Source organism: Gardnerella sp. Marseille-Q9185 (assembly GCF_046508745.1).
In the GTDB taxonomy this organism is placed as follows: domain Bacteria; phylum Actinomycetota; class Actinomycetes; order Actinomycetales; family Bifidobacteriaceae; genus Bifidobacterium; species Bifidobacterium greenwoodii.
In genome coordinates this window covers 288,358-403,700 of the sequence record NZ_JBKFWK010000001.1, presented here as the reverse complement: position 1 = coordinate 403,700, position 115,343 = coordinate 288,358, and the positions used below count along the sequence as shown (strand labels likewise).

Genomic DNA, 115,343 nt, shown 5'->3' with positions numbered 1-115,343 from the left:
ACAGCTTAACGCCTGAGTCAATAAAATCTGCGCTAACTAATGCTTCTCCTACGGCGTTTAAAGAAAACAAAGATTTTGCTGCTTTTAAGCTCAATATTGATTCGGTTAGCAATTTTACTTTGCCGCACACAGGCGAGTGGAATTGGAACTTGCAGCTGGGTGCTATAGCTGCCTTAATGGTGAGCGTGCTTGCCGCAGGATTTGTGGCAAGTCAAAGTGACTCATACAGAAAACTATTTTACGAAAGGCGGCGATGCTAATGTGAAAGCTGCCTACGTAATCGAAGAACAAAACAAAACATAAAATAAACGCACAAACAAGTGCCGAATGGGTACACAAACAAGTGCTTAGCAAGCACAAACAAGGCTCAATCGGTACGCAAACACACAGTAACAAAAACACAGTAACAAAACATAAAACACAAAAACAAAACAACTTATTCAAACTGCTCTTAGGAGCATCGAGTAAAGGAGAAAAGATGAATAAATTGACAAACAAGTGCGTGGCGGCGATTGCGTCGCTCGCGATGGCTGGCACGCTGTGCGTTGCTGGCGCCGTAACCATGTCCAGCGTTGCGTGGGGTGTGCCTCGTCCTCCTGTGCATCAAAATCCTATTGCGTCTAAGGCTCCGTGGGATAAGGAGAATAATACACAAACTGGTACCATCACTATTTTCAAGTGTGACGCTGCTGAAAGCAATTATGCGCCAACTGACGCTAATTCCCCTTCGTGCCCTGCGAAGCACAAGCCTCTTAAAGCAACATTTAAGGTAACAAAGGTTGAAAAAGTTAACGGTGAGACTCTTAACTACAAGTCTGAGAAAGATTGGGCTAAGTTAGCTGATGTTGTTAATGATTTGAATCGTAACGACGAGACCAAGATCGAGCTTGGAACTGGCGACGATAATGTGAAGACTCAAGAAACTGATGAAACTACCGGCCAAACAAAGTTCGATAATCTTTCTCTTGGCTTGTACAAAGTTGAAGAAACTAAGGCTCCAGCTGGCTACGGCGCAAATGATATGAGCGTGTTCTATATTACTTTGCCTTTGATTAAGCAGGGTAAGGATGGCAAGGCTGAGTACGATTACAAGCCAGTTGTGCATCCAAAGAATAAGAATCTTACTAGCACTCTTAAGAAGGTTTTAAGCACTGATAAGGGTGATAACTTTGTTGACGTTAAGGACGACATTGTTTACGAGATTAGTGCTGGCGTGAATCATCCTACTGGTACTTTGAATGCAGACAGTATTAAGGATTTTGCCGTTTTCGATGACGCTCCAACAGACGCATTTGACTTTACTGGTAATGATTTCGTTAAGTCCGTGACTGTTGGTGAGGGAGAAAAAGCTGTAGACCTTACTAATAAGACAGGTGAAACTGAAAACTATAGCGTTGTAATCGAATCCAATACTACTGATAATGCCTTTGACAATACGTATTCAAATGCTGATAAGCATGGTATTGCTGCTAAGCATACTCGTATTTTGGTTAAGTTCAGTCCTGCTGGCTTAGGCAAGATTGCCGATGCATTGAACAAGGCTAAAGGTGGCAACGAGCCTCAGGTTCATGTTAAGTTCAAGTTCAAGTTAAACGATACCTATAAGAGCGGTCAGGCTCCGACTACTGAAGGAACGCAAGAAACTAACGGTCATAACAAGATTGTGAATAAGTCTGGTTTCTTCAAGGCTCATTCCGATAACGCTGGTAAGGATCCAGATCCAGTTATTTCTGGTGATAGTGATGAGGGTACTAGAACTAGCACGTTTGGTTACCTTCAGGTAAACAAGCATGACAAGAAGACTGGCGATGGACTTACTGGTGCTGAGTTTAAGCTGTTTAACTCTAAAGATAAGGCAGATGCTTGCAACGCTGCTTTGTTGAAGAAAGAAACAGAGCAAAAAGCTGCAGGTACACAGCCTGCAGGTGAGGCAAGTGCTACTTCTGCTAATCCTTGCACAGATGGAGCATCCGCGAATTTCAATGGTAAAACTGTTGAGGGCGGTAAGTTCCAGGATGCTTTTAAGGCTCTTGCTGGTCAAGATATCTACCTTGTTGAGATGAAGGCTCCGAGTGGTTATATGCGTTACCCTGGTGCCGTTGCTGTAAAACTTGAGGAAGGTAAGACTAAAACTGTTGATTTCCCGAACAGTAAGATTGAGGATACAGGAATCAACACTCCATGGTTCAACCTTCCTGCAACTGGTGCTGCTGGCGTGATTATTTTCGCTGTTGCTGGCATGGGCTTGATTGCAGCAAGCGTGTTCCTCTACATGCGCAATCGCAAGGAAGAAGAACAGCAGCAGAATGCCTGATCTGCTTTCTAAAGCTGGTCTTGTAGTCTAATGGCAAGTGTGAGTCTAGGGTTTACTTAACTAAATCCTAGACTCATATTTGTGTGGTGAGATTTGAGATTTTTCGCACTGAGCGAGGCGAACGTCAGAGCCGAAGGCTGCTGATTCGTCGAGCGAAGAAGAAAAATCGAAAAATCTCTGCTATTAGCACGGTTATTAACGAATTAGCACGCAGAGTTTGGGGGATTTCTTTACGAGCACTAAAAGAGGACTGAGAAGCTACATTCTTTAAGAAAGGCGAACACACTAAACGTCTTTAACAGCCAGAGCGCCCGAAGGACGGGACGTGCGAGGAAAGAAATCCCCACAAACTCGCGCAACAGCAAACACGAGCGTAGCGCTGCGAGATAAGTAATTCCTATCTCCCACAGCCACATTAAATATAAACATAGAACCGAGGAAGCATGAAATTAAACAGCGCTGTTACGAAAGTATATGCTTTCTTCAAGCACCCCACGTCACAACAATCACCACAACAATCACCACAACAATCACCAAAACCCGCACCAAAAAAGCCTAAGTCGCATTTGCGCCGCATTTTAGAACCAATCGCGCTGGCAGTCGCCGCAATCCTATGCTTCACGTACCCAGTGGCGTCTACGCTGTGGAATAACAACGCTTCGAAGCAGCTTTCTGCCGCTTACGACAAGCTTAGCCGCGAGCAGCCTAAAGATGCGCGTGCAATTAGCTTAGATAAGGCGCGCGAGTATAACGCGCATCGTAGCGCTATTTTTACGGCGGATCCTTATAATGGCACGGAAGATTTTAAGAAAACGCCTGAGTATAAGGATTATGAAAAGCAGCTTGATGAGCCGATGGGAATTATGGGAATCGTAAAAATCCCTAAAATCGGCGTAAAGCTGCCGATTTATCACGGCAGTTCTCAGGATGTTTTAGCGTATGGCGCGGGTCACCTGTATGGCACGGATTTGCCGGTTGGCGGCAAAAATAGGCATGCTGTTATTACGGCGCATACGGGTTTGCCGCATGCAACTATGTTTGACGACTTAATCTACCTTAAAAAAGGCGATTTCTTCTATTTTGATGTGCAAGGTAAAACCTTAAGATATAGGGTGTTCCGCATTAGCGTTGTTGACCCGAATGATATTAGGCTTATTCAGCGCGAGAAGGGCCGCGATTTGGCTACGCTGCTTACTTGCACGCCGTACGGTGTGAACTCGCAGAGGCTGCTTGTAACTGGCTACCGTGTGCTGCCGGATCCTGTTAAGCCGCCTGACGATCATTTGCAGTGGCCGCTTTGGATGACGCTGTTTGTTATTGCGCTTGTTGGTTGTGCTGTGATTTTAACTACTATGATTGTTGCAACAATTTCCGCGCGCAAAAATAAGAGGAATATTCGCGGCAGGCATCTGCCTAATGCGTCTAATACGGAGCGTTTGTTAGCGCGCTACTTATCTTCATTGCGGCAGTTTTTGCACAAGCCAAAAACTTCCAGCGTGTGATCAACAACCGTGTATCCGTGGGATTCAGCTACGTTATGAATCCATCCTTCGTCATCGGGTGGCTCAATATCAACTGTTTTTCCGCAGCGTTCGCACACTAAATGATGGTGGTGTGTGTTTTCGTCGCAAATACGGAATAATTGCTGTCCGTTAAAGCGCACAGTGTCTACTTCGCCGCTTTGAGTTAATGCGTTAAGTTGACGATACACTGTTGCTAATCCGATTATTTCTCCGTCTTTGGCGAGTATTCGGTGCAAGTCTTGTGCAGAAACAAAATTGCGAGATTCGCGCAAATAGGAGAGTACGATTTCTTTTTGTCGAGTGTGACGACGTACAGGTTCGCTGGTCATCTCGAATCCTTTCGTTGTTCATCACAGTATTCAAGTTCGTCATCCCAGCAGCCGGTTGAATCTAATGCTGCCGCGGCTTCAACTGGGTCGTCGCTTAGCACTGTAATATGACCCATTTTGCGGTTCTTTCTAACTTCTGCTTTGCCGTAGTCGTGCACATGCCATTCTGGGTGCTCTAAAATAAGCGAGCGCACAGGAGCTACATGCTGTCCGAGCACGTTTACCATAACGGCAGGGGAAAGCAGCTTAGGCTTTTTTAAAGGCCATCCAACAATTCCGCGAATATGAGCTTCGAACTGATCCATATCGCAAGCTTCAATCGTATAATGCCCGGAATTGTGTGGACGTGGAGCAAGCTCGTTTACTACTACTTGATTATCTTTAGTAATAAAAAGCTCAATTCCTAATGTTCCTGCGAGCTCAAATCCGCGGGCTAATCTTAAAGCTAATTCGTGTGCTGCACGCTCAACTTGTGGATCAACTACTGCCGGTGCCAAAGTCATGTGCAAAATACTATTGTGATGCACGTTTTTTACAAGCGGATACGTTACAAAGTCTTTGCCGTTTCCGGAAACAAGAATAGAAGCTTCAAAAGCAAAATCAACGAAACCTTCCAGAATTGAAGGCGGGAATTTGCCGCCGCGGTCTGCGCGATGGTGAATATTTGCAACGTCTTCTTCTGTGCGCAAAACATCCTGACCGTGACCGTCGTAGCCGCCTCGACGAGTTTTCAAAATCGCCGGCAATCCTATTTCGTCAATAGCGGTATCTAAATCGTCAAGATTATTTACTTCGCGCCACGGTGCAGTTTTTGTGCCGTGCTTGTTAATAAACTCTTTTTCAAATACGCGATCTTGGGTTATGCGAAGTAGGTCGGTTCCTTGCGGAATGGCGGTTAAATGGCGGACTTTATCTAATGCGTCTGCGCTAACGTTTTCAAACTCGTATGTTAGTACGTCGCAACGTTCGGCAAGTTCGCGCAAGCCTTCTGGGTCGTCGTAATTAGCTTCAACCTGCAAATCTGCTACTTGGAACACTGGGCAGTCAAGAGTTGGGTCAAGAACGCCAATTCTAAAGCCCATGTGGCGTGCTGCAATAGCCATCATGCGTCCTAACTGGCCGCCGCCAATAATTCCAATCGTGGCTCCTGGCATTAAGCGTTCAACAGCGCCGTTAGTTACTTCAGATAAGGTTGGCATTTGATTCCTCAACTTTCGCTTTGAGTTCTTCGCGATACGCTGCAAGCTCGTTAGCAAGACGCTCGTCGGTTGTGCTTAGAATACTTACGGCAAGCAAGCCTGCGTTTGTTGCTCCAGAATTTCCAACTGCAGTTGTTGCAACAGGAATACCTCCTGGCATTTGCACAATAGAAAGCAAAGAATCCCAGCCCGAAAGTGCGTGAGACTTTACTGGCACGCCTATAACAGGAAGCGTGGTTTGTGCTGCAATCATTCCAGGCAAGTGAGCTGCTCCACCTGCTCCGGCAATAATAATATGGAATCCTTCTTTACGAGCATTGTGCGCGAAGTCTGCCATAAGTTCTGGCGTACGATGTGCAGAAATAACTCTTTTCATGTAAGGAACTTGGAATTTATCTAGGATTTCACAAGCGTGACGCATAGTTTCCCAATCACTTGAAGATCCCATGACGACAGCAACGGTTGGCTTTATTTCTAACACGATGAACCTCCCTGACGTGCAATTGCTACTTTACGCAACACTAGGGAGAACTCGCCGAAGTTTTATGCAAAACTTAACAAATTATTTGTTAAGTTCACTTGTTTTTGGTCGTAATGATTTAGCCATTTCCAAGATTTGTTTTGCACTAGCTTCAGGTAAGTAAGCGTGTGTTACAGCTAAAGATATTTGCGCAAGTTTTGCAGAATCCAAATAGCATACGTAAACTGAGCTCGCTTCCGGCTGGAACTTCTTTTTGAAGAAGTAAAGCGATTTGAATCCGTAGGCAGGTTCCAAAATATCGGACATCATTTCCAGCGCGTGGTTAATAACATTTGAAGATTGTTGAGAATCTGCAATTGTTGCATTTTCGCTGTCTGCGTTTTCAGCGTCGTCGTTTTCACTGTCTGCATTTTTGATTTCTGCGTTTTTGTTCGCTTCGTTTTCACCAATTCCTGCCAAAGGAGCTGCAGATAAGCTCATAAATTCCACAGCAGATTCAGGATTTTCTAATCCTTCGTCGCGCAAGCGTTCTGCCATTCTTGCAATCAGCAATTCCATAATTCCGTTTGGACTATCTGTGCGATGTCGCATAAAATCAAGCGTCCAGCCAATAATTTTATGATCCCTATAAGTAGGCATCCAGCTTGTTACGCCAAGTACGCGCCCATTTTCGTCGATTGCGTACAGTATTTTTACGCGCTCGTCTTGAAGCTCATCCAAGCCACCCAAAGTAAATTTCATTTCTGGAAGAGCTTTAAGCTCAGCCCACTCTTCCGAAATTTCAACAATTTGCTGCTGAACGTCAAAAGAAGCATGTTTATAGGTTGTTAAAATATCGCTTATTCCATCTCGTTTTGCTTTATTTATAGCTGTACGAATATCTTGCCATTTTTTGCCGCGAGTCTGCCACTTGCTTGGGTCTACAAGCATGTCTGTTCCAACTTTAATAGACGTAAAACCAAGCTTTTCTAACTCTTGGCGCACATTCTCATGAACTGCGTAGAATGCTGGAGACCACGAATTTTTTTCGCATAAGCTAATAAATCCACGAAGATCTTGCTTATATTCTTTAGAATCTCCAAAGGGCCCTGTAAGAGTAAGCGCAATATCGTAGCTTAAGCGGTATGCGATTGCGGATTTTCCGCTTGGGGAGAACCAATAATGGTTATTTGGCCAAGTGGTCATGAAGCTCATAGTGTTTCCGCCAAGTTCCACAAGGGAGCTTGCTTTTTCTCTATCTTTTTCGTTGGTTGAAATTTTGCTTCTAAACCATGTAAAGCAAACTATAAAAAGAACAGCCCAAAATATTACGCCAACAGATTGCGCTAATATGGAAGATAGTGGTGTTTCTGTGCGAAGCATTGCGTTAGAACGGTTTCCAAAGCCCATAGGCATCCATCGTCCAGGTAAATCTCGCAAAAGATGATGAATATTTGCAATAGGCTTAAAGTTGTCTGCTATCATAAGGCCAAAAGTTACGTAGCCTACAGCTGTAATCCACAGCGTTACAATAATTGCGATTAACCCTACGCGAACTTGAAAACGACCTGTAGTAATCGAAAAATGCTTAAGATTAATAGCAAGAAGAATAGTCATAAGCAGAGGCGGAAGAGCGGTAAGCATAAACGCAACAGCAACAGCATTATGCTGGTGTATTGAAATATGCTGATTTGTTGCAATAAGCGGCAAAATTGTGAAGTACATTCCAGCATAAAGCACAGTAATTGCGTTAATAACAATGGAAGTCCATGCTGCAAGCTTACGTCCGCGTAACATTCCCCACGCAACAATCAGCATAGTTACAATTGGCAGAAGAATACGAATCCACACTCCGCCAATAGTCGCGTGATGCAATCCAGAATGAAGCAAGCAACTATTGGCACTGTAATTACTAATGCAGCGAGTAACCCACGGCTTTGAGCCCATTTGCGGAGACATAAACAGTCCAAGAGTTGTAAGAATACCGGCGTGGGAGCGTGAAGATAATGCTAATAATGGTCCAAGAGCAATAATTCCTTGAGCGTATGCAAAAAGCTTTCGAATCTCGTAATCTGTGCCTTCCCACCAGTTTACGTTATGCTTTATTCCCTTTGGTTTGCACACAATATTGCCAATAATATGTCCTGTAAAAGCAGCAATAATAGTGCAATAGTCGCCAGGGTTTCCACTATAAAGCATCATTGCAGAAGTAACAGCGTAACCGATTACAAGCATTCGCCTATGCCACAAAATCGATTCGTTTGCCGAAGATGCCATAAAAGCGCCAATAAACAGCGTAAATGGAGACAATCTTATAGGGATTCTAGTAATCCAGTGCATGTTGCTAATAAGCATAGAAAGATTGCCAATAATCGTCAGTCCAACAACTATTCCAATTAGCGTACTAGATACAGCAATAGAAACAATACGAAGTCTGCTTATGCGAGTTTCTGCAACGCCTATAAGAATAATAACGAGGAAACAGTTAACTAAAAGTGAAGGCATGCTGTTTACAAAAACAAGCGAGTGGCAGATTTTTATTAGCAGCTCCGACATGTTTGCATGCCCGAAGAAGAAGCTAGATCCTTTTGCAGGATGGTGTCGCATAAAAAGTTGCGCAAGAGTTGCGTTTGTGCCGTAAGTGTATAAGTGCATTAATGTTCTTGCAAACCAATGTAGGCAATTTATAACAATAAAAATGCATGTGATTGTAAGAGCAAAAACGCGCTGGCGAAGCCAGGAAATAAAGTCGTGCAGAAAAACTCTAATATGGCTAGATGTTTGATTGCTGCTATGGTCTAGGCTTTTTTGTTGACCATCCTCCTGGCTTCTGAGCTTATGCTTATTGAAAAAAGACAGTGCCATATTAGTCTCGATTCACTTTTTTATGAACAAGAATTTTTACATTCGGATACGTGTTTAGATTTGGAACAGTTTTTGAAATGCCTGCTTGTTTGCAGAAAAGATCAAGAACTACTTTCAATCCTGCTTTTACGGTATGCCAATCGTGTCCAGAATTTTTAGCAAGCATTGTTAAAACGTTAATACCTGCGCTGTGTGCGCTTAAAGCAATAGTTGCCTGATTTGCTTGAGATTTAGGATCCCAATAGCCGGCAATAGCATAATAGTTTTGTTTTAGCGGAGCGTTTTTTCGCATTATTTTACTAGGAACGTGACGCTCGTATGCTGAAGTATTTCCGTTAAAGTAGCGTTTAATTGTTTCTTGACGGTTTTGATACGTTGGTTCTAGTTCGCCGCCGGCAGAATACATGCTTCTAAAAATATTCGGATGCGCTGGAACTAATTGAGTAGCGCAAGTTCCGCCTTGAGAAAAGCCTCCCATAAGCCACATGCTTGGGTCTTTGCTTACTGGAAGATTTTTGCGAATCCAGTTAGGCACGTCGCGAATTAAATACGTTTCTGCTTTGCCGTAAACTCCAGTATCTGCACAAAGTGAGTTATGTGTCGCTTCACCGTTTTGATCTGGGGCTACAACAATAGGAGCTAAGCCTTTATGAGATTTTGCGTAATCGTCTAAAGTTTCAGCAATGTCGCTGGCTGCAAAGAAGTGATTTGGGCTACCGGGCTGTCCTGCTAGCATAACCATAACTGGAAGCTTTGGTGGATGCTTTACAAGCGCTGCAGGAGGCAAATAAACGTTTGCTGTGCGAGCTTTGAACTTTGAGTATGTGTTAGGAATGTGTGCTGAGCGAAGAATACCTTTTTTAGGCATTTTTGGAAGCTTATTTTGTTTTGCTAAACTGTACCATTCTTCAATGCTTGCAGTAGCAGATTTTTCCTTATTAACCTCAAGCTTTGGGAAATTACCCATTCCAAAAATTGATCCAAGTGTTGTATATTCGCCGTAAACCATATCAACTCTTAAAGCTGTGCTAATAAGAGTTAAAACAATAGCAATAACAGCAATTAGTCGTTTCCAACCTTTAGTGAACACGAATGCTGTGCCGGCAAAGCCAACAAGAGCAAATCCTATTGCAACGCAAATAATAACAAGCCAACCAAGGCTTACTCCGAACACAAGGAATACGTCTGAAATTAGCCAAGCAATTAATCCGCCAACTATGAAAAATATGCTTGCAACACCTAGCTGTATAAGCAGGTTTATTATGCTAAATAAGTGTTTTGAGCGTTTTGATTTAGTGAAAATCAGCACGAATAAAGTTAAGCCGGTTAAACTAAATAAGCTTGTTGGTAACCAGCCTTGCAAAAGACTTATTTTTGCCAATTGCAGCATGCTTGAATCCTACACTTTCTTGCTTAACTACGTGCAAACAACTTTTAAAGTGAACGATACTCGCAATATTTCACCCAACTGAAATATAGTTTATGTATCTTAATTTTTTCTTAATATTTGCTTTAGTTTTTATAGTTTTTGCTGTTCTATTTTTATAGTTTTTACTGTTCTAATCGTAGTTGCCGAAACATATATTGTAATCCACCGGAAGTATGAAAAATATCAGCATGTCGAGCTACTTGTACTAATAAATATGCAAGTATGACGATAGCAATAACTACAATAATCAATTATTGTGCATGTATAAGGATTCGTTTAGCTAGGAACGATTGGAATTATTATGGATGAAATTGCGCTGGAGTCTTCAAAAAGCGAGAAGGAAGAGGGTGACTATAAGGGGGAAGACTCTAAAGAGCAGAGTAATTCCAAAAATTTCTTTTCATCTTTGCTAAAGATATTAAATAAGCATCAAATAGCTATTCCGCGCTGGCTTTATATAGTATTTTTCGTTCTAAATAGCGTTGGAATGATGGTTATTTTTCAGATGGGCGTGCAAACAGGCTCTCGCAGCCAGGTTTTGAATGGTCTGATTGAAAATATTACGCGAATGTTCAGCAACATTTGGGAAAATTTAAACTTCATATTTGTGCTTAATTTGCTTATTTTTGCGGTTATTTATGGATTAATTATTATTCTTACTAACCGTTTTTGGCTTACTTCAATGGTTTTGCTGTCTCTTTGCATAATTATTTCGATTATTGAGTACATGAAGATTTTTGTGCGAAATGAGGCAATTCTTCCTGCTGACCTGAATTTTTTGCAAAGCGATACTGGTAATATTTCAACATTTTTGCCGCCTAATGCTGGTCGCGTTACTTTATACGCAATAATTTGCGTGATTATTTTCGTTGTAGTTTTTATGACGATTCATTTATTAGATAAGAATCGTGGAAAAGTAGTTTGGTTTGAAGACAAGCGTTTGCGCTACGGCTTTAGAGCTGGAATTTTTGTGCTGATTTTCGCATCTTTCTCCTGGTATGTTGCTTCTGTTGGCACTGTTGGTTCTGTTGCTAATTCTTTTAACCAATTTATGGGCGACCATCCTGCAATGTGGGATTCTGCTTACGATGCGCAACTTAACGGACCAATAGTTGCTTTTACTAGGCAGGTTAATCCAAAAATTATGTCGAAGCCTGCAAACTATAGCGAAGAAACCATGAAACAAGTGGTAGCTCGCTACGAGAAAGTAGCTAAAAAACTTAACGCTTCTCGTAAGAATAAAATAAATAACAGTACTCTTATTGTTATTCTTTCTGAATCTTTTGCAGATCCTTCACGCGTTCCTGGAATTTCTTTTAATAAGGCGATTATTCCTTTTATTGACAGTGTGAAAAAGAATACGGATAGCGGTCTTATGCTTTCTTCCGGCTACGGTGGAGGAACGGCAAATCTTGAATACATGACTATGACCGGTTTAAGCATGGTTAATTTTGATCCTTCGCTTACAAGCCCGTATCAGCAGCTAGTTCCTAAAAAGTCGTGGACTCCAACAATAAACCGTTATTGGAACGATGGTAAAAGCTCTTTGGCTTTCCACCCGTTTGAGCCTTCCATGTATTTGCGCGCTAAGAATTATAAGAAGTTCGGTTTTACTAAGTTCTATTCTTTGCGCAAGCCGGATGTTATTAAGTATCAGAAGCGTATTGATTTAGCGCCGTACGTGTCGGATGATTCCGCATATTCCAGCGTTTTAAAATCTATTTCGCGCAAGTCTTCTCCTGATTTTATTCAGCTTGTTACAATGCAAAATCATATGCCTTATAACGATTGGTATAAGAATAATGATTTTAAGGTGTCTTCTACTGATTCAAGCAAGCCTTTGGGTGAGGAAGAGGCTTCTATTATTCAAACATACGCTAAAGGCGCAAATTATACGGATAAAGCAACTTCTAAGTTCCTTAATAATCTGAACAAACTCAATAAGCCTGTAACCGTGTTGTTCTATGGTGATCATCTTCCTGGAGCATACTCTACAGCTAGTGCGGATAAAAATAATTCTCTTATTTTGCATTTAACAGATTACTTTATTTGGTCAAATAAGGCTGCTAAAGAAAATCTTAAATCTTCTAAGAAGATTCACGCAAAAACAGAATCTTATTCTTCTCCAAACTTCTTTATTTCCCAGGTTGCGCGTCATATGAACGCCAAGGTTTCGCCGTATGTTGCTTTCCTAACAAAGCTTCATAAGCATATTAGTGCAATGGAGCCGCCTGTTGTTAATACAATTCAAGGTTGGGATAGAATCCCTGAGGGTCAACCAATTTACCTTGATCACGACGGTAGGCCAATGGTTTACTCAGCAATGGATGAGCAAACTAAGCAGCTTTTGGACGACTATAAGCTTATACAGTACGATGTTACAGCCGGAAAGAACTACACTCGCAACACTAACTTCTTTAAGATGCCTTAAATAAGCGCTTTTGAAGCTATGTCGTGCCTAAAGAACATGTGTGGAAGATTAAGCTTATCTAGTATGCTGTAGACGTTCTTTTGCGCATCTTCTACGTCTTTTCCGTGCACTTGTACAAGAGCAACTCTACCGGAAGATGTTACAAGATTTCCGGTTTCTTCCTGGCTTTTTACTCCTGCATAATACACGTGTTGACCTTGATTTTCGTCAACAGGAATTTGGGGAAGTGGAGTTCCAGTAACTAAAGTTCCAGGATAGCCTTCGCTTGCAATTATTACGCCGAGCGTAACACCGTTATTTTGCCACGTAAAAGTTGGTGTTTTATGCTGCAAAATATTCCATATTGCATCCCCAAAATCTGAAGTAAGGCGAGGAAGCACAACCTCAGTTTCTGGGTCTCCAAAGCGAGCGTTAAACTCAATAACTTTAGGACCTGTTGCTGTATCAATCAAACCTGCATAAAGTATGCCTGTAAAAGGCGTTCCTTCTTTAGCTAAGCCTTCAACAGTTGGTCGTACAATCTCGTTAATAGCGCGCTCAACTGTTTCGTTACTGATTTGCGGAACTGGGCTGTATGCTCCCATTCCGCCTGTGTTTGGTCCTTTATCTCCGTCGTAAGCGCGCTTATGATCTTGTGAAATTGGCATAACCCAAAAATCAGTGCCGCTTACAAAACTCATAAGCGAAAACTCTTGACCTTGCAAAAATTCTTCAATAACAACTTTTGCTCCGGCAGATCCAAAACGATGATCAACAAAAATATCTTCCAAAGCATCAACTGCTGTTTGCTCATCCATAGCAACAGTTACGCCTTTTCCTGCGGCTAAACCGTCTGCTTTAATAACAATTGGAGCACCATGCTCAAGCACGTATGCGCGTGCTGGTTCCAAAGCGTCAAAAGTTTGGTAGGCTGCTGTTGGAACGTTGTGGCGATGCATAAGCTTTTTTGCAAAGTCCTTAGAGCCTTCAATTTGAGCCGCAGCCTTGTTTGGCCCAAAAGCTGGAATGTTATTGGCTTCAAAATCGTCCACGATTCCGTTCATAAGCGGCACTTCTGGGCCAATAAACGCAAAGTCGTAGTTGTGCTCTTTAACGAAGTTAATAAGAGCTTCGTGATCTGATTGGCTTATGTTTACGGTTTTAATTCCATCGGCTGCAATACCCGGGTTTCCTGGCGCAACCGTTACTTCTTCAACGCTTTCGCCTTTAAGAAGCGCGTGTGCAATAGCGTGTTCTCTAGCGCCGGAACCAACAACTAAAACTTTCATTTTTTGTCCTTTATAGTTTTATTGCAACTCAACTGCAGCGTTTTCGCGCTCAATCATTTTGCCAATAACATAAGCTGTTTCATTATTTTCGCTTAGTGTGTTCAGTGCTTCTTCGGCCTTGCTTTCATCAACCGCCAAAACCATGCCGATTCCCATGTTAAAAACATTGAACATTTCGTCATGAGCAACTTTGCCAGCTTTTTCAATAACGTCAAAAATAGGCGGAACATTCCAGCTTGACGTATCGATTTTTGCGGCCAAATCATCCGAGTACATGCGTGGAATATTCTCAATAAATCCGCCGCCTGTAATGTGAGCTACTCCCTTAATAAGATGCTTCGCAAAAAGTGGTTTCAAAGCTTTTACATAAATTCGCGTAGGTTCGAGCAGAACTTCGCCAAGCGTTTTTCCGTCAAGCTCTTCAAGTTTGGTGTTTACGTCGTAGCCTGCTTCTTCAAACAAAGCTTTACGCACAAGCGAGAATCCGTTCGAGTGAACTCCAGAAGAAGGCAAGCCTATGAGAACGTCGCCAGTGGTAATTGCCGATCCGTCAACAATATTTGAGCGTTCTGCAACGCCAACTGCAAAACCTGCAAGATCGTACTCGTCTTCTGCGTACATTCCAGGCATTTCAGCAGTTTCTCCGCCAATTAAGCCTGCTTCTGATTGAACGCAACCGTCTGCAACTCCTGCAACAACCTGCTCAAGTAGTGCAGGATTATTTTTTCCGCAAGCAATGTAGTCAAGGAAGAACAGTGGTTCAGCGCCTTGCGCTGCAATATCGTTTACGCACATAGCAACGCAATCAATGCCGATTGTATCGTGCTTATTCATCATTTTGGCAACCATAAGCTTGGTTCCAACGCCATCCGTGCCAGAAATCAGCACTGGCTCCTTGTAACCGAGGGACGCCAAGTCGAATAATCCACCGAATCCGCCGATGCCACCTACAACGCCTGGACGCTTCGTGCGATTTACATGCGATTTAATACGACGTACTACTTCGTATCCTGCTTCTACGCTTACGCCAGCTTCATCATATGCGTGTGGCATGTTGATTCCTTTCCTAAGTTGTTATAAGTATTTTCTTAAATTTTGTTAATCAATTGCCGTAAATCAGTAAAATATTAAGTTATATAAGGTTTTCGTGTGAATATTTACTGTGCTTCCTTACTTCCTGCAAATGCTCGCGTTCTTCAGGAGTAAGTGAAGCCAAGAATTCTTCGCCGTAATCATCCAGTGCAGTAGGGTAGTCGCCATTAAAGTATGCAACGCACAATCCGCCATAAGGAGCAGGCTTATTTAACCCAATTGACTCAACAAGTCCGTCCAAAGACAGGAACGCAAGAGAATCAGCATCAATATACTCGCGAATTTCTTCAACTGAATGTTTTGCTGCAATAAGTTCTTTAGTTGTTTGAATATCAATACCGTAGAAGCAAGGATATTTAAGAGGTGGGGAAGAAATACGCATATGCACTTCTTTAGCGCCAGCTTCTCGAAGCAATTGCACAATGCGCTTAGAAGTTGTGCCGCGCACGATTGAATCGTCAATAACAATAACGCGTTTTCCTTCAACAACACTGCGCACAGCAGAAAGTTTCATGCGCACACCCTGCTCACGCAATTCTTGAGTTGGCTGAATAAAAGTGCGAGCCACATACTGGTTTTTTATTAATCCCATTTCGTTAGGAAGGCCACTTGCTTCTGCGTATCCTGCGGCTGCAGAAAGAGAAGAGTTAGGAACTCCAATAACCATGTCTGCTTCAACAGGGGATTCTTGAGCTAAACGAGATCCCATGCGCTTTCTTGCAGCATGCACGTTAATTCCGTAAATATTAGAATCTGGGCGAGCAAAGTAAATAAACTCCATTGAGCACACTGCATGCTGCACGTTATCCGTGTAGCGCTCAATCTTGTAACCTTCGTCGTTAATAACGATTATTTCTCCAGGCTCAATATCTCGAATAAATTCGGCGCGAACAATATCAAAAGCGCAAGTTTCAGAAGAAAGAACATAGGCTCCGTTTTGCATGCGACCAAGAGAAAGCGGGCGGAATCCGTTTGGATCCGTAGCACCAATTAAAGAATCTTCTGTAAGAAGCAGGTAAGCAAATCCGCCGTGAACAGTTAGTAATGCTTCTTTAAGACGTTCCATAAAAGTTGGTTTACTGGAGCGGCGAATCAAATGCATCAATATTTCAGTGTCGGAATTTGAGTGGAGAATAGCGCCATTGTCTTCTAAAGAATTGCGTAAGCTTGTGCAATTCGTTAAATTTCCGTTATGAGCTAAAGCTACATCTCCATCGTGGAAGCGGAATAAGAAAGGTTGAATGTTATCAACACTTCCAGATCCTGCAGTAGCGTAACGCACATGGCCAATAGCACGATTTCCCGTTAAACGTTCCATAACCTGCTCGTTGCTAAAAACCTGCGTAAGTAGGCCTAGTCCGCGATATCCGTGAAGAGTGCCGTTATCGTTAGATACTATTCCAGCTCCCTCTTGGCCGCGATGCTGAAGCGCATGCAAACCAAAATAAGTGAGCCTTGAAGCATCTTTGTGACCCCAAACACCAAACACTCCGCACTCTTCGTGAATGTCTTCAAGCTCTGCAGACATATTTAACCCCCTTGTAGTCGCTTACTTTAATTCGCGAAACTATACTCATTGTTGCACACGCTTCTAATAAGATAATGTTACGTTTCATGCTTTGCTCATACTCACGCCGTGAAGTACTGAACTCCAGCATCAAACAGTGGCTGTTCGTGGAAATCAGGAATGTTCACGTACAAGCCTTCGCCTGCTCGTTCGCAATGACCCATCTTTCCAAAAACTCGGCCATCTGGGCTGGTAATTCCTTCAACGGACATAATCGATCCGTTTGGATTCACGTTCAAACTCATGCTTGGAACGCCGTTACTGTCAACGTATTGCGTAGCTACTTGGCCGTTAGCAATAAGCTTTTCCATAACTTCTGGCGTTGCAATAAAACGACCTTCGCCGTGAGAAATAGCAACAGTGTGAATATCGCCAACTTTAGTATTTTTAAGCCATGGAGACATGTTTGAAGCAACGCGCGTGCGCACAATTCTGCTTTGATGCCTGCCAATCGTGTTATAAGTAAGCGTTGGGCAGTTAGAATCCATAGGAACAATATCGCCAAAAGGCACCAAACCAAGCTTAATAAGCGCTTGGAAACCGTTGCAAATGCCCAGCATAAGTCCGTCTCGATTCTTAAGCAAATCGCGCACAGCGTCAGTCACTTCCGGATTTCTAAAGAAGGATGCAATAAACTTTGCTGAACCGTCCGGCTCGTCGCCGCCGGAGAAGCCGCCAGGAATCATAACAATCTGGCTCTTATTAATCTCCTCAACAAGTTTCTTTGCAGACTCGGCAATATCTTTAGCGCTCAAGTTGTTAATAATAAGCGTATGAGCGTCGGCACCTGCACGCTCGAAAGCAGCTTGAGTATCGTACTCGCAATTATTTCCAGGGAAGACTGGAATAATAACGCGCGGGTGAGAAAGCGGCTTTGGCTTTCCTGTGTGCGCGTGGTTTGTAGTAGAAGCATTATTTTCGTTACTAATAGTTTCTACAATCTCACCAGGCTTTTTATATGGGAAGATTGAGGAAAGTTCGCTTTCCCAAATCTTTTGCAAATCGCTTAAATCAACTTCTTCGCCATTTGCGGAAATAATTGCGTAATTCTCAGTCGTTTCGCCAATAATCGAAATATCAACCAAGCTTGTGTTATCTGAAGATGGAACCTCAGCGTTTTCTTTAAGCTCAACGTAGAAGCTTCCGTATGCTGGCTTAAATAAATCATCGTTGCTTAAATTGTTGAATAATTTAAGACCAATATGATTTCCAAGCGTCATCTTGAATAAGATTTCCGCGCTCGCACCGTAGCCAGGAGTTGCAACAGCAAGAGCTTGCTTGTTCTTCGTAATATTTTCGATTAATTCAAGAGTTTTAAGGAAACTTTCCTTTTCTGGAGTAATTCCGTCGGATTTATATTGTGGAGCAATTCGCAAAACCTTATGATTTACGCCCTTAAATTCTGGCGAAACAGTTAAACGCGCATCTCCAGTAGAAACAGCAAAGGAAATTAAAGTTGGTGGAACATCCAAATTCTCAAAACTGCCGCTCATAGAATCTTTGCCGCCAATAGCGCCAACACCAAAATCAAGCTGAGCGCTTAAAGCGCCAAGAACTGCTGCAGCTGGCTTTCCCCAACGTTCTGGAACATCGTGAGGCTTGCCAAAATACTCTTGCAAACTCAAGTAAGCACGTTCTCGCGTGAAACCGCTTGCTGCAAGCTTTGCCAAAGACTCAACAACCGCAACATAAGCTCCAGTAAACTGATTCTTTTCCATCAAATACGGATTAAAGCCCCAAGCCATTGCGGAAGCAGTGTTTGTTTCGCCAAATACTGGGAATTTAGCAACCATAGCTTGAGCTGGAGTAAGCTGACGACGACCGCCAAAAGGCATAAGCACAGTTGCTGCACCAATTGTAGAATCGAAACGTTCTGCCAAACCCTTGTTTGAAGCAATATTAATGTTTGAAACAAGTAAGCGTATACGCTCAGTGAGAGTCAAATTAGACTGATCCTGCCATGGGTTCGTATAAGATTTTCCACTTTCAATATGAAGAACCTGCTGTTTTGGAGCACCGTTAGAAGCCAAGAATGCGCGGCTTAAGTCCACAATGGTTTTTCCGCGCCAAGTCATGCGCATACGGGCTTCTTTGGTAACAGTCGCAATGATTTCTGCTTCCAAATTTTCTTCACGAGCGTACTTTAAGAATTCTTCAGCATCACTTGAAGCAACGTCAACAGCCATGCGCTCCTGGGATTCAGAAATAGAAAGCTCAGTGCCGTCAAGACCCTCGTACTTTTTAGAAACCTTGTCGAGATTGATAGTTAAGCCGTCTGCAATTTCGCCAGTTGCAACAGAAACGCCGCCCGCACCAAAATCATTACAACGCTTAATAAGCTGGCAAGCATCCTTGCGGCGGAAAAGTCGCTGCAATTTGCGTTCAATAGGAGCGTTACCTTTTTGAACTTCTGCTCCACATTCTTCAATACTTTCAACATCCTGCGCTTTAGAAGCGCCGGTAGCTCCGCCAATTCCGTCGCGTCCAGTGCGTCCGCCAAGAAGAATAATCACGTCTCCTGGAGCAGGAGTTTCCCTGCGCACATGGTCGGCTGGGGTAGCGGCAACAACCGCACCAACTTCCATACGCTTAGCAACATAGCCCGGGTGGTATAACTCGTGCACTTCGCCAGTAGCTAAACCAATCTGATTTCCATAAGAAGAGTAGCCTGCTGCAGCAGAAGTTACAATCTTTCGTTGTGGAAGCTTACCGTTTAAAGTTTCACTAATAGGAGTACGCGGATCTGCAGCGCCGGTTACGCGCATAGCTTGGTAAACGTAGGAACGTCCAGAAAGAGGGTCTCGAATGCAGCCACCAATGCAAGTTGCAGCGCCACCAAAAGGCTCAATTTCAGTAGGATGATTATGCGTTTCGTTCTTAAACAGGAACAGCCAATCCTCATCGTGGCCGTTTACATCAACCTTAACTTTTACAGTGCAAGCGTTGATTTCTTCCGACTCATCCAAATTTTTAAGCTCGCCAGTATGCTTCAAATATTTAGCACCAATAGTTGCCATATCCATTAAGCAAACAGGTTTATTTTCGCGATTTAACTTTTTTCGCAAATCAAGATAACGATTAAACGCTTCTTGAACTGTGCTATCGTCAATCGTAATATTTGTAAGCTCAGTGCCAAAAGTAGTATGACGGCAGTGGTCGGACCAGTACGTATCAATAACGCGAATCTCTGTAATAGTAGGATTGCGATTTTCTTCCCTAAAGTATTGCTGGCAGAACTTTGCGTCAGCCAAATCCATAGCCAAACCGCGATCCTCAATAAACTTTTGCAATCCAGCTTCGTCTAAACTGTTAAAAGTATCAATTACTTCAACGTCTGCAGGAACTACTGTTTCTCGCTGCAAGCTTTTTACTTCGTCAAGACTTGCCTCTCGAGCCTCAACAGGATTGATAACGTAATGCTTAATAGCATCCATGGCTTCTTCGTCAAGATTGCCTTTTAGCGCAATTACTTTAGCAGTGCGCACAGTTGGGCGCTCGCCTTGACTAATAAGCTGAATACACTCGCTTGCGGATTGCGCGCGCTGGTCGAACTGACCAGGCAAAAATTCAACAGCAAACACGTGCTCGTTTGTTTCAATAGGCAAATAGTCGTAGGTGTTATCAACCGGCGGCTCGCTTAATACAGTTCGCACAGCAGTATTGAACAAATCTCCATCAATACCTTCTAAATCGTATCTGTTGATAATTCGTGCGGAAGTAATCGCGCTTATGCCAAGAATTTCCTTAAGCTCATGTAAAAGCTGCTGAGCTTGAACGTCAAAACCATTGCGTTTTTCCACATATACGCGAAATACCACGAGAAACCTACCTTGTTGAAAGTGCGGTATAGCAGTGTTTGTTATGGGCTTTTAAGTTATAAATTGTGGGTTAAGTTATGTGTTAAGTTGTGGTTTTAAATTATTGGTTAAATTATTGGTTAAATTATGTAAGAATGCGTGTGGCTCGCACCCCTAAAGGCACGAGCCACAACGAAATCTTATCGGTTCACACAATCATCTGGTTTACGCACGCAAAAGTCTAAACCTTCGCTTTTTGCTAAGTTTTCCAGCCTGATGTGAATTTCTTCATAAGCTGGGATTATGTCTCCCAAATCGCGTCGGAATAAGTCTTTATCCAAATGGCTTACGCCGTTTTCACCAGCATTGCCGCCAGCATTGCGCTTATCCCAAAGTCTGCAAGTATCAGGCGTAATTTCGTCTGCAAGAAGAATATTTCCTTGCGCGTCTACGCCCTCTTCAATCTTGAAGTCAACAAGCTGAACATCAATCTTGGAGAAAATATCAAGCAAAGCATTGTTTACAGCGTGAGCTTGGCGAGTAATTTCCGCCATCTCTTCGTCTGTAGCTAAACCTAAAGCCACAACGCCTTCTGGGTTAATAAATGGATCGCCAAGTTCGTCGGACTTCACGCAGAACTCCAACAATGGCTTCTTTAATGGTGTTCCTTCTTTAACGTTATAACGTTTTGCGAAAGAACCGGCAGCAGTATTGCGCATAATAATTTCCAGCGGAAACATGCGCATACGCTTTACGAGTTGTTCGGTATCGGAAATACGTCCGAGGAAGTGGCTTTTTACGCCGCGCGCCTCAAGTAAATGGAATAGTAAAGAAGTAATCCGGTTGTTTAAACTGCCTTTACCGGCGATCTGAGCTTTCTTCAGACCGTTACCAGCGGTTGCCTGGTTCATATATTCGACCCAGAGCACATTGGTGTCATCGGTAGCGTACAGTTTTTTGGCTTTGCCTTCATACAACTTGTCAAGTTTTTCCATGATATGCCCTCTCTTACGTGCATTCATAGTTGTAGGCGCAAACCAACAGTATTTGTAGGTTTACCTGACCTTGGCCAGCACGATTAGCGTAACAATTGTTACCTACAAAATTTCCGGCAAATATTGCATAGATGCAATATAAATTATTGTTTAATACCTTTATTTTCAAAGTATTTCAGCATTTGAGCTATCCGTCTGCAATGCTCTTACAATGCGTGTCGCATTTTTTCTTGCATCCTCTTGATTAGATCCCGTAGCAAGAGCCACTGCCATACGTCTGCGGCCGTGAACTGCAGGCTTAGCAAAAATACGCAAGCCGCTTCGATAATTTTCGTCCGCTTGTAAAGCTTTGGAAATATTAGTAAAGCCAACTTCTCCTTCGCCTTTAACAACAATTGCATGACTTGCTGCAACCTCGTTATCTTTTAACGAAAGCGAAGTGTAGTTTGCTGTAACAGGCACACCTAAAATAGCGAGCGCATGAAGCGCAAACTCGCTGTAATGCTGTGAAATCATAGTTACCATGCCAGTATCGTGTGGGCGAGGAGAAAGCTCGTTAAAAAGCAACGAGCCATCTTTTAACACAAATAACTCAACGCCGTAAACGCCCCAACCGGTTTCGTTTGCATCATGCGCAATATTAGTTAAACCTTCTACAGCGCGCTTCGCAATATTTTTTGCATTATTTCGTATTTCTTCAGGAATATTCGCAGGCTGCCAAGATTCTCTATAGTCTCCGTCTTGCTGACGCTGAGCAATCGGTTCGCAAGTAGTAATTCCTGCGCAAGAGCTTACTGTTAAAACTGTAAGCTCGTAGTCAAGCGGAGCTAAAGCTTCAACAATAACGCGAGAACACTCGTTTTCGTGACCAGCTGCCGCGCGCCTTCCATGCTGAGCTTCATCCCACGCAGCTTTAAGCGCTTCCGGGCTTTTAACTATAGACTGGCCGTGTCCGGAAGAGCTCATAACAGGCTTAACAACGCAAGGGTAGCCAACGATTTTTGCGCCGTCGTCTAATTCCTCGTAAGAGGACGCAAAACGGTATGGGGTAGTAGGCAAACCTAAATCTTCGTGAGCAATCCTACGCAAGCGCTCGCGATCCATTGCAATTGCTGCAATATCTGTGCTAGGAACAACCTGGATTTTATTATTCGCTGCATTTTTCAAAACTTTAGTTGCGATTGCTTCAACTTCCGGAATAATAATATTCGGATGCACTTCGTCAATAAGATTTTGAAGAGAAGCAGCATCAGACATATCTAACACTCTGTATTCGTGAGCTATTTGCATGGCAGGAGCGTTCTTATAGCTGTCTGCAGCGCAAACGCGCACGCCTAATCGCATAAGCTCAATAGCAATTTCCTTGCCAAGCTCACCTGAGCCAAGAAGAAGTGCTGTCAGGTTGTTACTGTTTTCAGTTACGCCAAATATGCGCTGATTTTGCTCAGAAAAACTCATATGTCTATTGTTGCATTTGCTATTGTCGAATAATTTATGTTGTTACTACGACGCGCCGAGGTGTGTTGCGCTGGCGTAAATCAAGAAAATCGTGTATAGTATTCCTCTGTTGTGTGATTCGATTCGTTTATTTGTTTATTCGTTTCATTTGTTTCACGCGCATGGTGGCTATAGCTCAGTCGGTAGAGCATCTGATTGTGGTTCAGAAGGTCGCGCGTTCAAGCCGCGTTAGCCACCCCACTTAAACGGCGGGTATTTACCTGCCGTTTTTTGTTTTAGACGCACTTTTTTGCCGCTTACCATATTTTTTAAATAACCTCAGCCTATGGAGTAGACTGGTATGGTTACACATATGTATGTTGTTGTTGGATAACTTTCGTACTAATAGCACATGGTGCAGAAGGAGTCTTGTATGGCTGGTAAGGCAGCGCCTAAGGAACCATGGTGGCAGACAATGCTTCTGTTTGTGCCAAGACTTTTAGGCAAAGCAGTTCGCTCACTTTTTGGGGTAGGTGAATACGATGAAGCTTACCGCAGAGATGGCTTATGCTTTGTTATGCTAATTCTTGCCGTACTATTCTGCGCTTCTGAATGGTTTCATGTAAGTGGTTTTATTGGCGTTGGGCTGCATATTTTAGCTTCGGGTGCTCTCGGCGTTATGAGCGTTGTGCTTCCTGTGTGGCTAAGTATTATTGCTTTTCGCTTAATGCGAAATAGTGGCGCAAAATCTGGGAATCATCGAGTTGTTTTTGGTTTTATTATTCTTCTGTGCTCTATATGCTCGATTCTCGATATTTCTCTTGCGTCTAAAAGTCACGCTTTTGATTTTGAATCAGTTAGAAAAGCGGGTGGATTGCTAGGTTTTGCTTTAGGCTCTCCACTGTCTTGGGGTTTTTCTCGCATATTTGCTCTCATAATTTTTGTAATCATCTCTATTTTTGCAGTTTTAATGATTGCTCGTCTTCACGTAAGCGATATTGCAAATTGTGTTGCGTCAATCTTCTCAAAGAAAAACAAGAAAAACGCGCAGGATGAGGATTCTTTAGACGAGTCAGACGAGTCAGACGAATCAGACGATGCGAATGAATCAATTAAATCAGGTAAAACTAAAGATTCATATGAAGATAAGCCTTTGGAATTTGCTGAAGGTGTGCCAACTCACGACGGAAAATCTTCTAAAAAAGAAAGCGCTAATTTAGGCGCAGCTTACTTGCTTAAATTGTGGAAATCACTATTTAATCGCAAAAATAAAGAAAAAGACAATACTTTGCTCGACGAATATGCTGGAGATGACGCATTTTTGCATGCTGCAGCTGTTAATGCAGAAACAAGTGAAAATCTTGAGCGTGTTAAACCTCAGCGCGTTAGAACAGTAAGCAATCTTGAAGGCTACAGCGAGAATTATATTCCTGTAGATGCTAAAGATTCTTCAGATTCTTCGCAATCAAACAATAATGAATCGGGCCATAATCCTAGAAGCGCTTCTTCTTCGCCAATACTAACTTCTGCAGAAACCTTGCCTAAAGCTCCTATGAGCGCTTCTGTTGATTCTGCTAAGGATCCGTGGTCTAGTATTCCGGCGGAGCAAATGGATCAATATAGAAAAGATCAAGAAAACGAAGATAATTTAGCCGACGAAAGCGCTAAAAATAATCTAAACTCCTCGGAAGATTCCGCTTTACAACCGTACAGGCTTCCTGATTTGAACATTCTTGCTCATGGAAAGCCTCATGCTGCTAGAACCCAAGCAAACGACAATGTTATTCGCGCTCTAACTTCCACTTTTGAACAGTTTGACGTCGATGCTCGCGTAATCGGTTTTCTTAGAGGACCTTCTGTTACGCAGTACGAGGTTGAGCTTGGTCCTGGCGTTAAGGTTGAAAAAGTTACGAATTTGCAAAAAAATATTGCATACGCTGTAGCTAGTACGGATGTGCGTATTTTGTCTCCAATTCCAGGAAAGTCTGCTATTGGTATTGAAATTCCAAACGTAGACCGCGAAATTGTGCATTTGGGAGATGTTTTGCGCTCGCAAAAAGCCATGAATGACCCTAATCCTATGCTTACAGGCGTTGGAAAAGATGTTGAAGGTCATTTCGTAACGGCAGCTCTAGATAAAATGCCACATTTGCTTGTTGCTGGTGCTACTGGTTCTGGTAAGTCGAGTTTTATTAACTCAATGCTTACTTCGATTATTATGAGGGCCACTCCTGAGCAAGTTCGCATGATTATGGTTGATCCTAAGCGAGTGGAGCTTTCCGCGTACGCTGGCATTCCGCATTTGCTTACGCCGATTATTACGGATCCTAAGAAGGCAGCTCAAGCTCTTGAGTGGGTTGTTAAAGAGATGGATGCTCGCTACGACGACTTGCAATTCTTCGGTTTCCGCCATGTTAAAGATTTCAACAAGGCTGTTCGTGAAGGCAAAGTTCATGCACCGGCTGGATCTGAGCGAAAAGTTGCTCCATACCCGTATTTGCTTGTGGTTGTGGACGAGATGGCTGATTTAATGATGGTTGCTAAGAACGATGTTGAAAGTTCTATTCAGCGCATTACTCAGCTTGCTCGAGCTGCAGGCGTGCATTTGGTTCTTGCTACTCAGCGTCCGTCCGTTGACGTTGTAACCGGCTTAATTAAGGCGAATATTCCTTCCCGCTTAGCTTTTGCTACTTCGTCTGCCACTGATTCCAGGGTTATTCTCGATACTGTTGGTGCGGAAACTTTGATTGGTCAAGGTGACGCTTTGTTCCTTCCAATGGGTGCTGCAAAACCTCAGCGTGTGCAGGGTTCATGGGTGAGTGAGTCGGAGATTCGTAAAGCTGTGGAATACGTGCGCACTCAGCGCAAGCCAAAGTATCGTGAAGATATTGAGCAAATGGCTCAAAAAGCGGATGCTCAAGCTCAAAACAAGCTTAAAACAAGCGATATTGGAGACGATATGGACGAGTTGCTTCAGGCTGCTGAGCTTGTTGTTGGTTCTCAGTTTGGCTCTACTTCAATGCTTCAGCGTAAGCTGCGTGTTGGTTTTGCTAAGGCTGGGCGACTTATGGATTTGCTGGAATCTCGCGGCGTTGTGGGGCCTTCTGAAGGTTCTAAAGCTCGCGAAGTTTTGGTTCAGCCGGAAGATTTGCCAAAAGTTTTGGCATTTATTCGTGGCGAGTCTGACTCGTTGTAAAATAGTGTTATTGTGTTGCACAACTATGTTGGGTGGCGCGCTAGAAGTTTTTAGTTTGCGATAAGATAAAGGTATGCGTATGAAGAAGAATGCTAAGTCTTCGTTTTTTGAAGGCTGGAATTGTGCTCCAAATATCGTAACTTATGTGCGTATTGCGTTGGCAATTGTTTTTATTGTTTTATATTTGCTCGCAGGTGAGTGGGGTCATAACTCCGTGCCAATGCGTTGGGCGGCGTTTGCTGTGTTTGTTATTGCGGCGGTTACGGATAAGCTTGATGGTTGGTTAGCTCGTAAATATAATCAGGTTACCAAATTAGGTAAGTTGCTTGATCCAATTGCAGACAAAGTGTTAATTTTGGCAGCTCTTGTGATTGCTTCCGTTTTTGAAGAAGTTATTTGGTGGATCACAATCCTGTTCTTAATTCGTGAAATCAGCATAACAATTGTTCGTTTCTGCGTTATTGGCCGAAACGGTAGGGTTATTGCCGCTTCTTCTGCAGGAAAGTACAAGACTTTAACTCAGGTTATTGGCCTTGCAATGATTATTGCTCCTATGGCCGCTATTTTTAATACTCAAGTTACGCCTCCATGGTGGCTTACACTTTACTATTCTGTAGCTTTTGCTTTGCTCGGTATTTCTTTGGGCTTTGCTTTCTACTCTGCAGTGCTGTACGTGTACAGTGCTTTCTTTGAGAAGGATTCTGTTGATGATTCTCAAGCAGATAAGCAAGTTAATGAAGCTCCATTGCCACCGTTGCAATGAATAATTCTTCTCCTGTGTCTCTCAAAAACCTAGCTGAGCGTATATTATCTAATAGCGTTCAGCTAGGTTTTCATATTGCTGCTGCAGAATCTTTAACAGGCGGTTTACTTGCAGACGCTTTTGTTTCGGTTCCGGGAGCTTCTCGAGTATTTTGCGGCTCTGCTGTGACCTACGATATTCACGCTAAAGCTAAAATTTTAGGCGTTGACGCTCATCTTTTGCAAACCGAAGGTGCGGTTTTTAAGGATGTTGCTATGCAGATGGCAGTGGGGGCGTCTTTAATATATCGCGGTAGTGGCTGGAAGTATGAAGAGGATTCTTCAAAAGAATCTTCAAAAGAATCTTCAAAAGAATCTTCAAAAGAATCTTCAAAAGAATCTTCGGAAGAATCTAACTTCCCAATAATTGGGCTTTCAACAACCGGAGTTGCAGGTCCTGGTCCGGACGGCAATAAGCCTGCTGGATTGGTTTATGTTGGCGTTTTGCTTCCAGAATCTTTTAATTTGCGAGATTTGATTTTGCAAAAAGCTAGTGAGCTTCTTGATTTGGATTGTGTTAGCAATATGTGGGATTACACTTCTAAAAAAGATGTTGTTCTTGTTTTTGAACTTAATTTAGAAGGTAGTCGTGAGCAAGTGCGTAAATCTACGGTACATAATTTGCTTAAAATCTTAGATTATTTACTTTCTGTATTCGAGTAATATTTGAACTTTTGGCTGATTTACAAGCAAGACACGCAGTATCGAACAAATGTTCGTATTTGTAGTATACTTGAGATTGTTGAGATGATTGCAGCGCGCTCAAGCGTCATGGTGAATATTTAGCTTTAGCTTTTATCCACATTGCTCAAAAGCGCTTGCAGTGGCATCGCGTGTCGAACTAATGTCGTTCGATACATAACGGCATGCGAAAGGAGTAGCAAACATGGCGCAAACAGCAAAAGGTAAAAGCACTGTTGATCGTCTTATTGATGCAGATAAGGCAGATCCTCGTCGTCAAGCCGCGCTGGAAACTGCATTAGCTAATGTTGAAAGGCAATACGGAAAAGGTTCTGCAATGCGCTTAGGTGACAGGCCTATGCAAGATGTAGAAGTGATCCCTACAGGTTCAATCGCTTTGGATACCGCTTTGGGTATTGGCGGTGTTCCTCGTGGACGTATTGTTGAAGTTTACGGTCCAGAATCCTCTGGTAAAACAACTCTTGCATTGCATATTGTTGCTAATGCTCAAAAAAACGGTGGCGTAGCGGCATTTATTGATGCAGAGCACGCTTTGGATCCTGTGTACGCTAGAAAACTCGGTGTAGACACTGATGCGCTTATTGTTTCTCAGCCAGACAACGGTGAGCAGGCGTTGGAAATTGCGGATATGCTTATTCGTTCTGGTGCTTTGGATGTGATTGTTGTTGATTCTGTGGCAGCTTTAGTTCCTAAGGCTGAAATTGATGGAGATATGGGAGATAGTCACGTTGGTTTGCAGGCTCGCTTAATGAGCCAGGCTCTTCGTAAAATGACTGGTGCTCTTTCTCAAGCTGGAACTACCGCTATTTTTATTAATCAGCTTCGTGAAAAAATTGGCGTATTCTTCGGTAATCCTGAAACAACTACTGGTGGTAAGGCTTTGAAATTCTACGCGTCTGTGCGTATGGATATTCGTAGAGTTTCCACTATTAAAGAGGGCGAAGAAGCTATTGGTAATCGCACCAAAGTTAAGATTGTTAAAAATAAGATGGCTCCGCCATTTAAAACTGCTGAGTTTGATGTTTTATACGGTGAAGGTATTTCCACAGAAGGTTCTGTTATTGACATGGGCTTGCAGGCTGATGTTATTAAGAAATCCGGTTCGTGGTTTACTTACGAAGGTGAGCAACTCGGTCAGGGTCGCGAAAACGTTCGTAAATTCCTGAAAGATAATCCAGCTATTACTGAAGAAATTAGCGAAAAGATTAAAGCAGCATTAGGTTTAATGCATCCAGACGATCAATTTGCTGAGGATTCAGAATTGGATCGTGCAGATGAAGCTTCTAATGCTAAAAGTTCTACTGCAAAATCTTCAGCAGAAAAGTAATAGAAGATTAGCGTATAAAGCGAATTGATATGGTGATTAGTGTAGCGAGTTTTCTTCGCAATCATCCAGTAACGCTTACTAAAGAAGACGACGAAAGCAATGACGTCACTCTTAATACTCGTAGGCGCACATCGCGTAAATCATCACGTTTAAGCGCAAAAACTAATACAAACAACATGCCGTATGTAAAATGCGCTAACAAGTGTGATTTAAACGATGAATCTTTCGCAAGTGACGAGCTTCGCGTGAGTAACAAGCCTTGTGAAGGTGATGAAGATGATTGTAGGGAAGCAGCTTTAAGACTTTTAGATTATGCTCCTCGCTCTGTAGCAGATATGCGTCAGCGTCTTAAAGAAAAAGGCTACTGTGAAGTTGTTGTTGATTCGGTTATTGATCGTTTAATTGAATTGCATCTTCTTGATGACAATCAATACGCTCAAATGGTAATTCGCTCTTGCGTAGCGCGGCTTCTTGGTGCTAGAGCTACACGCATGGAATTGCATCGTAAGAATGTTGATCCTGATGCTATTTCGAAATGCGTGGAGTTAGCTCAAAATTCGGGAGTATTTACTGAAGCAGCTTGGGAGCTTGGCCGAAAAACTGCTCAGCGTACGAAAAATCTTGAGCCTTTAGTTAGGAGGCGCAGATTTTTTGCAGCTGCCGCTAGAAAAGGGCATGATTTAAGCGTTATTAACGAAGTATATGCCGCTTTGTTTGTAAGTGATAACGAGTAATAAAAGAGGCTGGTTTCTAATAAGCCAGCCTCTTTTTATTTACTTTTTACTCTTTTTACTTTTTACTCTTTACTGTTTTATTTTTTCTTTGCCTAAATAACGTTCATTTAGCGAAATTATTCGCCTGAGTTTGAACATAGCTAGGCATTTGTGAAATATCAATAACATCAGTAAAACGTGGAGTCTTATTTTCAAGTTCTCTAAGCATGCTTGGAGCTTTCGTTCCTGTTGCTTCGCTAAGAGCATCCATGCATTGGAAATCATCCATATTTTGCACATTCTTAAGCCCTAAAGCTTCAGCCACTACGCGCGGGAACTTATAAGGGCTTGCAGTGCTTAAAAGCACGCGCGGAACGCTTTCGTCATGCGGAATATGCTGCATAACAAAGTATCCGCAAGCAGTATGCGGGTCAATAACATACTTGTACTTGTTCCAGCAGTCAGAAATAGCTTCGCGAATCTGATCCTCATTGGCCCAGCCGCAGCCAAAAATAGCTCGTATTTTTGCAAGCACGTTTTCTGGAATCTCAAAAGCGCCCCACTGAGCTAAATCATTCATAAGCATTTGTATTAAACGCGTGTCTTTATTGCACATGTAATAAAGCATGCGTTCCAAATTAGAGGAAACCAAAATATCCATTGAAGGAGCAACAGTGTGATGGAATGGGCGCTGACGGTTATAAGTGCCGCTTACCAAAAAATCAAACAAAACATTATTACTATTGCTTGCAACAATAAGATGTTTTACAGGAAGACCAAGCATTTTTGCGTAATATCCAGCAAGAATATCGCCAAAATTGCCGGTTGGTACGCAAAACTCAACTTCGTCGCCAAGTTTTATAACTTCGCGCTCAACAAGTTGCTTATAAGCCGCAAAATAGTACACGACTTGCGGCACGAGTCGTCCAACATTTATTGAATTAGCAGAAGACAATTCAGTATTCGCATCTTCTTCAATATTTTTATTAAGCTCACTATTGGTGAAAATCTGTTTTACGCCAGTTTGAGCATCGTCAAAATTGCCTCGAACTGCGCAAACTCGCACGTTTTTACCAGCTTGAGTTGTCATTTGCAATTCTTGAACGCGGCTCACTTTTCCTTCTGGGTAAAAAGTGACCATAGAAGTGCCTGGAACATCAGCAAAACCAGCCAAAGCTGCTTTTCCAGTATCTCCAGAAGTTGCGGTCAAAATCATAACATTCTTATTATTGTTTGATTCAGATTTTTCTGTTTTGTTTTGGCTGCGGCTCATAAGCTGTGGAAGCATTTGTAAAGCCACGTCTTTAAAAGCGCAAGTAGGGCCGTGGAAAAGTTCCATAACAAAATCGCTAGTATTTCCAAGCTGACGAATTGGCGTAATGTCGCAATTAGACCATTGCTCTGCGTATGCAAGCTTTACGCAATCAGAAAGCTCTTCTTGAGAATAATCAGGAAGCAAAATTTGCAAAATATCTTGAGCTATTTCCTGGTAGGATTTTCCTTGCAATTTAGAAATATCATAACGCGTGCTGCCAAGAGTGTCGGCTACAAATAATCCGCCGTCTTCGGCAATACCTTTTCGTATCGCCTGCTTAGCCGTGCAAGTTGGAGTAGTTGCGCGCGTGCTATGAAAAATAGCTGTATCTTCTGCCATAATGTCTCCGTAACCGAATAATCATATGGAATATTTGTGCAAATTATGCATCATCTTATAAAAATATGCTACCTGAAGCGCTGGGCGAACGGGCGTGTGCTAATCTCATATTTATGACAACTCTTGATTCTAAACAGGAAAATAAAGCCAATAATCTACAAGGGGGAACGTTGAGCGTTGACGATTTAGTTAATGGGCGCGCAGATTTAGCAAGACTTGCTTGGCGAGATTTTTCCAAAACGGATACTAGAACAAAAAATGAGCTTCTTGAAAAAATGGCGGACGCTTTGGATTTAGCAGCTTTAAATATTGCCTCCGCTAATGAAAAAGATCTTAAAGAAGCCGAAGCTAAAGGAATGGATGCTGGAAAGCTAGACAGGCTTAAATTTGACGAAGAGCGTGTGAAAAATTCTGCTCAAAGCGTAAGAAAAATTGCGCAATTGCAAGATCCTGTAGGAGAGGTTGTTCGCGGATACACTCTTCCTAATGGTATTAAACTTTCGCAAGTTCGCGTGCCGATTGGTGTTATGGGAATGATTTATGAGGCTCGCCCAAACGTCACTATTGACGTTGCAGCTTTGTGCTTAAAGTCTGGCAATGCTGCAATTTTGCGAGGTGGAAGTGCGGCTCAAAATACGAATCAAAAAAGCATTGAGATTATTGGAAATGTGCTTAAAAAAGCCGGTTTTAGTGCAGATTTAATTCAGTCGGTTGACGATTTAGGTAGGTCTGGGGCTACGGCAATGATGCATGCGCACGGTCATATTGATGTTCTAGTTCCGCGCGGTAGTGCGAATCTTATTGCTACGGTTGTTAAAGAGTCTACAGTTCCGGTTATTGAAACTGGTGCTGGCAACGTGCATATTTACATAGATAAAAGCGCTGATATTAAAAAAGCTATACCGATTGTTATTAACGCAAAAACTCAGCGCGTAGGCGTGTGTAATGCGGCAGAAAAATTATTGGTAAATCGCAATATTGCGCAGGAATTTTTACCGCAAGTTGGCGCTGCTTTAGCTGAGCATAATGTTATTTTGCATGCTGACGATAAATCTTACGAAATTCTGCAGAATGCTAATATTGCTGGTTTACAGATTGAGCACGCAACTTGCGAAGATTGGAAGCGCGAGTATTTGTCTCTAAATATGGGCGTAAAAATTGTGGACGATGCTTTTGACGCTGCAAATCATATAGCGAAGTATTCTACGGGGCATACGGAAACAATTATTGCTGAAGATTACGAAACTATTCAAAGTTTTATTGCGAATGTTGATTCTGCAGTGGTGATGGTGAATGCTTCAACGCGCTTTACGGATGGCGGAGAGTTTGGTTTTGGAGCTGAACTTGGAATATCGACGCAAAAATTGCACGCAAGAGGCCCTATGGGATTGCGCGAGATGACAACAACCAAGTGGATTGGCTACGGCAGCGGTCAGATACGCGAGTAGTACTGGCTTTAATAGTTACGTGGCGGTAAGGTAAGAGTATGCCTAATGATATGCCTAAGAATGATGTGAATATGACTCCGGCTGAAGCGCTTAATATTGCGGCTGAGCGTTTGTCAATTGTGCGCTATGTGTTTTTGGTGCAAATTGAGGATGGTATTGCCTCCGCGCAACAGCGTTCCTCGCTTGAATATGCGGATGCTGTGCTTATGGGATGGCCGGATGCTGACGCAAATGACGTAACACTTCCTGAAGATGATGCGTTTTCTAGCGTTCTTGAGCATATGGGTCGAATGGAAAAGAACATTCGTGAATTTAGTGCTTTAGAGCGCAATAATGATGTGGATGCAATGACATCAATGCTTGTTAAAATCACTGAATCTGTGGCAAAAATTCGCGGCACGTATCAGCCTGATTTCCCTCTTCCAACTTTTGCTGAAATTCAGCGCGTTGTTAAGGACGAGTGGGATGAGGAGATGGGAAATATTAACCCAGATAGTGCTAATGATGCTTCTGGTGTAGTTAGCGAAACTGAGGCTGAAGATAAGGAATCTGAAGCGAATGAGTCCTGAAAATAACACAGATGCGCAGCGGCGAATGTCTGACCTGTTTCAAGGTTCGTTTACCGGCAAAGAAGCAGCTCCTCCTGCGGTAGCAACTTCTATGCGAAAGCGCACTTCTGCACGCGGTAACGTTCATGAGCGTCAGCGTATTGGCATTATGGGTGGAACTTTTGATCCTATTCATAACGGCCACTTGGTTGCGGCTTCTGAAGTTGCGTGGGTTTATGATTTGGACGAGGTTATTTTCGTGCCAACTGGTAGGCCTGTTTTTAAGCTTGATAAAAAAGTTACGAATGCTGAGGACCGTTATTTAATGACGGTTATTGCAACAGCTTCTAATCCTAAGTTTACTGTTTCCAGAGTCGATATTGACCGTCCGGGAGTTACTTACACTATTGATACTTTGAAAGATATTCACGCGCAGCATCCGGATGCGGAGCTTTTCTTCATTACTGGAGCGGACGCTGTGGCGGAAATTATGCAGTGGAAGAATGCGCGCGAAATGTGGAATTTGGCGCGATTCGTGGCTGTTACTCGCCCGGGGTATTCTAGGCCGGAAAAGTTGGAGTCTAATCTGCCGTTTATTACTAGGCAGCTGAATGTGAACAGTGCTGGAAATGTTGCAAATTATGACGATATTGTTCACTGTGATTCTGAACATTTGCCGGTTGATATTTTGGAAATTCCAGCATTGTCGATTTCTTCTACGGATGTTCGCCGTCGCGCTGAGCATGGTGAGCCAGTATGGTATTTGGTTCCGGATGGAGTAGTGCAGTACATTGTTAAGCACGGCTTGTATAGGTCGTGACTATTTATTTTTTTCGGCTTGTCGCTGCAAGTCTGCGCAAAAAGTTAGTATTGATTATGTTCATTTCGCGAACTAAAGCGAACTAACGTTTGGAGATATGGTGAGCATCGTCCTTGAAGGAAAGCCAGATAAAAACCTCGTTCTTGTTACCGGTCGCGCCCATCCAAAGCTTGCGCGTGATGTAGCAGATCAGCTTGGCATTGATGTACTTGAAACAACGGCTTACGATTTTGCTAATGGCGAAATGTATGTTCGTTACACGCAGTCGGTGCGCGGTACGGATGTGTTCGTATTGCAAAGTCACAGCGACCCTGTCAACAAGTCCATTATGGAACAGTTGATTATGATTGACGCTTTGAAGCGCGCTTCTGCTCGTTCGATTACTGCAGTTTGCCCACTTCTTGGCTATTCTCGTCAGGATAAGAAGCATCGCGGTCGTGAGCCTATTTCTTGCCGCTTGATGTTTGATTTGCTTAAAACTGCTGGCGCTGACCGCATTATGAGCGTCGATTTGCACGCGGCTCAGTCTCAGGGATTCTTCGACGGTCCTGTTGACCACTTGATTGCTATGCCTGTTTTGGTTGATTATGTGCGTGATCGTTTCCGTGAAGATCTTGCAAACGTAACTGTTGTGTCTCCGGATGCTGGCCGTATTCGCGTGGCTGAACAGTGGGCGCAGCGTTTAGGCGGCGGTCCTTTGGCTTTTGTGCATAAGACTCGCGATATTACATGCCCGAATAAGGCTGTTGCAAACCGCGTTGTTGGTGACGTTGCTGGTCGCGATTGCGTTATGGTTGACGACTTGATTGATACTGCTGGCACTATTGCTGGCGCTTGCAACGTGTTGAAGGAAGCTGGAGCTAAGTCTGTTACAGTTGTTGCAACTCACGGCGTGCTTTCTGGCCCTGCGGTTGAACGTTTGAAGGCTTGTGGCGCTCGCGAAGTTGTGTTGACGGATACTGTGCCTATTCCGGAAGAAAAACGTTGGGATGGTTTGACTGTTCTTTCTATTGCTCCTCTTCTTGCAAGCGCAATTAAAGCAGTATTTGAAGATGGTTCGGTTGCGAAGCTTTTCGACACTTACCCGGAACATCACGGTCAAGGCTTCCTATTTGCGTAAACGCTGATTTTATTTTGCGCCACGCCAAATTTGACGAAGTCAATTCGTGTGGCATAATAGTGACTTGGCGGTTTTTCCGCCGTTCCCTCATGGTGTAATGGCAGCACACGGGTCTTTGGAACCCTTTGTCTTGGTTCGAATCCAGGTGAGGGAGCTTATACAGGCGCTACTTGTTTTGCAAGTAGCGTTTTTGTTTTGGATAGGCGTTAAGACGTAATAGAATTAAATAAGTAAGAATATTATTTAATACAACATAAGGAGCATGCGTGGAAAAGCATGATGTTGCCGCGGCAATTATTTTAGCGGCGGGTGAAGGTACGCGTATGCGTTCAGCAACTCCGAAAGTACTTCATAACTTTGCTGGAAAAACATTCCTAAATCGTGTTATGAGCGCAATTGCTGGCGTAAATCCAAATAAGCTGGCTGTAGTAGTGCATGCTCAGGCTGATTTAGTAACTGAAGCTGCTCTTAGCTATAACAGCAATGCTTTAATCGTAAATCAAGACGAAAAGCCTGGAACTGGAAGAGCTGTTCAATGCGCTATTCGAGATCTTAATAACGTTTCAAAACGCGAAAATGGCGAAACGTTAAAAGGCGCTGTGCTAATCGCAGCAAGTGACATGCCTCTTTTGGACACTCAAACTCTTCAATCTTTAGTAGATTTTCACAATAATCATGGCAATGTTGCAACTGTTCTTACAGCAGTATTAGACGATGCTACTGGCTACGGCCGTATTGTGCGCGAAGCAAACGGCGATGTTTTGCGAATTGTAGAGCATAAGGATGCTAATGCTGGAGAGCTTGAAATTAAAGAAGTGAACACTTCCGTCTATGTGTTTGATGCAGATGTGCTAAGTGATGCAATCGCAAACTTAAATTCTCAGAATGCTCAAGGCGAGTTTTATTTGACGGATGCTTTGGAACATGCTCGAAAGTTTGGTCATGTGGGAGCAATGTCTGCTCCTGACCCTCTTAGCGTAGAGGGTGTTAATACTCGCGTGCAGTTGTCGGCGCTCGCAAAAGCTTATAATAAGCGTGTTTGTGAGCATTGGATGCTTGAAGGCGTAACTATTCTTGATCCGGATACTACTTGGATTGAAGATGATGTGACTCTTGCTCAAGATGTTACGGTTCTTCCTGGCTGCTTCCTTCAAGGTCATACTACTGTTTTAAGTGGTGCTGTTGTTGGTCCTTACACAACTCTTATTGACGCGCAAGTTGACGAGGATGCTGTAGTTGAGCGTTCGCGCGTGCAAGAATCGCATATTTGCAGGGCTGCTAACATTGGTCCGTGGACGTATTTGCGCGCAGGAAATGTGCTTGGTGAAGAAAGTAAGGCTGGCGCTTTCGTGGAAATGAAGAAGGCGCATATTGGTAACGGCACTAAGGTTCCGCATTTAAGCTATATTGGCGATGCTAACTTGGGTGAGCATACGAATATTGGTGGCGGAACTATTACTGCAAACTATGATGGCGTGCATAAGAATCATACGAGTATCGGTTCTGGCGTTCATGTTGGTGCAGGTAATCTTTTTGTGGCTCCAGTTAATGTGGCGGATGGCGTGACTACGGGTGCTGGTTCTGTTGTGCGTCACGATGTTCCGGCTGATTCTATGGTGTATTCGGAAAATACGCAGCACGTAATTGAAGGCTGGAAGCCTGCTTGGGAGCGATAAATTATTTATAAAACGGCTTTAAAGGCGGTAGGTTATGGTTGATTTTGTTGAAAACGCAACTAAGTCTCACAATGTGAATGTAAATAGTAATCATGAAGGACTTGCGCGCTCTGTTATGCTTGTTCGTCACGGCCAGACGCCTTATAATGCGCAGTTTCGACTTCAAGGCATGATTGATATTGCTTTGGATGAGTCGGGAATGGATCAGGTGACTCGCTCTGGCAAGGCTTTGCGCGTGCTTTTTGGCGCTTCTGATTTGGAAGATCCAAAAGATCCGAACAGTGCTGAGCATGTACGTATTACTCCGGAAGAAGCCGACGCGAGTTTTGTGGCGATTGTTTCTCCGCTTATTCGCGCGCAGCAAACAGCTCACGCTTTTGCGGATAAGCTTGGGCTTCATGTGCACGTTGAAAATGGCGTGCGCGAGCGCTTCTTTGGCGAGTGGGAGGGCTTGAACCGTCAGCAGATTAGCGAAAAATGGCCGGAAGATTTTAACGCTTGGGTAAAAGGCGAAGGCGGCGAGCTAAAGCACGGTGCAGAAACTAAGCAGGAAGTTGGCGAGCGCGCTGCTGCAACTGTTGAACAGTGGGCGCGCAAAACCGGTTCCGACCGCGATTTGCTAGTGTTTTCTCACGGCTCTTGCCTTTCTCAAACTGTTCATAAGCTTCTTGGATTAGACAAGGTGGATCCTTCTTATAAGACGATTGGTGGAATGGGAAACGGACGCTGGGCGCGTTTAATTCCAAGTCTTAACGAGGATGGTTCGATTCGTTGGCGTCTGGATGCTTACGATCAAGGTCCTGCAGCTGATCCTACGAGCCAGCGTCTTATTCGCATTTGGGGAGCAGCTTAAGTGGCATAATCTCTCCTTTTTACCGCTTATATTTCGAAAACTACCGTTTAGCGATTTTGTAAAGACAGACTATTTACAGTGCCGTATAGTCAAAATTACAAAACAAAAAGCTAGAAATGCTAAGAAAAGTTAGAAAAAGCTAGCAAACGCTAACGGTAGTATACGGAAGGGAGGCTTTATGAAAGTAACAATTGCTATTGTGCCGCCAGAAGAAGAGCAGCACGCTCAATTGTCAATTCACAATATTGACGATAATCTTAAACGCATTATAGCCAATTTGCAAAGCGTTGATTCTAAAAATGCAGAAGCAAGTAACGCCGAAAATAATACTGATAATGCCGAAAATAATACTGCGAATGCGGCAAATAGCAACAATAATTCATTTATATACGGTTATATTAACGATTCGATTATTGTTATGCACGAGCCAGATGTGATTATGATTTGCGTAGAAAATTCGCGCGTAATCATTCACAGTGATAAAGGCGAATGCGTGTCTTACAAGCGCCTAATGGATTTCGACAATCCTCAATTCGCGTCGTTTGTGCGCATATCTAAATCCGCAATCGTGAACTTGAATCGCATTGTTCGAGTCGATCCAGGATTCGGCGGAAGTATGAGCGTAAAAATGGACGACGGAAGCGTTGAGTGGATTAGTCGCCGCTGCTTAGCTGGTTTCAAAAAGCGCTTAGGAATGTAGTTTTAAGCGTATTTTTAATACTAATTTTTGATACTAATTTTTTAATACTTAAAAAGGAAACGATTATTATGGAAAAGCAAGTTACAACTTTTGGTAAAACAATGGTAAAAAACATTGTTAATGGCATTGGCATAGCGTGCACTATTTTTACTGCAATCAGTTTTGTATCTAGCCTGTTAGCGCATAGCGCGGTTGGAAACAGAATTGCATCTTATGCTGTGGCGTCGTTTGTTATTGGCATAGGCTATGGAGTGTTCGCTATTTTCTGGTCGAATGAGCGTATGTCAAATCTTGCAAAGTTTGTTTTTGCACTAGTTCCACCAATTGCTATTCAATTTATTGTGTCTGTGATTGTTGGATGGATTTCATTCAAAGATGAGCCAGCTGTGATTTGCGGATGGATTGCGTTCACTGTTATTTTCCCGATTGCTATTGCTGGAATAATCTATTACTTCGAGAAGAAGAAAGCGGAAGAAATGAACTCTAGATTGCGCGAATTGCGTAAAGAAAGCAAGTAAATTAGCAACAACTAAATAATCAAATAAAAATAATCAAATAAAAAATTGAGTGGTGTTCATCTTCGCCTTTGAGGACGAACGCCACTCGATATTGTATGCCGCTTGCTTGAAACGTACTAATTCGGCGTTTTGCGCAAGCTATAAATTAATCTTTTGCAATTGTTTTGCCGGCAGTAGCGCCAGAAGTCAAATCCTGAATCTCAGTGATTTCCATAACTGGAACTGCAGCCGGCTTCTTTGTGCCTTTTTCTTCGGCCACGCGCACTTGCTCTTCGTAAATCGCATCATCCGTGTGAAGAGTTACGGTTCCGCGGAAGCGATAACCCTTCTTTTCTGCCAAATTAGCAAAAGCAACTACTAGCTGGCTGCCGTCTTGCAAGTTCTTAAAATGCTGGCCTGCAGTGCGCTCGTGGTATGCAAGGTGATTGTCGTCAAGAACAAACATAGACATTTTTGGTCCTAAATCAAGCTCGCCATCTTTGCTTACAGTTGCAATCCAAGCCAAATTATTCGCAATAAATTCCTTCATATCGGCGTTAAGAGTTGACATAATATTTCCTTTCGCTATTGATAAAATTGCGCGCGTCTGTGGTGTGCAATTAAACAAGTCATTACTTTTACATTACGCTGTTTTAGAAGAGTATACGAGTGTGTGCTGCAAAAAATTACGCAGTTGTGATATAAATCACCGAATTTTATAAAAGTTACTTAAGCGAAAGATATAAAGCAAAATAGTTAAGTATGCCGGTTTTATGAAGTGCATATCGGAAATTTTCCGAAAGAACGCCGAAAAGTTGTACTTTTCACGATTTTATGGCTAATCTGTGTATTTTATAAACTAAATTCACTAAATAAAAGAAAATTTTAAGGAAGCGACTTTAAGGAAGTAACTTTTATGAAGCGGCTTTAAGAAAGCGACTTTTATTAGTGGATCAACTTTTATAGTTGAAGGGGAGGCGTTATGAAAGCTAATGGTGAAGCAGCTAAAACAATAGTTGATAAATCTGGCATGCCTAAAGGGAAGAGTGTTCATATTTCTCAACTAATGTTGTTGGTTTGCGCTGCTATTTGGGGTGGCAGCTATGTTTCTTCAAAGTATGCTCTTGAAGTTTTTCCGGTTCAATGGCTTATGGGAGTGCGCATGGTTGGTGCGTGCGCGATTATGTTTGTAATTTTTTTCGGCACTCTTCGTAAAACTTTTACAAAAAAATTGATTATTCCTTCGCTAATAACCGGAGTTACGTACTACGCAACTTTAGTTTTGCAAACTGAAGGATTGCAAACAATTGATCCGGGTCGTAGCGCTTTTCTTACTGCAGCCTACTGCGTGATTACACCATTTTCAGCTTGGCTAATTGTTAAGAAAAAGCCTACGATACTAGGTTTGATTGCTGCAGTAGTTTGCGTTGCTGGCGTTGGTTTTGTGGCTTTAAAGCCAGGAATGTTCGCTCTTACGCTTTCTTATGGCGATATTCTGACTCTTGTATGCGCTGCAGTTTTTGCTTTTAATCTTACGTTCCTTGCGTATTATTCAAGAAAATACAATCCTGTAACCTTAACTTTTGGCCAATTTGTTGTTTCAGGAGTTCTGTTCTTAGCTGGAGCGCTAATTTATGAGCCTTTGCCTAATTTCAACGGTGCGGATCATCTTTCTATTTTTGCAAACATGTTCTACTTAACTGTTGTGGTAACTGTTGTGGCACAAATTATGCAAAACTATAGTTTGGTTAATCTTTCTACAGCAAACGCATCGGTTATTATGTGCACTGAAAGCTTATTTACTCTGCTATTTTCTACGCTGCTTTACCATGAGTATGTGTCAAATATGGCATTTGTGGGATTTGCCTTAATATTTGCAGCCATTATTATTGCAAGCTTGGGCGAACATTATGGCAGCAAAGAAAGAACTAAGTAGATTCATAAAAATAGCTATCCAACTCATGCCTTGAGTGATACCATCGTTGTGAATGGTAATTTGTAATTTGTAGTAAGTTTATACATATTGCATTTATGTTTCGCAATACATTGTTAGGTAGTTAAGGTAAACACGTGAAGAATTTCTTCAAAGGCATATCATTTACGCAGGTTTTAGCGGGTTCGCTGGCAGCAGTGACCTCGTTTTTGCTTGCTTCTAAAATTGGTATTGCCGGTTCGGTTATTGGTGTGGCTATTGGTTCGATTGTGTCGGCTGTGGCTTCTCAGCTGTATCAGAATGTTATTCACGCTTCTTCTCGCAAGTTAGCTGAAGCAAATCCTAAGAATCTTAATAATTCTGATTCTGCTGGTTATGCTAATGATTCGAAGCAATATAAAGATAATGTTCAAACTCTTAACATGCATCCTGTCTACAATGTTGAAGTAAGAAATGCTGGATATAAAGTCGCGGGAGATGATGCTCGTATGGCGTATTCTAGGCAAAATAGTGAAGTTAATTCTGGGCGAACTATAAGCTCTGAAGCTAAAGATCCAGAATTAGAAAATACGCGACTTTTAGAGCTTTCTGCTTTACGCGAGCAGCGCGAAGAAGATATGGAGTTGTCGGAAGGCGAGTTGAGTCAGCCTGTGCCGTTATCTAAAGCTATTCGCGATTCTAATTATGCTAACGAAAGTAATTTAAATCGACCTAAGAATAGTTATGCTGCAACTATTGCTATAGCTGTAATAAGCGCTTTGGTTGCTGTTGTTGTTACTGCAGGAATTGTTTTGCTTTTTACGCAAGGCAAGGGAACGGACAATATTCAGCCTCAGCAGATTCAGCAGAAGCCTAAAAATCAGGTAAATCCTCAACAAAATAGCAATAATGGCGTTGAGCATAAGAAGCCGTCTGATAGTGATTCAGAAAATCAGGATTCAGAAAAAGAGGATGAAAACAATGGTTTACATTCCCGCGATGACTCGGATTCTAATTTAGGAAATTCTACAGATGGTGAGCCTGGTGGTGATAATTCTTCAACAAGTGGCGGATCGCATTCTGGAGAATCAACTTCTGGAAATAACAGCGGGGAGTCTTCCTCGTCAACTGCTCCTGGTGGTGCTTCAGGTAGTTCTTCTAACGGTGGCTCAGGATCTTCTTCAGGGGGAGCTTCAGGCGGAGCGTCTACTTCTGGAAATGCAGAAAATTCCGGTAGTTCAAGCGGTAATTAAGTAGCGATATTTTTAGTAATATTTAAGCTGATTCGACACGCCGCATTTGGATAGAGCGCTAATTTGTTGTATCCTATCAAAGGTTCGCTTGAACAGCATAACTAAAAACGGGGCTATGGCGCAGCTGGTAGCGCATCTCCATGGCATGGAGGGGGTCGGGGGTTCGAATCCCCCTAGCTCCACGATTTATCTCGGCAGGTTACATAATTTGCCGAGATTTTTTTTTATTCTCTTTCCGCCACGCCGCAATTCTGTGTGTTTGTCGCTAAGTCGTACTAATAATGAACACCATCGACCAGAGGTTGCGCTCAACAAGAGTAGTAAGTATGAGCTCGGAAAAGCGTTGATTACTTACAAAAGGGGAGAGCGCCGAAGTTTACTACTGATTTCCAAAGGTAGTGAGCTGGGACTTGGTTTAATAAACCAAGTACTGTCGCAGCGATTCGGCATTCGCTGCGGAGCGCTATCGACACGCACGCTGTTGCTTGTTTTGCCTCTGATGCGACATAAAAGGAGGAAAAATGAGTAATAGTTCATTACCATCTACTGCTGAACAAACTTCTCAGCAGAATCACGATGTTCATCGTGCTTTGAAAACACGTCATATTTCCATGATTGCTTTAGGCGGCAGCATTGGTACCGGCTTATTTGTTGCCAGTGGTGCAACAATTCACATGGCTGGTCCTGGCGGCGCTTTGCTTGCGTACGGCGCAATCGGCATTATGGTTTACTTCCTTATGACTTCTCTTGGCGAAATGGCAACGTTTATGCCTATTAGTGGCTCGTTTGCTTCGTACTCCGGACGCTTTGTTGATCCTGCTTTAGGTTTTGCAATGGGCTGGAACTATTGGTTTAACTGGGCTATTACGGTGGCTGTGGACGTTAGTACTGCAGCAATTGTTTTGCAATACTGGTTCCCGAAAGTGCCAATATGGATTTTCTCGCTTTCGGTTCTTATGCTTATTTTGCTGATTAACGTTCTTACAGTTAAGTGCTTCGGAGAAACAGAATACTGGCTTTCTATTGTGAAAGTTGTTGCGGTTATTGTGTTTCTCGTTGTTGGCATGCTTACAATTGTTGGCATTATTGGTGGAAAAGCTCCATTCTTGCAAAACTTTACGCATAAGGATGCTCCGTTTGCCGGTGGTGTTCCTGCAGTGTTGTGTGCGTTTGCTATTGCTGGCTTCTCGTTCCAAGGAACTGAGCTTATTGGTATCACAGCAGGCGAGTCTGCAACTCCAGAAAAGAGTATTCCAAAGGCTGTAAAGCAAGTGTTCTGGCGTATTCTTCTTTTCTACATCCTCGCAATTTTCGTTATTGCATGCATTATTCCTTACACCGATAAGAATTTGCTTGGATCCGAAGTAACTGATATTGCTATAAGCCCATTCACACTCGTGTTCCAGCGTGCAGGTCTTGCAGCCGCTGCAGCAGTTATGAATGCCGTTATTTTAACTTCTGTTATTTCTGCAGCAAATTCTGGAATGTACGCTTCTACTAGAATGCTTTATGCTCTTGCAAAAGATGGTAATGCTCCGAAAGTTTTCGGCAAAGTAAGCTTCCGTGGTATTCCAGTTCCAGCTTTGATTGCAACATTTGTGGTGGCTTTGTTCACGTTCTTCATGAGTATTTTTGGCTCGCAAATATACATGTTCTTGGTTGCTGCAAGTGGTTTAACAGGCTTTATTGCTTGGGCGGGTATTGCTTTAGCGCATTACCGCTTTAGAAAAGCGTATGTGGCTCAGGGGCATTCTTTGGACGATTTAGTGTACCGAGCAAAGTGGTATCCTTTTGGTCCGATTGTTGCGTTCCTTCTGTGCGTTCTTGTTATTATTGGCCAGGATTTGCACTCATTTGCAACTCTTAACTGGCAGGCCATTGGCATTACATACATGTCTGTGCCACTGTTCTTGATTTTGTACGTTGGATACAAGATTAAGAATCATACTAAGGTTATTCCGCTTGAAGAAGTTGATTTAGCTGGTATTAAAGCTGCTAATCAGGCAAGAGCTTAAAAACTATTTAAAGGCACAAATAAAGCTCCCAACGAATCCGTTGGGAGCTTTATTTTATGTTAATTCTATTTTATTGATGTGCTGTTGGTGGAGTTGGTGGGGTTGGTGGAGTTGGTGGGGTTGGTGGAGTTGGTGGAGTTGGTGGAGTTGGTGGAGTTGGTGGATCGGTTGGCTTTACTATCTTGCAGACATTGCCTTCGCACTCGCAGTCTTTGTCGCCTTTCTTGCATTCTGGCTTTTTAGGATCCTTCTTAGGGTCCTTCTTAGGGTCCTTCTTAGGGTCCTTCTTAGGCGCTGGCTTCGTCTTTTGAGGAATAACGTTCGCACGCCTAATCACATTGCTGGTTGTTCGCTGTATTTCCTTCTTCTCTTCCTTCTTTTCTTCCTTCTTATCTTTGTCGTCAGATTTTGTGTCAACGCTATTTAGTAATTCAACAGCTAAAGATCTAATTTCTTTTGCTTTAACTGCATACCATTCAGAAGCTGCCAAAGCCTCAGCGCTTTGGCTTCCAAGCTCTTCTGGAGAGTTTGCTGTGCAGCTTACAGCGTCAGGAGTTTTCTCTTTTATTATTTTCGCAAGCTTTTTGCCATTTTCAGACTTATCTTCTGAAAGCTTAATAAGAATCCTGTTTTCAACTAAAGTGTCCCACGTCTTCTTAGCTTTCATAACTTGGGCAACTTTAACTTCGCACTGTTTACGTGCAGCCTTTGTGCGCTCACTTTGCTTTACGTACCAAAATGCGCCAAGTGCGCTAAGAGCTAATGCAAGTACAACAATACCTACAATAAGGATGATTAGCTTCTTCTGTTTGCCTTTATCGGCACTTTCGGAGGTGTGTTGAATCATTTTTTTCCTCTGTTTGTTAATGATTGCCCAATGAGTATCTTTTGATGCCACATTTCTATCTATTTTACGACAAAGCTTTTAAGTTAGCCACTTTGTTAGCTACATATTGTGTTGATATTTGATGGTTTTGCCTTAAAACTAATTAGCAAGCAGCGAGGTATGCTCGTGTTTTAAAAAACAAAAAAGCCACTGGATTTCCAGTGGCTTAATGGCTCCTGCGGCTGGGCTTGAACCAGCGACCATTCGATTAACAGTCGAACGCTCTGCCAACTGAGCTACGCAGGAATATTTTGTGCAGGCTTACTGCCGCGCACAAGACATTTATATTACACGGAATTTTTGAAGATGCAAATATGGCGTGTTTTGGCGTGTCGAAATAGTGATTATAAGCATATGTTTTATCCACAATGCGCTAAAAGCTTATGATTTTGGTAAATTAGCTGCAAAACTTTTATAAAAGCCGCTTTATAAATATTGATGGGGGATATATGTGTATTCGCAAAAATTATGAATTATATTGCCGAATAGCTGCCTGCTTGGGAATTTTTATAATCTCAGTTATTCTATTAGATGCGCTGTTTTCGCAATACGAAATGCAGCAAAATAATCCTGCTAAATACTACGCTTCTAAATCTTTAGGCGCATGCTGTAAAATCTGCGCTCTTGCTAAAAGTTCTTATAGTGAAGAAACGTGTAAATCTGCTATGAAGTGGCCGGTAAAGCCTCCTCGTATTGTAAAAGCCTTTAATCCACCGCCTAAGCCTTGGATGGCTGGGCATCGCGGTGTGGATTTAGCAGCCTCAAAAGGAACTCCTCTTTATGCTCCTGCAGATGGTGTTATTAGTTTTGTTGGTAAAGTTGCTAGAAAGTCTGTTGTAACAATTAGGCATGGTGAGCTTACTTCTACTTTTGAGCCTGCAGTAACAAATCTCACTGTTGGAGTGTTTGTAAAGCAGGGGCAAAAATTTGCTCATGTTGAAGGCGGGTCGGATCATTGCGCAAATCGCTGCGTGCAATGGGGTCTAAAACGAAAGAATCGCACTTACGTAAACCCTGCAAGTATGACTGCTCGCAAAAAAATCGTTCTTAAACCAGTCGCCTAAATAGCATAATAAATATTCATATTTGTAGAAAACTGAACAAAATCTGCATCAATATTGTAGATATTGCCATAGTTTGAGGGTGTGAACAGCGTATAGTAAAGATTAACATCGATTATGCAACACAGGAGCGCATATGCAAGAATATTCTCGTCCACTTGATGAAGCTATTGATACAGATGTTAATATTTTTTCTCTGCTAGAAGATCGAGTTTCTCGCTGCGCTAATGATTCGTTAATTGAGTATGTTGATTCTTTAGGCTCGTGGAAGTCTTATTCTGCTAAAGAATTTCGAGATATGGTAGTTGCTGTTGCTAAAGGTTTTATTGCTCGCGGAGTTATGCCGGGGGATTCTATTTCGATTATTGCGCATACTTCATGGCAGTGGACTGTTCTTGACATGGCTATTATGTCTATTGGCGCTTTAACTGTGCCAATTTACGAAACTAGCTCATCTATTCAAATACAGCATATTGTTGAGGATTCTAAAGTTTGCTCAATATTCGTTGAGTCTGCCGATATGCTTCCAAAAATAGAAGCTGTTAAGGATGATTGTCCTACTCTTCACGACGTTTATGTTATAAACCGTGGAGCGCTTGATGCTTTTATTGAGTACGGTAAAACTGTAACTGATTCGGAGTTTTACGAGCGAGTCCATGCTGTTTGCGGAAGTGATTTAGCAACAATTGTTTACACTTCCGGTTCAACAGGCGAGCCTAAAGGCATTGAGCTTACGCATAGTAATTTTGCTTTTATTGCAAAGTCAGGCGTTATTTCTATGCCAGATATTGCTTTAAAAGGTAATCCTCGCTTAATGCTGTTTTTGCCTCTTGCTCACGTGTTTGCAAGATTTATGCAATTCTTCTGCTTTGCTGGAAACGTTACGCTTGGTTTAACGAGCAATTTGAAAACAGTTTTGAGTGATTTTCAAACGTTTAAGCCGACTTTTATTCTTGGCGTTCCTCGTATTTTTGAAAAAATCTATAACGCTGCTTCGCAAAAAGCTGGCAGGGGAGTTAAAGGTTTTATTTTTGCTTATGCGGCAAAAGTTGCGCGTCAATGGTCTTATTCTCAGCAGTCTAACGCAATGGTTCCGCCAATGCTCGCTCTTAGTCGCGCTATTTGCAAAAAATTAGTATACGATCCTCTTTTGCAAGTTTTCGGCGGTTCTGTTTCGTACGCTATTTCTGGCGGCGCTCCTTTAGATATGTCGATTGCGCACTTCTTTAACGGCATCGGTTTGCCTTTGCTTGAAGGCTACGGAATGACTGAAACTTGTGCTCCGGCTATGGTGAATCCTACAACCGGATACCGTATTGGAACTGTTGGTTTGCCGGTAAAAGGCGTGTCTGTTGCAATTGCGGACGATGGCGAGCTGTGTATTAAAAGTCCAGCAGTATGCAAGGGGTATCATAATAATCCGGAACTTACTCGTCAGCAGATTGTAAACGGATGGTTGCATACGGGTGACTTTGGTTCTTTAGATGATGACGGTTTTGTGCATATTACCGGCAGAAAGAAAGATCTTATTATTACAGCAGGCGGAAAGAATTTATCTCCAAACGCGTTAGAAGCTTCGTTAATGTCTTCTCCAATTGTTTCTCAAGCTGTTGTTATTGGAGATAGAAAGCCATTCGTTGCGGCGATTATTGCGCTTGATTTGGCGGAAGTAAATTCTTGGCTTGCATCCAGAGGAGCGTGCAAAGTGCGCTCGCTTAAAGAAGCGTCCGTAAACGGAATTGTGCGTGCAGAAGTTGAGCGCGCTGTTACTAAAGCTAATTTGCTTGTTTCTAGAGCGGAGTCTATTCGCAAGTTTGAAATAGTGCCGGATGCTTTTACGCAAGATAACGGCCTGCTTACGCCAAGCTTAAAAGCTAAACGTCAGGCAGTTGTTGAGCGCTACCACGAGCTTATTGAGCGCGTTATTTACGCTCCTCGAAAGCGCTAGGCAACTTTTACAATCCTGCATCAGCTAGAGAAATGTAGCCCGGGTCTATTAGGCGAGCTTTCAAATTCGTTGCACTAACTGCTAACAGTTGTTCGTAAACGGTTGGAACAGTAATTCCAGGCTCAATTGTCGATTGCTTTGTTGCAATCTTCTTAGAAAGATTTCCGGTTCTATTTAACGAATCGCACATTTCTGTAATATCTTTACTAATCTGTGCCTGATGCTCAATAGTTGTCATCCACTGCTTACCGCTTACAATATTTGGCATAATATTCTTGTATGCTCCGTAACCGGTTATTGCAGGCCATTTTTTAGCGTGAGCAGCATCGTTAGCGTCGTCGGACTGTTCCTTGCTAATTTGTGCGTCTTTTGCGTGCTTATTGGAGCTGTTTTTAGGAGATGGAACAGGGCGTTTAATAAGATTTCTTTTACCAATGAAGTTTCCAATAACATCCGGCAAAGTAAACGAAGGATTTATGTCTGCAGCGCTTCCTTCGTAGCCTAAATCGCTTAAAGTTTGCGAAGCTTGTAAAGCAACTTGATCGTCAAGAGCAATAATTCCGTCAACATGCATTAGCGAAGGTGTTAGAAGATTATTGTGCTTAGTAATACGATTCTTCAACTCAGTTTTTACAGCATCCGAATCGTCGGCGTCAAAAGCAACGTTAATCCAGTCTTTTTCACTACTATTTGCGTGCAATTTTCCGGAAGTGCTAAGCAGAGTGCCAGAAGCAAAATATGGTCTAAGTACTTTCCACATTCCAGCAAAAGCTTCTTTTGCAAACTCGTCTTCTAACTGTGTTGAGGAGCTGGTATCTGCATTATCTGAACTATTTTCGTCACTATTTTGAGATTCTTGATTATTATTTGAGGAAGAGTTTTGGTTTTCACTATTAGAATCTGCATTATTTGAGTCAGAAGCGTTTGAATTGTTTGAATCGTTTGAGTTTTGACCGTTTGTGCCACTGGTAGTTTTTGCGTGCAAATTTATATTTTTCTGATTATGGCATGGCAAAAGAACTTCAATATAGCGCGGATTTTCGCGAGTAGCGCGGTCGAGAGCAAGTTTTTGAACTAATGTTGCTGCTTGAGTTTCGCCAATGCTACTAGCGTCAGAAAGGTGGAAAAGAACATCTGGCTTAAATCCTGGAATTGAGCGCGAAAGCATAACTACGTGCATTCCAGACTTTTGAGCAAGTCGAAGAGATGATGCTAAACGTTTTTGAGAAAGAAGAATATTTTTGTCTGTGTCTTCAGAATCATTTTTGCTTGTCAAAAGACCATGCTTGCTTTTTGTATTTTCTGTTTTGTTTGCTGTAGGTAAGGTTGCGTAATCACCATAATTATTATTGCCATTCTTATTAGTCCATGGAGCAATAACAATAGTGGTTTTACTCAGCTTCTTCTTAATTTTTTCGGTTGAATTGCCAGTATTTTGCTTATTTTTATTGTTATGATTTCCCGAATGCAACGGTGTTAGCAAATTCACAACATAATCCTGCACATCTTGACTCTGCTGTGAAAAACTAGAAGAAGTTTTTGTAGTAATAGAATCGTCGCTAAAACCCTTATTTTTTAAGTCTTTAACTATTTCTGGAACAAGATGATCCCATGTGCTTAGTGGCTTGTGTCTTGTTAAAGCTAAACCGTCTGAAGGTGTAAAAATAACAACATTTCCGCTATGCGTTTGCTGCACGTTTTTAGGACTGGAAGAAGTTTTAGGGGTAGTGCCGCATGCACTAACAACAAATAGTGTTGAAACTAGTGTTGTTAGCACAACTATAATTCTTTTCCAAGTGCTTACACGCAAACGGATCATACTAATGGCCTTTCGTAATTTTTACGATTAAGTCTTTAAATGTTTTATTTGTTTACTGCTGAAAATCAGCTATTTAATAATCTTCTGCACATTTCTCGATACTCGCTTACGTATCCGCCTCCAAAGAATACGCAGTGGCCTGCAATAGGGTAGAGCTGCCAAATAATCATACGCTGCTCAAAGCCTGCTTTAAGTGGGTGAACAGACTGGTATCCGTCCAAAATCTGCTTAAAATAGCTGATTCCAAACAGGTGAAGCATAGCTAAATCTTCTTCGCGGTGTCCTCCGTGGGCTGCAGGATCAATCAGCACAGCCTCCGTATGCTCTCCATCCTCGCTTTTAGTCCACAAAACGTTTCCACTCCACAAGTCTCCGTGAACGCGCGCAGGCTTATCTTCCGCAGTCTTTCCTAATAAATCAGGCATCGCATCAATAACTTCGTTCGTAAGAGCCAAATCGTTTTTAGTGAGCTCGCCGCGCGAAATTCCAAGATTAACCATAGGGCGCAAACGGCCATCCGCAAGGTAGTCAATAACGTTATTCCACTCGCCAGTTGGCATATTAACAGGGTCGCTTAAAGGCCCAAAATAGCATGTTCCATCATAATCTGCAGGAGCTTGACCAAAATATTTCGCGCCATAGTCGTGCATGTGTGCAAGAGCTGCACCGAACTCAAAAGCAGCTAAAGGAGTTGGGGAAGCAGTGTCAATTTGCTCAATATTAAGGTAATCGTTTCCCCAATCAAACACTTTTGCAACTCTAGGGCCGCCAAACTTGTGGGCTTCTTGCAACCATTGCAAACCCTTGCCTTCGCATTCAAAAAAACGCTCAGGTGCGTATAATCTGCTCTTTTTATACACATTATTGTTCATAGCAGCCTTCTTAACGTAGTAGCATATACGGCTTATGCATATGCGGCTTATCGTCACACACTTAGTAAATATTTGCCGAATAAACTAAATTATTCCCAATCTCACTATTTTACTGAAGTATTAGCACAATCAGACAAGCTGTGTTTAAGCGCAGGGCAGAATGTTTTTGCAAACTGGTAACCAAAAAGTAATCCTGCTAAAAATAGGGCTGCGCCCAAACCTGTGTAAAACACTGCAATAAACTGTTCGGGAGCTACGTTGGTTGCGCGCAAAACAATTCCGCCAGTCATCATAAAAGCCATAATTATAAAGGATTTTACGTCAAAGAATTTGAGGAAAAATTGTTTTTCTTTGTATGCGAGGATTCTTTGAGTATGTTTTTTAACGAGTTTTCCAAAAATAAGGAATTGGAATATTGCAAAAACAACTAGCGACAAAACGTAATTTAGTGGCTGCAAATAATTCTGGTAAGCCAACAAGCCAATCTTAAGAATATTAAAACCAGCAGCGCCCCAAACTAAGCAAGCAATAAGTAGTAACGTATTTTTTTGTACTTTCAATTCACAACCTCTTTAATATTTATAGTTTTATTGAATTTTACCTAATTTTATAATCTTTATTTGCTTAAAAACTTTATTTACTATTGTAATGATTTATTTTGCGAAATAAGCATAAAAGCTTAATTTTGTGAGCGTATTAGGAAAAATTACGTTAAAACTAAATATTTTCTCAATAAATATCAATAAAACTTGTAAAAAGTGTTGCATAATGACTGCATAAGACGCTATAGTCCTAGGGTATGAGCGACAACGATCAACAGTATGCAACAGCTGACAATAAAGCTACTATTGCTGAGCCAGCTTTTCGTTACAATGCGCAGCTCGCACAAGATATTGAGCAGCGCTGGCAAAAAACCTGGGATGAACAAGGCACGTTCTGGGCTGCTAATGTTAAGGGCGATTTGAAGGATGGCGAAGGAAAGCTTGCGGATGGCCGCCCGTCTTTCTTTGCAATGGACATGTTCCCGTATCCTTCCGGTAAAGGCTTGCACGTTGGGCATCCTCTTGGATACTTGGCAACGGATGTTGTAAGCCGCTACCATCGCATGAAGGGCGAAAACGTTCTTCACGCAATGGGTTACGACGCTTTTGGTTTGCCGGCTGAACAGTACGCTGTGCAAACTGGTCAGCACCCGCGCATTACTACCGAAGCGAATATTGCAAATATGCGCAGGCAGCTGCATCGCATGGGCTTGAGCTTTGATGATCGTAGGTCTTTTGCAACTATTGATACGAATTATGTGCGTTGGACGCAGTGGATTTTCTCCAAGCTTTATGACGCTTGGTACAACCCTGATTTTGTGCGCAAAGACGGCGGAAAAGGTTCTGCTCGACCAATTGCTGAGCTTGTTGATGAGTTTAAGAGTGGCAAGCGCGAAATCCCAGGATTTGCAGGCAAAAAGTGGGAAGAGCTTAACAAGGTAGAACAGGCGGATGTATTAAACGACTTCCGTATTGCCTACATTTCTAAGTCTCCTGTAAATTGGTGCCCAGGTTTAGGTACTGTGCTTGCAAACGAGGAAGTTACTGCAGAAGGAAAATCTGAGCGTGGAAACTTCCCAGTATTCCAGCGCAACCTTCGCCAATGGTCCATGCGAATTACCGCTTACGGACACCGCTTGGTTGAAGATTTGAACACTATTGATTGGCCAGAAAAAGTTAAGCTTATGCAGCGCAACTGGATTGGTGAATCTCACGGTGCATCCGTGCATTTTGAAGTGCCATGTGCAGACGGCGAAACACGCGATTTGGAAGTGTACACTACTCGTCCAGACACGCTTTTTGGTACTACTTTTGCTGTTGTTTCCGTAGACCACCCAATTCTTGAGCATGTTCCAGAAGCGTGGAGTGCGGACGTTCCAGAAAGCTGGAAGGGCGGCTACGCAAGTCTTAAAGAAGGCTTGGCAGAGTATCAAGCTCAAGCTCGTGCGAAGACCGCTAAAGATCGCACGGAAGACGCGGGAGCAAAAACCGGCCTGTTTACTGGTCTTTACGCAATCAATCCTGTAACTGGAGCAAAACTTCCACTCTTTACTGCTGACTACGTGCTTATGGATTACGGCACGGGCGCAATTATGGCAGTTCCAGGCGGCGACCAGCGAGACTACGATTTTGCAAAAGCTTTCGGTTTGCCAGTAATCTACACGGTTGAACCTTTGCCTGAGTCTGGCGAAAAGTTGGCAGATTACGAAGGTAATGCTCCGTTTGTTTCTCACGACGGAATTGTTATCAACTCTTCTGTAGAGCATACGCACAAGCTCGGTGACGAATTGTCTATTAACGGTTTGCGCGTGGACGAAGCTATTAAAAAGGTGACGACTTGGCTTGAAGCTGCAGGCGTAGGAAAAGGTAGGGTTTCTTACCGACTTCGCGACTGGCTGTTTTCTCGCCAGCGCTACTGGGGCGAGCCGTTCCCAATCGTTTACGACGAGGACGGTGTTGCACACCTGGTTCCAGATAGTGAGCTTCCAATTGCTTTGCCGGATGTTCCAGACTATCAGCCAAAAACTTACGCTCCAGACGACGCAAATTCTGAGCCTGAAGCGCCATTGAGTCGAAACGAGGATTGGGTAAAAGTTCAGCTCGACCTTGGTGACGGCGTAAAAACCTACTATCGCGACACCAACACCATGCCAAACTGGGCTGGTTCCTGCTGGTACTACATGCGCTACTTGGATCCAAACGACGCTGAGCACGTGGTTGACAGCGACGAATACAACTACTGGATGGGCACGAACCGTCCAGGCAAAGAGCATGTTTCTGGCGGCGTTGACCTTTACGTTGGTGGCGTAGAACATGCAGTTTTGCACTTGCTTTACTCAAGGTTCTGGCATAAGGCACTTTACGACTTGGGTTACGTGGATTCCGCTGAACCATTCCACCGCCTGTTTAACCAGGGCATGATTCAAGCTTACGCATATACGGATGAGCGCGGACAGTACGTGCCGGCCGACGAGGTTGAAGAAGGCGCTTCAAACGGCGCTGGTGAACCAACCTTTACGTGGCACGGCGAGAGCGTGAACCGCGAGTTCGGCAAAATGGGCAAGAGCTTAAAGAATATTGTGACCCCAGACTACATGTACGAAAACTACGGTGCAGACACGTTCCGCTTGTACGAAATGAGCATGGGTCCGCTTTCTGAATCTCGTCCGTGGAATACGCGCAACGTTGTTGGCGGCATGCGATTCTTGCAGCGCTTGTGGCGTAACGTTGTTAACGAAGAAACCGGCGCTTGCGTGGTTACAGACGACGCTTTGGATGAGAAGACGTTAAAGATTCTTAACAACACAATTTCCGAAGTGACTGTGGAAATGGAAGCAATGCGACCAAACACTGCAATCGCTAAGCTGATTGTGCTGAACAACCACTTGACTTCTCTTCCTCACGTGCCTCGCGCAGCAGTTGAGCCGTTGATTCTTATGCTGGCTCCAATTGCTCCGCATATTTGCGAAGAAATGTGGAGCAAGCTTGGACACACAAAGTCTATTGCTCACGCCGATTGGCCTGTTGCGGATTCTCGCTACGTTGGTGAGGACACTGTAACAGCTGTTGTGCAAATCAAGGGCAAGGTTCGAGCAAAGCTTGAAGTTGATCCAAATATTGACGCTTCTGAGCTTGAAAAGCTCGCTTTGGAAGCTGTAGCTGATCGCTTGGGTGGTAAGGCTCCGCGCAAGGTGATTGTTAAGGCTCCGAAGATTGTGTCTATTGTGCCTGACGAGAGGTAAGATTCGGCTTAATTAATGCTGTATTGCGCGACGGCCTGCTTTCGCGCTTTACAGCATTTTTTGTTATTCTTGGGTTTCGTCTATGAGTTTTGTAACTGATTTAGTTTTTTAGTTTTGACGAGGCTGGAAAATTTGTGTTTGCGTGCGTCCCGTCCTTCGGGCGCTCTGGTTGCTAAAGACGCTTATTGTGTTCGCCTATATTTAAAGAATGTAGCTTCTCAGTCCTCTTTTAGCACTGAACACAATTTTTCCAGCCTCTCAACACATTAAACCGCAACACAAAACTCATAGACTAGTTAAGTTTGTTACGCAAGTGCGTGGTTTACTAAGTGCAACTAAAGTCACACAATTAAGCTGCGGGGTAGTTTGTGGTTTTTGTGTTTAGTGTGGTGTCAGCAGAGCTTTAATTTTAGTGTTCTTTGAACAGTAGAGAATGTTAAAGGTTTTAACCACAGGCGCGCATTTTTGTTGCAAAGTGTTATAAGTTTCCCAATAGTTAAGTTAAGAACTTTAAGATTTGGGGGATTTATGGAAGACTTTGGGCAAAATTTTGGGCAACATTATTCGAATAATTTGCCTCTTAATAGGCCGGGTGCTGACCTGCCTAGGCGTCGTATTGCGTCTTCTTTAGAAGAATTTTCTAAGCGAAGTTTTGACGACGCTTTTAGCGAAAATAATATTGAAAATAACTTTAATTCTTTCGACGAAACTATTAGAAACATAAAATCTTCTCCGCGCTTTCATATGAAACCTGTTCATACTTTGGCAATTATGTTCGTGCTGGTCGTTGCATTGTGTGCGAGTCTTACCATGCTTATTTCGCAGTCGTTAACGTATCAGCGTGTGCAAAATAGTAAGTCTGAATCATTGCAAAAAGTAGAAGACAATGCGGATTATTCAAAGCATTCTTTTGACGATTTAGAAGATAGTAATTCTAAGAAAAATAACAAAAATGGTGAATCTGACTACGGTATCGAAAGTAACGAAAGTAGCGAAAGTAGCGAAAGTAGCGAAAGTGGCGAAAGTGGCGAAAGTGGCGAAAGTAGCGAAAGTGGTGAAAGCTCTGAAAACGGTCGAAACAGTCAAAGCAGAAAAAGTAGAAAAAGCAAATCTGCTTCTAATAAGAGTGATACTTTTCGCATAAATATTAACACTGCAACAGTGGATCAACTGCAAAGCTTAAAAGGAATCGGCCCAAAAACAGCTGCGCGCATTATTGCTCATAGAAAACGAGTTGGCGGTTTTAAAAGTTTAGAAGATTTGCTGCAAATAAAGGGCATTGGTCCTAAAACTTTGAATAAATTCCGCGGAAACGTTGACGTTAAATAGGTGAATTATGCGAGAAAAAGTAGAAAACGTTTCTGGAAGTCGCGATTTTAGAATGATTTTTGTTGCTGCAGCTTATTGGGCTGGATGCCTAATAGGAAAATGGATGAGCCAAATGCGAGTAATTAACGCAGGAATCGTTGCAATAATAGGATTTTCCTTCGCTTTTCTAGTAGCATTTTTTCTGCGTCGTAAATGCAATGACTGGAGCAGAACTATTCAAGCAGTAGCGTACGTTTCTTTAGCAGCATGCATGATTTCATACCTTGGTCAATGCGTGCTTTCAAAAGACGTTATTGCGCAAGAAATACGTGCAGAAAACCTTACTAAAATTCATTATTCTAACTATAAATCTACTTTGAATACTCGTGTTGCAGAAGCGGAAGTTAGAGTATTGACTCCTTTTAGAGCGTCAAAAAGTTTTAATGGAGATTGTCAAGCTAATGTGCGCGTTTACAAATTCGCAAATGCGCAAAGTTACGTTAATGCTAGGCTTTACGCATACAATCCAGTTTGTAGAAATATTAGTTACGGCATGCAGATTCGAGTGCCTGTTAGCTTAAAATCTTCGCGTTTTGACAATAAGCCTGAATTGCATGTGCAAAAAACGCAACAAAATGTGCAGATTATACAAGGCGCAAACTTTTGGCAAAACTCTGCTAGTAGCTTGTGGAAATCGTTTTATAACGTAACGAATAATCTTGATACTCAAGGCAGAATGCTGGTTCCGGGAGTAACTATTGGAATGTTGGGGCAAGAGTATGTGCCAACGGAAGTAACAAATTCGCTAAATCCAATAGACGAAACTTATTCAACTATGACGCGTCAGCATTTTCAGCATGCTGGAATTATGCACGTTATGGCTGTTTCAGGCGGACACTTTTTGCTACTTAGCATGATTATTTACCGATGCTGCTCATATTTACTGCTTCCGCGTTGGTCTACTTCTTCAATACAAATTGCGTTGCAGATTTCTTTAGCTGCAATAGTTTACCCTTCAGCATCTGTACTTAGGGCGCTGATTATGGGGATAATATCCGCGGTTGCGTGGTGCTGCAAGCGACCATACCAGTCGGCAAGCGCGCTAAGTTGGACTGTTATTGTAGTGCTACTAGTAAACCCTTCGTACGCTTGGGACTATGCTTTTGCGCTTTCTTCTGCAGCAACTTTGGGAATTGTTGTTATGGGAGTGCCAATGTCTAAAACATTTTCGCAATATGTGCCGCGTTTTATTGCTTCTGCGCTCGCAATAACTTTAGCTGCACAATTGTGGACGATGCCAGTGCAAATTCTTATGCAGCCGGAAGTTTCTTTTATGTCTGTGCCAGCAAACTTAATAATTGCGCCTTTTATGGATTGGGCAACAGTATTCGGCTTAATTTCGCTTGTTTGCGCGAGTTTTAATGCTGGGGCGTCGCTTGTTTTTGCAAGAGTTTCATCAATTGGAACAAGTTTTATGGAAAAGTGCGCGTATTGGTGTGACGAAGCAGCTTTTGGCGTGTTTCCTTGGATGAAGGGTGCTGCTGGAGCGTGGATGATGGCAGGAGTAGAAGTTGCAATATTTGCTGTTTTTATGCTTGCTTTTCGTGTCTTTCACAATCGCGCCTGCGTTCAGCGCTTAAGCATAATCGGACAATTATGGGCATCTTCTGCAAAGCGAACCATAAGTGAAGCCGCGCAAATCTTCGAGTAGTACTAAACACGCACGCATATTCGAGAGGAATATTATGATGGTTAAAGTTGGTTTGTTTAAGGAGCATTATGGCAGCAAGTAATAATCGCGCACAACGTATTATGCCGGTGACTCTTGTAGTTGGCGGGGATGCTTATTTAAACAATCTTAATGCTCGAACTTTGCGAGAAAAAATACAGAAGAATGCTCCGGATGCTGAAATTATTGAGCTTGACGCTTCGTCTGCAGACAAGTATGCGTTTGACGAAGCTGTTGGCCCTTCGCTTTTTGGTGACGGCACAATAGTTATTATTGACGATTTGCAAAGTGCGGATGAGTCTTTAGTAGAAGCGCTTGAAAAATTCTGCCAACAAGCGCAAAATAACGAAAATAATTTCGACGAATCTTCTTTAAGCTGGGTTATTGCTCGCCATGAAGGCGGTCTTAAAGGAAAATCTATTGTTACGCGTCTTACAAAAGCTGGTGCTCAAACAATCACAGTGCCGGATCTTAAAAAAGACGATGCAAAGCTCAACTTTGTTATGAGCATATTTGATCGTCACAATCGAAGTGTTGAGCCTCAAGCTGCGCAACGACTTGTGGCAGTTTTGGGTGGAAAAACAGGCGAGCTTGCAGCATTGTGCTCGCAATTATGCTTCGACTATGACGATAATCCAATAACTCTTAATATTGTTGACCGATACTTGATTGCAGATCCGCAAGTTACCGGCTTTTTTGTGGCAGATAAAGCTGTTACAGGTCACTTAGGTTCTGCAGTGCTTTCTGCAAGAACTGCAGTTGCGCAAGGAGTCGATCCTATAGCGTTAATCGGCGCTTTGGCTTCAAAAGTTCGTTTAATTGCGCTCGCAATGGCGGTTCGTAACGGCACAATTTCTAGTGCGGAAGCGAAAGCAAATCCGTGGGCGCTGAAAATGGCAATGCGTCAGCTTGCAGGATGGAGTAGCGCTGGAGTTTCTAAAAGTTTACAAGCTTTAGCTTGGGCGGATGAGCAATGCAAAGGCGGATCTAGCGACGCGAATTATGCGCTTGAAAAATGCATTATGATAATTGCGTCTAAAGGAAATTAAAAATCTTAAATTAAAAATTGTAAATTTGAAGTCTTAAATTAAAAATCTTAAATTAAAAATATTGTGTGAAAGATTGTGTTAAGTATGAAAGAAGAAACGGTGTTAGAACAGCAAAAAATTCGTACTGTGCCTACGGATACTAATATGCGCGAGCTTGGTGAATCTGTGGCAAAACTTGTTAAAGAAGGTGACGTTCTGCTGCTTTCTGGCCCTCTTGGAGCTGGCAAAACAACGTTCGCACAAGGTTTTGGAGCAGGTCTTTCAATTAGCGAGCCGATTGTGTCTCCAACTTTTACGATTGCGCGCGAATTGCACGGCACTTTTGCGGATGGTAAGCCTGCAACTTTAATTCACGTTGACGCTTACCGTTTGGGTGGTGAGAATTTTGCTCCGGGTCAAGATACTGTTTCGCGTTTGCTTGACGAGCTTGAATCTTTGGGGCTTGATGAAGCTTTGGAAGAGCCAGGAGATGGCACTGTTGTGCTTATGGAGTGGGGTGAGCAAATGGCTGGAGTGCTGGCATCTGAGCGCTTAGAGGTTCATATTGCAAGGCCTATTGATTCTTCGCAAGTAGATGATTTTACTAGCGATGGTGAGCGAATCGTAACTTTGAAAGCTGTTGGCAAGGATTGGCTTAATCGACTTGCAAAATTGTAATTAAAAAATATCGCGGCAAATATCGCGGCAAATATCGCGGCAAATATCGCAATAAATAACGCTGTAAATATCGCTGCAAATAAATCAAGTTGTGGTAAGCGAGTAAGCTGATTGGGTACGTTTTGTTAAGGAATGAACATGAGTAATACGCTGATTATTGACACATCATTTGGCTCTACTGTTGGAATTGTGGGCCATGAGCCGATTGTTGAAACAGATTCTCGCACTCACGTAGAGCGTTTGCAAGTAAATATTGCGAAAGTTGTGGAAAATGCGGGGCTTAAGACTTCGGATATTGATCGCGTGGTTGTGGGAGTAGGCCCTGCTCCTTTTACTGGTCTTCGCGCAGGATTAGTTGCAGCAAAAGCAATTGCGTTCGCAAATAATGCTGAAATTTTGGGGTGCGATAGTCTTCTTCCTCAAAGCCTTATGATGCGCTCTGGTGCGTTTGAAGAAGCGCGCAAAAATGGCGTTATTTGCAAAGATTTGCTACTAAATATTCCGAATGACGCTGATTATTGCGAGTCTTGCGATTCTAATATTCGTCACTTCGTGCTTTCGCTAAACGATGCGCGCCGCCGCCAAGTGTACATGTGTTTGTACGACTGCGAAGGAAATGCGCTAATAAATATGGATATTGACTATCCGCAAAATGTTGTGTCTCGCGTAAACGAGTATTTAGCGAGCAAAACTAGCGAAAATTATTGCGTGGATGTGCTCGGTCACGGTGCTAAAAAGTACGTTGAAGACTGGCGAAATATTGCTAACGTTGGCGTTATTGCAGAAGTTTGCGCGCTTGACTTGGGTGTTAAAGGTTTGAAGATTTTCGAACAGTGCGCTTTAGAATGCGCTGAGAATTGTGCCAATAAAGATGAGTGCGTAAAAGCTGTTGAACCGCTGTATTTGCGCCGTCCGGACGTGTCTGTGCCAAATCCGCTTAAGCATGTGCTTGGATCTGGCGAAGCGAATAAGGCAAAAGAAAAATAGAAGCGTTTTAACGATTTGAGTAATTATGATTGTTGATATAACGCGTTCTAAATTTCCTGCAGTAGCCGAGAATTGCAATATAGTTCCTAAGTGCGATTTTACTTGCGATGAGTTAGCGCAAAAAATAGCGCCGATTGAAGCCGATTTGTTTGGAAAAGGCTCGTGGAACGAGAGCATGATTTCGCAAGAATTGCAAGCTCCTATGCGCGCGTATTACGCTCAAATCGACGAAAATACGCATACGTTATGCGGGTATGCTGGCTACTGGTTTGACGGCGATGATGCGCAAATAATGACAATTGGCGTTGCGAAAAAATATCAAAGAAAAGGCTTAGCGGCGGAACTTTTATCAACTATGATCAAAACCGCAGAAAAAATTGGTGCCAAACGCATGCTTCTGGAAGTGCGAGTTGATAATGTTCCTGCGCTCGCGTTGTATGAACGTTTTGGTTTTAAGAAAATGGGTTTGCGAAAACGTTACTATCAGCCAGAAGGCGTGGATGCGTACACAATGTGCGCTGATCTAACAGCAAAAAATAATGGAACTGAGAAATAACGAGGAATAAAGAGGAATAAAATGAGCGAAGCAATCGTATTGGGAATTGAATCAACTTGCGACGAAACGGCCGCAGCTATTGTGCGCGGACGCACGCTGGTGTCAAATGTGGTGGCATCTTCAATGCAGGAGCACGCGCGCTACGGTGGCGTAATTCCGGAAATTGCTTCTCGTGCGCACGCTGAAGCTTTTGTGCCGGTTGTTTCTAAAGCTTTAGCAGACGCAAACATGGATTTAAGCGATGTTGATGCAATTGCAGTAAGCGCAGGCCCTGGTTTAGCTGGCTGCTTGGCTGTGGGAGTTTCGGGAGCTAAAGCCTTGGCTTGGGCTGCAAATAAGCCAATTTATGGTATTAACCACGTAATTGGGCATATTGCAGTAACGCAATTGCAATTCGGCGACGTGCCGGAAGATGTGCTGGCTTTAATTGTTTCCGGCGGCCACACTTCGCTTCTTCATGTGAACGATATTGCTAGAAGTATTGACGTTGTTGGCACAACTTTGGACGATGCTGCCGGCGAGTGCTTTGATAAGGTTGCGCGCTTGCTTGGATTCCCATACCCGGGTGGCCCTCATATTGATAGGCATGGAAGGCTTGGCAATCCGGATACTTTGAAAGTTCCGCAAGGCTTAACACAAGGTCGTTCCGGAAAAGAGCATCCTTACGATTTCAGCTTCTCGGGTGTAAAAACTGCTGTTGCTCGTTGGGTTGAAGCGCGCGAGGCTCAAGGTCTTGAAATTCCAGTTGACGACGTGTGCGCTTCTTTGGCTAATTCTGTGGCGGAAGTGCTTTCGCGCAAAGCTATGATGGGCTGTGAGCAGTACGGTTCTAAAACTCTTATGATTGGCGGCGGCTTCTCCGCTAATTCGCAGCTTCGCGAGCATTTGTTGGCTTGTGGCAAAGAGCATGGAATTGAAGTGCGTTTGCCGGAGTTGAAGCTTTGCACGGATAACGGTGCGATGGTTGCAATGCTAGGCGTGAATTTGGTGGAAGCAGGGGTTCGTCCTTCCGCGCCTGATTTTGCAATCGATTCTGCTATGCCGCTTACAACGGTAAGTTTATAATAGTAGAAATAATAAAAGTTGCGCTAAAAAGTCGTGATAAAAATCGCGCTTTAAAAAGTCGCTCTAAAAATAAGTGAGGTGTTTTGTGCAGTCAGTTAATTCGCGTAGTGGAGTGTTACGAGTAGGTGAGAAGATTCAGTTCACCGATCGTAAAGGTAAGCGAATTACTGCACAGCTTGTTGCAGGCGGTGTTACGCAAACTGAGCACGGTCTTATTTGTCACGACGACGTGATTGGTCAAAGCGAAGGCGTTGTAATTACTACTGTTAGCGCAAAGCGCGAATCTTCGAAAACTATTTTAGATCCTTCTAAATCGTCTAATAAGCCTTGGAAAGCAGCTCGCGCTATTGGCGGCTGGGATTACGTAGTTATGCGACCGCGCATGGTTGACTACGTGCTTTCTATGCCTAGAGGCGCGCAAATTATGTATCCGAAAGATATTGCGCAAGTAATCGCTTTGGGAGATATTCGCTCCGGAATGCGCGTTTTGGAGTCGGGCGCTGGCTCTGGCGCTATGAGCTTAAGTCTTTTGGACGCAGTTGGGGAGTGCGGAAAGCTTACTACGATTGAGCTTCGCCCGGATTTTGCGCGAATTGCCGAATCTAACGCAACTTTGTACTACGGAAAGCGCCCAGAATGGTGGAATTTACTTACCGGCGATTTTGATTCGGTTGCAAAAACTTTAGACGCGCACAGCGTTGACCGCATTATGCTAGACATGCTCGACCCTTGGAATCGACTTGAACAAGCGCATCGCGTTATTGTGCCGGGAGGCGTGCTTATTGCGTATGTGACGACTACGACGCAAATGTCTCGAATGGCTGAAGCTTTGCGAGAAAGCGGCGTGTGGACCGAGCCGGAGATTCAGGAAACCTTGGAGCGAACTTGGAAAGCTCAAGGTTTGGCTGTGCGACCGGATCACGCGATGATTGGTCACACTGGATTTTTGATTGTTTCTCGCGCAATGGCTGAAGGTTTTAGTGCTTTGAAGAAGCGCGAGCACGGTACTAAAGATACTGTGAGCGATATTGACGATATGACAGCCGAAGAGCGCGCGGAGCAGTTGGAAGACTTGTCTTTGCGCGATATTTCGGATCGTAAATTGCGTAAAGTTTTGCGCGATTTAGACGTTCAACTTGCGCAATTGCCGCAAGATTCACAAGCTTTACAATCGCAAGTAACTGTGCAATCGCAAGAAATAGAGCATAGTCAAGCTAAGTAGGAGATCATTATGGCATCATCAATGAAAAAGCTTATGAAAAAAGCACATCATAGTAAGTACGTTTTGTTGCTGATGCGTCATGCGAAGGCGGAAGCTCCTCAAATGGGCGATGACTGGGGTCGTGGACTTACAGATAAGGGCTTGAAGCAGGCAAAAATTATGGCGAAGGGCTTGCAGTCTTTGAAGCTTGTGCCGGATTATATTGTGTGCTCTAGCGCGAACCGCACTGAGCAAACTTTGAAGCGAATGTTGAAGCGTTTTGGTGATGCGCCTGTGGTTGAGTCGCGCAAAAGTCTTTACGATGGCGGCATGCAATCGGTTATGAACGAGTTGCAAGCTATTCGAGGCGATGTTCATACGACGATGATTGTGGGCCATGAGCCAACGATGTCGATGGCTGCGCAATGGCTTTCTTCGCCGGATTCGGATCCGGATGTGCTTGGGGCGATGCGTTTGGGGCTTGCTAATGCGTCGGTTGTGGTGCTTGTGTCTGATCGTCCATTCGCAACTTGCGGCTTGCGCGGCGCCACGGCCCTCGCAATCCTCACGCCCAAATCCTTCGAGTAGCTTTGCGCCAGTGCTCTGCAGACGCTGATTCCTGTTGTTCAAGGAACACTAGCATCAGTGCTGCCGCACGCAATTAAGCATATAAATTAAGCTTATAACGACACCCCAAGTTCTTTAATGACCCCAATCGCTCATTTCTTTGCTAGGCTAAAGCGAGTCGAAAGAAACAAATGTAAATGTGAGTCGAAAAGAAATTTTTGGAGGACGTATGTCTACGGTTTTAACTTCGGTGTCTGGTTTTCCGCGAATTGGCGCTGATCGCGAGTTGAAGAAAATTATTGAACGCTATTGGAAGCAGGATGCTTCTTTGGATGATGTGCGCAATGTTGCGAAGTCTTTGCGCGCTAAGCATTGGCGTTTGCAGGCTGAAGCTGGAATTGATTTAATCCCAAGTAACGATTTTAGCTACTATGATCAAATGCTCGATACTGCTATTTTGCTTGGTGCTGTGCCGGAGCGTTATAATGCTTTGAATTTTGAGCATGCTGAGGATACTTTGTTTGCTATTGCTCGCGGCTACCAGGGTGAGCGCGGCGATGTGACTGCTTTGCCAATGAAGAAGTGGTTTACTACGAACTACCACTATATTGTGCCGGAAGTTGAGAATCCGGAAGCCTTGCATTTGGCTGGAACTAAGCCTTTTGACGAGTTTTTGGAGGCTCGCGCGCAGGGTTTGGAAACGAAGCCCGTGTTGATTGGTCCGTACACATTCTTGAAGTTGGCTCGTACTCCTGAAGCTCAGGAGTTGGAAGTAACTGAGTCTGTGATTTCGGCTCTGGCTTTTGCTTATGCGAGTATTGTTAAGCGTTTTGGCGAGCTTCACGCAACTTGGCTGCAGTTTGATGAGCCTTATTTGGCGCTTGATAAAGAAGATGGCGATTTGGAGCTTTTTGAAGCTTTGTATAAGCCTTTGCTTGAGGCTAGGGGCGCGGAAGTTAAGATTCTTCTTAACACGTATTTTGGCAATATTGCTGATGCTTACGAGACTGTGAATAATCTTGGTTTTGACGGCGTTGGTGTTGATTTGGTGGAAGGCAAGGATGAGAATCTTGCAGCAATTGAACGCTATGGTGTGAACGATAATACTACGCTTTTTGCTGGTGTTGTGAACGGCCGCAATATTTGGCGTAATGATTATGCTGTGAGCCTTGGGCTTATTGATGCTTTGCGCGAGAATATTACGGATCGCGTGGCTGTTTCTACTGCTTGCTCGCTTCTTCACGTGCCTTTTAGCACTGTTGGTGAGGATGCTTTGGGTGCGGAAGTGTTGCAGTATTTTGCTTTTGCTGTTGAAAAGTTGCAGGAGATTCGCGATATTGCAAATCTTTCTGCAGAAGGCGACGAAAATCGCAAATCAAGTAACGTTTTGGCTAAAAATCAGGCTTTGTTCGACGGTTCGCGCGTGAAGGCGGATGCTGCTGTTGCTAATCGTCTTGCGAATCTTAAAGATTCTGATTTTGTGCGATTGCCTGCAAGGTCTGAACGTCAGCGCTTGCAGAAGGAAGCTCTTGGCTTGCCGGATTTGCCAACTACTACTATTGGATCCTTCCCGCAAACTAAGGATATTCGTAACGCTCGCGCCGCTCTTCGTAAGGGTGAGATTTCGCGTGAGGCTTACGACGAGTTTATGCGCGATCGTATCGCTAAGTGCATTGAGCATCAGGAGCAGATTGGCTTGGATGTGCTTGTTCACGGCGAGTTTGAGCGCAACGACATGGTTGAATATTTCGGCCAGCATTTGCGCGGCTTTAAGTTTACGAAGAACGCTTGGGTGCAGTCTTATGGTACGCGCTGCGTGAAGCCTCCAATCGTGTGGTCGGATGTTTCTCGCGAGTCTGCTATTACTGTTGAATGGAGCGCTTACGCTCAAAGCTGCACTAAGCATATTGTTAAGGGCATGCTTACAGGACCGGTGACTATTCTTAACTGGTCTTGGCCTCGCGAGGATATTACGCACGAAGAGCAGACTCAGCAGCTGGCTCTTGCTATTCGTGATGAAGTGTTGGATTTGGAGCGTGCTGGTATTCGTGTGATTCAGATTGATGAGGCTGCTTTGCGCGAAAAGTTGCCGCTTCGCCGTTCTGATTGGCATAAGAAGTATTTGGACTGGGCGATTTCTGCTTTCCGACTGGTTCATTCTGCAGTGGCTGCGACTACGCAAATTCACACGCATATGTGCTATTCGGAGTTTAATGACATTATTCGCGACATTGACGCTATGGATGCGGATGTGATTTCTTTTGAGGCTTCTCGCGGCGACTTGGTTGTGCTCGACGCTATTCACGACGCGCATTTTGAGACTGAGGCTGGCCCTGGCGTTTACGACATTCATTCTCCGCGCGTGCCTGGCGAGGCGGAGCTTGTGGAGCGTATTCACGAGATTTTGCGCAAGATGCCTGCTCAAAAGCTTTGGATTAACCCGGATTGCGGTCTTAAAACTCGAGGCGACGCTGAAACTTGGCCGAGCTTGGAGAATCTTGTTGCTGCAGCTAAAGAGGTTAGGGAAGAATTGCAAGATAACAAGCTAATCGATCAGCCGAGCAGGGGGTGAGTTGTGACTTATAAACCAAAGTTTTCGCTGGAAGTTTTTCCACCTAAGCGCACATCTCCTATTGGTACGATTTACGATACTTTGGATGGTTTGAAGGGTCTTGACCCGGATTTTATTTCGGTTACTTACGGCACTGGAAAGCTGCAGGATCGTACTGCTACCGCGCGTATTGCGCACACGATTCGCTCCGAATACGGCATTGACGCGGTTGCTCATTTAACGGCTCGCTACCTTGATTATGATGCTGTTGATGAAGCTTTGGAAATGTTTAGCAATGCTGGCGTTTCCGGCGTTTTGGCTTTGCGTGGCGACGTGATTGCAGGCCAGGAAGCGGCCGGCGTTTTTGAGCACGCTAGTGACTTGGTTTCATACATTCGTTCAAAGCACCCGGATTTGCCGATTTTGGGCGCTTGCTACCCGGAGAAGCATCCGGAAGCGGAAAGTTTGCAGGCGGATATTGAGAATCTTAAGCGCAAAGTTGACGCGGGTGTAACTCACTTAATTTCGCAACTTTTTTACGATAACGAGGATTTTTTGCGCTTCCGTGATTTAGCTCGTGCGGCCGGTATTAACGTGCCGATTGAGGCTGGCGTGATGCCTGTGGCTAATGCTTCGCAAGTGCAGCGCATGACAAGTCTTTGCTCTTCGCGCATTACTTCGCAAGTTTCCGCAATGATGGATCGCTGGGGTAGTAACGCTGAGTGCTTGCGCGATGCTGGTAGTATTTTTGCATCCCAGCAGATTAACGATTTAATTGCTGAAGGCGTGGATGGTATTCACTTGTATACCATGAATCATCCGGGTATTGCGCGCAGGATTTGGGCGAATGTGAAGCCGCTTTTTACGAAGATTGGGTAGGTGGCGCGACGACCTGCCTGAGCGCTTAAAGCGTAGCGTGCGAAGGCAACTCGGAGCGGAAACTCGCTTAAGTTGGAAGTCCAGTGGACTTCCAACGCGAGTTTCGTAGCAAGCGCGTTACTCGCGCGAGCGTCCCTCGCTCAGTGCGAAAAATCTCAAATCTCTACCTCACTGATATCCGCATGACTGAGTGGTAGTGAGTATTGAAATTAACATAGAGTGTGCAATGTATACAAATGCGCAAAAATGTATAAATGTATAAAATAATCGCGTTTTATACTAAACATTTGTTTAGAATCGCCATTAGAAATGTAATCTAGCTTACATTCACTATATTAATTTTGACCGTAAAAACCTGCCAAAAACGTTGGAATAAAGCCTCGCGGGGGGGGGGTCTAGTAGGCTATACATCATAACAAATACGTTGCAAAAAATATGTATATTCGGTATTATTGAATATAAATCTCAACAAAAGAGATAGCGCTTTTGAGGGCTGAGCAGAAGTTTTACATGTATTTGACCGTAGTTCAATCAGCGTTTTGATTACTGCATCAAGCTCTTCGCTAATAAATTCACAAAGACTTGTTCAGAGAGAATTTGGTATTCAAGGAGATACACAATGACTAAGTCAAATTCTAGAAAGCACGCACGCAAGGTAACTTTGGATGCTGCAGTAAATAACGCAATTGAAAAGGCTGTTGACGCTCGTAAGGTGGCGGCGTTTACGGTTGGAGCCGCAGGCGTATTAGCCGGTGCGGCGTTCGCTTTTGGAGCAACTCCTGCGATGGCCGCGGATGCTACTTCTGCGGCTGAGCCTACTAAAGCTCCTGTGACTGCTGATGAGAGGGCTGGGGCTGGCAAGAAGGATGAAGCTGGCAAGAAGGATGATGGTAAGGCTGAAGCTAAGGAAACTGTAGATAAGGAAACTGCTAAGCAGGAGCAGACTGGCGATAAGGATCAGACTGATGCTAATAAAGAGGCTGGGGATACCAATAAGCAGGCTGAGAAGAAAGATGAGTCTGTCAAGAAGGAAGACGCTAATAAGCTTGAAGAAAATAAGCAGACTGAGCAGCCTGTAGCAAAGTCTGAAGATAAGAAGTCTAATGAAGAAAATCAGAAGCAGGAAACTAATACTACTGTTGGTCAAGATCGCGATGCCTCTACAGCATCAGAGCCGAAGCCACAAGCTAACAGCACAATCGAACTTTCTAAAGATAAAAAAGACACGCTCCCAAACATGTACGCATGGGGCAAGTCTAATAACGTTTATATTGAAGACGGTCAGAATAAATCCGTTACAATTAACTTTGCAAAGCCTGATGACGGCAGCACAATTACCAATGTAGCTATTTTCCCATCTGATGGTAATACCGTTGATAACAAGAAGTCTAGAGGATTCCTTGAGTATTATTCAGATCCAAACGCTAAAGATGAGCATAAACCATATTCCGGTATATATGACTTTAAGGTAAATCCAGATAGTACAGCCACGCTTACTATGAGTAAGCTGTACAGAGATGGCAATCTTAAGAGTGGAGAAAGCTACTCTGCAAACCGTTGCATTTATGTGTACGGTACAGATAAAAACGGTAAAACAGTAGTGCTGTACAAGACGAATATTGTGCGTGCAGCAACGCTTATTCCGCCTAAAAATGCTGGTTCTATTGTTTTAGAGTATGATCAGCCGCTTACTGATGAACAAATTCGTACAAGGCTTAAAGAAGCTCTTGACGCCCCTACCGAAGCAACTGGTAATAAATCAATTCGCGAGCAAATTAAAACTGCAAGTACATCTAATGGCGTGGGTGTGCGCAATGAAGCAGCCAAAACGTTTACCAATACGCCAGATGACCCTGATAAAAAGATTGTTATTACAGATAATCAGGCGTATCTACCTACTGAGCTTGCTAGAATCAACAAGGTAACGTCACAGCAGGGTCAGCCAACAACATATGTTACGGGAGTGAACAACCTCAAGACGTACCTTATTTCCGACTTAGGCTACAAGTCCGAGCCGCTCGCTCTTACAGTTGCGCGCTACGATACGCGTATCGACAAGCCAATTGTGGACGATGTGGATATCAATAAGCTCAAACCAGAGCAGAAGACAGAGATTATTAGGAAGCTTGCTCACCTTAATCATGTGCCACAAGACAAGGTTACATTCAACGAAAATGGCGAAGCTGTAATCAACTTCGACGGCGTTGATTCAAAGGACGCTCCTAAGATTGCTCTCAAAGACCTCGTCCTCAAGAATCTCAAAGCTGGCGAGTTTGCTGTTCCAAGCGACGACGCAGATTCGAAGGTAAAGCCAGTTATTATTTCCAATCCTTTGGGCTTCACAGCAGCAGAAGAAACTGCAATTAAGAAAGCTATTTACGACGCTAATAAAGAAAATCCTGCACTTGGTTTAAGCCCTACTGACTACGAAAAGCAGATTACGCTTGACTGGAATAGAGGCAACCTGCAAGCATCTGGTGGCGCTAACCAGGGTATTTCTAATGGTGATAGTGAAAACACTATTCATGTAACCATTAAAACCGACAAAGCGATTGCAAAGTTCGATTCGGACGTAAAGCATAACAAGCTCACGCGTTTGGTGAATTTGCGCACAGATTACACGCTTAGCTGGGATGCTAACAAGAACAAGATTGATGGTCGTAACACAGATGAAGGTCTTGCTTGGATGGAAGATGGCAAGACGCTTGTTTACCGTTATGATTCAGATAGCGGCACTGCGTTTAACACCGAAGACGTCTTAGGCCTGTTGAAGGCTACCATCAAAGACGACCTGAAGCAAAGCAATCCGCAGATGCGTGCTGAGCTTCTTGGCACTGAGTACAAAACTGTTGCGCACGAAGGTCAAAAAGGCAATACTACGCGCTCGCACACCGGGTATGCGGTCGATGCTCAAGGCAACCCTATTGGCGTGCTTAACTTAAGTAAACTTAATGGCAGTAGCTATGGCGGCTTTACGCAACCTGTTAGTAATTCCGATAAGAAAATGGGTAATGAGCAGGCAAGCGTAAGTGACTTTACGTTTGATGCCGAGAGCCAAAAAGTGCAGATTGCTGGTAAAAAAGACAAGTATATGCTCGGCCGCTTGTTTATTGAGCCATATTCGCAGTACCACTACAACAACATTTACGGCGAAGGCAAGTATAATCTGCGCAACAACCCTAAGGGCATCAATATAGTGTTTATGCCTCAAACGAAGCATAAGACTAAGGACCTTTCTAAGTCGATCGGCGAGCACAAGACCGAAACTGTTGAAGGCAAGGAAGTTTCAACGCAGCCAGCCTATTACAACGCGTCTAAGGATAAGAAAGATGCGTATGACGAGGCGTTGAAGGAAGCTAATGCTGCTCTTGAGGCTGCTGGTAATACAGAAGATTCCAAGCTGTCTGAAGCGCTTAAGGCGCGCATCGATAACGCTACGATTACGCTTAACAAGGCACGCGCCGAACTTGATGGCCCTGATACCAACAAGGACGGGCTTAAAACATCGATTGAAGCCGATGGTAAGGCACCTGAAGGCGCTAATCCTGCATCTGGTACGCAAGCAACGAATCAGTTTAAGAACGTGAGCGACCCTGACTTCAAGAAGGCCGACGGTTCTGATGATACTGAAAGGAACAATGCTGCTAGAGCTGCCAAGACTGCCTATGATAAGGCTCTCGAAGAAGCCAAGAAGCTAAAGGAAGACGACAACGCCACGCAAAAGGCTGTTGATGACGCCAAGGCAAAGCTGGACGAAGCTCGTAAAGCACTTAACGACTTCACCACCAACAAGGATGAGTTAAGCGCCGCGATTGCTAAGGACGGCAAGGTAAACACGGGTGAGGCTGGTAAGACAGGTGACGAAAAGCTCAAGACTGCCGACCCAACTTACCAGAACTCTACCAAGGAAGAGCGCGACGCATACGACAAGGCCGTAGCGGAAGCAGATAAGGTCTCTAAGGATCCAGAAGCTTCCCAAAAGGAAGTAAATGAGGCTATCAAGAAGCTTAAGGAAGCTAAGGATGCGCTCGACAAGAACGCAACCAACAAGGCTCCTCTTGACGCTGCCGTTAAAAATAGCTTCGATAACAATGATGGCAAGCAGAGCGTGTTCTATAAGAACGCGAAGAATAAGACTACGGATCCAAACGCAAGCCAAGAGGATAAGGCTGCAGCTCAGAAGGCAATCGACGATTACGACAAGGCGCTCGCAAAAGCCAAGGAAGTTCTTGCGAACGACAAGGCAACCAAGAAAGATGTTGAGGACGCTAAGAAAGCGCTTGAAGACGCTGAAGCAGCACTTCATACTGACAACAAGTACTCTACTGATAAAACCGCTCTTGGTAAAGCGCTTGCAGATAACTTCAGCGGTTATTTGATGCCAGCGTACTTCAATGCCTTTGATGAAGCGCAAGCTAAGGGCAAAGATTCTCAAGCCGCAAAGGACTTCAAAGCCTATAACGACGCATATCATGCTGCAAAAGACTTGATGGATAAATTAAAGCAGCCTGGTAGCACAATAACGCAGGAAGAAGCTGACGCGATTAAAGATAAGCTTCTTGAAGCCCGTAAGGCAATCGATAAGTATGCAACCGACACCAGCAAGATTTCGGCGGCGTTGCTTCAGAGTTTGGCTATTCATAATAGCCCGGCGTATAAAAACGCGTCTGCAAATACTGATCCAAATTCTGAGGAAGCTAAGGCAGCGAAAGCGTACAACGAAGCGCTCGATAAGCTGCAAAAAGCCTTTAATGATGATATGGATAAGGATGTGGATTCAAGCGGCAAAGAAATCCCAGAGTCCGTTATTCCTGTCAAGGATGGCGATACGACTAGTGCGAACTACCTTGACGGCATCCAAGCGCACGCTAAGAAACAGCCTTTGAATAGGGATGTGACAAAGCTCCTTGCAAAGCTTAAAGAGGCTGTTGCAGGCTTGGATAAGTTCGCCACCAAGACCGACGAGCTGATTAAGTCGATTAACGAGGATTCGGATACGCATCCAAGCCCTGCGTTCAAGAACGCGTCGCAGCCAAGTTACAAAAACGATGATGGTTCTGACAATAACGACAAGAACACTGCTGCACGTAAGGCTGCCAGCGATTATGGCGAGGCTCTTAACAAGGCTAAAGAAAAGCTTAATGATCCTAACGCTACGCAGAAGGACATTAACGACGCCAAGGCTGCCCTTGACAAGGCTCGCACAGAGCTTGACAAGTACAACACCGACGTCGCCAAACTCGAGAAGAGTGTTGCTGATCACGGCAAAGACGCAGATGGCACGAATCCTGCTGTTGAGGGCACAAAGGATTCTGACGCATACCGCAACGCGTCTGATCCTCACTTTGTGGATGAAAGCGGTAAGCCTGACGAAGCGAAGAACCAACAAGCTAGGGAAGCTAAGACAGCCTACGACAAGGCGCTCGCTGAGGCCCAGGCCTTGCTTGCAAAGCATAACGACGCTAAAACGCCGCAAGATGCAAAGCCAACGCAAACCGAGATTGATGCTGCGTTAGCAAAGCTCGATGATGCTCGCAAGACGCTGGTTGGTGACGACTCTGCTCTAGATAAGCCAGGTTTCGGCACAAAGACTACTGATTTGGACGTGGAGATAGTTAAGTCTTCAGCTGCTGATGCAACCACTCCAACCCCTGGCACCGTTGAAGATACCACCGCATACAAGAATGCGTTAGCTAAAACGACCGCAGATGGTAAAGAGAATCCTGATATAACAAGATATAAGGAAGCTCTTAAGAAAGCGCGCGAGCTTGCTGAAAAGCAAAAGTCTGCTAAAGCCAGCGAGCGTCCGTTGCAAAAGGATGTTGACGAAGCATACCGTGCGCTTTTGGATGCCAAGAAGATTATTGCTGATGGCTACAAGACCAATGCAACAGCTCTTCAAGACGAAGCAGCGCTTGGTGCAGTTGACGGTAACTTTACCAAGAGCCCAGAGTACAAGAATGCTGAAGCAAAGAAAGCCGATGACGGCACTGACAATGATGAGCTGAAGGCATACAAGGCTGCTCTTACTGAAGTTACGACCATGCTCAACAACTTTGGTAAAGACGGCAAGCCGAGTGCGGGAGTAGACGACAAAGACCTACCAACGCAAGCTCAAGTTGACGCGGCGCTTAAGAAGCTCAGTGACGCTCGCAAGGCGGTAGAAGCTAAGTATGCAACCAAAACCAACAAGCTTGAAAACGAAGTTGGCGACAAGGACGAGAACGACAATCCTGTAATTCCTCCATTCGAGGCGTCGGTTGCGTACAAGAACGCGCTTGAAAAGGCGAAGACTGAAACTGGTGCAGATGCTGAAGCTGACACGTCCGCAACCAAGAAGCTTCAGGCCTATGCCGATAAGCTGAAGGAAGCGAATGACCTCATTGAAAAGGTCAAGAATCCTGATCCAAACGCAAAGCCAGAAAATCGTCCAACTCAAGATGACGTTGACAAGGCTCTTGCAGCTTTGAAGCAAGCCAAGAAGGACATCGACGACAACTTCAAGACCAAAGTTGATAAGCTCCAAAATGAAGTTGATGATAAAAACGAGGATGGCTCTGCGAAGAAAGAAGCAGACCAGTTCGAAAAGTCTACTGAGTTTGCAAACCTCAAGGCAAAGATTGATGGAGATAATAAGCCTGATGACCTTGTAGCGTATGAGCAGGCTTTGGCGAAGGCTAAGGAACTCATCGACAAGAACGATGGCGAGGTTGCTGATCCTACAGACCCGACTAAGAAGGTTGCCGTTCCAAAGGATCAACTCCCATCCCAAAAGGAAGTTGACGATGCTCTTCAGACGCTGAAGGACATTAAGGAAAAGATTCTTGCTAACTACAAGACGAGTCCTGTTGATCTTCAAAATGAAGTTGATAAGTCTAAGGACGGCAACGACGACAAGCGTGATGGCTTGTTCGAGAACACGCCTGCGTTCAAGAACGTAACCAACAATAGTAGCGACGCTGCCAAGCAAGCTCTTAAGGATTACAACGACAAGCTCAATGCTGCCAAGGAGATGCTTGAGAAGTTCGATCGTACTACTGGCAAGCCGAAGAAAGGCGCACAGGATGTTCCAACGCAAGCCAAACTCGACGAGGCTCTAAAGGCCTTGCAGGATGCTAAGAAGAAGATTGAGGACGACTACAGCACAAGCAAGTCTGATTTGCGCCAAGAGGCTGGTGATGATTTCACTAAGTCTCCTGAGTATCAGAATGCTCAAGCTAAGGGTGATGACGCGTCTAAGCAGGCTCTTGACGAGTATCAGAAGGCTCTTGACGAAGCTAATTCTGTGCTTGCAGATCCTAATGCTACCCAGGCTGAGGTTGACGCGGCTTTGAAGCGTCTTCAGGATGCTAAGTCTAAGCTTAAGTCTGAGAACAGCACGGATAAGTCTAAGCTTCAGGCTGAGGCTGACGGCGACGCTGACTTCCGTAAGTCTCCTTACTTCATTATTGGCAATAAGGCTGATATTGAAGCATATGAGAATGCTTTGGCTGAAGCTCGTAGCGTTCTTAACAATCCTAATGCAACTCAGGCCGAGGTTGATGCTGCTTTGAAGAAGCTTGAAGAGGCTAAGAAGCGTATTCTTGACTTCTTGAGTCACTTCGGCGGCTCTGGCAATGGCACTGGAGATTGGAATGGCCACGGTTTTGTAAACGGCCATGAGTCTTATGGTGCTTTGGTAGATAAGTCTGCTTTGCAAATCGAAGTTAACAATGCTGTGGACGCTAATGCTAATACTGCTCAGGCTGTGGCTTACAGGCAGGCTTTGGCTGAGGCTAAGAGCGTGCTTAACGATCCTAATGCTACGCAGGCTCAGGTTGATGCGGCTTTGAGGAAGCTTCAGGCGGCTAAGGCTGCGTTGCTTAATAGTTTGAGTGGTGCATCTGGCCATAAGATTGCTAAGACTGGTGCTGCAACTGGCTTGTTTGCAGGATTTGCTGCAATCTTTGCTGGTCTTGGTGCTGCGGGTGTGGCTTCTCGCCGTCGCAAGCACTCTAACGAGTAAGTTCTAGCGCGCTCCAAACGTGAGGTAATTTCCCCGCGTTTGGAGCGAAACTTATCTTCGAACGCTCCAAATGTGAGGTAGGTTTCTCGCGTTTGGAGCGAAACTTATCTTCAAACCCTCCAAACGTGAGGTAGGTTACTCGCGCAACGGTATGAGCGCGAAAGCAGGTAGTTTCTCAGCCTTGTACATCACCACAGTGTAAAGTTGCGGTATGGAAAGCGCTAATAAAACAGATATTGCAACTGCTGAAACCAACTGCAACGAAAGCAGCACAACCTCTTGCGCACTCACTTCCAGAAGTCTTATTAGAGCCGGCTTTGCTCGCCCGGATTTTGCGCGCGAAGCTATTGTAAATATTTGCGAAAATTGCATGAACCATGCTGTTGGTCCGCAGCAATTTCTTGAATACGTGAGCCGCCCTGCAGACCCGGATGCTTCTTTAGTTGCGCTTCAAAATATTGTGCAGGCGCAGCCGCAAACTATTGCTGATATTGCTTCAATGTCTACAATATCGTCTATGAATTGTCCGCTTGCTTCGCTTATGCAAGTGCTTGGTGCTTCTAGCGCTATGGGAATGTTTATGCGCACGCATCCGAATCTTATTATGGCTGCGGCAAGTGACCCGGATCATCTTTTTTCTATGACGCGTGATGAGCGTTGTGCTGATTTGCTTTGCGCAATTCAGGCTTACAAGGCTACGGTGGTTTCTTCGGAAAATAATGCTTCTAACACGATTTACTTGACTTCTCTTGGCTTTGCTCAAGCTGTTTCTGCTCTTCGTGCGCGCTACCGTGAGCATGTTGCTGCAATTATGGCGGCTGATTTAGCGAGCGCTGACCCTGTTGAAGTGCAGCCGGATATTAGCCGTAAGCTTTCCGATGCGGCGGATGCTGTTTTAGAGGCTGCTTTAGCGGTTGCTCGCGGTCAGGTTACTGGTTCTTCTGCGTGCAGGTTTGCGATTATTGCTATGGGTAAGCTTGGTGCGCAAGAAATTAACTATGTTTCCGATATTGATTTGATTTATGTTGTTGAGCCTGCGGATTCTGGAAATAAGCAGAATCAGGATGCTTCTTTGCGAGTTGGTGCGTCTATTGCAATGGTTTTGCAAAAAGTGTGTCAGTCAACGGTTGTTGGCTCTTTGGAGCCGCCTCTTTGGCAGATTGATACTGCGCTTCGCCCGGAAGGTAAGGATGGGCCTCTTGTTCGAAGCCTTGAATCTCACCGCGAATATTATGAGAAGTGGGCGAGTAGCTGGGAGTTTCAGGCGCTTTTGAAGTCTCGTCCTGCGGCTGGGGATGCGGATCTTGGAAAAGCTTACCGTGCTATGGTTGAGCCGCTTATTTGGAAGGCTTCTGGCCGTGAGCATTTTGTGGCGGACTGTCAGCATATGCGTCAGCGAGTGGAGTCGCTTATTCCTGCTTCTCAGCGCGATTTGGATATGAAGCTTGGCCGTGGCGGCTTGCGCGACGTTGAGTTTACTGTGCAAATGCTGCAGCTTGTGCACGGAAGCGAGGATGAGTCGCTTCGAGTAAGGGATACTATTTCTGCTTTGCAGGCTTTGGCTCAAGGCGGCTACGTTTCTAGGTCTCAGGCGGCGATTTTGGCGGAACATTACCGTTTTGAGCGTGTGCTTGAGCATCGTCAGCAAATGTGGAACATGCATCGCACGCATTTGTTCCCAGATTTGGGTGCGCAGGGTAATGGCGGTTTGGATCGTGCGCGCACGATTTCTGCTGAGCAGCTTAATAATAATGAGCAGATTCGTCGTCTTGCGCGTGCTGTGCGGCTGCGCCCGGAGGAGTTGGTTGAGCGTTTTGATAAAGCTCGCCGCGAAATCCGCAATTTGCATAAGGATATTTACTATCGTCCTATGCTTCCGATTAACGCTCAAACGGATGCGGATCCTATTGTGCTTTCACCGGAGGCTGCTCGCGCGCGTTTTGCTTCTATTGGTTTTGCGGATGCTCGCGCCGCACAATTGCATGTTGAAGCGCTTACGGAAGGGCTTTCTAGGGCTGCTAAAATTCACAGGATTTTGCTTCCGGCAGTGTTGAAGTGGCTTGGTGACGGCCAGAATCCAGATATGGGTTTGCTTGCGTGGAGGCGTCTTGCTGAGCGTTTTGGCGGTAAGAATACGTATCTTGGTTTTTTGCGTGATTCTCCTTCCGCGGCTCAGCGTCTTTGTCACGTTTTGGCTGATTCGCGCTACTTGGGCGACGCTATGATGCAGTCGATGCAGTCTATTACTTGGCTTGGTGACGATGAGGCGCTATCTGCGCGAGATAGAGCAAGTCTCGATATGCAAACTAGCGCAATGGTTGCTCGTTATGCTAGTAATATTGCGGATTTTGCGCAGTCTTTGCGCGCGCTTCGCCGGCAGGAAATTGAGCGAGTTGCTTTAGCTTGGATGTGTGGTCTTATTGACGACGATACTTCTATGCGCGCTATGAGTGACGTTTTTGACGCTGTTTTAGACGCGGCTTTGTGCTGGTCTATGCGCGAGGCTGTTTTGCGAATGAATTTTAGTAACCCTCAAGCCGAAATTGCGATTATTGCGCTCGGCCGCTACGGCGGTAGGGAAGTAAACTTCTGCTCGGACGCGGACATTATGGTAGTTTATAAGCCGGTTGGTGAAGATTGCGATTTGGATGCAGCTCACCGTTTTGCTCAAACAACTGTAGATATTTTGCGCAATATTTTGCAAGGTTCTCTTACTCTTGAGCCAAAAATTATGGTTGATTTGGATTTGCGTCCGGAAGGAAAAGACGGCCCTCTTGTGCGCTCGCTGGAGTCTTGTGAAAAGTATTATCGTCAATGGGCTAGTACTTGGGAGCATCAAGCCTTGATTCGAGCGCGTTTTGCTGCAGGTTCTAAAGAGTTGGCGGATACGCTACTTGATGGCGTTGTGAACGATTTGCGTTACGCTGCAAATCCTCTTAGTGAATCGCAACTTGCTGAAATTCGTAAGCTTAAAGCGCGTATGGAAGCGGAGCGTTTGCCTAGGGGAGTGAGTCGAGATAGGCATTTGAAGCTTGGCCGCGGCGGTTTAAGCGACGTTGAGTGGACTGTTCAGCTTTTGCAATTGCAATACGCTGGCACTTATGAGTCTTTGCGCGTGGTTGGTACGATGCAAGCTTTGAAAGCGTTGCAATCTGAGCATTTGATTGAGGATGAGGATGCTCAAATTTTGGAGCGCTGCTGGCATATGTGTTCCGCTGTGCGCAACGCGAACTTCTTGTGGTCTGGGTCAATGTCTCGCGCGGATGTGATTCCAACAGACTCGTATTCTTTGGGCGGAATTGCAACTTATCTTGGCTACGAGCCTAACCAGGGTCGCGTTTTTGAAAACGATCTTTTAGCAACCATGCGTCAGTGCCGAGAAATCATGTCTCGTCTTTTCTATGGCCGCTAATTTTGCTGTAGTTAATGCTAGTATGTCGCCACTCCGGGTGTGGATTCGTCAACGCTAATCAGTAAAATTGCGTAGGTCGCGTGTGATTGCGGCCGTCTTGCCAACTGACGAAAGGTAAGCGATATTTATGACGAACGCAATGAACGCTTCTAGTTCTTCTAATTCTTTGCATCAAACTTTTTCTCTAAGCACAATTGCAAATTCTCTTGCCGGAAAAAGTGTTGTTACATTAGACGATATTTCAACGGCGCAAATACGAATGCTTTTAGACAAAGCGCGATACATTGATTCGCACCGTAAAGAAGTGGCTCACACTTGCGATGGCAGAGTGTTGGCCACTCTTTTTTATGAGCCGAGCACGCGCACTCGCTTAAGTTTTGAAACAGCAATGCTGCGTTTGGGCGGAAAAGTAATCGGCTTTGCAGGAGCTCAACTTTCTAGCGCAAGCAAGGGCGAAACTGTAAACGACACTTTGAAAGTCGTGTCTAATTATGTTGATGTTGTTGCTATGCGTCACCCAAAGGAGGGTGCTGCTTTTGTTGCAACGCAAGCTGTGAGCACGCCTATTATTAACGCGGGCGACGGCGGCCACATGCACCCAACTCAAACTCTTGCAGACTTGGCAACTATTCTTGCTCGATTCGGTCGCCTTAATAATTTGACTGTCGGCTTGTGCGGCGACTTAACATATGGTCGCACTGTTCACTCGCTTATTGAAACTTTGTGCCGCTTTGGAAACGTTCATTTTGTGCTGATTAGCCCGGATGAGCTTAAAACTCCGCAGTACGTAATCGACCGCATTAACGACACTCCTTCTTGCACTTATGAGGAAACTCGCGACTTGATGGAAGTTATTGGCAATCTTGACGTGCTTTACATGACTCGCGTGCAAGAAGAGCGTTTCACGGATCGCGAGCAGTATTTGCGACTTCGTGACACATATATTTTGACGGAAGAAAAATTGCAGAAAGCTAAGTCACATATGCCTGTGCTGCATCCTCTTCCTCGAATTAACGAGATTGCGGTTGACGTTGACGACGACCCTCGTGCAGCATACTTTGAGCAGGTTAAAAACGGTATGCTTATGCGCATGGCTTTGGAAAGTTCCGTTCTTGGCGACGAGCTTTGCGGCTACGAGCCAACCGATTTTGTGAACGTTCCAGAAGACGAGTTGCAATCGGTTGACGCGCACGGAATTTCCTTGGCAGATCCTCGCGTTCACACAACCGACGAGAATGCGCCTGAAACTCTTACATGCCCGAATCCTCGCTGCATAACAAACAGTGAGCTAACTCTTAAACGCAAGTTCTACAAGGCTGATTCCGTAAGGCATGAGTATCGCTGCATGTATTGCGACGAAGAAGCAGAAAATAAGTAAAATTTACGAAAACTTACGCAGAACTTACACAAACTTACGAAAACTTAGGCAAAACGGGAGTGATATGAACGAAGCTGGCACATTAACTTTGCGCAATATCTCCGTGTGGGATACTGGCGAGCGAATTGATCTTATTGTTGATGGCGTTCGTCAAGATGCTCTTATAGAAGGCAATGCGCGTATTTCTGGCGATATTGATGCAAGTGACTTGGTTGTTGCTCCTGGTTTTGCCGATCCGCACGTGCATTTTAGGGATCCGGGTCAAACCGAAAAAGAAACCATGATGACCGGCGCAGATTCTGCGGCGGCCGGCGGATATACGCAAGTTTTGATTATGCCGAATACGATTCCTGCTCTTGATGGCGAGCCTTGGAATGACGCTCCTTTTGATGTAGAAAACGTAATCGACTACTTGCAGCGTTACGGCTGCATTTACGGCGTAAAATTGCCGGTTCGCTACGATTTAAGCGTGTGCGCATCTTTGGGTCGTAAAGGCTTAAAACCAAGCAATATTGAGCTTTGGAAAAAGTATGTTGCTGGAATTGAAGACGCAGAAAAAACGTCTCCAATGAAAAAGCATCCAATTACTGCCATAAGCGACGACGGTTCTGCAGTGCCTGAGCCAATTTTGCGAGATGTGTTAGCTATGGCGAAGGAAACTGGTTTGCCTTTCGTTGAGCATTGCGAGCATCATACTACGGGAGCAGTAAACGATGGGCCGGTTGCAAAAATGCTTGGCGTTGGCGGAATCCCAGCTTCAACTGAGCTTGCAATCGTACAAAGAGATATTGACGCTGCTAAAGAAACTGGGGTGCACGTGCATTTTCAGCATGTGAGCACGGCTGCAGCTTTTGAGGCGATTCGTAAAGCGAAAAAAGCGGGCTTGCCAATTACTTGCGAAACGGCTCCTCACTACTTGGCTTTGTGTGATGAGGACGTGCTGAAGTACGGTTCGATGGCAAAAATGAATCCGCCGCTTCGTTCTAAAGCGGATCGTCAGGCGACGCTTGCCGCTATTGCAGATGGCACAATTGACATGATTGCAACAGATCACGCGCCTCACACTGCGGAAGAAAAATCTGGCTATTTTGCAAAAACTCCTAACGGAATTATTGGGCTTGAATGCGCGTACGGCGTTTGCCGCAAAGTTTTGGTTGATGCAGGATACACGGATGACAAGCATTTAATCGAATTAATGGCAGTAAATCCAATGCAATTAATGAGCAGAAGACCTACGGATATTGCGGCTTTGCTTAACGTTTCTTCGAAATGTGCAAACAAGCGTACGTTGCGCTTAAATATTACTGAGCATCCTGAAAACGTTGATTTAGTGCTGATTAATATGCGAGAAAAGTGGACGGTTGACGCAAATTCCTTCCATTCTAAAGCTCGAAATACTCCTTTTGACGGCTGGCAGCTTACAGGCAGGCCGGTTGCGACGATTATTGGTTCGGAAATTGCGTTCTCAAGACTGTGAATGAAGTTTTTTAAAACTGTGATTGAAGTTAAATAATTTAGGCTGGTAGTAAATGGACGAATTAATTGAGGCGATTGCAGCCAAGCAAAATCCTAGCGTCGTGGGATTGGACCCTAAACCGGGTATTGTGCCTTTGGAAGTTATTAGCGCTCTTGCAGACGAAGTTTTACAAGAAGTAGAAGGCGAAGAAGCGCTGCCAACGCTTTTAGCAACAGCTTATTTTGAGTTTAATCGTGCGATTATTGACGCGGTTGCGGATTTTGTGCCGGCTGTAAAGCCGCAAATCGCAATGTACGAAGCACTAGGTTCTGCCGGAATGGACACGTACGCAATGACTTGCGAATACGCAAAATCGCGTGGACTAATCGTAATAGGAGACGCTAAGCGCGGAGACATTGGCTCTACAGCTGGTCAATATGCGGCTCATTTAAGCGGTTTTGCTAACCTTTCTGCATATTTTGAAGACGAAAATGCTGCTGGTAACGCACTGCCTCAATCTATTAAAAATCTTCTAAAAAGCTCTAAGAATCTTGATGTTTGGCATGAAGATTCGCTTACAGTAAACCCTTATATGGGTTCGGATGGTGTGAAGCCTTTTATTGATGAAGCAGTTTCGCATAATAAAAGCATTTTTGTGCTGCTTCGCACTTCGAATCCTTCTAGCAAAGAGCTTCAGGAGCTTATTTTGCAAGATGGCAAGCCAGTGTATGAGCATATGGCGGATTTGATTGAAAACTGGGGTGCTTCAAGCATTGGTAAGCACGGTTATTCCAAGGTTGGCGCTGTTGTGGGAGCTACGCATCCGGAGGAGGGCAAGCGTTTGCGCGAACTTATGCCTCACACTTTCTTCCTAGTTCCAGGCTACGGCGCTCAAGGTGGCACAGCTCAAGATGTTGCTGGAATGTTTGATCAAAATGGTGATGGAGCTATTGTAAATTCTTCTCGCGGTATTATTGGCGCGTGGCGAAAGTCTGAAGATTACGCTAAAAATCAAGGAAATATGTCTCTCGATAATATTCTTGATATTGTGTGCGAATCTGCAGCTGTTGCTGCTAAAAATATGCGAGACGACTTGCGCAATGCAGTATACCGTTAGAATGTATAACTAAAATAAATATAACTAAAAATATAATTAAAACTTAAAAATAAAAAATAGAAAAATAACCAAGACGCAACGGTACAAAACACATACAAGGGTAGGGGAAACCACATGAGTGATGGCATGTTTATTCCAACGCGAAAAGCCTATGGAAACGCCATAGTTACGTTACGTGAAGACGCTTTTGACTCTTCCGGCTCAACTTGTGAGGATGAAAGTAAAAGCGCAAAATATTCGCGTCTTTGGGGGCGCAGGTCTGTAGAAGTGCTTAATAACGAGCAGCTTGACGAAGGTGTGTACCGTTTGACTTTGCGAGATGCGGAGATTGCGAAAAAAGCTACTCCTGCGCAGTTTGTGAACTTGTATTCCCCTGACCCAACTGCTATGCTTCCGCGTCCTTTTGGAGTTGCAAGCGTTGAGGGAGATACTTTTACGCTTATTTTTGCGGTTGTTGGTAAGGGTACTGAAGTTTTTTCGCATCTTCGCTCTGGAGATAAAGTTGATGCATTAGGTCCTTTGGGATTGGGCTTTAATATTGATTATCCTGCGCATTACGTGCTAGTTAGTGGCGGATTGGGTGTGCCGCCTTTAATGTTTGCGGCTCAGGCTTTGGGTGCGCGCAAGGATTCTAGCGTAACGGCAGTTCTTGGCTACCGTAGTAAGCGTTTTGCAGACGACTTAATGAAGGAATATATTTCAGACGTGCACAGTATTACGAATGCTGAAGGAACTGTTATTACGCTTCTTGACGAGCTTGAAAAAGTTAAGCATTTTGATTTCGACGACGATTTGCCAACTGTTATTTTGTCTTGCGGACCATTGCCAATGATGAAAGCTGTGGCTCACTGGGCGCATGAGCGAGATGTGCAATGCCAGCTGAGTCTTGAGGCGCGTATGGGATGCGGTTATGGAACTTGCGTTGCTTGCGTGGTTGACACTTTGGAAGGCAGGCTGAAAGTTTGCAACGACGGTCCTGTTTTTGATGCGAATCGTTTGGGTTGGGAGTAAAATCATGAGTTCTGTAAATAATGCTGTAAGTAGCGTAAATGCCGAAAATAATTCTGTAAATAACGCAAATAACGCAACAAATTCCGCAACAAATTCCGCTGAAACTTTAGGTTTTGACACTAGTCACGTGTGGAAGCATCCAACTCAAGTTGCGGGCGTTAAGTGGAAGAACATGGTTGGAACCGCTTCCGGAACTTTCCAGCTTGCGGCATGCAGGCGCTTTTACGACGTGAGTCAACTTGGCGCAGTCTGCACTAAAGGTGTTTCTCCAGTTCCTTGGGAAGGAAATCCTTCTCCGCGCACTGCAGAATCTCCTTCTGGAATGGTAAACGCAGTCGGCTTGCAAAATCCGGGAGTTGACCACTATCTAGTAGACGAGCTGCCAAAATTAAAGTCTATGGGAGCGCTTGTTATTACTAATGTTGCTGGTCACAGTGACGACGATTATGCGCAAGTTGTTGAAAAGCTCGCTGATTCTGCGGCCGACATGCTTGAAATTAACGTTAGTTGCCCGAACGTGACTCACGGCGGAATGAGCGTTGGTACGGATCCGGTGGCATTGCATCGTTTAATTACGCGTCTTCGCGCAATGACAGATAAGCCAATGATTGTAAAAATGACGCCAAATGTGACGGATATTGTCTCGATTTGCAAAGCTGCGGTTGACGCTGGTGCTGACGCTTTAAGCATGATCAATACGCTGGTTGGTTTGCGAATTGATATTCGAACAGGCGAGCCGATTATTGCAAACCGCACGGGCGGCGTTTCTGGCCCGGCTATTTTCCCTATTGGACTTGGATTCGTGTGGCGAGTTCGCCAAGCTATGCCAGATATTCCAATTATTGGCATTGGTGGCATTGATTCTGGCGAAAAAGCTTTGGAATACTTGTATGCTGGAGCGAATGCTGTAGAAGTTGGTGCTGCCGCTTTGGTGGACCCTACTGCTCCGATTCGCATTGCTCGCGAGCTTGATGATTTGCTTGATTCTCGCCCAAAGCTTGCGTCTTTGCTTGCTGAAGGCAAAACTTGGCGCTGAAATTAAGAAAGTAAGCGTATTTAGAAAGTATTTAGAAAGTATTTAAAAATATTTTAAGAAAGAGAGCTAATTATGGCAGAATTAGACGAGCGTTTTACTAAGTTTTTGCTCGATTCAGGCGCGCTTAAATTCGGTGACTTTACGCTGAAATCTGGTCGCAAATCGCCTTATTTTATTAACGCGGGCGCTTTTGACGACGGCATGAAAATCGCTAGCTTGGGCGCATACTACGCTCAGCGTGTTGTTGCAGCGATTGAAGACGGCAAACTTCCGCACGATATTGATACTGTTTTTGGCCCTGCTTATAAGGGCATTCCGCTTGCAGTTTCTACAGCAATGGCTTTGACGAATAATCACAATATGCCAGTCGGATTTACTTTCGACCGCAAAGAGCGCAAAGATCATGGCGACGGCGGAATAATGGTTGGAAAACCACTCAAAGATGGTATGAAAGTGCTGCTTGTTGACGACGTTATGACAGCTGGAACTGCAGTTCGCGAAACTTTGCCAAAGCTTAAAGCGGAAGCAAATGTGGAAGTTGTTGGCTTGATTTTGGCAGTAGACAGAATGGAGCGCACAAAAGACAGCGAGCTTTCCGCAGTAAAAGCAGTAGAGCAAGAATTTGGATTCCCAGTTTTGCCAATTGCAAACGTGCGCGAAATTTTCGCAGCAGCCGAGCGTATTAAAGGCGAGGACGGAAAGCCTGTAATGAGTGAGGAATTAGCTTCGCGCGCTGCTAAATATCTTCTTCAATATGGCGCTTAATAAATATCTAAAAATCTTAGAGTTTTCCGCAAAATGTTGTAAAACGTGTCGTGTAGAACAACATTTTGCGGAAGATTATTGCAAATGTTTTAGTTTTTCTTTAAAATAAAGGTCACAATTCCAGCAATTGTAGAACCAAATACAACTAATATAGCAATCGCTAATACATTCGTATTCTTGTTTGAAGAGGCTGATTTTGCGATAGAGTTATTATTTTTTAGTGCGCCCTTCTTTTTATTTACGCTTTTACTTGAATCATCATCTTTAGAATTGTTTTCTTTAGAATCATTGCTTTGCAAATCTTTGGAATCAGCCTTATTGCTGCTCGAGTTGCTGCTTGGCTCGGTATGCTTCTTATTTGTTGCAGTTTTATTGGTGATTTCTGCTTTGTAAGAAGTATCTTGATTTTCTTGTTGCGATTGAGCTGATTCTGCAGTCTTAGTTTCTGCAGTCTTAGTTTCTGCAGTCTTAGTTTCTGCAGTCTTAGCTTCTGCAATTTTAGATGGTTCTGCAGAATATGCTTTTGCAGCAGCACTAGCTTGATAATAACGGCTATCATTATAGTCATTTTGATTGAACGCAGCTAATAGTCTATATAACTTGAGCAAACTGTAATCAGAATCAGAATCTGAATTAGAATCCGAATTAGAGTCAGAATCCGAATTAGAATCCAAATCAGAGTCTAAAGATTCATCTGCACTAGGCTCAACAACGTTTGAATTTTCCGTTTGAGTGCTTTGAGTTTTAACAGTTGTTTTAACAGTCAAATTAAAATCTTTAGTTAAATCAAGATCTTTTAAATCTGTGCTAAAAGCAGAGTCGCCATTATTCCAATCTTTAACTACTTCATCTTTTAATCCGAGCAGTGCAGCTAACCTTGTATTTGCTGCGTTTGTATCTAGATTATGGAAGTCAACTATTTTGTTGTCTGCATCTTGGCAATTAACAATTGCATCAACAAAATTATTCTTTCCATTTGTATTAACCAAGCAACTAATACTAGCATCACCGTGCTTTATTGCGGCCATAAAGTATCCACGTAAGAATCTTCTAGGAGCCTTATTATCGCTTGATTTTGCGTTATTTTTTATTAATTCTTCTGCACTATTTGAGAATCCACCTTTTTTAATACGAAGATTTCCACCTTGTGCGCTTGCTTCTTTCCAAATGTCAGTAAGTGCCGAAAGATTTGTTTGCTTAAGGTCAACTCCAGATGGAATAGTAATATCATCGATTTTGCTGCCGCCAAACATGTTCTTAACGCCTTGGTTTAATGAACCAGTTTGAATATTAAGAGCTTGCGTTAAATCCCACTTAGAAATATCTAGCGAAGTTACAGAAGAGTTTGCAAACATATCGTTCATATCTGTTGCGCTAGAAGTGTTCCATTTTTCGATTCCTGGTATTTGCGTTAAATTAGGAGTATTTGAAAATGCTTTTCCCATATTCCAAATGTTTTTTGTATCCCAATTTTCTAAGCCAGTTATCTTTTTAACGCCACTGTTTTCAAAAAGACCAACAATATTTCCAACATAAGAAGTTTTCCATTTTCCAAGATTAGCTTCTTTAAGCGCAGTTGTTCCAGTAAACATTCTGCCAATGTCGTTAGTATTGCTAATATCCCAGTTTTCAAGCGCTTTAATGTCTTCTAGCTTGTTGGCGTTCATAAACATTCTTCCCATTGAAGAAAGATTGTTGTTTGTAAACACTTCTAGGCCTTCGGTAGTTGTTAATCCACTTTCTTCAAACATTCCAGTTGCTTCATCGCAGTAGGTATTGTCCCAAGTAATTCCCTTAACGTTTGAAAGGTTATGTGCTTGGTAGAACATGTTGTTCATATGATGAACATTGCGCGTTTTAAAGTTTCTAATGCCGTCTGCAGATTCGATTGCGCTACCTTCGAACATACTAGTCATGTCGGTAACGTTGTTAGTGTTCCACTTTTCGTCTAATCCGTGAACTGTGTGCAAATTTTTTGTGTTTCTAAACATTAGTTGCATGTTTTCAACATTGCTAACGTCCCAATTAGATATTGGATTTATGCTGTTTATTCCGCTATCTTCAAACAGGCTGCTCATATCTGTTACGCGGCTTGTATCCCAGTCTTTAGTTCCATTAATGTTTTTTAACTTAGGTGTTGAAGAAAACATTCCAGACATATCTTCTACATTAGAAGTGTCAAATAAATCCAAATTGTTTATTGTTTCTAGATTTGCAAAGTTTGAAAACAGATTGCTAGCACAGTTGCCGAGTTGGATTTTTCCAGCATTTTCAGTTTGATCGCCTGATTGAACAATATTTATGACTTTGACTTTAGATGTATCAAGATTTACGCCATCTGGATTATTTTTATTAGACGAAATAATCTTTTCAATTGAGTTAGATGCAAAATCTGTTCCGTTAATTTTTGATATTTCAAGAGTATTAGTGGATTCGTCAAACTTCCACTTTAGCCCAGTAGGAGTTGGGTCAAAGAATCCCTGATATTTTGCTTCATGCCAAGTGTTTAGTGTGTTTTCTTTGTTTTCTTTATTTTCTGGATTAGTCGCAACAGATTCCTTTTGCTGCGTTGATCCTGTGTTTAATTCTTCACTAGCAATAGCTTGATGAACTGGTATTAATGAGCAAATCATTGCTGCGCATGCGCAAGATGCGAATATATGTTTCTTCATGGTTTTCCTTCTGGGTTAAATCATGTGTATGTTCGTTTTTGTTCGAACGTGTTCATTATATAGACGCATGTAAACAAAAAAGGAAGTTATGTTAGTTTATGTTCTTTTTTTGTAAAAATAATTATAAATTAATGTTTTGTAATGATGCTTTTATATGTGATTGAAAAATATCAAAAGATTGTAATAATCTCTATAACATGGAAGGCAATGATAATCGATATCAAGATACTAGCGATTTGGATTCTTTTAACAATCCTGCTCAGTATGAGCAAGAAAATATTTTTGGATCTTCTAATGATGATTCAAACAACTCCTTGTTAAGCGATAAAAAGGTTATTGCTGTTATTGTTTGTGTATCTCTTATATCAATCGGAGTTGTTGCTGGATTATGGTTTGTATTATTTGCTAATAACTCTAAGCCTAATCTAAAAGCAAGCGAGCCTTCTAAAATTTGCATTCAATTGCGCAAAAAAGTAATCGATGCTAAAGAAGAGCTTAAAAAAATTGTATCAAGTCAAGATGTTAAAGATGCTTCTAATATAAAAGCTGCTGATTTTGATGAAGATTTTGATGCCACTAAAGACGCTGCAGATGATTTTGAATCTTCTCTAAGCTACGCTAATGATGACTTAAATGATGATATTCCAGTATGCCCACTTGGCGCGGATTCTTACGATTCTACAACAGTTGAAAATAAGCTTTCAGACAAATTGGATGCTTTGCGTAAAGATGCTAATTCTGTTAAAACGCATGCAAAGAATTTACTAAAAACTAGCAGAACTGCTTTTGGTGATCAATTATTAAATCTTGTTAAAAAAGCTAGAGAACTTGTAGAAAAAGCGAAAAATTTGCCTATTTTAGCTGCTGCTTCTAAAAGTCTAGAAAATGCTATTAATGATGCTGGCAATGCTCTTGCTAAAAGCAGCAATAATTATCAAGAGTTAAAGCAAGCTTATCAAAAAATAAAAGCTGTTATAAGCCAGTACGAAGATAGAATTAAAAAAGTGAGCGATAGATTTTTAAGTAGAGATGGCAATGGGTATCCTTTTGATGCTCCACATCCTAAGGATGATCAAGGTGGCTATATTCCAATGGGTCGTAGTCAAAACTCAGAGTCTTCGGAACAAAACGATCAGAGTAACGAATAATTGCGTTAAATGCGGTTGTTATTTTAGTTGTTATTTTAATTAGTTGACGCTTTGTGGCATAATAAGCAAGGTTTATTTCTTAAGCTGCTAAAATTGCAGCTTTATTAGCGAAAGAAACGGGTAACTCGTGGCACAGACTACCAATGATATTAAGAATGGATCGGTTTTGAACCTTGACGGCCAGCTTTGGACCGTTGTTAAGTTCCAGCATGTGAAGCCAGGCAAGGGTCCTGCTTTTGTGCGCACCACCATTAAGAACGTGCTCTCGGGCAAGATTGTCGACAAGACTTTTAACGCCGGCATGAAGATGGAGTTCGAGACCGTTGATAACCGCACGTTGCAGTATTCCTACGAAGATGGCGACAACTTCGTATTCATGGATATGACCACTTACGACCAGGTTTATATTCCTAAGGTTTTGGTTGGCGATCAGAGCAAGTATTTGCTTGAAGGCACCGACTGCATCGTAAGCTTCCATGACGGCACTCCTTTGAGCGTTGAGCTTCCAGCTTCCGTAATTTTGACCATTACTCACACTGAGCCAGGCTTGCAGGGCAACCGTTCTAACGCTGGCACTAAGCCTGCAACCGTGGAAACCGGCGCTGAAATCCAGGTTCCACTCTTCGTAGGTGAAGGCGAAAAGGTGAAGGTTGACACTCGTGACGGCTCTTATCTTGGTCGTGAAAACTAAAGAATTAATTATCTAATTAAAATAATTAGTTATCTAATTAAATTAGATATTTATTTCTAAATAATTTTTATAGTGTGACCCGGTGGCGATTATTCGTTACTGGGTCGCGTAATTTTTTAATACTTTAAACAGAAGGGCGCTATTATGGCACGTTCCACCGCTCGTAAGAGGGCTTTGAATACGCTTTATGAGGCGGATGAAAAGAATCAGCCTATTCTTTCTTTGCTAGAGGAGCGCGTTAAAGAGCCTGGCGCTCAAACTCCGCTACCAGAGTACGCTGTTGAGATTGTTCGAGGCGTAGGAGAGCGACGCAACAGAATCGACAAGACGCTTAACCGTTATTCAACCGGCTGGAAAGTTGGAAGAATGGCTGTTATCGATCGCAATATTTTGCGCATTGCGGTGTGGGAAATGCTTCTTAACGAGGAAATTCCAGACAAGGTTGCAATTGACGAGGCGATTGCGCTCGCGAAAATGTATAGTGACGACGAAGCTATTGCGTTTATTCACGGACTTCTAAGCGCGATTATGGCAGATAAAGACGCTTGCTTGGCAAAGTTTAACGGCGAAGCGCAAGACTCTGTAGATGCGGCTGGCACTACTGAACCTGCTGCTGAGTAAGAAGCAATAACTTATCGCCGGCGCGTCGTCCGTCCGCCAACCTGAGTAAACTTGCCACGAATATCCTAAAGCCATAAGGGGGTTAAGGTGGATTATAACGACACCTTCGCCGGATTCGGCAGTGATGATGCAGTATTGGTGTTGGAGGATGGTCAGGTTTACGTTGGTAAGCCTTTTGGTGCGCAAGGTTCTACGCGCGCCGAGATTGTGTTCTCCACGGGCATGACTGGTTATCAAGAAACGTTAACTGATCCAAGTTATGATCAACAAATCGTAGTTCAAACATTCCCACACATAGGTAATACGGGAATGAACCACGAAGATCCTGAATCTAATCGCATTTGGGTTGCAGGTTACGTGGTTAAGGAGCCTAGCCCAGTAGTTAGCAATTGGCGAGCTGAAGGTTCTTTGGAAGACGATTTACAAAAGCAAGGTATCGTTGGCATTAGTGGTATTGATACTCGAAAGCTGGTACGTCATTTACGCTCGGTAGGCGTTATGCGTGCCGGCATTTTTTCTAATAGGGCCCTGGTTGATTCGTCAACCGGGGCTTTTCGTACCGTTGCTTCTTTCGTTGACGAAATTAAGCAGACTCCTCAAATGCAGGGCTTGCGTTTAACGGACGAAGTAAGCACTAAAGAAACTTACACGATTGAGCCTTGCGGTGATTTTGAAGGAAAAGATCCGCTTTACACGGTTGTAGCAGTCGACTTTGGTATTAAATCCATGACTCCTCACCGTTTGGCTGAGCGCGGCTGCCGCGTGCACGTTGTAAGCTCCTCAATCAGCTTTGAATCGCTGCAAGCGCTTAATGCAGACGGCGTATTCTTCTCGAATGGTCCTGGAGACCCTGGCCAAGCAAATCGCGAAGTTGAGCTTTTGCGCAAAGTTTTGGACGCAGGCTATCCGTTCTTTGGTATCTGCTTTGGAAACCAGCTGCTTGGTCGCGCTCTCGGCTTTGGCACTTACAAGCTGAAGTTTGGTCACCGCGGTATTAATCAGCCTGTGAAAGACGTTACAACCGGAAAAGTGGAAGTTACTGCTCACAATCACGGCTTTGCGGTGGACGCTCCTCTTGACGGCCCTGTTAAATCTCCTTACGAAAACGGCCACTTTGGTCGCGTAATGGTGTCGCATATTGACTTGAACGACAACGTTGTAGAAGGCTTACAATGCCTTGATATTCCAGCGTTCTCGGTGCAATATCATCCGGAAGCTGCAGCAGGCCCGCACGACGCTTCCTACCTGTTTGACCGCTTTGTGCAATTGATGCGCGAAAACGCTCGAAAAAGCAAGTAATACTCGAAAAAGCAAGTAAGATTTTAATATTTACGGAAAGAGAAGTTTACTATGCCAAAACGTACTGATATTAAGTCGGTTATGGTAATTGGTTCCGGCCCGATTGTTATTGGTCAGGCTGCAGAATTTGATTATTCGGGAACGCAGGCTTGCCGAGTTCTTCGCGAAGAAGGTATTCGCGTAATTTTGGTTAATTCAAACCCGGCTACGATTATGACGGACCCGGAGCTTGCTGACGCAACTTATATTGAGCCAATTGACACTTCGATTTTGGAGCGAATTATTGCAAAGGAGCGTCCGGATGCGCTTCTTCCAACGCTTGGTGGTCAAACTGCGCTTAATGCTGCAATGGATTTGGGTCGTGCAGGAATCCTCGAAAAATATAATGTTGAGCTTATTGGTGCTTCTTTGGAAGCAATCGACCGCGGCGAAGACCGTGAGCTTTTCAAAAAAGTCGTTGAAAAAGCTGGAGCGGAAAGCGCAAAATCCTTTATTGCTCACTCAATCGAAGAAGTAGACAAAATTGTTGAAACTTTAGGATACCCGGTAGTAGTACGCCCAAGCTTTACAATGGGCGGACTCGGCTCTGGTATTGCTCATAATGAGGAAGAGCTTCACCGCATTGCAGGAGCCGGCATTCACTATTCTCCAACAGACGAAGTGCTTATTGAAGAAGGCATTGAAGGCTGGAAAGAGTTTGAGCTTGAGCTTATGCGCGACGCAAAAGATAACGTCGTAGTTGTTTGCCCAATCGAAAACGTTGATCCTGTAGGCGTGCACACTGGCGACTCAATTACCGTTGCTCCATGCTTTACGCTTACAGACCGCGAATACCAGAAGATGCGCGATATTGGTATCGCTATTATTCGAGGCGTAGGCGTTGACACCGGCGGCTGCAATATTCAGTTCGCAATCAACCCTCAAACCGGTCGCATTATCGTAATTGAAATGAATCCGCGCGTATCTCGCTCTTCCGCGCTCGCATCTAAAGCAACCGGCTTCCCAATCGCAAAAATCGCAACGAAACTTGCTCTCGGCTACACTTTGGACGAAATTCAAAACGATATTACGCGTTCAACTCCTGCAAGCTTCGAGCCAACAATCGACTATGTTGTAACGAAGATTCCGCGCTTTGCTTTCGAAAAGTTCCCAGGAGCAGACACCACTCTTACAACTTCCATGAAGTCTGTTGGTGAAGCAATGGCTTTGGCTGGAAACTTCCAGGAATCCCTTGGAAAAGCAATGCGCTCAATCGACAAGCGTCACGCGTGCTTTAGCTGGGATGGTGAGCGTCCAAGTAAGGAAGAAGTAGTCAAGCTTCTTGAAGAAATGCACACTCCAACAGAGCACCGCTACTTGCAAATTCAGCGCGCGCTTTGGGGTGGTGCTACGCCGGAGCAGATTTTTGCAGCAACAAAAATCGACCCTTGGTTTGTTGAGCAGCTGGCTCAAATTAACGAAACTGCGCTCGCGGTTCGTGAAGCTGAAACTTTAACTCCTAAAGTTTTGAAGCGCGCTAAGCTTGCAGGCCTTTCAGACGTTCAAATTGCGCATTTGCGTAATCTTGGCGACGAAGGCGAAAACATGGTTCGTGAGCTTCGTTGGGCTTACGGCTTGCGTCCTGTTTACAAGACTGTTGACACTTGCGCAGCCGAGTTCGACGCAGCAACTCCGTACTACTATTCTTGCTACGCTGATGAAAGCGAGTTGAAGAAGCGCGATCGCGAAGCTGTGATTATTCTTGGCTCTGGTCCGAACCGAATCGGCCAGGGTATTGAGTTTGATTACACTTGCGTTCACGCTGTTCAGGAATTGGGCAAGGATTACGACACCATTATGGTTAATTGCAATCCTGAAACAGTTTCTACAGATTACGACATGTCTGACCGCCTTTACTTTGAGCCTCTTACTTTCGAAGACGTGCTTGAAATTTACGAGGCAGAAAAGAAGCTTGGTCCTGTTAAGGGCGTGATTGTGCAGCTTGGTGGCCAAACTCCACTTTCGCTTGCTGCTCGTCTTAAAGCTGCAGGAGTTCCAATTTTGGGAACAACTCCTGAAGCTATTGATTTGGCGGAAAACCGTGAGCTTTTCGGCGAGGTTCTTCGCCAAGAAGGCATGAACGCTCCTCGCTACGGCACAGCTTTGAGCCTTGAGGAAGCAAAAGATGCAGCTCACGCAATCGGCTACCCGGTTCTTGTGCGCCCAAGCTACGTGCTTGGCGGACGCGGAATGGAAATCGTGTACGATGATGCTCAGCTTGCAAAATATGTTGAGCGCGCTTTGGATGAGGCTCGTGCAGACACTGTTGTTTCTGGTCGCTTGCCTTCGCCGCTTTTGATTGATAAGTTCCTCCAGGACGCTATTGAAATCGACGTTGACGCGCTTTACGACGGCAACGAGCTTTATATTGGCGGCATTATGGAGCATGTTGAGGAAGCTGGCGTACACTCTGGCGACGCAGCTTGCACGCTTCCTCCAAGCACGCTTTCGGACGATCAAATTCGTCGTCTTCGTGAGGGTACGCTTTCGATTGCTCGCGGCTGCTCTGTTCGCGGTCTTATTAACGTTCAGTACGCTTTTATGGCAAATACTTTGTACGTAATTGAGGCAAATCCTCGAGCGTCTCGCACAGTTCCGTTTGCTTCTAAAGCTACGGGCGTTGCTCTTGCTAAAGCTGCTGCTCGAATTATGGCTGGCGAAACAATCGCCCAGCAGCGTAAGCGCGGACTTCTTCTTCCAAAGGGAGACGGTGGTGACATTCACCCAGGCCAGCAGGTTGCTATTAAAGCTTCTGTGCTGCCTTTCAAGCGTTTCCGCACTCCTGTTGGACGCACGGTTGATATTTTGCTCGGCCCAGAGATGCGTTCAACCGGCGAAGTTATGGGCTTCGACCGTGACTTCCCGCACGCTTTTGCTAAGAGTCAGCTTGCAGCATACAAGGGCGGTTTGCCAACCAGTGGCAACGTGTTTGTATCTGTAAGCGATGCAGATAAGCGTCAGCTTCCGCTTCTTGCAGTGCGCTTAGTAGAACTTGGTTTTACTATTTGGGCTACTGAAGGTACAGCTTCTGTGCTTCGACGCTACGGCATTGATTCTGTGATTGTAGACAAGCTTTCTAGTCGCGGCGACACGGCGAAAGATGTAACAAATGGTCAGGAAGCTCACGAAAGAATCGGCAAGAATGTTGTGGAGCTTATTGAGAATGGTAAGATTGATATGGTGCTTAATACACCGAATTCAAGAGGGTCTCGCACAGACGGTTACGCTATTCGCGCAGCAGCTGTTGCAGCAGACCTTCCGCAATTCACAACTATTACCGAATTTGCGCCAGTATTGATGGCTATTGAGGCCGTTAAGAACAACGATTATCAGGTGATGAGCATACAAGAGCATGCAAAGCAACTGTTTGCAATCGAAAAGGCAGAAAACGAAGAAAGTCGGGCTTAATACATGACCGAGAGCATACGTGATCAAGAATTACAAGCGCAGCGATCCGATTTTGGCTTGCGTTTGAAGAATGCTATGGCCAAGTATGGTCCTCTATGCGTTGGTATTGATCCTCATCGCAAAATGTTGCTTAATTGGGGATACAACATGGATGCTCTCGGCGCTGAACTGTTTTCAATGCGCATGCTTCAAGCCATGAACGGCAGGGCAGCGGCAGTAAAATTCCAGTCCAGCATGTTTGAGCGCTACGGTTCTAAAGGTTTCGCAGCGCTTGAACGCGTTCTTTACGCGGCTCGTCAAATGGACGTTATTACGATTGTTGACAGCGGCCATGGCGGATTGTCTACTACGATTTCTGCTCTTGCGGACGCATATTTTAAGCCGGACGCGCCTCTTCTTGCCGACGCTATTACGCTTCTTCCGTATTACGGCGCTAGATCTATGGGCGGCTTAATTAACGAAGCGCTTAATAACGGTCGCGGCGTTTTTATTGCGTCGCTAACTTCTAACCGCGAAGGCGCAAGCTTGCAAACTGCAATCCGCCAAAGTGGAACTTACCGCGGAACTACAGTAGCTCACGGAATTGCTCAAACTGCTCAAACTTTTAACAACAATACAAAGGGCATGGGTTCGGTTGGCTTGATTGTTGGCGCTACTATTGGCGACTGGATGAACGGCGGCGGAATTGACGTTGCAAGTTTTACCGGCCCAATTCTTTCCCCAGGCTACGGCTGGCAGGGTGCTGAAGCTAACGACTTAAAGCGTGTTTTTGCCGGTACGCATGGTAATGTGTTGGTAACTGTTTCTCGCTCTATTGCGTCTCATGGTCCAAGTATTGGCGAACTGTCTGCCGCAACAGAGCGAATAGCGTGGGATATTCGTCAGGCTCTTATTGATTCAGACGAACGTGCGTAATTGAGAGGTGAGGGAAATGTCTACCAAAGATGATTCGGCTGCTTCTGAGTCTTTACAGACTAAGCGTCGCCTAATCGTATTAACTGGTCCTACTGCAGCCGGTAAAGGTACGGTAGAAGGCATACTTCGCGAGAAACATCCTCATATTTGGTTGTCTGTTTCTGCAACTACGCGCGCGCCTAGACCTGGTGAGTTTAACGGAATCCAATACTGGTTCTTGGATGAGGAAGAGTTTGAGCGCCGTAAACGCAATGGCGAATTTTTAGAGACTGCTCTTGTTCACGGAATGGCGCATTACGGAACTTTGCTGCAGCCTGTTTTGGAACATCTTGAGCAGGATATTCCAACTTTGCTAGAAATTGATTTGCAAGGCGCTAGGCGAGTAAAGCAAGAGGCTTCTAGGCTTGGTTTGGAAGTTGTGTACGTGTTTATTGCGCCTCCAAGCTTTGAAGAGCTTAAGCGTCGTCTTATTGGCAGAGGCACCGAAACTCCTGAGCAGCAGGCAAAACGTTTGGAAACCGCAAAGGTTGAGATTGCTGCAGCCAGCGAGTTTGATGTTGTTATTGTAAACGACAATGCTGAGCGAGCGGCGGACGAACTTTGGAACGTTATTGCTCGCGAATACGAGCTGTAAATAGTTTATAAACAACTTATAAATAGTTCATAAAGAAGTTATAAATAGAACTTAGCGCAATATCCAATCTATAGCCTATAATAGGCGTTTTGGAACTATTGTGGCACCATAGAATTTGGAGAATATTATGGCATTAGGCACTCAGCCAACACCTACGGGTCTTGCGAATCCACCAATTGATGATCTTATGCAACATGCGGATTCCAAGTATGCGCTTGCCTTATTTGCTGCAAAACGAGCACGTCAAATTAATTCTTATTTCACGCAGCTTAACGAAGGTTTGCTTCAAAATGTTGGCCCACTAGTTGAGTATAAAAATCAAGAAAAACCTTTGTCTATTGCTTTCCGTGAGATTAATAGAGGCTTGCTTGAAGAGACGCTTGGTGAAGACGATTTAAGCGAAGGCAATTAATTTATTTATTAGTTAAGTGATAAAGCTTATACTTATTGCTTTAGCGTCTTTTTATGCGCATAATCGCAGTCGTATCATCTGTGCTTGAAACTCGGATGTGCGGCTGCGTTTTTTCACTTTACGAGTATTTGTATTGGAGGGGATTGTGGAAGAAATTAAGTTAATTTCTGCAGAATCTGTTACTGAAGGTCATCCGGATAAGTTGTGCGATCAGATTGCTGACGCTATTTTGGACGATATGCTTCGTCAAGATCCTCACGCTCACGTTGCCGTAGAAGTTTGCGCTTCTGTAGGCCAATTTGTGGTGTTTGGTGAAGTTAGAGGAGAAGTTTATAGCGATATTCCAGGAATTTTGCGCTCTGTGGTTCGTAATGTTGGGTATACGAGTTCCACTATTGGTCTTGACGCTGATTCTTGCGGAGTTATGGTTTCTTTAACCGAGCAGAGTGATGAAATCAATCAAGGCGTTACTCGTTTGGATGCAAAGAGCGAAAGTGCTGCTTCTCGCGAGGAGCGTTATGCTGCTCAAGGTGCTGGAGATCAAGGTGTTATGTTTGGCTACGCAAGTGATGAAACTGACACTTTAATGCCGCTTCCAATTTATCTTGCTCACCGTTTAGCACAAAGGCTTTCTAAAGTTCGAAAAGATGGTATCGTTGCGCATTTGCGTCCAGATGGAAAAACTCAGGTTACTATTGAGTACGATTCCAAAGGTACGCCTAAGCGTTTGGATACTGTTTTAATTTCCACGCAGCACGATTCTGAAGTTTCCAGCGATTGGCTTAAGTTACAGCTTGTTGAGCATGTTGTTAAGCCTGTGTTGGACGAAGTTCTTGCTCAAAAAGTTGCGCACGATTCATACCGTATGCTTGTGAACCCTACTGGCTCTTTTGTTTTGGGCGGTCCTGCTGCAGATTCTGGTTTGACTGGTCGAAAAATTATTGTTGACACTTATGGTGGTGCGGCGCATCATGGCGGCGGAGCTTTTTCTGGAAAAGATCCAAGTAAAGTTGATCGTTCCGCAGCTTATGCCGCGCGTTGGGTTGCTAAGAATATTGTTGCAGCTGGTCTTGCTCATAGGGCAGAAGTGCAGGTTGCTTACGCTATTGGTATTGCGGATCCTGTAAGCGTAAACGTTGAGACTTTTGGTACTGAAGCTGACGGTATTACGCGTGCTGATATTGCTCGCGCTGTTCGTGAAGTATTCGATTTGCGTCCGGCTGCAATTATTGACGAGCTTAATTTGCTTCGCCCAATTTACGCTAAAACCGCGGCTTATGGCCACTTTGGTCGCACAGATGTTAAGTTCCCTTGGGAAGAAACGAATAGAACTGATCAGCTTCTAGCCGCATTAAATCTTAAGTAGAATCTTAAGTAGAATTTAATTTAGAATCTTAATTAGAATCTAATTTAGAATCTAAAAAGCTAAAAGTACGAGCTAAAAGTAGAAGCTAAAATGGCAGAGCAACCTTCGTTAGACGGATTCGCGCGTAAAACTAAACGCAAGCGTAATGCTGTTTCGCGCGTTCCTGCAGACGATTGTGCTATTGCTCACGTAATGTTAGATGTTCAAGCTTCACATTTAGGTCGTACTTTTGACTATTTAGTGTCCAAGGATCAAGATGATGCGGCTCAACCGGGAGCTTTCGTGCGCGTACGTTTTGGTGCGCAAAGGCTTACAGGCGTTATTTGGTCTCGTTCTTCTAATAGCGATACTCCTTCTTCTGCTTTGCGATTTTTAGAGCGTGTGTTTCCTTCAGATGTGCTGATTTCTAAGTCTTTGCGCGAAGATATTGACGCTATTGCAAAAGCTTATGGTGGAACTATAGCTAATATTCTTCGTCTTGCTGTGCCTCAAAGAGTTGCAAGAGTTGAGCATGAGGAAGTTTTTGATAGCATACGTTTGCATCGCAGAAAAGATTGGTGCATAAATCTTAAAAAGCTTTTGGAAAGCAGTAATAAAGCTTATAAATCTAATGAAGCTAATGAAACTGATTCTTCTATCGCTACTTTCGCTAGAATGATTGAATCTTACGAAAATGCGGATATTTTGCATGATGCTTTAGTTAAAAAAGCTAGTAACGCGGATTTTGACGGCGAAAAAATCGAAAATAATAATGCTAAATCTTTTGTAGTTGACGCACCTGCCGGCTCTTTAAGAATGGCTCAAGATTTAGCTTGGATGATTGTAACGGCTGTAAGTCAAGGGAAGCAGGCTGTTGCTGTTTTGCCAACGCTTAGGGAAGTAAATGACGTTATGCGCGCGCTTATGGCTTACGGATTAAAACCGTATAAGCGCGTTAGTGAAAATCACCGTGGTTTTTCTGCAGGCGGTTTTGATGGAGATGTTGCGCGTCTTTGTGCGGCGGATGCTCCGGCTGACCGTTATAGAGCTTGGCGTGCAGTAGCTTCCGGAATAGTTCCTTGCGTGCTTGGAACGCGCGCTGCAATGTATGCTCCGGTTGAGGGGGATGCTTTATTCGCTATTGTTGAAGATACCGCATACCAGTATGCAGACGGAATGATGCCTTACGCTCAAGCTCGTGGCGTTATGAGACTTCGCGCAAAAAAGCACGGTGGTGTTTTTGTAGCAATGTCGTATTCTAGAAGCGCGTTAAGTCAAAGCGAAGTAGATTCGTATTCTTCCAATACGCAAGTTGCAAAAGATATAAGTGGAAGTAGCGTTCCTGTAACAGTTCGCAAAGAATTGCGCGAAAAAATAGTTCCGTGGGTTCGCTGGCTTAATCGAGAAACTTTGTCGAAACTTGCTGACCCAAGCATTGGCGCTAGAATACCGCATACCGCTGTAAGAGCAATAAACGAGGCTCTTGCAGACGGAAATCCTGTGCTGCTTTCTATTGCTCAAGATGGCGTTACTCAGTCTGCAATGTGCTCTTCTTGCCTTCACCAAGCGCGTTGCAGGCGTTGCACTGGACCTTTGGATATTAGTGCTGGTATTAAATCCCTTCGATGCCTATGGTGTGGAGCAAGCGCAGTCAATTGGTCTTGTGCTAATTGCGGAAACACTAATCTGCGTGCTATACGCGTCGGTGCTGCAGGTATTGCGCAAGAAGTGTCAAAATTGTTTAGAAACGTGCCTATTTTGCTTTCTTCTCCGCATCAGCCGAACGGAATTATTCAGTGCATAGATAAAAAGCCCGTAATTGTTGTGGCAACTTCCGGAGCAGAGCCGCGCGTTAAATCTCAAAACGGCATGCAAAGCGGCTCGTATGGCGTTGTGGCAATACTCGACACTTGGGTGAGCTTGTATGCCTCGGGGCTCGATTCTAGAATTGACACTCTTACCGCTTGGATGAAAGCTGCAAGCTTGTGCGCTCCTAGAACTAGCGGCGGAAGTGTGCTTTTGATTGGTGAAACGTACACAATTTTGGCTAGAGCGCTTACTTTGTGGGACACAACGCAACTTTCGTTAAACGAGCTTTCGGAGCGCAAACAGGCTGTTTTGCCGCCATTTGTAACTGCAGCATGCGTGTGGGGAGAGCGCGATGCTGTTATGCGTGCGCTTGAAAATATTGGGGCAATGAAGGAAAATCTTGGGTGCGAAATTAGTCAAAATGATGATTTTTCAACAATTTCTCCATTATTAGGCATTGTTCCAATGCATCCGCCTGTTACAGACAGATACCAGCATTTTGACGATTTTGACGACCGTGTAAAAGCTGTAGTAAGAGTTCCGCTTTATTTAAGACAAGAATTAGTGAACCGATTACACAAGGAAGTAGCGCATCACGTGGCAAAGCGTGCTGCAGGAGAACTGCGTTTTTGCGTTGATCCAAAAGATTTATTAGCGTACTGAGGAGTGATTATGTCAAAAATATATCGTTGTGCAGTTTTAGGAGATCCTATTTCGCACTCGCTATCTCCAGTATTGCACAACGCTGCTTATAAAGCTTTAGGACTTACAAATTGGCAATACAGCAAAGAAAAGGTAAGCGAAGCTGAGCTAGCTGATTTTATATCTAATCTTGACGATTCTTGGAAAGGCTTAAGCCTTACAATGCCGCTTAAAAAAACCGTAATGAAACTCGGCACTCCTTGCGACTACTGGTCTAAAGCGCTTAACGTAGCAAACACAGCGATTTTTACCAGCAATCCAGCAACAGCATCGCCTTCGCAAATTGAACTTTGTAACACGGACGTAAGTGGCATAATTATGGCTTTTATTGTAGCGTTGCACGAGAGAATAAGCGGCGTGAAAAAAGCTGTTATTATTGGCAGCGGCAACACGGCATCTTCAGCAATGGCGGCACTTATAGAAATTGCGCAAGCCTCAAAGCTTGAGCAGGTTAAAGTGATTGCTAGAACTGAAAATGACGGTAGCGTAAAAGGCGTTGAACGTTTTAATAATCTTCTGCGCGCGTATTGCGCTGATTCTCCAAACAGCAGAAGCATAGAGCCGTGCTTAGAAAGTAGCGAAAATGAAAGTAGCGAAAAGAAAAGCAATGAAACCGACGCAAATTACGAATCGGTTATAGGGATTGAGTTTCCAAAAATTAGCGAAGAAATATTAAAATGTGACGAATCTCTCATTTTGCAATCTTTAAGTTCCTTAGACGCAATTCGCGCAATTGCAGAAGCAGATATTGTAATAAGCACTGTTCCAGCGCACGTTGCAGACGGACTGGCAGTAGCGCTAAAAGCATACTGCAAAAATAGGCGCGTAAAAAGCCTAGGAACACTGCTTGACGTAGTGTACGATCCTCGACCAAGCATGCTTCTTAGCGCGTGGAGGCAATACGGATTGGGGATTGGCGGCGAAGAAATGCTTTTGTATCAAGCTTTAGAGCAAGTAAAGCTTATGACGTTTGAGTACAGAAATTCTAAAGAAGAAGCTGAAGTAAAATCTGAAGTAATCGCGGAAAATATTTCTAATAATGATTCTGACAAGACCGAAGATTACGATAATTCTAAAGATCCTAAAGATTTAATTGATTGCATGCGAAAAGCATTACAGGAGGCATTATGAGCGCCGAAAATCAAGCTGATGCGAAAAGCGATATGCAAAATAGCGCGAATCAAGAATTAGACGCAAATACTCACGGCGCAATCAACATGCAATTAGCAGACGGTTTTGAAGTTATGCTAATCACCGGCATGAGTGGAGCCGGGCGCTCGCACGCTGCTAACGCGTTGGAAGACATGGGTTGGTACGTTATTGATAATCTTCCTCCAAAACTGCTTATACCGCTGGTAGATATGATGACGTCATCCGGCTCAAAAGTGCATAAGCTTGCTGCTGTTATTGACGTGCGCTCGCGCGGATACTTCGACGATTTGTTTGCGGTTCTTGCGCATATTGACGAGCTTGGCGTAAAAACGCGAATATTGTTCTTAGACGCTTCAGACTCCGTGCTTATTAAACGCTACGAGTCCGTTAGAAGGCCTCATCCTTTGCAGCGCGGAGGAAGACTTATTGATGGCATTTTAGAAGAGCGGGAGCTGCTTAGCCATTTGAAAGATTGCGCGGATATTATTATCGATACTTCAACTCTTAGTATTCACCAACTTTCAACCAAACTTTACGAAGGTCTACTTGGCAAAGGCTCTTCCACTGTGGCCGTGCATATTTTCAGCTTTGGTTTTAAGTACGGCATGCCAATGGATGCTGATTTTGTGGTTGATATGCGATTTTTGCCTAACCCATTCTGGGTTCCGGCTCTTCGTGATTTAACCGGAAAAGACAAAGCTGTAAGCGATTACGTGCTTTCTAATCCTGCAGCAGTCGCTTTTTTGGACTCTTACGAAAAGGCGCTGCTTACCGCTATCGACGGTTTTGCTAAAGAAGATAAGCATTACGTTACGATTGCAGTAGGCTGCACAGGCGGGCAGCATCGCTCAGTTGCTACAAGCATTGAGCTTGCAAGACGCTTGCGATTGCACGGTTTGCAGGTTACGGTATCTGCACGCGAATTGCAGCGCAGGTAGTAGGTAATAAAGTAAGTAATAAAACAAGTAATTTAGTAAACGCAAAAATTTTGTGCTAAAAGTATATGCAAACGTGTGCAAATAACGCTAAAATGTCCAACGTATTCTGTATCACAGAAAGCCGGGCATGTCGTGTTCAAACGCATCATGCGAGTATCCAACAGCACGCATATTTTAAGAAGAACAAAAGTAGGAGGTTGTCCCTTGGCTCTTCTTGACGACGTCAAAAATGAACTCGTTTCCAACAACAATGAGCTCCCGACGGTCATTATGGCTCAAGCGGCAGCTATGATGCGCTTTGCTGGCGGTTTAAGGCCAGTAAATAACCAAGCTGTGATTCGCGCTCAGTTTGACTCTCAGCGTTCCGCACAGTGGCTTGTAGAGGTCTTAAAGACGCACTTCCAGCGCGAGGCGACCATTTCGCAGGTTTCGCGTCAGACTCCAACTGGTACTGTTCTTCGTTACGACGTAGTTGTTGATCACGGTGCTGCAGCATTAGCACTACAATCTGGTTTACTTGACCGTCGCATGCGCATTGTTGCAGGCCTGGCCCCAGAAATTATCGGCGGAAGTATCGCTCAAATTAAGGCAGCATGGCGTGGTGCATTCCTAGCTCACGGCGCAATTTCCGATCCTGGCAAAGCAAGCTACTTGGAAGTCGTGTGCCCAACTCACGAAGCTGCAAACGCTTTGCAAACTATGGCAGCTCGCTTAGGTATTACAGCTAAAGCTCGCCAAGTGCGCAGTTCCGAGCGCGTAACATTGCGCGATTCCGACGCAATCGAACGCATGCTTAACTTAATCGGAGCTCCTCGCTCTGCTCGCGAATGGACAGGCAAGCGCTCAGACGGTGAAGCCCGCGGAAAAGCTAATCGTCTTGCAAACTTTGACGATGCAAATATGCGACGTAGCGCAAAAGCTGCTGCCGAAGCTTGCGAAAAAGTTCGTCACGCATTCGACATTTTGGGCGACGATATTCCAGATAATTTGCTGATGGCTGGAAAGCTTCGCTTGGAGCACAGTGACGCAAGCTTGGAAGAGCTTGGTCATTTGGCTGATCCTCCAATTACGAAGGATGCTATTGCAGGACGAATTCGTAGACTTTTGCAGCTTTCGGCGAAGGTTGAGAAGTCGCGCATGCAGCAGCTTTAGTGCGGGTTTTTATGTGGCTGTGAGAGGTGGGTGTTACTTGTCTCGCAGCGCTACGCTCTTATACCTTATTTGGACTTAGTGGTTGCATAGTTAAGTTTAGTTTTTTAGTTACTTTCTTTCAAAAATAGTTATTTCTCAACAAGATATTACTATCGCTCCGCTTTTATATTGCTCTACAAGCAACACCCACCTCTCACGCTTAAATTCACCCACCGTTATTTTTTGGTGTGGTAGGAGTGCCTGGTGTGGATTGTGCAGCAGCATGAATGCTAGTGTTCTTTAAGCAATAAGTACTCACCGTTAGCAAAGCATTACTGCAAAGCTTCAGACGCAACGTCCGCAGAGCGCTGATGCAAAGCTGCGTGGCTCATAGGGGATTGTTGAAGACTTGCGGTATAATTGCACACGGCATTGAGTTAATGTTTAGGCTGATTTTAAGTCTTTTTGAACGCATTAAGCCAGTATGGTAAGCCAATAGATCTGGAAAGGATACCAATGAAGACACTGAAAGATTTGGGAGATTTGAGCGGCAAGCGCGTTTTGGTTCGCGCAGATTTTAACGTTCCTCTCAAGGGTACTACGATTACCGATGATGGTCGTATTCGTGCTGCTTTGCCAACAATTAAGGCTTTGCGCGAGCAGGGTGCGAAGGTGATTTTGATGGCTCACCTTGGTCGTCCAAAGGGTCAGGTTGTTCCAGAGCTTTCTTTGGCTCCAGTTGCAGCTCGTTTAGGTGAGCTTCTCGGCGTGAAAGTTGCTTTGGCTGCAGACACCTACGGTGAGGATGCACAAGCTAAGGTTGCCGCAATGAACAACGGTGACGTTGTTTTGCTTGAAAACGTGCGCTTTAACGCAGAAGAAACCAGCAAGGATGCTTCCGAGCGCGCAGCTTACGCTAAGAAGATTGCGGCTCTTGGTGACGTATTTGTTTCCGACGGTTTCGGTGTTGTTCACCGCGCTCAGGGCTCTAACTACGATGTTGCTGCAGATCTTCCAGCAGCTGCCGGCTTGCTTGTTGAAAAGGAAGTTAAGGCACTTTCTCGTGCAACCGAAAATCCAGAGCGTCCTTTGACTGTTGTTCTCGGCGGCTCCAAGGTTTCCGACAAGCTTGGCGTTATTGAAAACTTGCTTTCTAAGGCTGATCGTCTTGTTATTGGTGGCGGCATGGTGTTCACCTTCCTCAAGGCTTTGGGTCACGAAGTTGGTACTTCCTTGCTTGAGGAAGATCAGCTCGAAAAAGTTAAGGGCTACATTGAAACCGCTAAGAAGAACGGCGTTGAGCTTGTTCTTCCAACCGATATTGTTGTGAACGCTGGCTTCCCAGCAGGAGATACTCCTGTTGCTCCAGAAGTTGTTCCAGCTGACGCTATTCCAGCGGACAAGATGGGCTTGGATATTGGCCCTGATTCTCAGAAGCTTTTCCACGACAAGATTGTCGATTCCAAGACTGTTGTGTGGAACGGTCCTATGGGTGTGTTTGAAGTTCCAGAGTTTGCTGCTGGCACTCGTGCTGTAGCTCAGGGCTTGGTTGACGCAACTAAGAACGGTACTTTCACCATTGTTGGCGGCGGCGATTCTGCTTCCGCAGTGCGTAATCTTGGCTTTGCGGAAGATGGCTTCTCACACATCTCCACTGGTGGTGGCGCTTCCCTCGAGTTCTTGGAAGGCAAGACTCTTCCAGGCTTGAGCGTGCTTGAGTAAATAAGCTTTACGCAAGTCGTAAATAAATTTTACGCAAGTCGTAAGTAAACTAAATGTTTTCAATTATGCCGGCTTTCGATTTTATGAATCTTTTGTAAATCGGAGTCGGCATAATACTAATTCGCGTAAAATATTGCGTAATACTATTAATCTTCAATCCTCAATTTTTAAGGGTGATTATGGTTGTTAAAAGAAAGCCGCTAGTCGCAGGTAATTGGAAAATGAACTTCAATCACCGCGAAGCAACGCATTTTATACAAAAATTTGCGTGGCTTTTGCGTGACGCGCACTACGACTACCGCGATTGCGAAGTGGCTCTTATGCCTTCTTTTACTTCTATACGAAGCGTGCAGGTTCTTGTTGAGTCTGATCGTCTGCCAATATTGTACGGAGCGCAAGCAGTTTCCGTTACTGCTCAAGGCGCTTTTACAGGCGATGTTTCTGCAGATATGCTTGCTAGTCTTGGATGCTCAATGGTTATTGTTGGGCATTCTGAGCGCCGAAAGTATCATCCGGAAGACGATGCGAATATTGTAGACCAGGTGCGTGCGGTTCTTGCTGCTGGAATGACTCCAATTTTGTGCGTCGGCGAAAGTTTTGAGGAACGCAAGCAGGGTATTGAGCTTGATTTTGCTGTTGGTCAGGTTCATGACGTAACGCGCGATTTGGACACAAAACAAGCTAAGCGCTTGATTATTGCTTATGAACCTGTGTGGGCAATCGGCACGGGCATGGTTGCTACTGCTCAGTCGGCGCAGGAAGCGGCGTCTGCTATTCGCGAAGATTTGCGCGCAACTTTTGGAAGTGACGTTGCGGATACTGTTCGTATTCTTTACGGCGGATCTGTGACTTCTTCCAACGCTGCAAGTCTTATTGCTGAGCCTGATGTTGACGGATTTTTGGTTGGCGGAGCTTCTTTGGATGCAGAGGAGTTGTCGAATATTGTGCGACTCACCGCAGCACAATCGCGTCTATAGGTCAACGGTTCTTATTAAGATTAGTCGGGTACTCTAAGACAGGAGGTTACTTGTGTCCGCTCTGAAAATCGTTTTGCAGGTATTGCTTGTGCTTACTAGCATTTTGCTCACACTGTTAATTTTGATGCACAAGGGCAAGGGCGGCGGCCTTTCCGACATGTTCGGCGGCGGTTTAACGAAGAACGCCGGTAGTTCTGGTGTTGCAGAAAAGAATTTGAACCGTTGGACAGTGATTATTGCACTGATTTGGGTTGCGGTAATTGTTATTTTGAACTTAATGACTAAGTTCTCTCTAATTTAAGTATTCTTTTTGTAAAAAGCGCATGGTCAGTAGATTGTGCGCTTTTCGTTTATTTGGGTTCGACTATTTAGGTTCGTCTATTTAGGTTTGACTATTTAGGCTCGTTTGTTTTGTCTCGTTTATTTAGGTTCTTACAATGCTTCGTTTTTCTCCTTCTTTAGTAATTGCTGATCTTGACGGCACTATGCTTCACGATTCCGATACTTTTGAATGCCGCTTTTTAAGCCGCGAAACTATGCAAGCTGCTGAGCGTTTGCATGAATCTGGGATTCCGCTTGCTATTATTACGGCTCGTCCTGTTGGAAGTGCTTTTGATTTTGTTCACGATTTAAAAGCTCAAGTTTGTGCGTATCTAAACGGTGCTCTTATTGATTTTGATTGCGCTCACAGCACTGTTTCTGAACTTACTTCGCAGCGAAGTATTGATACTCTTACTCGCTTTGGTTTTGACTCTAAGCTTGCGAGTGATGTGTGCTTGCGATTGCTGAGTGAAATCCCTACGCTCCGTCTTGGTATTGTGATGAACGACGTTCGTTACACTAATTTTGATGTTCGTATGCTTTGGAGTAAGCAAGATTTTGTTATTACCGACTTTTCTAACGTTCCGCACGGTATTGCAGACAAAATTATTATTGTGCCGCGAGATTGCGAGAAGGAGCAGCTTCAGCGTATTCTTCCGAGCGATTTTTCATTGCATATTAGCGAAGACGTGTTGTGGATGCTCACGAATCCTCTTGCAAACAAAGGGCACGCGCTGAACGTTATTTGCGATCGTCTTGGTGTGAAGCCTAGCCGTACTGTTGTTTTTGGCGACGATATTATTGATATCGATATGTTTCGCGCCGGAGGATACGGTGTTGCGGTTGCGAATAGTAATCAGCGTTTGCTTGAGATTGCGGACGAAGTTTGCGCTTCCAACAACGACGACGGCGTTGCTAACTGGCTTAATTCAAACCTTTTAGTAGATTGCGAATAACACACCTTTCGTTACTGGTGCAGTTTGCTTTCTGCGTTAATAACGGTGTTTGGGTGATTACCGTTATTTTCTCAGTTGGATTACTGAGTTAGTAACGGTGTTTTGCTTATTACCGTTATTTTCTCAGTTGGTTGACTGAGTTAGTAACGGTGTTGAGCTTATTACCGTTATTTTCTCAGTTGGTTGACTGAGTTAGTAACGGTGTTTTGCTTATTACTGTTATTTTCTCAGTTGGTTGACTGAGTTAGTAACGCTTACTATCTTCCTGTAATACCTTTTATCCACAATGCTCAAAATTTATTGAGCAAATATTGTATCTTTGAATAATAAATTGTATGAGCAATACTAGCAACGAAATAATACGCATGATCGAAAATGCAGAAAGTAATCATCAATGTATACGACCAATTACTAGTGCACAAAAGCAGTATGCGTATAGATGCGTGAAGAAAGGCACTTTTGTGCGCACTTTCCGTAATCTTTGCGCGCGAACTGAGTACTGGCAGAAGCTATATCCGTCTGAAAAAATGCGTCACATAGCTATTTCTTTAATGGAGATTTATCCAGAATGGAAGTTCACTGGTCTTACTGCTGCTGCGTTACTTGGCTATGATATTGTGGAAAATTATGATGATGTAGAAGATGGTAGTGATAATATTCAGCGCAACTTCAGTCCTTCTGTAAGTTCAACGAAGATTTATGTCCGTAGTTCTGTGCACAAGTCTGCTAACGATAATCCGTATTTGCATAGGATTATGCGAACATGCAAAGAGCTGGATGGTACAAGTGACGACGTGCGTATTGTGCAGCCGAGTCGCAAGTATGATGGGCAGCTTATTACGCTTCCGCATTCAAGCGACAGAGTAAGTTACGAGATTAGAAGTCATATTGTTGACAAGAGCACGATGCTTTTTGATGTTGCGAATACTGTGAATTTTAGGACAGCTTTGCCGATTTTTGATTCTGCTGCGCGCGATAACGTGAACTTTAACAAGGTTCTTGAGATTTGCGAAAGAAGATACGGTGCTTCTGCTGGCGGACGTAGAAATGGTTGCGCTAATGAGTTTCAATACGTGAACGACGTTTATGATGAGTACGATTCATTTAATGAAGAGTATGAAGATTTGCGTACTCGTGAGAAGAGTGTAGTTAGTGCTAATTCTGCGGAGTCGTTTGCGAATGCATTTGCTGGCGGCGGATTTGGAAAATCTTGTAGTAAGGAATATTCGCTTCTTAAGCTGCGTCGCCTTTGTTTTTTTAAGAATGGTTTAAGCGAGAATGGCGGCGAGTCTTTCGCGCGCGGAACGATGATTGATCTTGGATTTATGGTTCCTGAGTTGCAGCATGAGTTTGTTGCGCCTAATTCTAGGGTTAAGTATAGGTGTGATTTTTTGTGGCGGGTTTCAGGCGGTGGCCTGATTGTTGGTGAGCTTGATGGGTATGACAAGTATTTTGTTGATTCGACTAATTCTACGCATGCGAATATCAACTTTAATTCTTCGGCAGATACTCAAATGTTGCGTAATTCCTACAATCAGGCCGCTATTAATCGCAATATTGATAGGCAGGCGGAGCGTGAGTCGGTGCTTTTTAGTGAGTGCGGCGTGAGTAAGATTGTGCGTTTTAATTTTGCGGATGTTGTTGGTGTTAAGAATCTTGAGCGGAAGCTTGTTGAGGCTGGTGTGCCGCGGATTATGCGCGTTGGATGAGAGCGGGCGCTTAGCGTTGTTCTGCGTTAGTGTCTCTGGTTGACAGTTTTCAGACCCGCGTGCAGTTGGCACTTGCGTGGATTACGCTCGCTAGTGAGTTTCCGCTCCGAGTTGCTTTCGCGCGCGCTGTGCTGCGCTCAAGCATGTCGTCGCGCACATCAATCACAACCTAGTTTCTAAAGCACAACCACGCGAATCTGCCCTTCCTTCGTCAATCTAGACGAAGGCAGACCTTGCTTATTACTGTTATTTTCTCAGATACTTTGCTGAGTTAGTAACGGTGTTTGGGTGATTACTGTTACTTTCTCAGTTGGTTGGCTGAGTTAGTAACGGTGTTTGGGTGATTACCGTTATTTTCTCAGTTGGTTAGCTGAGTTAGTAACGGTGTTTTGCTTATTACTGTTACTTTCTCAGATACTTTACTGAGTTAGTAACGGTGTCGTGTGGATCGCAGCATTTTTTGGCGGTTGGAGTATATTGGTTTTTGTAAAGAGAGCAATATGAGGCGCCAATAAAGAAGGTGCCGGCAAAGAAGGTGTGTTATGGCGTTTTGTATACAGTGTGGTAGCGCTCTTGAAGATAACTGGTCATTTTGCGAAAATTGCGGTGCTCCAGTAAATAGTCGTCCTTCAGATTCGCAGACGACTCAGTTTAGCAATCAGCCGGAAGAGCAGCAGACTTTGGTAATCAATCAGCCTGCAGCAGACCAGCAATCCCAGTTTGTCAATCAGCCGGAAGAACAGCAGACTTTGGTAATCAATCAGCCTGCAGCAGACCAGCAATCCCAGTTTGTCAGCTATCCTACAGACTCGCAGCTTCCGTACAATCCTTCGCAAAATCCTCCGCAAAATGAAAATCGCGAAAATCGCGAAAACCGCGAAAATAGCGAAAATAGCGAAGTACACAAAGTAGATAAAATGAGGGTAATAATCGCGGTTGTTGTTGCTGCTTCAATCGTTATTGCCGCTGCTCTTGGTACATTTCTTTATTTCGAACTTAACAAAGTTAAGTTGCCTAATGCTTCAGAATTTGCGCGCACAAGCATAACAAAAATGACTAAAAAGCTTGAAAAGCAGGGCTTAAGCGTAAGAATTAAAGGCGAATTTAACAAGCGCAAGCGCGGAAGTTTCTTAAGACTTGACGGTACGAATCCGGGAAATTCAGTTTTTAAATTTAATCCTGTTACGATTGTTCAGTCCAAAGGCCCGGGCGTGCCGTCTGAAGGCATAGTTGGCAAAAAAGTTGGTTCAGTTACTAAGATTCTTAAAAAGATGGGCGTGGAAGTAAAAGTCCACAATGTTGTTGTTGATAATAAGCCGAGTGGGGAAGTGATTGGCTCCGAGCCTATGCCAGGCTATTCCGTTATAAATGGGAATAAGGGCGTTATCAATCTTGCCGTCGCAAGCAAAAACAAGGGTATTCCTGTAAATATATTCGGCATGGATAAAGATAAAGCCAAGGAAAAGCTCAACTCTCTTGGTTTTAACGATATTACTTTAAAGCCTCATTTTGCGTCTAAAAAAATGATAGGCAAAATTATGGGAACTTATCCTTCGCTTGGATCGCAAGTTACTGGAGGTCATATTGATCTTCTCTATGGCGTTGACGCGTCGGGCGCAAGAACTGCTATTGCAACGGATATGAAAGGTAAGTCTTTAGAGTATAAAAAGGGCAATACAAAACTACAGTTTATAGAATTTATGGAGCCTTTGCTTGGAACTTGGTGCACTAAATCCGGTGACTGCATAAATTTGGGAGCAACAACTATTTATACTCCTAACGAATATCAGAAGGAAACACGTATCTATACTATAAACGGGTATCCGGGTGATAATTTTAGTTCGTCATTTGACCGAACATTACGTAGCTACACTCCAAATACGCTTGAAATGTCAACAGATAATTTAATGCAAATGATTCTAGACGTTATTTCTTCTGTGTCAGTTACGAGTGGAGAAAAGCTTGATCCACATATGAAGGATCTTATGCATAATCATCTTATAGCTGGAGATACTGGCGCTATTGAATTTTATCAGTCGCTTGGTGTACCTTATTGCGGTGATGATTTGTATTTGTTGCCTATTTTAGATCAAAAAGTGTGTGAAGCTGGTCATCTGAAGAATTACAATGGCGATGTTCTGTCTCTATTTATGGATTTGCACAATCATAAGAAGTGGACCGGTATGAGCTATAGAATGACTGATTTCTTTGTTGCAATTCCGGTGAATGCAAAACTTAGTGAGCTGGAAAGTAGCGGATATTTTAAAGGCAAAGGTAAAACGCAGCCGGATCCTAATCGTCCATTTATTTTGCGTAGGGATCCTAAGATTTACAAAGAAACTGTTGTGCCGTTTGATGGCGAGTATTCGACCTCAGATAATCCGTTTGTGCCGACTAGCAAGCATAAGCCTGTGCCGTTTGCGCCTGCTCCGGATGACAGCAATGCGTACTATCTTGTTGAGCAGCCGTTTGATTGGAGTTCGCTTAAGTAACAGATTGACGGTTTGTTCGTGTAGCCCTCCAAACGTGGGATGGTGCTCGCGCTCTAAGCGCTCGCTTAGGAAACTCGCGTGCGCCATCGTAATGTTTTAACCAAATCTCGCTGGCAAACTCTTTCTGGCAAGTAATTACCGTTACTTTCTCAGTTGGTTGACTGAGTTAGTAACGGTGTTGTGCTTATTACCGTTATTTTCTCAGTTGGTTGGCTGAGTTAGTAACTGTGTTGTGTCAATTACCGTTATTTTCTCAGTTTGTTAGCTGAGTTAGTAACGGTGTTGTGTCAATTACCGTTACTTTCTCAGATACTTTGCTGAGTTAGTAACGGTGTTTGGGTGATTACTGTTACTTTCTCAGTTTGTTGACTGAGTTAGTAACACTGGGTAACTTATTTTATTGCGATTGATAAAAACGCAAAACAAAAACCGCACCCGCGTAAGATTAGTACATACGCAAGGTGCGGTTTCGTTATTTAGCGGTTTCGCTGATTAGCAGTTTCGCTATCAGACGATTAGCAAAATCAGGCGTTTACGCGATCGATGCCGGACTGTACGTCAGCAATCACGGAATCCCAAGACTTGATGAAGGCGGCAACACCGTCGGCCTCAAGCTTGTCGGTAACGTCCTTAATGTTGATGCCAAGCTCAGCAAGCTTGTTCATAACAGCGTGGCTCTCTTCGTAAGTGCCCTTAACGGAAGCAGCGCCGTTGCCGTGATCAGCAAGAGCGTTCAAAGTCTTTTCTGGCATGGTGTTCACAACATGCTCAGCAACCAACTCGTCAACGTACTTGCAATCGGAGTAAGCTGCGTTCTTGGTGCCGGTAGAAGCCCAAAGTGGACGCTGCTTCTTAGCGCCCTTAGCTTCAAGAGCAGCCCAACGTGGGTCAGCTGCGAACTTCTTCTCGAAGAGTTCGTAAGCCAAGCGAGCGTTAGCAACAGCAGCCTTGCCTTCAAGAGCCTTAGCTTCTTCGGAGCCGTTCTCTTCGAGGAGCTTGTCAACAGCGCTATCAACGCGGGAGACGAAGAAGGAAGCTACGGAACCAATGTGCTTCAAGTCATGGCCGTTAGCATCTGCCTGAGCAATACCTTCGATGAAGGCGTCGATAACCTGCTCGTAACGCTCGAGGGAGAAGATCAAGGTTACGTTCACGGAAATACCCTTAGCAAGGGTAGCGGTGATAGCTGGAAGACCTTCCAAAGTTGCTGGAATCTTGATCATAACGTTTGGACGATCAACCTTTGCCCAAAGCTCTTCAGCCTGCTTCTCAGTGTTAGCAGTATCGTGAGCCAAGCGTGGGTCAACTTCGATGGAGACGCGGCCGTCAACGAAGTCGGTCTTTTCAGCGATCTCGCGGAAGATATCGGTTGCGTTACGAACATCGGTGGTGGTCAACTCGCGGATAGCAGTTTCAACGTCGACCTTGCCGAGTTCCTTAAGCTGTGCATCGTATGGGCCAACCTGGCTCAAAGCCTTCTGGAAGATGGATGGGTTGGTGGTAACGCCAACAACATTCTTGTTAGCAATCAAATCCTGCAAAGAGCCGGACTCAATGCGGGTGCGGGACAAATCGTCCAACCAAATAGAAACGCCGGAATCGCTAGTGCGCTGCGTTGCTTCAGTCATGTTATCTCCTTAACACTGTGCTCCACCAATTGGGGCACGTCGGTATTTTGGCGTTTTTACAAGAAACAGCGGTTGATGTCGAACCAACGGTAGCTCGGCATCAACACGCCGTCGCTGTTTCTTGTGAAGTGTTTCGTTAGCACTTCTAGTTTTGTGACATACCAATTTTATTTTGATACATCAAGCTTTATTTTGCTTACTTGCTTTTTGCCAAGTTACCTTAGGCGCGAGCTTCTTCGATAGAAGCCTTAGCAGCTTCTACTACGTGCTCAGCAGTAATGCCCAAGTCGATCATGTTCTGACCGCCGTCACCCTGCAAGCCGTACTGTTCAATAGAAACAGCCTTGCCGCAATCGCCAAGATACTTGTACCAAGGCAATGCCAAGCCAGCTTCGATGGAAACGCGAGCCTTAACGGACTTTGGCAAGATTGCTTCCTTGTACTCTTCGTCCTGCTCTTCGAACCATTCGAGGGATGGCATGGAAAGAACGCGAGCCTTAATGCCTTCAGCAGCCAAAGTCTTGGCGCCAGCAACAGCCCACTGAACTTCGGAACCGGTTGCCATGATGATTACGTCTGGAGTGCCTTCGCAATCAACCAAAACGTAAGCGCCGTGCTTCACGCCTTCGCGAGCCTTTTCAGCAGTCTCAGCGAGGGTTGGAACGCCTTGGCGAGTCAAAATCATGGCAGTTGGGTAGCTGTTCTTCTTTTCGAAGAAGTAGCGGTAAGCTTCAGCAGTTTCGTACTCGTCTGCTGGGCGCACAACCTCAAGCTGAGGAATAGCGCGGAAAGCAGCCAAGTGTTCGATTGGCTGGTGAGTTGGACCATCTTCGCCCAAAGCTACGGAATCGTGGGTCCAAACGTAGAGGTTTGGAATCTCCATCAAAGCAGCCAAGCGAACTGCTGGGCGCTCGTAGTCAGAGAACTGGAAGAAGGTGCCGTTGAATGGGCGAGTGTCAGAACCAAGCAAAATACCGTTGGTAATAGCACCCATTGCGAACTCGCGCACACCGAAGTGAAGCTGACGACCGTGCTCGGAAACGTTTGGCCAAGTGCGGGTTGCGTCTTCGGATGGACCGAAGGAGTCAGCGCCCTTAATGTTGGTGTTGTTGGAGCCGCCCAAATCTGCGGAACCGCCCCAAAGTTCTGGCATAACAGCAGCAATTGCGTTAAGAACTGCGCCGGAAGCCTTACGGGTAGCAACCTTAGAGCCAACTTCGAAGCCAGCAACCAAGTCGTCAATAGCCTTGTCGAAGCCTTCTGGAAGCTTGCCAGCCTTAAGACGTTCGTAAAGAGCAGCCTTATCTGGGTTGGCGGCAGCCCACTTTGCAAGAGCTTCATCCCAAGCCTTGTGAGCAGCCAAGCCGCGCTCTGCAACCTTGCGAGCGTGAGCCAAAGCTTCTTCGTCGATTGGGAACGAAACTTCTGGGTCGAAACCGCAAAGTTCCTTCAAGCCCTTAACAGCTTCTTCGCCAAGCTTGGAGCCGTGGGAAGCTTCGTTGTCGGTCTTGCCTGGGGTTGGCCAAGCAATCAAAGTATTAACCTTAATGAAGTGAGGCTTGTCGGTAACTTCCTGAGCCTT

Annotated in this window: 81 protein-coding genes, 4 tRNA genes and 1 riboswitch (2 of these 86 only partly in view); of the genes, 64 read left to right on the top strand and 21 right to left on the bottom strand. The window is 44.1% G+C overall.

Annotated features, from left to right (window positions below):
- From ACLD5M_RS01550 to ACLD5M_RS01540, 3 genes are all read left to right on the top strand, one after another.
- Window positions 1-260: the 3' end of a Rib/alpha-like domain-containing protein gene (locus tag ACLD5M_RS01550; RefSeq protein WP_410314423.1), read on the top strand. The gene continues 2,428 nt to the left of window position 1, outside the view; the window shows 260 of its 2,688 coding nt (coding positions 2,429-2,688); the start codon falls outside the window, past its left edge; the stop codon is at window positions 258-260.
- 218 nt (window positions 261-478) lie between these two features.
- On the top strand, window positions 479-2,314 hold the full coding sequence (locus tag ACLD5M_RS01545; RefSeq protein WP_410314422.1) for a SpaH/EbpB family LPXTG-anchored major pilin: 1,836 nt from the start codon (window positions 479-481) through the stop codon (window positions 2,312-2,314).
- A 443-nt stretch (window positions 2,315-2,757) separates the two neighbouring features.
- On the top strand, window positions 2,758-3,816 hold the full coding sequence (locus ACLD5M_RS01540) for a class C sortase (protein ID WP_410314421.1): 1,059 nt from the start codon (window positions 2,758-2,760) through the stop codon (window positions 3,814-3,816).
- Here the strand turns inward: ACLD5M_RS01540 and ACLD5M_RS01535 are convergent.
- The 5 genes from ACLD5M_RS01535 to ACLD5M_RS01515 all read right to left on the bottom strand — a co-directional run bounded on the left by ACLD5M_RS01535 (window position 3,762) and on the right by ACLD5M_RS01515 (window position 10,080).
- Complete coding sequence (locus ACLD5M_RS01535; protein WP_410314420.1) at window positions 3,762-4,166, bottom strand: Fur family transcriptional regulator; 405 nt, start codon at window positions 4,164-4,166, stop codon at window positions 3,762-3,764. The genes ACLD5M_RS01540 and ACLD5M_RS01535 overlap by 55 nt on opposite strands.
- The gene (gene purK / locus ACLD5M_RS01530) at window positions 4,163-5,365 is read right to left on the bottom strand and encodes a 5-(carboxyamino)imidazole ribonucleotide synthase (RefSeq protein ID WP_246905527.1); all 1,203 of its coding nucleotides are present in this window, start codon (window positions 5,363-5,365) and stop codon (window positions 4,163-4,165) included. The genes ACLD5M_RS01535 and purK overlap by 4 nt, the downstream gene beginning before the upstream one ends.
- A complete protein-coding gene (gene purE, locus ACLD5M_RS01525) occupies window positions 5,349-5,813 on the bottom strand; it encodes a 5-(carboxyamino)imidazole ribonucleotide mutase (protein WP_410314538.1) in 465 nt (154 codons plus the stop codon). The genes purK and purE overlap by 17 nt, the downstream gene beginning before the upstream one ends.
- Window positions 5,814-5,927: 114 nt before the next feature.
- Window positions 5,928-8,690, bottom strand: a complete 2,763-nt coding sequence (locus tag ACLD5M_RS01520) for a bifunctional lysylphosphatidylglycerol flippase/synthetase MprF (protein ID WP_410314419.1) — start codon at window positions 8,688-8,690, stop codon at window positions 5,928-5,930.
- A 1-nt stretch (window position 8,691) separates the two neighbouring features.
- Window positions 8,692-10,080: an alpha/beta hydrolase-fold protein gene (locus ACLD5M_RS01515; protein ID WP_410314418.1), complete on the bottom strand. Its 1,389-nt coding sequence runs from the start codon at window positions 10,078-10,080 to the stop codon at window positions 8,692-8,694.
- Window positions 10,081-10,420: 340 nt separating this feature from the next.
- Between ACLD5M_RS01515 and ACLD5M_RS01510 the strand changes: the two genes are divergently transcribed.
- On the top strand, window positions 10,421-12,550 hold the full coding sequence (locus tag ACLD5M_RS01510; RefSeq protein ID WP_410314417.1) for an LTA synthase family protein: 2,130 nt from the start codon (window positions 10,421-10,423) through the stop codon (window positions 12,548-12,550).
- On the opposite strand, the gene purD is transcribed toward ACLD5M_RS01510, so the two are convergent.
- The 6 genes from purD to purT all read right to left on the bottom strand — a co-directional run bounded on the left by purD (window position 12,547) and on the right by purT (window position 22,727).
- Window positions 12,547-13,818: a phosphoribosylamine--glycine ligase gene (gene purD, locus ACLD5M_RS01505; RefSeq protein WP_410314416.1), complete on the bottom strand. Its 1,272-nt coding sequence runs from the start codon at window positions 13,816-13,818 to the stop codon at window positions 12,547-12,549. The two genes, ACLD5M_RS01510 and purD, sit on opposite strands and share 4 nt — an antisense overlap.
- Window positions 13,819-13,836: 18 nt before the next feature.
- Window positions 13,837-14,871, bottom strand: a complete 1,035-nt coding sequence (gene purM / locus ACLD5M_RS01500; RefSeq protein WP_410314415.1) for a phosphoribosylformylglycinamidine cyclo-ligase — start codon at window positions 14,869-14,871, stop codon at window positions 13,837-13,839.
- 79 nt (window positions 14,872-14,950) lie between these two features.
- A complete protein-coding gene (gene purF / locus ACLD5M_RS01495) occupies window positions 14,951-16,438 on the bottom strand; it encodes an amidophosphoribosyltransferase (protein ID WP_410314414.1) in 1,488 nt (495 codons plus the stop codon).
- A 101-nt stretch (window positions 16,439-16,539) separates the two neighbouring features.
- Window positions 16,540-20,295: a phosphoribosylformylglycinamidine synthase gene (locus ACLD5M_RS01490; RefSeq protein ID WP_410314413.1), complete on the bottom strand. Its 3,756-nt coding sequence runs from the start codon at window positions 20,293-20,295 to the stop codon at window positions 16,540-16,542.
- Between the two features lie 179 nt (window positions 20,296-20,474).
- Window positions 20,475-21,269 (bottom strand): phosphoribosylaminoimidazolesuccinocarboxamide synthase, encoded by a 795-nt coding sequence (purC, locus tag ACLD5M_RS01485; protein WP_004135336.1) that lies wholly within the window; start codon window positions 21,267-21,269, stop codon window positions 20,475-20,477.
- A gap of 165 nt (window positions 21,270-21,434) precedes the next feature.
- Entirely contained in the window at window positions 21,435-22,727 is a 1,293-nt protein-coding gene (gene purT / locus ACLD5M_RS01480; RefSeq protein ID WP_004135333.1) for a formate-dependent phosphoribosylglycinamide formyltransferase, read from the bottom strand.
- Window positions 22,728-22,891: 164 nt separating this feature from the next.
- Between purT and ACLD5M_RS01475 the strand changes: the two genes are divergently transcribed.
- From ACLD5M_RS01475 to ACLD5M_RS01450, 6 genes are all read left to right on the top strand, one after another.
- Window positions 22,892-22,967 (top strand) — tRNA-His (locus ACLD5M_RS01475).
- Between the two features lie 151 nt (window positions 22,968-23,118).
- Entirely contained in the window at window positions 23,119-25,902 is a 2,784-nt protein-coding gene (locus ACLD5M_RS01470) for a DNA translocase FtsK 4TM domain-containing protein (protein WP_410314412.1), read from the top strand.
- Between the two features lie 79 nt (window positions 25,903-25,981).
- Window positions 25,982-26,665, top strand: a complete 684-nt coding sequence (gene pgsA / locus ACLD5M_RS01465) for a CDP-diacylglycerol--glycerol-3-phosphate 3-phosphatidyltransferase (protein WP_004135331.1) — start codon at window positions 25,982-25,984, stop codon at window positions 26,663-26,665.
- A complete protein-coding gene (locus tag ACLD5M_RS01460; protein WP_410314411.1) occupies window positions 26,662-27,366 on the top strand; it encodes a CinA family protein in 705 nt (234 codons plus the stop codon). The genes pgsA and ACLD5M_RS01460 overlap by 4 nt, the downstream gene beginning before the upstream one ends.
- Before the next feature lie 223 nt (window positions 27,367-27,589).
- Window positions 27,590-28,732, top strand: coding sequence for a recombinase RecA (gene recA / locus ACLD5M_RS01455; protein ID WP_004135329.1), 1,143 nt, complete (start codon window positions 27,590-27,592; stop codon window positions 28,730-28,732).
- 29 nt (window positions 28,733-28,761) lie between these two features.
- Window positions 28,762-29,466: a regulatory protein RecX gene (locus ACLD5M_RS01450; protein WP_004135328.1), complete on the top strand. Its 705-nt coding sequence runs from the start codon at window positions 28,762-28,764 to the stop codon at window positions 29,464-29,466.
- A 103-nt stretch (window positions 29,467-29,569) separates the two neighbouring features.
- On the opposite strand, the gene thrC is transcribed toward ACLD5M_RS01450, so the two are convergent.
- A complete protein-coding gene (gene thrC, locus ACLD5M_RS01445) occupies window positions 29,570-31,099 on the bottom strand; it encodes a threonine synthase (protein ID WP_004135326.1) in 1,530 nt (509 codons plus the stop codon).
- Window positions 31,100-31,212: 113 nt separating this feature from the next.
- On the opposite strand from thrC, the gene ACLD5M_RS01440 reads away from it, so the two are divergent.
- The 9 genes from ACLD5M_RS01440 to ACLD5M_RS01400 all read left to right on the top strand — a co-directional run bounded on the left by ACLD5M_RS01440 (window position 31,213) and on the right by ACLD5M_RS01400 (window position 38,782).
- Window positions 31,213-32,547 (top strand): glutamate-5-semialdehyde dehydrogenase, encoded by a 1,335-nt coding sequence (locus tag ACLD5M_RS01440; protein ID WP_410314410.1) that lies wholly within the window; start codon window positions 31,213-31,215, stop codon window positions 32,545-32,547.
- Between the two features lie 38 nt (window positions 32,548-32,585).
- Window positions 32,586-33,116 carry a phosphoribosylglycinamide synthetase gene (locus ACLD5M_RS01435; RefSeq protein WP_410296168.1) on the top strand — a complete coding sequence of 177 codons (531 nt, stop codon included), beginning with the start codon at window positions 32,586-32,588 and terminating at the stop codon, window positions 33,114-33,116.
- On the top strand, window positions 33,106-33,915 hold the full coding sequence (nadD, locus tag ACLD5M_RS01430) for a nicotinate-nucleotide adenylyltransferase (RefSeq protein ID WP_019261184.1): 810 nt from the start codon (window positions 33,106-33,108) through the stop codon (window positions 33,913-33,915). Before ACLD5M_RS01435 ends, nadD begins: the two co-directional genes overlap by 11 nt.
- 97 nt (window positions 33,916-34,012) lie before the next feature.
- Window positions 34,013-35,035 (top strand): ribose-phosphate diphosphokinase, encoded by a 1,023-nt coding sequence (locus tag ACLD5M_RS01425; protein WP_032841780.1) that lies wholly within the window; start codon window positions 34,013-34,015, stop codon window positions 35,033-35,035.
- 83 nt (window positions 35,036-35,118) lie between these two features.
- Window positions 35,119-35,189, top strand: a tRNA-Gln gene (locus ACLD5M_RS01420).
- 112 nt (window positions 35,190-35,301) lie between these two features.
- The gene (gene glmU / locus ACLD5M_RS01415) at window positions 35,302-36,711 is read left to right on the top strand and encodes a bifunctional UDP-N-acetylglucosamine diphosphorylase/glucosamine-1-phosphate N-acetyltransferase GlmU (protein ID WP_410314409.1); all 1,410 of its coding nucleotides are present in this window, start codon (window positions 35,302-35,304) and stop codon (window positions 36,709-36,711) included.
- A gap of 34 nt (window positions 36,712-36,745) precedes the next feature.
- Entirely contained in the window at window positions 36,746-37,564 is an 819-nt protein-coding gene (locus ACLD5M_RS01410; RefSeq protein WP_375169396.1) for a histidine phosphatase family protein, read from the top strand.
- A gap of 178 nt (window positions 37,565-37,742) precedes the next feature.
- A complete protein-coding gene (locus ACLD5M_RS01405; RefSeq protein ID WP_410314408.1) occupies window positions 37,743-38,264 on the top strand; it encodes a LytTR family DNA-binding domain-containing protein in 522 nt (173 codons plus the stop codon).
- Between the two features lie 68 nt (window positions 38,265-38,332).
- A complete protein-coding gene (locus ACLD5M_RS01400; RefSeq protein ID WP_004135312.1) occupies window positions 38,333-38,782 on the top strand; it encodes a DUF3021 family protein in 450 nt (149 codons plus the stop codon).
- Between the two features lie 145 nt (window positions 38,783-38,927).
- On the opposite strand, the gene ACLD5M_RS01395 is transcribed toward ACLD5M_RS01400, so the two are convergent.
- The gene (locus tag ACLD5M_RS01395; RefSeq protein ID WP_410314407.1) at window positions 38,928-39,332 is read right to left on the bottom strand and encodes a pyridoxamine 5'-phosphate oxidase family protein; all 405 of its coding nucleotides are present in this window, start codon (window positions 39,330-39,332) and stop codon (window positions 38,928-38,930) included.
- Between the two features lie 459 nt (window positions 39,333-39,791).
- On the opposite strand from ACLD5M_RS01395, the gene ACLD5M_RS01390 reads away from it, so the two are divergent.
- From ACLD5M_RS01390 to ACLD5M_RS01375, 4 genes are all read left to right on the top strand, one after another.
- A complete protein-coding gene (locus ACLD5M_RS01390; RefSeq protein WP_180964353.1) occupies window positions 39,792-40,697 on the top strand; it encodes a DMT family transporter in 906 nt (301 codons plus the stop codon).
- A 134-nt stretch (window positions 40,698-40,831) separates the two neighbouring features.
- Window positions 40,832-41,926, top strand: a complete 1,095-nt coding sequence (locus ACLD5M_RS01385; protein ID WP_410314406.1) for a hypothetical protein — start codon at window positions 40,832-40,834, stop codon at window positions 41,924-41,926.
- 109 nt (window positions 41,927-42,035) lie between these two features.
- Window positions 42,036-42,108 (top strand) — tRNA-Ala (locus tag ACLD5M_RS01380).
- 105 nt (window positions 42,109-42,213) lie between these two features.
- Window positions 42,214-42,400, top strand: a riboswitch (Lysine riboswitch).
- Window positions 42,401-42,447: 47 nt separating this feature from the next.
- Window positions 42,448-43,941, top strand: coding sequence for an amino acid permease (locus tag ACLD5M_RS01375; RefSeq protein WP_019261178.1), 1,494 nt, complete (start codon window positions 42,448-42,450; stop codon window positions 43,939-43,941).
- 70 nt (window positions 43,942-44,011) lie between these two features.
- On the opposite strand, the gene ACLD5M_RS01370 is transcribed toward ACLD5M_RS01375, so the two are convergent.
- Both ACLD5M_RS01370 and ACLD5M_RS01365 read right to left on the bottom strand, forming a co-directional pair.
- Window positions 44,012-44,788: an ATPase gene (locus ACLD5M_RS01370; protein WP_410314405.1), complete on the bottom strand. Its 777-nt coding sequence runs from the start codon at window positions 44,786-44,788 to the stop codon at window positions 44,012-44,014.
- Window positions 44,789-44,997: 209 nt separating this feature from the next.
- Window positions 44,998-45,073, bottom strand: a tRNA-Asn gene (locus ACLD5M_RS01365).
- 203 nt (window positions 45,074-45,276) lie between these two features.
- Here ACLD5M_RS01365 and ACLD5M_RS01360 point away from each other — a divergent pair.
- A complete protein-coding gene (locus ACLD5M_RS01360) occupies window positions 45,277-45,891 on the top strand; it encodes a M23 family metallopeptidase (protein WP_246905458.1) in 615 nt (204 codons plus the stop codon).
- Window positions 45,892-46,024: 133 nt separating this feature from the next.
- The gene (locus ACLD5M_RS01355; RefSeq protein ID WP_019261115.1) at window positions 46,025-47,836 is read left to right on the top strand and encodes an AMP-dependent synthetase/ligase; all 1,812 of its coding nucleotides are present in this window, start codon (window positions 46,025-46,027) and stop codon (window positions 47,834-47,836) included.
- Between the two features lie 7 nt (window positions 47,837-47,843).
- On the opposite strand, the gene ACLD5M_RS01350 is transcribed toward ACLD5M_RS01355, so the two are convergent.
- The 3 genes from ACLD5M_RS01350 to ACLD5M_RS01340 form a co-directional block, all read right to left on the bottom strand.
- Complete coding sequence (locus ACLD5M_RS01350; RefSeq protein WP_019261114.1) at window positions 47,844-49,655, bottom strand: hypothetical protein; 1,812 nt, start codon at window positions 49,653-49,655, stop codon at window positions 47,844-47,846.
- Between the two features lie 65 nt (window positions 49,656-49,720).
- Complete coding sequence (locus ACLD5M_RS01345) at window positions 49,721-50,527, bottom strand: fructosamine kinase family protein (RefSeq protein WP_019261113.1); 807 nt, start codon at window positions 50,525-50,527, stop codon at window positions 49,721-49,723.
- A 104-nt stretch (window positions 50,528-50,631) separates the two neighbouring features.
- A complete protein-coding gene (locus tag ACLD5M_RS01340; protein WP_410314404.1) occupies window positions 50,632-51,087 on the bottom strand; it encodes a hypothetical protein in 456 nt (151 codons plus the stop codon).
- Window positions 51,088-51,326: 239 nt separating this feature from the next.
- On the opposite strand from ACLD5M_RS01340, the gene leuS reads away from it, so the two are divergent.
- The 20 genes from leuS (at window position 51,327) to pyrE (ending at window position 85,040) form a co-directional block, all read left to right on the top strand.
- Entirely contained in the window at window positions 51,327-54,311 is a 2,985-nt protein-coding gene (gene leuS, locus ACLD5M_RS01335) for a leucine--tRNA ligase (protein WP_410314403.1), read from the top strand.
- Window positions 54,312-54,839: 528 nt separating this feature from the next.
- Window positions 54,840-55,640 carry a ComEA family DNA-binding protein gene (locus ACLD5M_RS01330; RefSeq protein ID WP_410314402.1) on the top strand — a complete coding sequence of 267 codons (801 nt, stop codon included), beginning with the start codon at window positions 54,840-54,842 and terminating at the stop codon, window positions 55,638-55,640.
- A 7-nt stretch (window positions 55,641-55,647) separates the two neighbouring features.
- Entirely contained in the window at window positions 55,648-57,330 is a 1,683-nt protein-coding gene (locus ACLD5M_RS01325; protein ID WP_410314401.1) for a ComEC/Rec2 family competence protein, read from the top strand.
- Between the two features lie 68 nt (window positions 57,331-57,398).
- Window positions 57,399-58,397: a DNA polymerase III subunit delta gene (gene holA, locus ACLD5M_RS01320; protein ID WP_410314400.1), complete on the top strand. Its 999-nt coding sequence runs from the start codon at window positions 57,399-57,401 to the stop codon at window positions 58,395-58,397.
- 84 nt (window positions 58,398-58,481) lie between these two features.
- Window positions 58,482-59,054 carry a tRNA (adenosine(37)-N6)-threonylcarbamoyltransferase complex ATPase subunit type 1 TsaE gene (gene tsaE / locus ACLD5M_RS01315; RefSeq protein WP_410314399.1) on the top strand — a complete coding sequence of 191 codons (573 nt, stop codon included), beginning with the start codon at window positions 58,482-58,484 and terminating at the stop codon, window positions 59,052-59,054.
- Between the two features lie 138 nt (window positions 59,055-59,192).
- The gene (gene tsaB, locus ACLD5M_RS01310; protein WP_410314398.1) at window positions 59,193-60,041 is read left to right on the top strand and encodes a tRNA (adenosine(37)-N6)-threonylcarbamoyltransferase complex dimerization subunit type 1 TsaB; all 849 of its coding nucleotides are present in this window, start codon (window positions 59,193-59,195) and stop codon (window positions 60,039-60,041) included.
- 25 nt (window positions 60,042-60,066) lie between these two features.
- On the top strand, window positions 60,067-60,597 hold the full coding sequence (gene rimI, locus ACLD5M_RS01305) for a ribosomal protein S18-alanine N-acetyltransferase (RefSeq protein ID WP_410314397.1): 531 nt from the start codon (window positions 60,067-60,069) through the stop codon (window positions 60,595-60,597).
- Window positions 60,598-60,618: 21 nt separating this feature from the next.
- Entirely contained in the window at window positions 60,619-61,662 is a 1,044-nt protein-coding gene (tsaD, locus tag ACLD5M_RS01300) for a tRNA (adenosine(37)-N6)-threonylcarbamoyltransferase complex transferase subunit TsaD (RefSeq protein ID WP_004106430.1), read from the top strand.
- Between the two features lie 85 nt (window positions 61,663-61,747).
- A complete protein-coding gene (locus tag ACLD5M_RS01295; protein ID WP_410314396.1) occupies window positions 61,748-62,884 on the top strand; it encodes a tRNA (adenine-N1)-methyltransferase in 1,137 nt (378 codons plus the stop codon).
- 9 nt (window positions 62,885-62,893) lie between these two features.
- Window positions 62,894-63,451 carry a SixA phosphatase family protein gene (locus ACLD5M_RS01290; protein ID WP_410313461.1) on the top strand — a complete coding sequence of 186 codons (558 nt, stop codon included), beginning with the start codon at window positions 62,894-62,896 and terminating at the stop codon, window positions 63,449-63,451.
- Between the two features lie 208 nt (window positions 63,452-63,659).
- Entirely contained in the window at window positions 63,660-66,002 is a 2,343-nt protein-coding gene (metE, locus tag ACLD5M_RS01285; protein WP_410314395.1) for a 5-methyltetrahydropteroyltriglutamate--homocysteine S-methyltransferase, read from the top strand.
- 3 nt (window positions 66,003-66,005) lie between these two features.
- The gene (metF, locus tag ACLD5M_RS01280) at window positions 66,006-66,860 is read left to right on the top strand and encodes a methylenetetrahydrofolate reductase [NAD(P)H] (protein WP_410314394.1); all 855 of its coding nucleotides are present in this window, start codon (window positions 66,006-66,008) and stop codon (window positions 66,858-66,860) included.
- A 619-nt stretch (window positions 66,861-67,479) separates the two neighbouring features.
- Window positions 67,480-74,865: a peptidase gene (locus tag ACLD5M_RS01275; protein WP_410314393.1), complete on the top strand. Its 7,386-nt coding sequence runs from the start codon at window positions 67,480-67,482 to the stop codon at window positions 74,863-74,865.
- Window positions 74,866-75,076: 211 nt separating this feature from the next.
- Window positions 75,077-78,277, top strand: a complete 3,201-nt coding sequence (locus ACLD5M_RS01270; RefSeq protein ID WP_410314392.1) for a bifunctional [glutamine synthetase] adenylyltransferase/[glutamine synthetase]-adenylyl-L-tyrosine phosphorylase — start codon at window positions 75,077-75,079, stop codon at window positions 78,275-78,277.
- 127 nt (window positions 78,278-78,404) lie between these two features.
- The gene (gene pyrB / locus ACLD5M_RS01265) at window positions 78,405-79,655 is read left to right on the top strand and encodes an aspartate carbamoyltransferase (RefSeq protein ID WP_410314391.1); all 1,251 of its coding nucleotides are present in this window, start codon (window positions 78,405-78,407) and stop codon (window positions 79,653-79,655) included.
- Window positions 79,656-79,719: 64 nt separating this feature from the next.
- Window positions 79,720-81,132 carry a dihydroorotase gene (locus ACLD5M_RS01260; protein WP_410314390.1) on the top strand — a complete coding sequence of 471 codons (1,413 nt, stop codon included), beginning with the start codon at window positions 79,720-79,722 and terminating at the stop codon, window positions 81,130-81,132.
- A 52-nt stretch (window positions 81,133-81,184) separates the two neighbouring features.
- Window positions 81,185-82,228 carry an orotidine-5'-phosphate decarboxylase gene (pyrF, locus tag ACLD5M_RS01255; protein ID WP_410314389.1) on the top strand — a complete coding sequence of 348 codons (1,044 nt, stop codon included), beginning with the start codon at window positions 81,185-81,187 and terminating at the stop codon, window positions 82,226-82,228.
- A gap of 114 nt (window positions 82,229-82,342) precedes the next feature.
- Complete coding sequence (locus ACLD5M_RS01250) at window positions 82,343-83,239, top strand: dihydroorotate dehydrogenase electron transfer subunit (protein WP_410313451.1); 897 nt, start codon at window positions 82,343-82,345, stop codon at window positions 83,237-83,239.
- A gap of 4 nt (window positions 83,240-83,243) precedes the next feature.
- On the top strand, window positions 83,244-84,275 hold the full coding sequence (locus ACLD5M_RS01245) for a dihydroorotate dehydrogenase (RefSeq protein WP_410313450.1): 1,032 nt from the start codon (window positions 83,244-83,246) through the stop codon (window positions 84,273-84,275).
- Window positions 84,276-84,347: 72 nt separating this feature from the next.
- On the top strand, window positions 84,348-85,040 hold the full coding sequence (gene pyrE / locus ACLD5M_RS01240; protein WP_410313449.1) for an orotate phosphoribosyltransferase: 693 nt from the start codon (window positions 84,348-84,350) through the stop codon (window positions 85,038-85,040).
- A gap of 89 nt (window positions 85,041-85,129) precedes the next feature.
- Here pyrE and ACLD5M_RS01235 read toward each other — a convergent pair whose 3' ends face one another.
- Window positions 85,130-87,712, bottom strand: coding sequence for a BspA family leucine-rich repeat surface protein (locus ACLD5M_RS01235; protein ID WP_410313448.1), 2,583 nt, complete (start codon window positions 87,710-87,712; stop codon window positions 85,130-85,132).
- Between the two features lie 197 nt (window positions 87,713-87,909).
- On the opposite strand from ACLD5M_RS01235, the gene ACLD5M_RS01230 reads away from it, so the two are divergent.
- The 19 genes from ACLD5M_RS01230 to ACLD5M_RS01140 all read left to right on the top strand — a co-directional run bounded on the left by ACLD5M_RS01230 (window position 87,910) and on the right by ACLD5M_RS01140 (window position 112,133).
- Entirely contained in the window at window positions 87,910-88,860 is a 951-nt protein-coding gene (locus ACLD5M_RS01230) for a hypothetical protein (RefSeq protein WP_410313447.1), read from the top strand.
- Between the two features lie 127 nt (window positions 88,861-88,987).
- Complete coding sequence (gene efp, locus ACLD5M_RS01225) at window positions 88,988-89,551, top strand: elongation factor P (protein ID WP_116794106.1); 564 nt, start codon at window positions 88,988-88,990, stop codon at window positions 89,549-89,551.
- Window positions 89,552-89,695: 144 nt separating this feature from the next.
- Window positions 89,696-90,172: a transcription antitermination factor NusB gene (gene nusB / locus ACLD5M_RS01220; RefSeq protein ID WP_410313446.1), complete on the top strand. Its 477-nt coding sequence runs from the start codon at window positions 89,696-89,698 to the stop codon at window positions 90,170-90,172.
- Between the two features lie 87 nt (window positions 90,173-90,259).
- Window positions 90,260-91,471, top strand: a complete 1,212-nt coding sequence (gene carA / locus ACLD5M_RS01215) for a glutamine-hydrolyzing carbamoyl-phosphate synthase small subunit (protein ID WP_102694672.1) — start codon at window positions 90,260-90,262, stop codon at window positions 91,469-91,471.
- Between the two features lie 51 nt (window positions 91,472-91,522).
- Entirely contained in the window at window positions 91,523-94,918 is a 3,396-nt protein-coding gene (gene carB / locus ACLD5M_RS01210; RefSeq protein WP_410313445.1) for a carbamoyl-phosphate synthase large subunit, read from the top strand.
- Between the two features lie 3 nt (window positions 94,919-94,921).
- Window positions 94,922-95,833 carry an orotidine-5'-phosphate decarboxylase gene (gene pyrF / locus ACLD5M_RS01205; protein WP_410313444.1) on the top strand — a complete coding sequence of 304 codons (912 nt, stop codon included), beginning with the start codon at window positions 94,922-94,924 and terminating at the stop codon, window positions 95,831-95,833.
- A gap of 16 nt (window positions 95,834-95,849) precedes the next feature.
- Window positions 95,850-96,467 carry a guanylate kinase gene (gene gmk, locus ACLD5M_RS01200; protein WP_246905412.1) on the top strand — a complete coding sequence of 206 codons (618 nt, stop codon included), beginning with the start codon at window positions 95,850-95,852 and terminating at the stop codon, window positions 96,465-96,467.
- Between the two features lie 127 nt (window positions 96,468-96,594).
- Window positions 96,595-96,879: a DNA-directed RNA polymerase subunit omega gene (gene rpoZ, locus ACLD5M_RS01195; RefSeq protein ID WP_004135230.1), complete on the top strand. Its 285-nt coding sequence runs from the start codon at window positions 96,595-96,597 to the stop codon at window positions 96,877-96,879.
- A 145-nt stretch (window positions 96,880-97,024) separates the two neighbouring features.
- Complete coding sequence (metK, locus tag ACLD5M_RS01190; RefSeq protein ID WP_004135226.1) at window positions 97,025-98,245, top strand: methionine adenosyltransferase; 1,221 nt, start codon at window positions 97,025-97,027, stop codon at window positions 98,243-98,245.
- Window positions 98,246-98,335: 90 nt separating this feature from the next.
- Entirely contained in the window at window positions 98,336-100,696 is a 2,361-nt protein-coding gene (locus tag ACLD5M_RS01185; RefSeq protein WP_410314388.1) for a primosomal protein N', read from the top strand.
- 9 nt (window positions 100,697-100,705) lie between these two features.
- A complete protein-coding gene (locus tag ACLD5M_RS01180) occupies window positions 100,706-101,866 on the top strand; it encodes a shikimate dehydrogenase family protein (RefSeq protein WP_410314387.1) in 1,161 nt (386 codons plus the stop codon).
- A gap of 86 nt (window positions 101,867-101,952) precedes the next feature.
- Window positions 101,953-102,825: an RNase adapter RapZ gene (gene rapZ / locus ACLD5M_RS01175; protein ID WP_050543669.1), complete on the top strand. Its 873-nt coding sequence runs from the start codon at window positions 101,953-101,955 to the stop codon at window positions 102,823-102,825.
- A 204-nt stretch (window positions 102,826-103,029) separates the two neighbouring features.
- Entirely contained in the window at window positions 103,030-103,977 is a 948-nt protein-coding gene (gene whiA / locus ACLD5M_RS01170) for a DNA-binding protein WhiA (RefSeq protein WP_019261085.1), read from the top strand.
- A 495-nt stretch (window positions 103,978-104,472) separates the two neighbouring features.
- On the top strand, window positions 104,473-105,678 hold the full coding sequence (locus ACLD5M_RS01165) for a phosphoglycerate kinase (protein WP_308582693.1): 1,206 nt from the start codon (window positions 104,473-104,475) through the stop codon (window positions 105,676-105,678).
- Between the two features lie 179 nt (window positions 105,679-105,857).
- Window positions 105,858-106,655 carry a triose-phosphate isomerase gene (tpiA, locus tag ACLD5M_RS01160; RefSeq protein WP_004137410.1) on the top strand — a complete coding sequence of 266 codons (798 nt, stop codon included), beginning with the start codon at window positions 105,858-105,860 and terminating at the stop codon, window positions 106,653-106,655.
- A gap of 52 nt (window positions 106,656-106,707) precedes the next feature.
- The gene (gene secG, locus ACLD5M_RS01155; protein WP_004127207.1) at window positions 106,708-106,956 is read left to right on the top strand and encodes a preprotein translocase subunit SecG; all 249 of its coding nucleotides are present in this window, start codon (window positions 106,708-106,710) and stop codon (window positions 106,954-106,956) included.
- 136 nt (window positions 106,957-107,092) lie between these two features.
- Entirely contained in the window at window positions 107,093-107,932 is an 840-nt protein-coding gene (locus ACLD5M_RS01150; protein WP_410314386.1) for an HAD hydrolase family protein, read from the top strand.
- Window positions 107,933-108,267: 335 nt separating this feature from the next.
- A complete protein-coding gene (locus tag ACLD5M_RS01145; RefSeq protein WP_410314385.1) occupies window positions 108,268-109,641 on the top strand; it encodes an AMP-dependent synthetase in 1,374 nt (457 codons plus the stop codon).
- A gap of 542 nt (window positions 109,642-110,183) precedes the next feature.
- Window positions 110,184-112,133, top strand: coding sequence for a PASTA domain-containing protein (locus ACLD5M_RS01140; RefSeq protein WP_410314384.1), 1,950 nt, complete (start codon window positions 110,184-110,186; stop codon window positions 112,131-112,133).
- Between the two features lie 524 nt (window positions 112,134-112,657).
- On the opposite strand, the gene tal is transcribed toward ACLD5M_RS01140, so the two are convergent.
- On the bottom strand, window positions 112,658-113,761 hold the full coding sequence (gene tal / locus ACLD5M_RS01135; RefSeq protein WP_116794095.1) for a transaldolase: 1,104 nt from the start codon (window positions 113,759-113,761) through the stop codon (window positions 112,658-112,660).
- A 220-nt stretch (window positions 113,762-113,981) separates the two neighbouring features.
- Window positions 113,982-115,343, bottom strand: partial view of a transketolase gene (tkt, locus tag ACLD5M_RS01130; RefSeq protein ID WP_308581758.1) — the 3' portion only. Its footprint extends 738 nt past the window's final position; 1,362 of the gene's 2,100 nt are visible here — the last part of the coding sequence; the start codon falls outside the window, past its right edge; the stop codon is at window positions 113,982-113,984.

Coding starts and splice junctions, on each gene's coding strand:
- ACLD5M_RS01545 (WP_410314422.1), top strand. CDS start 479: ATGAATAAATTGACAAACAAGTGCGTGGCGGCGATTGCGTCGCTCGCG.
- ACLD5M_RS01540 (WP_410314421.1), top strand. CDS start 2,758: ATGAAATTAAACAGCGCTGTTACGAAAGTATATGCTTTCTTCAAGCAC.
- ACLD5M_RS01535 (WP_410314420.1), bottom strand. CDS start 4,166: ATGACCAGCGAACCTGTACGTCGTCACACTCGACAAAAAGAAATCGTA.
- purK (WP_246905527.1), bottom strand. CDS start 5,365: ATGCCAACCTTATCTGAAGTAACTAACGGCGCTGTTGAACGCTTAATG.
- purE (WP_410314538.1), bottom strand. CDS start 5,813: ATGGGATCTTCAAGTGATTGGGAAACTATGCGTCACGCTTGTGAAATC.
- ACLD5M_RS01520 (WP_410314419.1), bottom strand. CDS start 8,690: ATGGCACTGTCTTTTTTCAATAAGCATAAGCTCAGAAGCCAGGAGGAT.
- ACLD5M_RS01515 (WP_410314418.1), bottom strand. CDS start 10,080: ATGCTGCAATTGGCAAAAATAAGTCTTTTGCAAGGCTGGTTACCAACA.
- ACLD5M_RS01510 (WP_410314417.1), top strand. CDS start 10,421: ATGGATGAAATTGCGCTGGAGTCTTCAAAAAGCGAGAAGGAAGAGGGT.
- purD (WP_410314416.1), bottom strand. CDS start 13,818: ATGAAAGTTTTAGTTGTTGGTTCCGGCGCTAGAGAACACGCTATTGCA.
- purM (WP_410314415.1), bottom strand. CDS start 14,871: ATGCCACACGCATATGATGAAGCTGGCGTAAGCGTAGAAGCAGGATAC.
- purF (WP_410314414.1), bottom strand. CDS start 16,438: ATGTCTGCAGAGCTTGAAGACATTCACGAAGAGTGCGGAGTGTTTGGT.
- purC (WP_004135336.1), bottom strand. CDS start 21,269: ATGGAAAAACTTGACAAGTTGTATGAAGGCAAAGCCAAAAAACTGTAC.
- purT (WP_004135333.1), bottom strand. CDS start 22,727: ATGAGTTTTTCTGAGCAAAATCAGCGCATATTTGGCGTAACTGAAAAC.
- ACLD5M_RS01470 (WP_410314412.1), top strand. CDS start 23,119: ATGGTGCAGAAGGAGTCTTGTATGGCTGGTAAGGCAGCGCCTAAGGAA.
- pgsA (WP_004135331.1), top strand. CDS start 25,982: ATGAAGAAGAATGCTAAGTCTTCGTTTTTTGAAGGCTGGAATTGTGCT.
- ACLD5M_RS01460 (WP_410314411.1), top strand. CDS start 26,662: ATGAATAATTCTTCTCCTGTGTCTCTCAAAAACCTAGCTGAGCGTATA.
- recA (WP_004135329.1), top strand. CDS start 27,590: ATGGCGCAAACAGCAAAAGGTAAAAGCACTGTTGATCGTCTTATTGAT.
- ACLD5M_RS01450 (WP_004135328.1), top strand. CDS start 28,762: ATGGTGATTAGTGTAGCGAGTTTTCTTCGCAATCATCCAGTAACGCTT.
- thrC (WP_004135326.1), bottom strand. CDS start 31,099: ATGGCAGAAGATACAGCTATTTTTCATAGCACGCGCGCAACTACTCCA.
- ACLD5M_RS01440 (WP_410314410.1), top strand. CDS start 31,213: ATGACAACTCTTGATTCTAAACAGGAAAATAAAGCCAATAATCTACAA.
- ACLD5M_RS01435 (WP_410296168.1), top strand. CDS start 32,586: ATGCCTAATGATATGCCTAAGAATGATGTGAATATGACTCCGGCTGAA.
- nadD (WP_019261184.1), top strand. CDS start 33,106: ATGAGTCCTGAAAATAACACAGATGCGCAGCGGCGAATGTCTGACCTG.
- ACLD5M_RS01425 (WP_032841780.1), top strand. CDS start 34,013: ATGGTGAGCATCGTCCTTGAAGGAAAGCCAGATAAAAACCTCGTTCTT.
- ACLD5M_RS01410 (WP_375169396.1), top strand. CDS start 36,746: ATGGTTGATTTTGTTGAAAACGCAACTAAGTCTCACAATGTGAATGTA.
- ACLD5M_RS01405 (WP_410314408.1), top strand. CDS start 37,743: ATGAAAGTAACAATTGCTATTGTGCCGCCAGAAGAAGAGCAGCACGCT.
- ACLD5M_RS01400 (WP_004135312.1), top strand. CDS start 38,333: ATGGAAAAGCAAGTTACAACTTTTGGTAAAACAATGGTAAAAAACATT.
- ACLD5M_RS01395 (WP_410314407.1), bottom strand. CDS start 39,332: ATGTCAACTCTTAACGCCGATATGAAGGAATTTATTGCGAATAATTTG.
- ACLD5M_RS01390 (WP_180964353.1), top strand. CDS start 39,792: ATGCCTAAAGGGAAGAGTGTTCATATTTCTCAACTAATGTTGTTGGTT.
- ACLD5M_RS01375 (WP_019261178.1), top strand. CDS start 42,448: ATGAGTAATAGTTCATTACCATCTACTGCTGAACAAACTTCTCAGCAG.
- ACLD5M_RS01370 (WP_410314405.1), bottom strand. CDS start 44,788: ATGATTCAACACACCTCCGAAAGTGCCGATAAAGGCAAACAGAAGAAG.
- ACLD5M_RS01360 (WP_246905458.1), top strand. CDS start 45,277: ATGTGTATTCGCAAAAATTATGAATTATATTGCCGAATAGCTGCCTGC.
- ACLD5M_RS01355 (WP_019261115.1), top strand. CDS start 46,025: ATGCAAGAATATTCTCGTCCACTTGATGAAGCTATTGATACAGATGTT.
- ACLD5M_RS01350 (WP_019261114.1), bottom strand. CDS start 49,655: ATGATCCGTTTGCGTGTAAGCACTTGGAAAAGAATTATAGTTGTGCTA.
- ACLD5M_RS01345 (WP_019261113.1), bottom strand. CDS start 50,527: ATGAACAATAATGTGTATAAAAAGAGCAGATTATACGCACCTGAGCGT.
- leuS (WP_410314403.1), top strand. CDS start 51,327: ATGAGCGACAACGATCAACAGTATGCAACAGCTGACAATAAAGCTACT.
- ACLD5M_RS01330 (WP_410314402.1), top strand. CDS start 54,840: ATGGAAGACTTTGGGCAAAATTTTGGGCAACATTATTCGAATAATTTG.
- ACLD5M_RS01325 (WP_410314401.1), top strand. CDS start 55,648: ATGCGAGAAAAAGTAGAAAACGTTTCTGGAAGTCGCGATTTTAGAATG.
- holA (WP_410314400.1), top strand. CDS start 57,399: ATGGCAGCAAGTAATAATCGCGCACAACGTATTATGCCGGTGACTCTT.
- tsaE (WP_410314399.1), top strand. CDS start 58,482: ATGAAAGAAGAAACGGTGTTAGAACAGCAAAAAATTCGTACTGTGCCT.
- tsaB (WP_410314398.1), top strand. CDS start 59,193: ATGAGTAATACGCTGATTATTGACACATCATTTGGCTCTACTGTTGGA.
- rimI (WP_410314397.1), top strand. CDS start 60,067: ATGATTGTTGATATAACGCGTTCTAAATTTCCTGCAGTAGCCGAGAAT.
- tsaD (WP_004106430.1), top strand. CDS start 60,619: ATGAGCGAAGCAATCGTATTGGGAATTGAATCAACTTGCGACGAAACG.
- ACLD5M_RS01290 (WP_410313461.1), top strand. CDS start 62,894: ATGGCATCATCAATGAAAAAGCTTATGAAAAAAGCACATCATAGTAAG.
- metE (WP_410314395.1), top strand. CDS start 63,660: ATGTCTACGGTTTTAACTTCGGTGTCTGGTTTTCCGCGAATTGGCGCT.
- ACLD5M_RS01275 (WP_410314393.1), top strand. CDS start 67,480: ATGACTAAGTCAAATTCTAGAAAGCACGCACGCAAGGTAACTTTGGAT.
- ACLD5M_RS01270 (WP_410314392.1), top strand. CDS start 75,077: ATGGAAAGCGCTAATAAAACAGATATTGCAACTGCTGAAACCAACTGC.
- pyrB (WP_410314391.1), top strand. CDS start 78,405: ATGACGAACGCAATGAACGCTTCTAGTTCTTCTAATTCTTTGCATCAA.
- ACLD5M_RS01260 (WP_410314390.1), top strand. CDS start 79,720: ATGAACGAAGCTGGCACATTAACTTTGCGCAATATCTCCGTGTGGGAT.
- pyrF (WP_410314389.1), top strand. CDS start 81,185: ATGGACGAATTAATTGAGGCGATTGCAGCCAAGCAAAATCCTAGCGTC.
- ACLD5M_RS01250 (WP_410313451.1), top strand. CDS start 82,343: ATGAGTGATGGCATGTTTATTCCAACGCGAAAAGCCTATGGAAACGCC.
- ACLD5M_RS01245 (WP_410313450.1), top strand. CDS start 83,244: ATGAGTTCTGTAAATAATGCTGTAAGTAGCGTAAATGCCGAAAATAAT.
- pyrE (WP_410313449.1), top strand. CDS start 84,348: ATGGCAGAATTAGACGAGCGTTTTACTAAGTTTTTGCTCGATTCAGGC.
- ACLD5M_RS01235 (WP_410313448.1), bottom strand. CDS start 87,712: ATGAAGAAACATATATTCGCATCTTGCGCATGCGCAGCAATGATTTGC.
- ACLD5M_RS01230 (WP_410313447.1), top strand. CDS start 87,910: ATGGAAGGCAATGATAATCGATATCAAGATACTAGCGATTTGGATTCT.
- nusB (WP_410313446.1), top strand. CDS start 89,696: ATGGCACGTTCCACCGCTCGTAAGAGGGCTTTGAATACGCTTTATGAG.
- carB (WP_410313445.1), top strand. CDS start 91,523: ATGCCAAAACGTACTGATATTAAGTCGGTTATGGTAATTGGTTCCGGC.
- pyrF (WP_410313444.1), top strand. CDS start 94,922: ATGACCGAGAGCATACGTGATCAAGAATTACAAGCGCAGCGATCCGAT.
- gmk (WP_246905412.1), top strand. CDS start 95,850: ATGTCTACCAAAGATGATTCGGCTGCTTCTGAGTCTTTACAGACTAAG.
- rpoZ (WP_004135230.1), top strand. CDS start 96,595: ATGGCATTAGGCACTCAGCCAACACCTACGGGTCTTGCGAATCCACCA.
- ACLD5M_RS01185 (WP_410314388.1), top strand. CDS start 98,336: ATGGCAGAGCAACCTTCGTTAGACGGATTCGCGCGTAAAACTAAACGC.
- ACLD5M_RS01180 (WP_410314387.1), top strand. CDS start 100,706: ATGTCAAAAATATATCGTTGTGCAGTTTTAGGAGATCCTATTTCGCAC.
- rapZ (WP_050543669.1), top strand. CDS start 101,953: ATGCAATTAGCAGACGGTTTTGAAGTTATGCTAATCACCGGCATGAGT.
- ACLD5M_RS01165 (WP_308582693.1), top strand. CDS start 104,473: ATGAAGACACTGAAAGATTTGGGAGATTTGAGCGGCAAGCGCGTTTTG.
- tpiA (WP_004137410.1), top strand. CDS start 105,858: ATGGTTGTTAAAAGAAAGCCGCTAGTCGCAGGTAATTGGAAAATGAAC.
- ACLD5M_RS01150 (WP_410314386.1), top strand. CDS start 107,093: ATGCTTCGTTTTTCTCCTTCTTTAGTAATTGCTGATCTTGACGGCACT.
- ACLD5M_RS01145 (WP_410314385.1), top strand. CDS start 108,268: ATGAGCAATACTAGCAACGAAATAATACGCATGATCGAAAATGCAGAA.
- ACLD5M_RS01140 (WP_410314384.1), top strand. CDS start 110,184: ATGGCGTTTTGTATACAGTGTGGTAGCGCTCTTGAAGATAACTGGTCA.
- tal (WP_116794095.1), bottom strand. CDS start 113,761: ATGACTGAAGCAACGCAGCGCACTAGCGATTCCGGCGTTTCTATTTGG.